Source organism: Ancylobacter sp. GW821-FHT10E12, assembly GCF_058809335.1.
In genome coordinates this window covers 166,775-277,914 of record NZ_JBXASN010000005.1, presented here as the reverse complement: position 1 = coordinate 277,914, position 111,140 = coordinate 166,775, and the positions used below count along the sequence as shown (strand labels likewise).

At 67.8% G+C, this 111,140-nt stretch carries 102 protein-coding genes, 1 tRNA gene, 3 pseudogenes and 1 riboswitch (2 of these 107 running past the window's edge); of the genes and pseudogenes, 49 read left to right on the top strand and 57 right to left on the bottom strand.

The features are described from left to right. A protein-coding gene (locus AC1RU4_RS09110) for an alpha/beta fold hydrolase (RefSeq protein WP_492890733.1) crosses the window boundary here: on the top strand, nt 1-950 show its 3' portion. The gene continues 67 nt to the left of window position 1, outside the view; the window shows 950 of its 1,017 coding nt (coding positions 68-1,017); its start codon lies off the left edge, out of view; the stop codon is at nt 948-950. A gap of 228 nt (nt 951-1,178) precedes the next feature. Here the strand turns inward: AC1RU4_RS09110 and AC1RU4_RS09105 are convergent, their stop codons facing one another. The 4 genes from AC1RU4_RS09105 to AC1RU4_RS09090 form a co-directional block, all read right to left on the bottom strand. After that, nucleotides 1,179-1,427: a hypothetical protein gene (locus tag AC1RU4_RS09105; protein ID WP_492890732.1), complete on the bottom strand. Its 249-nt coding sequence runs from the start codon at nt 1,425-1,427 to the stop codon at nt 1,179-1,181. Nucleotides 1,428-1,572: 145 nt separating this feature from the next. Continuing rightward, a complete protein-coding gene (locus AC1RU4_RS09100; RefSeq protein ID WP_492890731.1) occupies nt 1,573-2,580 on the bottom strand; it encodes a DUF1254 domain-containing protein in 1,008 nt (335 codons plus the stop codon). Nucleotides 2,581-2,688: 108 nt separating this feature from the next. Continuing rightward, the gene (locus AC1RU4_RS09095; RefSeq protein ID WP_492890730.1) at nt 2,689-3,522 is read right to left on the bottom strand and encodes an acid phosphatase; all 834 of its coding nucleotides are present in this window, start codon (nt 3,520-3,522) and stop codon (nt 2,689-2,691) included. 41 nt (nt 3,523-3,563) lie between these two features. Further along, a complete protein-coding gene (locus tag AC1RU4_RS09090) occupies nt 3,564-4,361 on the bottom strand; it encodes an outer membrane protein (protein WP_492890729.1) in 798 nt (265 codons plus the stop codon). 238 nt (nt 4,362-4,599) lie between these two features. Between AC1RU4_RS09090 and AC1RU4_RS09085 the strand changes: the two genes are divergently transcribed. After that, a complete protein-coding gene (locus AC1RU4_RS09085) occupies nt 4,600-5,601 on the top strand; it encodes a helix-turn-helix transcriptional regulator (protein WP_492890728.1) in 1,002 nt (333 codons plus the stop codon). A gap of 458 nt (nt 5,602-6,059) precedes the next feature. On the opposite strand, the gene thiC is transcribed toward AC1RU4_RS09085, so the two are convergent. Further along, nucleotides 6,060-7,856, bottom strand: a complete 1,797-nt coding sequence (thiC, locus tag AC1RU4_RS09080) for a phosphomethylpyrimidine synthase ThiC (protein WP_492890727.1) — start codon at nt 7,854-7,856, stop codon at nt 6,060-6,062. 99 nt (nt 7,857-7,955) lie between these two features. Beyond that, nucleotides 7,956-8,087, bottom strand: a riboswitch (TPP riboswitch). A 153-nt stretch (nt 8,088-8,240) separates the two neighbouring features. Here thiC and AC1RU4_RS09075 point away from each other — a divergent pair. After that, nucleotides 8,241-8,822 (top strand): annotated as a pseudogene (locus tag AC1RU4_RS09075) (transposase); the annotation flags it as partial. Here the strand turns inward: AC1RU4_RS09075 and AC1RU4_RS09070 are convergent. Next, nucleotides 8,740-8,925 (bottom strand): annotated as a pseudogene (locus AC1RU4_RS09070) (helix-turn-helix domain-containing protein); the annotation flags it as partial. The pseudogenes AC1RU4_RS09075 and AC1RU4_RS09070 sit on opposite strands and share 83 nt — an antisense overlap. Before the next feature lie 288 nt (nt 8,926-9,213). On the opposite strand from AC1RU4_RS09070, the gene AC1RU4_RS09065 reads away from it, so the two are divergent. The 4 genes and pseudogenes from AC1RU4_RS09065 to AC1RU4_RS09050 form a co-directional block, all read left to right on the top strand. Beyond that, entirely contained in the window at nt 9,214-10,317 is a 1,104-nt protein-coding gene (locus tag AC1RU4_RS09065) for an efflux RND transporter periplasmic adaptor subunit (RefSeq protein ID WP_492890777.1), read from the top strand. 17 nt (nt 10,318-10,334) lie between these two features. Then, nucleotides 10,335-13,481 (top strand): efflux RND transporter permease subunit, encoded by a 3,147-nt coding sequence (locus tag AC1RU4_RS09060; protein WP_492890726.1) that lies wholly within the window; start codon nt 10,335-10,337, stop codon nt 13,479-13,481. Between the two features lie 89 nt (nt 13,482-13,570). Further along, nucleotides 13,571-14,221 (top strand): TetR/AcrR family transcriptional regulator, encoded by a 651-nt coding sequence (locus AC1RU4_RS09055; protein ID WP_492890725.1) that lies wholly within the window; start codon nt 13,571-13,573, stop codon nt 14,219-14,221. A 186-nt stretch (nt 14,222-14,407) separates the two neighbouring features. Next, nucleotides 14,408-14,551 (top strand): annotated as a pseudogene (locus AC1RU4_RS09050) (DUF4158 domain-containing protein); the annotation flags it as partial. 47 nt (nt 14,552-14,598) lie between these two features. On the opposite strand, the gene AC1RU4_RS09045 reads toward AC1RU4_RS09050, so the two are convergent. The 7 genes from AC1RU4_RS09045 to AC1RU4_RS09015 form a co-directional block, all read right to left on the bottom strand. After that, nucleotides 14,599-14,961 (bottom strand): hypothetical protein, encoded by a 363-nt coding sequence (locus tag AC1RU4_RS09045; RefSeq protein WP_492890724.1) that lies wholly within the window; start codon nt 14,959-14,961, stop codon nt 14,599-14,601. A 14-nt stretch (nt 14,962-14,975) separates the two neighbouring features. Next, nucleotides 14,976-15,257, bottom strand: a complete 282-nt coding sequence (locus AC1RU4_RS09040; protein WP_492890723.1) for a c-type cytochrome — start codon at nt 15,255-15,257, stop codon at nt 14,976-14,978. 137 nt (nt 15,258-15,394) lie between these two features. Further along, the gene (locus AC1RU4_RS09035) at nt 15,395-18,571 is read right to left on the bottom strand and encodes an efflux RND transporter permease subunit (RefSeq protein ID WP_492890722.1); all 3,177 of its coding nucleotides are present in this window, start codon (nt 18,569-18,571) and stop codon (nt 15,395-15,397) included. Beyond that, nucleotides 18,568-19,989, bottom strand: coding sequence for an efflux RND transporter periplasmic adaptor subunit (locus AC1RU4_RS09030; RefSeq protein WP_492890721.1), 1,422 nt, complete (start codon nt 19,987-19,989; stop codon nt 18,568-18,570). Before AC1RU4_RS09030 ends, AC1RU4_RS09035 begins: the two co-directional genes overlap by 4 nt. After that, nucleotides 19,986-20,393 carry a FixH family protein gene (locus tag AC1RU4_RS09025; RefSeq protein ID WP_492890776.1) on the bottom strand — a complete coding sequence of 136 codons (408 nt, stop codon included), beginning with the start codon at nt 20,391-20,393 and terminating at the stop codon, nt 19,986-19,988. Before AC1RU4_RS09025 ends, AC1RU4_RS09030 begins: the two co-directional genes overlap by 4 nt. 131 nt (nt 20,394-20,524) lie before the next feature. Further along, nucleotides 20,525-20,881: a hypothetical protein gene (locus AC1RU4_RS09020; protein ID WP_492890720.1), complete on the bottom strand. Its 357-nt coding sequence runs from the start codon at nt 20,879-20,881 to the stop codon at nt 20,525-20,527. A 225-nt stretch (nt 20,882-21,106) separates the two neighbouring features. After that, entirely contained in the window at nt 21,107-22,066 is a 960-nt protein-coding gene (locus AC1RU4_RS09015) for a LysR family transcriptional regulator (RefSeq protein WP_492890719.1), read from the bottom strand. A 61-nt stretch (nt 22,067-22,127) separates the two neighbouring features. On the opposite strand from AC1RU4_RS09015, the gene AC1RU4_RS09010 reads away from it, so the two are divergent. The 3 genes from AC1RU4_RS09010 (at nt 22,128) to AC1RU4_RS09000 (ending at nt 24,617) form a co-directional block, all read left to right on the top strand. Further along, nucleotides 22,128-22,721, top strand: a complete 594-nt coding sequence (locus tag AC1RU4_RS09010) for an isochorismatase family protein (RefSeq protein WP_492890718.1) — start codon at nt 22,128-22,130, stop codon at nt 22,719-22,721. Nucleotides 22,722-22,794: 73 nt separating this feature from the next. Continuing rightward, entirely contained in the window at nt 22,795-23,868 is a 1,074-nt protein-coding gene (locus tag AC1RU4_RS09005) for an alkene reductase (protein ID WP_492890775.1), read from the top strand. Beyond that, entirely contained in the window at nt 23,868-24,617 is a 750-nt protein-coding gene (locus AC1RU4_RS09000) for a pirin family protein (protein WP_492890717.1), read from the top strand. The genes AC1RU4_RS09005 and AC1RU4_RS09000 overlap by 1 nt, the downstream gene beginning before the upstream one ends. Here AC1RU4_RS09000 and AC1RU4_RS08995 read toward each other — a convergent pair. From AC1RU4_RS08995 to htpX, 3 genes are all read right to left on the bottom strand, one after another. Continuing rightward, the gene (locus AC1RU4_RS08995; RefSeq protein ID WP_492890716.1) at nt 24,614-25,111 is read right to left on the bottom strand and encodes a DUF4102 domain-containing protein; all 498 of its coding nucleotides are present in this window, start codon (nt 25,109-25,111) and stop codon (nt 24,614-24,616) included. The two genes, AC1RU4_RS09000 and AC1RU4_RS08995, sit on opposite strands and share 4 nt — an antisense overlap. A gap of 179 nt (nt 25,112-25,290) precedes the next feature. Next, nucleotides 25,291-25,366 (bottom strand) — tRNA-Thr (locus AC1RU4_RS08990). A 79-nt stretch (nt 25,367-25,445) separates the two neighbouring features. Beyond that, nucleotides 25,446-26,411: a zinc metalloprotease HtpX gene (gene htpX / locus AC1RU4_RS08985; RefSeq protein WP_492890715.1), complete on the bottom strand. Its 966-nt coding sequence runs from the start codon at nt 26,409-26,411 to the stop codon at nt 25,446-25,448. A 155-nt stretch (nt 26,412-26,566) separates the two neighbouring features. On the opposite strand from htpX, the gene AC1RU4_RS08980 reads away from it, so the two are divergent. Beyond that, entirely contained in the window at nt 26,567-26,764 is a 198-nt protein-coding gene (locus tag AC1RU4_RS08980; RefSeq protein WP_492890714.1) for a DUF1674 domain-containing protein, read from the top strand. A gap of 85 nt (nt 26,765-26,849) precedes the next feature. Here AC1RU4_RS08980 and arfB read toward each other — a convergent pair whose 3' ends face one another. From arfB to AC1RU4_RS08965, 3 genes are all read right to left on the bottom strand, one after another. Next, the gene (gene arfB, locus AC1RU4_RS08975; protein ID WP_492890713.1) at nt 26,850-27,281 is read right to left on the bottom strand and encodes an alternative ribosome rescue aminoacyl-tRNA hydrolase ArfB; all 432 of its coding nucleotides are present in this window, start codon (nt 27,279-27,281) and stop codon (nt 26,850-26,852) included. Between the two features lie 32 nt (nt 27,282-27,313). Next, entirely contained in the window at nt 27,314-27,802 is a 489-nt protein-coding gene (locus tag AC1RU4_RS08970; RefSeq protein ID WP_492890712.1) for a cyclic nucleotide-binding domain-containing protein, read from the bottom strand. A gap of 61 nt (nt 27,803-27,863) precedes the next feature. Beyond that, a complete protein-coding gene (locus AC1RU4_RS08965) occupies nt 27,864-28,550 on the bottom strand; it encodes a response regulator transcription factor (RefSeq protein ID WP_492890711.1) in 687 nt (228 codons plus the stop codon). Between the two features lie 176 nt (nt 28,551-28,726). Here AC1RU4_RS08965 and AC1RU4_RS08960 point away from each other — a divergent pair, with 176 nt between their 5' ends. After that, a complete protein-coding gene (locus tag AC1RU4_RS08960; protein WP_492890710.1) occupies nt 28,727-29,281 on the top strand; it encodes a L,D-transpeptidase family protein in 555 nt (184 codons plus the stop codon). A 23-nt stretch (nt 29,282-29,304) separates the two neighbouring features. On the opposite strand, the gene AC1RU4_RS08955 is transcribed toward AC1RU4_RS08960, so the two are convergent. Beyond that, the gene (locus AC1RU4_RS08955; protein ID WP_492890709.1) at nt 29,305-29,979 is read right to left on the bottom strand and encodes a YggS family pyridoxal phosphate-dependent enzyme; all 675 of its coding nucleotides are present in this window, start codon (nt 29,977-29,979) and stop codon (nt 29,305-29,307) included. A gap of 277 nt (nt 29,980-30,256) precedes the next feature. Here AC1RU4_RS08955 and AC1RU4_RS08950 point away from each other — a divergent pair, with 277 nt between their 5' ends. The 4 genes from AC1RU4_RS08950 (at nt 30,257) to holA (ending at nt 36,333) form a co-directional block, all read left to right on the top strand. After that, a complete protein-coding gene (locus AC1RU4_RS08950) occupies nt 30,257-31,843 on the top strand; it encodes a sensor domain-containing diguanylate cyclase (RefSeq protein ID WP_492890708.1) in 1,587 nt (528 codons plus the stop codon). 145 nt (nt 31,844-31,988) lie between these two features. After that, nucleotides 31,989-34,625 (top strand): leucine--tRNA ligase, encoded by a 2,637-nt coding sequence (gene leuS / locus AC1RU4_RS08945; RefSeq protein WP_492890707.1) that lies wholly within the window; start codon nt 31,989-31,991, stop codon nt 34,623-34,625. Further along, nucleotides 34,612-35,304, top strand: a complete 693-nt coding sequence (locus AC1RU4_RS08940; RefSeq protein WP_492890706.1) for a hypothetical protein — start codon at nt 34,612-34,614, stop codon at nt 35,302-35,304. Before leuS ends, AC1RU4_RS08940 begins: the two co-directional genes overlap by 14 nt. Before the next feature lie 3 nt (nt 35,305-35,307). Further along, nucleotides 35,308-36,333, top strand: a complete 1,026-nt coding sequence (holA, locus tag AC1RU4_RS08935) for a DNA polymerase III subunit delta (protein ID WP_492890705.1) — start codon at nt 35,308-35,310, stop codon at nt 36,331-36,333. Nucleotides 36,334-36,399: 66 nt separating this feature from the next. On the opposite strand, the gene AC1RU4_RS08930 is transcribed toward holA, so the two are convergent. From AC1RU4_RS08930 to mnmE, 5 genes are all read right to left on the bottom strand, one after another. Next, the gene (locus tag AC1RU4_RS08930; RefSeq protein ID WP_492890704.1) at nt 36,400-37,308 is read right to left on the bottom strand and encodes a ParB/RepB/Spo0J family partition protein; all 909 of its coding nucleotides are present in this window, start codon (nt 37,306-37,308) and stop codon (nt 36,400-36,402) included. An 11-nt stretch (nt 37,309-37,319) separates the two neighbouring features. Beyond that, nucleotides 37,320-38,189 carry a ParA family protein gene (locus AC1RU4_RS08925; RefSeq protein ID WP_492890703.1) on the bottom strand — a complete coding sequence of 290 codons (870 nt, stop codon included), beginning with the start codon at nt 38,187-38,189 and terminating at the stop codon, nt 37,320-37,322. A 42-nt stretch (nt 38,190-38,231) separates the two neighbouring features. After that, on the bottom strand, nt 38,232-38,888 hold the full coding sequence (gene rsmG / locus AC1RU4_RS08920) for a 16S rRNA (guanine(527)-N(7))-methyltransferase RsmG (protein WP_492890702.1): 657 nt from the start codon (nt 38,886-38,888) through the stop codon (nt 38,232-38,234). A 62-nt stretch (nt 38,889-38,950) separates the two neighbouring features. Continuing rightward, the gene (gene mnmG / locus AC1RU4_RS08915) at nt 38,951-40,801 is read right to left on the bottom strand and encodes a tRNA uridine-5-carboxymethylaminomethyl(34) synthesis enzyme MnmG (RefSeq protein ID WP_492890701.1); all 1,851 of its coding nucleotides are present in this window, start codon (nt 40,799-40,801) and stop codon (nt 38,951-38,953) included. A 275-nt stretch (nt 40,802-41,076) separates the two neighbouring features. Further along, on the bottom strand, nt 41,077-42,456 hold the full coding sequence (gene mnmE, locus AC1RU4_RS08910) for a tRNA uridine-5-carboxymethylaminomethyl(34) synthesis GTPase MnmE (protein WP_492890700.1): 1,380 nt from the start codon (nt 42,454-42,456) through the stop codon (nt 41,077-41,079). A gap of 50 nt (nt 42,457-42,506) precedes the next feature. On the opposite strand from mnmE, the gene AC1RU4_RS08905 reads away from it, so the two are divergent. Then, a complete protein-coding gene (locus tag AC1RU4_RS08905) occupies nt 42,507-44,531 on the top strand; it encodes a thioredoxin domain-containing protein (RefSeq protein WP_492890699.1) in 2,025 nt (674 codons plus the stop codon). Nucleotides 44,532-44,943: 412 nt separating this feature from the next. Here AC1RU4_RS08905 and AC1RU4_RS08900 read toward each other — a convergent pair whose 3' ends face one another. The 4 genes from AC1RU4_RS08900 to hemE all read right to left on the bottom strand — a co-directional run bounded on the left by AC1RU4_RS08900 (nt 44,944) and on the right by hemE (nt 48,343). Continuing rightward, nucleotides 44,944-45,321, bottom strand: coding sequence for a hypothetical protein (locus AC1RU4_RS08900; RefSeq protein WP_492890698.1), 378 nt, complete (start codon nt 45,319-45,321; stop codon nt 44,944-44,946). Between the two features lie 39 nt (nt 45,322-45,360). Further along, on the bottom strand, nt 45,361-46,626 hold the full coding sequence (gene rho, locus AC1RU4_RS08895; protein ID WP_492890697.1) for a transcription termination factor Rho: 1,266 nt from the start codon (nt 46,624-46,626) through the stop codon (nt 45,361-45,363). Nucleotides 46,627-46,862: 236 nt separating this feature from the next. Continuing rightward, complete coding sequence (gene hemJ / locus AC1RU4_RS08890; protein ID WP_492890696.1) at nt 46,863-47,288, bottom strand: protoporphyrinogen oxidase HemJ; 426 nt, start codon at nt 47,286-47,288, stop codon at nt 46,863-46,865. Further along, nucleotides 47,288-48,343: a uroporphyrinogen decarboxylase gene (hemE, locus tag AC1RU4_RS08885; protein ID WP_492890695.1), complete on the bottom strand. Its 1,056-nt coding sequence runs from the start codon at nt 48,341-48,343 to the stop codon at nt 47,288-47,290. The genes hemJ and hemE overlap by 1 nt, the downstream gene beginning before the upstream one ends. Before the next feature lie 288 nt (nt 48,344-48,631). Between hemE and AC1RU4_RS08880 the strand changes: the two genes are divergently transcribed. Genes AC1RU4_RS08880 through dnaQ form a run of 5 tightly spaced genes read left to right on the top strand, consistent with a single transcriptional unit; the run spans nt 48,632 to nt 52,328 of the window. Then, nucleotides 48,632-49,513 carry a pyruvate, water dikinase regulatory protein gene (locus AC1RU4_RS08880; RefSeq protein WP_492890694.1) on the top strand — a complete coding sequence of 294 codons (882 nt, stop codon included), beginning with the start codon at nt 48,632-48,634 and terminating at the stop codon, nt 49,511-49,513. Next, complete coding sequence (locus AC1RU4_RS08875) at nt 49,513-50,151, top strand: Maf family protein (RefSeq protein WP_492890693.1); 639 nt, start codon at nt 49,513-49,515, stop codon at nt 50,149-50,151. Before AC1RU4_RS08880 ends, AC1RU4_RS08875 begins: the two co-directional genes overlap by 1 nt. After that, complete coding sequence (locus tag AC1RU4_RS08870) at nt 50,148-50,993, top strand: shikimate dehydrogenase (RefSeq protein WP_492890692.1); 846 nt, start codon at nt 50,148-50,150, stop codon at nt 50,991-50,993. Before AC1RU4_RS08875 ends, AC1RU4_RS08870 begins: the two co-directional genes overlap by 4 nt. A 14-nt stretch (nt 50,994-51,007) precedes the next feature. Next, nucleotides 51,008-51,616 carry a dephospho-CoA kinase gene (gene coaE, locus AC1RU4_RS08865; RefSeq protein WP_492890774.1) on the top strand — a complete coding sequence of 203 codons (609 nt, stop codon included), beginning with the start codon at nt 51,008-51,010 and terminating at the stop codon, nt 51,614-51,616. A 4-nt stretch (nt 51,617-51,620) separates the two neighbouring features. After that, nucleotides 51,621-52,328, top strand: a complete 708-nt coding sequence (gene dnaQ / locus AC1RU4_RS08860; protein WP_492890691.1) for a DNA polymerase III subunit epsilon — start codon at nt 51,621-51,623, stop codon at nt 52,326-52,328. A gap of 15 nt (nt 52,329-52,343) precedes the next feature. On the opposite strand, the gene secB is transcribed toward dnaQ, so the two are convergent. Beyond that, nucleotides 52,344-52,811 carry a protein-export chaperone SecB gene (secB, locus tag AC1RU4_RS08855; RefSeq protein ID WP_492890690.1) on the bottom strand — a complete coding sequence of 156 codons (468 nt, stop codon included), beginning with the start codon at nt 52,809-52,811 and terminating at the stop codon, nt 52,344-52,346. 433 nt (nt 52,812-53,244) lie between these two features. Between secB and AC1RU4_RS08850 the strand changes: the two genes are divergently transcribed. From AC1RU4_RS08850 to AC1RU4_RS08835, 4 genes are read left to right on the top strand one after another with little or no spacing between them, the layout of a single operon-like run. Next, entirely contained in the window at nt 53,245-53,982 is a 738-nt protein-coding gene (locus tag AC1RU4_RS08850) for a Tim44/TimA family putative adaptor protein (protein ID WP_492890689.1), read from the top strand. 12 nt (nt 53,983-53,994) lie between these two features. Further along, a complete protein-coding gene (mltA, locus tag AC1RU4_RS08845) occupies nt 53,995-55,254 on the top strand; it encodes a murein transglycosylase A (RefSeq protein ID WP_492890688.1) in 1,260 nt (419 codons plus the stop codon). Beyond that, nucleotides 55,251-55,880, top strand: coding sequence for a Smr/MutS family protein (locus tag AC1RU4_RS08840; protein WP_492890687.1), 630 nt, complete (start codon nt 55,251-55,253; stop codon nt 55,878-55,880). Before mltA ends, AC1RU4_RS08840 begins: the two co-directional genes overlap by 4 nt. Then, complete coding sequence (locus AC1RU4_RS08835) at nt 55,877-56,242, top strand: helix-turn-helix domain-containing protein (RefSeq protein ID WP_492890686.1); 366 nt, start codon at nt 55,877-55,879, stop codon at nt 56,240-56,242. The genes AC1RU4_RS08840 and AC1RU4_RS08835 overlap by 4 nt, the downstream gene beginning before the upstream one ends. Nucleotides 56,243-56,292: 50 nt before the next feature. Here AC1RU4_RS08835 and hslU read toward each other — a convergent pair whose 3' ends face one another. From hslU to AC1RU4_RS08820, 3 genes are all read right to left on the bottom strand, one after another. Further along, nucleotides 56,293-57,603 (bottom strand): ATP-dependent protease ATPase subunit HslU, encoded by a 1,311-nt coding sequence (gene hslU / locus AC1RU4_RS08830; RefSeq protein ID WP_492890685.1) that lies wholly within the window; start codon nt 57,601-57,603, stop codon nt 56,293-56,295. 35 nt (nt 57,604-57,638) lie between these two features. Next, complete coding sequence (hslV, locus tag AC1RU4_RS08825) at nt 57,639-58,205, bottom strand: ATP-dependent protease subunit HslV (RefSeq protein ID WP_492890684.1); 567 nt, start codon at nt 58,203-58,205, stop codon at nt 57,639-57,641. Nucleotides 58,206-58,267: 62 nt separating this feature from the next. Next, nucleotides 58,268-59,467 (bottom strand): MFS transporter, encoded by a 1,200-nt coding sequence (locus AC1RU4_RS08820; RefSeq protein WP_492890683.1) that lies wholly within the window; start codon nt 59,465-59,467, stop codon nt 58,268-58,270. 147 nt (nt 59,468-59,614) lie between these two features. Here AC1RU4_RS08820 and hisB point away from each other — a divergent pair, with 147 nt between their 5' ends. The 9 genes from hisB to AC1RU4_RS08775 all read left to right on the top strand — a co-directional run bounded on the left by hisB (nt 59,615) and on the right by AC1RU4_RS08775 (nt 65,912). Beyond that, nucleotides 59,615-60,208 (top strand): imidazoleglycerol-phosphate dehydratase HisB, encoded by a 594-nt coding sequence (hisB, locus tag AC1RU4_RS08815; protein WP_492890682.1) that lies wholly within the window; start codon nt 59,615-59,617, stop codon nt 60,206-60,208. Between the two features lie 33 nt (nt 60,209-60,241). Next, nucleotides 60,242-60,676 carry a DUF2628 domain-containing protein gene (locus AC1RU4_RS08810; protein WP_492890681.1) on the top strand — a complete coding sequence of 145 codons (435 nt, stop codon included), beginning with the start codon at nt 60,242-60,244 and terminating at the stop codon, nt 60,674-60,676. After that, entirely contained in the window at nt 60,673-61,335 is a 663-nt protein-coding gene (gene hisH, locus AC1RU4_RS08805) for an imidazole glycerol phosphate synthase subunit HisH (protein ID WP_492890680.1), read from the top strand. Before AC1RU4_RS08810 ends, hisH begins: the two co-directional genes overlap by 4 nt. Beyond that, a complete protein-coding gene (hisA, locus tag AC1RU4_RS08800) occupies nt 61,332-62,066 on the top strand; it encodes a 1-(5-phosphoribosyl)-5-[(5-phosphoribosylamino)methylideneamino]imidazole-4-carboxamide isomerase (protein WP_492890679.1) in 735 nt (244 codons plus the stop codon). Before hisH ends, hisA begins: the two co-directional genes overlap by 4 nt. Nucleotides 62,067-62,077: 11 nt before the next feature. Then, nucleotides 62,078-62,851, top strand: coding sequence for an imidazole glycerol phosphate synthase subunit HisF (gene hisF, locus AC1RU4_RS08795; protein ID WP_492890773.1), 774 nt, complete (start codon nt 62,078-62,080; stop codon nt 62,849-62,851). A 10-nt stretch (nt 62,852-62,861) separates the two neighbouring features. Beyond that, a complete protein-coding gene (locus AC1RU4_RS08790) occupies nt 62,862-63,191 on the top strand; it encodes a phosphoribosyl-ATP diphosphatase (RefSeq protein ID WP_492890678.1) in 330 nt (109 codons plus the stop codon). A gap of 123 nt (nt 63,192-63,314) precedes the next feature. After that, on the top strand, nt 63,315-64,274 hold the full coding sequence (gene coaA / locus AC1RU4_RS08785) for a type I pantothenate kinase (protein ID WP_492890677.1): 960 nt from the start codon (nt 63,315-63,317) through the stop codon (nt 64,272-64,274). An 8-nt stretch (nt 64,275-64,282) separates the two neighbouring features. Continuing rightward, on the top strand, nt 64,283-64,930 hold the full coding sequence (locus AC1RU4_RS08780) for an alpha-ketoglutarate-dependent dioxygenase AlkB family protein (RefSeq protein ID WP_492890676.1): 648 nt from the start codon (nt 64,283-64,285) through the stop codon (nt 64,928-64,930). A 40-nt stretch (nt 64,931-64,970) separates the two neighbouring features. Next, nucleotides 64,971-65,912 carry a hypothetical protein gene (locus AC1RU4_RS08775; RefSeq protein WP_492890675.1) on the top strand — a complete coding sequence of 314 codons (942 nt, stop codon included), beginning with the start codon at nt 64,971-64,973 and terminating at the stop codon, nt 65,910-65,912. Nucleotides 65,913-65,966: 54 nt separating this feature from the next. Here the strand turns inward: AC1RU4_RS08775 and grpE are convergent, their stop codons facing one another. Both grpE and hrcA read right to left on the bottom strand, forming a co-directional pair. Then, complete coding sequence (gene grpE / locus AC1RU4_RS08770; RefSeq protein WP_492890674.1) at nt 65,967-66,584, bottom strand: nucleotide exchange factor GrpE; 618 nt, start codon at nt 66,582-66,584, stop codon at nt 65,967-65,969. A gap of 81 nt (nt 66,585-66,665) precedes the next feature. Then, a complete protein-coding gene (hrcA, locus tag AC1RU4_RS08765; protein ID WP_492890673.1) occupies nt 66,666-67,766 on the bottom strand; it encodes a heat-inducible transcriptional repressor HrcA in 1,101 nt (366 codons plus the stop codon). A gap of 148 nt (nt 67,767-67,914) precedes the next feature. Between hrcA and rph the strand changes: the two genes are divergently transcribed. The 3 genes from rph to hemW are packed head-to-tail and all read left to right on the top strand — an operon-like array spanning nt 67,915 to nt 70,492. Then, the gene (gene rph / locus AC1RU4_RS08760; protein ID WP_492890672.1) at nt 67,915-68,628 is read left to right on the top strand and encodes a ribonuclease PH; all 714 of its coding nucleotides are present in this window, start codon (nt 67,915-67,917) and stop codon (nt 68,626-68,628) included. A 3-nt stretch (nt 68,629-68,631) separates the two neighbouring features. After that, nucleotides 68,632-69,294: an RdgB/HAM1 family non-canonical purine NTP pyrophosphatase gene (rdgB, locus tag AC1RU4_RS08755; protein ID WP_492890671.1), complete on the top strand. Its 663-nt coding sequence runs from the start codon at nt 68,632-68,634 to the stop codon at nt 69,292-69,294. Next, nucleotides 69,287-70,492, top strand: a complete 1,206-nt coding sequence (gene hemW / locus AC1RU4_RS08750; protein WP_492890670.1) for a radical SAM family heme chaperone HemW — start codon at nt 69,287-69,289, stop codon at nt 70,490-70,492. The genes rdgB and hemW overlap by 8 nt, the downstream gene beginning before the upstream one ends. Nucleotides 70,493-70,507: 15 nt before the next feature. Here hemW and AC1RU4_RS08745 read toward each other — a convergent pair whose 3' ends face one another. After that, nucleotides 70,508-71,743 (bottom strand): penicillin-binding protein activator, encoded by a 1,236-nt coding sequence (locus AC1RU4_RS08745; RefSeq protein ID WP_492890669.1) that lies wholly within the window; start codon nt 71,741-71,743, stop codon nt 70,508-70,510. A gap of 168 nt (nt 71,744-71,911) precedes the next feature. Here AC1RU4_RS08745 and rsmI point away from each other — a divergent pair, with 168 nt between their 5' ends. The 3 genes from rsmI (at nt 71,912) to gshB (ending at nt 74,238) form a co-directional block, all read left to right on the top strand. Continuing rightward, complete coding sequence (rsmI, locus tag AC1RU4_RS08740; protein ID WP_492890668.1) at nt 71,912-72,814, top strand: 16S rRNA (cytidine(1402)-2'-O)-methyltransferase; 903 nt, start codon at nt 71,912-71,914, stop codon at nt 72,812-72,814. A gap of 22 nt (nt 72,815-72,836) precedes the next feature. Further along, nucleotides 72,837-73,199: a YraN family protein gene (locus tag AC1RU4_RS08735; RefSeq protein WP_492890667.1), complete on the top strand. Its 363-nt coding sequence runs from the start codon at nt 72,837-72,839 to the stop codon at nt 73,197-73,199. Nucleotides 73,200-73,296: 97 nt separating this feature from the next. Next, nucleotides 73,297-74,238: a glutathione synthase gene (gene gshB, locus AC1RU4_RS08730; protein WP_492890666.1), complete on the top strand. Its 942-nt coding sequence runs from the start codon at nt 73,297-73,299 to the stop codon at nt 74,236-74,238. Between the two features lie 40 nt (nt 74,239-74,278). Here gshB and AC1RU4_RS08725 read toward each other — a convergent pair whose 3' ends face one another. The 3 genes from AC1RU4_RS08725 to olsB form a co-directional block, all read right to left on the bottom strand. After that, on the bottom strand, nt 74,279-74,560 hold the full coding sequence (locus AC1RU4_RS08725; RefSeq protein ID WP_492890665.1) for a BQ00720 family protein: 282 nt from the start codon (nt 74,558-74,560) through the stop codon (nt 74,279-74,281). A 46-nt stretch (nt 74,561-74,606) separates the two neighbouring features. Next, entirely contained in the window at nt 74,607-75,029 is a 423-nt protein-coding gene (locus AC1RU4_RS08720) for an Hsp20 family protein (RefSeq protein WP_492890664.1), read from the bottom strand. A gap of 141 nt (nt 75,030-75,170) precedes the next feature. Then, nucleotides 75,171-76,073, bottom strand: a complete 903-nt coding sequence (olsB, locus tag AC1RU4_RS08715; protein ID WP_492890772.1) for a l-ornithine N(alpha)-acyltransferase — start codon at nt 76,071-76,073, stop codon at nt 75,171-75,173. A gap of 369 nt (nt 76,074-76,442) precedes the next feature. Between olsB and AC1RU4_RS08710 the strand changes: the two genes are divergently transcribed. Further along, nucleotides 76,443-78,038: a gamma-glutamyltransferase family protein gene (locus AC1RU4_RS08710; protein ID WP_492890663.1), complete on the top strand. Its 1,596-nt coding sequence runs from the start codon at nt 76,443-76,445 to the stop codon at nt 78,036-78,038. Nucleotides 78,039-78,043: 5 nt separating this feature from the next. Here the strand turns inward: AC1RU4_RS08710 and AC1RU4_RS08705 are convergent, their stop codons facing one another. From AC1RU4_RS08705 to AC1RU4_RS08675, 7 genes are all read right to left on the bottom strand, one after another. Continuing rightward, nucleotides 78,044-78,748 (bottom strand): ABC transporter ATP-binding protein, encoded by a 705-nt coding sequence (locus AC1RU4_RS08705; protein WP_492890662.1) that lies wholly within the window; start codon nt 78,746-78,748, stop codon nt 78,044-78,046. Continuing rightward, a complete protein-coding gene (locus AC1RU4_RS08700) occupies nt 78,748-79,497 on the bottom strand; it encodes an ABC transporter ATP-binding protein (protein WP_492890661.1) in 750 nt (249 codons plus the stop codon). The genes AC1RU4_RS08705 and AC1RU4_RS08700 overlap by 1 nt, the downstream gene beginning before the upstream one ends. Beyond that, entirely contained in the window at nt 79,494-80,429 is a 936-nt protein-coding gene (locus AC1RU4_RS08695; RefSeq protein ID WP_492890660.1) for a branched-chain amino acid ABC transporter permease, read from the bottom strand. The genes AC1RU4_RS08700 and AC1RU4_RS08695 overlap by 4 nt, the downstream gene beginning before the upstream one ends. Next, nucleotides 80,426-81,349, bottom strand: coding sequence for a branched-chain amino acid ABC transporter permease (locus AC1RU4_RS08690; protein WP_492890659.1), 924 nt, complete (start codon nt 81,347-81,349; stop codon nt 80,426-80,428). Before AC1RU4_RS08690 ends, AC1RU4_RS08695 begins: the two co-directional genes overlap by 4 nt. 43 nt (nt 81,350-81,392) lie before the next feature. Next, nucleotides 81,393-82,562, bottom strand: coding sequence for an ABC transporter substrate-binding protein (locus AC1RU4_RS08685; RefSeq protein ID WP_492890658.1), 1,170 nt, complete (start codon nt 82,560-82,562; stop codon nt 81,393-81,395). Between the two features lie 96 nt (nt 82,563-82,658). Beyond that, complete coding sequence (locus tag AC1RU4_RS08680; RefSeq protein WP_492890657.1) at nt 82,659-83,513, bottom strand: alpha/beta hydrolase; 855 nt, start codon at nt 83,511-83,513, stop codon at nt 82,659-82,661. A 590-nt stretch (nt 83,514-84,103) separates the two neighbouring features. Further along, complete coding sequence (locus AC1RU4_RS08675) at nt 84,104-85,636, bottom strand: YifB family Mg chelatase-like AAA ATPase (RefSeq protein WP_492890656.1); 1,533 nt, start codon at nt 85,634-85,636, stop codon at nt 84,104-84,106. Nucleotides 85,637-85,891: 255 nt separating this feature from the next. Here AC1RU4_RS08675 and AC1RU4_RS08670 point away from each other — a divergent pair, with 255 nt between their 5' ends. The 6 genes from AC1RU4_RS08670 (at nt 85,892) to AC1RU4_RS08645 (ending at nt 94,020) form a co-directional block, all read left to right on the top strand. Further along, the gene (locus tag AC1RU4_RS08670; RefSeq protein ID WP_492890655.1) at nt 85,892-86,365 is read left to right on the top strand and encodes a formate dehydrogenase subunit gamma; all 474 of its coding nucleotides are present in this window, start codon (nt 85,892-85,894) and stop codon (nt 86,363-86,365) included. Nucleotides 86,366-86,376: 11 nt separating this feature from the next. Continuing rightward, a complete protein-coding gene (locus tag AC1RU4_RS08665) occupies nt 86,377-87,936 on the top strand; it encodes a formate dehydrogenase beta subunit (protein WP_492890771.1) in 1,560 nt (519 codons plus the stop codon). Nucleotides 87,937-87,947: 11 nt separating this feature from the next. Then, complete coding sequence (gene fdhF, locus AC1RU4_RS08660; protein ID WP_492890654.1) at nt 87,948-90,806, top strand: formate dehydrogenase subunit alpha; 2,859 nt, start codon at nt 87,948-87,950, stop codon at nt 90,804-90,806. Nucleotides 90,807-90,818: 12 nt separating this feature from the next. Continuing rightward, nucleotides 90,819-91,667, top strand: coding sequence for a formate dehydrogenase accessory sulfurtransferase FdhD (gene fdhD / locus AC1RU4_RS08655; RefSeq protein ID WP_492890653.1), 849 nt, complete (start codon nt 90,819-90,821; stop codon nt 91,665-91,667). 4 nt (nt 91,668-91,671) lie between these two features. Next, nucleotides 91,672-91,932 (top strand): formate dehydrogenase subunit delta, encoded by a 261-nt coding sequence (locus tag AC1RU4_RS08650; RefSeq protein WP_492890770.1) that lies wholly within the window; start codon nt 91,672-91,674, stop codon nt 91,930-91,932. 249 nt (nt 91,933-92,181) lie between these two features. Continuing rightward, complete coding sequence (locus AC1RU4_RS08645) at nt 92,182-94,020, top strand: monovalent cation:proton antiporter-2 (CPA2) family protein (protein ID WP_492890652.1); 1,839 nt, start codon at nt 92,182-92,184, stop codon at nt 94,018-94,020. Between the two features lie 124 nt (nt 94,021-94,144). Here the strand turns inward: AC1RU4_RS08645 and AC1RU4_RS08640 are convergent, their stop codons facing one another. The 4 genes from AC1RU4_RS08640 to AC1RU4_RS08625 form a co-directional block, all read right to left on the bottom strand. After that, nucleotides 94,145-96,445: a mechanosensitive ion channel family protein gene (locus AC1RU4_RS08640; protein ID WP_492890651.1), complete on the bottom strand. Its 2,301-nt coding sequence runs from the start codon at nt 96,443-96,445 to the stop codon at nt 94,145-94,147. A 276-nt stretch (nt 96,446-96,721) separates the two neighbouring features. Then, nucleotides 96,722-98,884: a malate synthase G gene (locus tag AC1RU4_RS08635; protein ID WP_492890650.1), complete on the bottom strand. Its 2,163-nt coding sequence runs from the start codon at nt 98,882-98,884 to the stop codon at nt 96,722-96,724. A gap of 203 nt (nt 98,885-99,087) precedes the next feature. Next, entirely contained in the window at nt 99,088-101,043 is a 1,956-nt protein-coding gene (locus AC1RU4_RS08630; RefSeq protein ID WP_492890649.1) for a MacB family efflux pump subunit, read from the bottom strand. A gap of 2 nt (nt 101,044-101,045) precedes the next feature. Further along, complete coding sequence (locus AC1RU4_RS08625) at nt 101,046-102,275, bottom strand: efflux RND transporter periplasmic adaptor subunit (RefSeq protein ID WP_492890648.1); 1,230 nt, start codon at nt 102,273-102,275, stop codon at nt 101,046-101,048. Between the two features lie 95 nt (nt 102,276-102,370). Between AC1RU4_RS08625 and AC1RU4_RS08620 the strand changes: the two genes are divergently transcribed. Beyond that, the gene (locus AC1RU4_RS08620; RefSeq protein WP_492890647.1) at nt 102,371-103,198 is read left to right on the top strand and encodes a TetR/AcrR family transcriptional regulator; all 828 of its coding nucleotides are present in this window, start codon (nt 102,371-102,373) and stop codon (nt 103,196-103,198) included. A gap of 101 nt (nt 103,199-103,299) precedes the next feature. Here the strand turns inward: AC1RU4_RS08620 and AC1RU4_RS08615 are convergent, their stop codons facing one another. The 7 genes from AC1RU4_RS08615 to AC1RU4_RS08585 form a co-directional block, all read right to left on the bottom strand. Continuing rightward, nucleotides 103,300-104,286, bottom strand: coding sequence for a substrate-binding domain-containing protein (locus tag AC1RU4_RS08615; protein WP_492890646.1), 987 nt, complete (start codon nt 104,284-104,286; stop codon nt 103,300-103,302). Next, nucleotides 104,283-106,052, bottom strand: a complete 1,770-nt coding sequence (locus tag AC1RU4_RS08610; protein WP_492890645.1) for a thiamine pyrophosphate-binding protein — start codon at nt 106,050-106,052, stop codon at nt 104,283-104,285. The genes AC1RU4_RS08615 and AC1RU4_RS08610 overlap by 4 nt, the downstream gene beginning before the upstream one ends. Nucleotides 106,053-106,088: 36 nt before the next feature. Then, complete coding sequence (locus tag AC1RU4_RS08605; RefSeq protein ID WP_492890644.1) at nt 106,089-107,591, bottom strand: tripartite tricarboxylate transporter permease; 1,503 nt, start codon at nt 107,589-107,591, stop codon at nt 106,089-106,091. 7 nt (nt 107,592-107,598) lie between these two features. Then, a complete protein-coding gene (locus AC1RU4_RS08600; protein WP_492890643.1) occupies nt 107,599-108,186 on the bottom strand; it encodes a tripartite tricarboxylate transporter TctB family protein in 588 nt (195 codons plus the stop codon). Beyond that, complete coding sequence (locus tag AC1RU4_RS08595) at nt 108,183-109,157, bottom strand: Bug family tripartite tricarboxylate transporter substrate binding protein (protein WP_492890642.1); 975 nt, start codon at nt 109,155-109,157, stop codon at nt 108,183-108,185. The genes AC1RU4_RS08600 and AC1RU4_RS08595 overlap by 4 nt, the downstream gene beginning before the upstream one ends. Before the next feature lie 69 nt (nt 109,158-109,226). Continuing rightward, a complete protein-coding gene (locus AC1RU4_RS08590) occupies nt 109,227-110,720 on the bottom strand; it encodes an aldehyde dehydrogenase family protein (protein ID WP_492890641.1) in 1,494 nt (497 codons plus the stop codon). A 147-nt stretch (nt 110,721-110,867) separates the two neighbouring features. Further along, on the bottom strand, nt 110,868-111,140 hold the end of the coding sequence (locus AC1RU4_RS08585) for an NAD(P)-dependent oxidoreductase (RefSeq protein ID WP_492890640.1). 630 nt of this gene lie beyond the right edge of the window; only the last 273 of its 903 coding nucleotides appear in the window; its start codon lies beyond the right edge, outside the window; it ends in the stop codon at nt 110,868-110,870.

Genomic DNA, 111,140 nt, shown 5'->3' with positions numbered 1-111,140 from the left:
CCGATGCGTGCCTCACCTACCGATACTGGGGAACCCTCAACGCGGCCGCCGACAATGTCGTGCTGCTGCCTTCCTACTATACCGGAACCAGCGCTTCCCATCTGCCGATGATCGGCGACGGGCGCGCGTTCGATCCCGCCCGGTATTTCATCGTCGCCATCGATCTGTTCGGAAATGGAAACGCCACCTCGCCCAGCCAGCTGGACACACCCGGTCGGCGGGCCGCCTTTCCGCGGATCGACGTCGCCGACAATGTGGCGGCGCAGCACCGGCTGCTCGCCGCGCTCGGCATCCGCCGGATCAGGCTTGTCTATGGATGGTCGCTGGCGGCGATCCAGGCCTATTTCTGGGCGGCGATGTACCCGGACGCGGTGGATACAATCCTGCCGGTGTGCGGTGCCTCGCGATGCTGGCCGCAGAACCGCGTCTTTCTCGACGGCCTGAAATCGATCCTGATGGCGGACCCGGCCTTCGCCGGCGGTGCGTGCGAAACTGTGCCGGAGATGGGGCTGCGGGCCTTCGGGCGGAGCTATGCAGGCTGGGCTTTCTCTCCGACGTTCTACCGGGACGAACTCTACAAGGCCGCAGGCTTCGCGACGCTGGAGGATTTCCTGGCGTTCTGGGAGGAGGATCACCTGACCTGGCACGCGGCCGATCTGTTCGTAGCGCTCATGACTTGGATGACCGCCGATATCGCCACCTTGCCCGGCCATGGCGGCGACCTCGGAAGTGCCCTCGGCACCGTGAGAGCCCGTTGTATCGTGATGCCCTGTAACGAGGATCGCTACTTCACGCTGGAAGAGAACCGCATCGAAGCGGGTCTTCTCGCCAGAGCCGAGCTCCGGCCGATCCGCTCGCCCTATGGCCATTGCGCCGGCGGGCCGGGGCGCTTCCCCAAGGAAATGGGACAGATAGCGGACGCCGTAAGAGACCTGCTCGAGGATTCCTAGCACCTCATTGAAGCAGTGCTTTGCTCGGTCATCGTTGTCGTGACTGATGTAGATTCCAAATTTGGGAGTATCGATATCCAAACGGATCTCGCCTGACGATGGGACTCGGAGCTTCCGGAGCGATCGGCGCATATTGGGCATGCTTGGTATGGAGGCTTGTGCTTCGGCCCACTATTGAGGACGTGAACTCATTGCACTTGGCCATCAGGTGCATCTGATGACGTTAAGTTATGCAAAGCCGTATATGACGCGTAGGAAGACGGATGCCGCCGAGGTAGAAGCGATCTGCCAACCGTCGGGTCTGCTATTCGGTTTGTTGCCGTGAAGACGCCCGACCGGCAAGTCGTCCTTGTGCTGCATAAGACCCGTGATCTGCTGGTCCGCCAGTGGACCGGGCTCATCGATCTCTTCGGCCCAGCCAGGAATGTCCGGTTCCTGGCGGAGCGTCAACGTCTGCAGTTGGCGCAGGGGCGACATATTTTCACGCTCGTCGACGGCTTTTATGTTCCTTCCGGCCGGCCTGCTACAAGCGCCACGCAGATGACGGCACCGCGCCCCGGCAGCGGCAGTCTGGGTGGAGCCCACCGCTATTGCCGGACCGAACGAACCAGGCTTACGCCTTCTACGATGCAGGCTGCGCCTCCGGCAACTTCCACGTGCCGTTCAGGAACTCGGCCCGAGGGCGGTAGAGTCGAAAGGTGTAATTCCACCCCTGCGTGATCGGCAGGCAATTCACGATTTTCCCGTCGCAGCCGCCGAACTGGACGTCGATCGCGCCATCGGCGCTCTTCTTGGCGGTAATGCTGTTGACCGAATAGGCGTCGTAGTCGTTCTTCTGGAAGAAACCCTTGTCGTCATAGACGCTGATCGACCAGAACGCATCGACGGGCACCTCCTCTACCTTGAGCTTGTAAACCGTGTTGCCGTCGTTTCTGGCCGGGGTCACGGAGGGGTAGGAGGCGTCCTTGTCGGGGTTGCCGCCCCAGCCGGCTGCCGTTCCGATCAGGTGCTTGACCGGATCGACCTCTCCCTTCGGGCCGAAAGCATTGGCGAAGCTGCCGGATGCCGCGGACAGAGCTTCGAGTGCCTCACGAATCTTCTTCTGTTGAGCCAGGTCCCAGTCCGGGGCCTCGAACTTGCCAACCGAGTTCTGCTCCACCTTCAGTGCATCCTGCAGGGCGTGAACCTGCGCGAGGTCGTTGGTGTCGTTGGGATCGACGAGGATACGGACCGCAACGAACACATAGCGGGTGCCGACCTCATCCTTGGTGAGCGTCGTGCGGCCCGGCTCGTAGACCACCATCGGGGTGTAGTGGTCTTCGTTGATGACCTGCATCGAGATGAAGCGCTTGCCGGCATCGGGAAGGGTGATGGTCACCGGGCCGGCGTCGAGGTCGAAGAGCGCCTGGGAATAGAGCGTATCCCGGTTCATCCGGACCACAGGCTGCTTGTCGATCGGCGTCGGCGTCCTGTTATGGACGAATTTGCCGAGGCCACCCGCGTCGACCGTTTTGCTCATATAGAAATCGGTCTCGGCTCGCTTGAAATTGTCGACGTCGACCGGAACCGTCTGTGAGGACGCCGCGCATGGCGCGAGAACCAGGAAACTCAGGCTGTAGACCAACGTCATTCGCATTGAACGGCACCTCATTGGCGTCTTTGATTCATTTGCTTAGCGGGGCAAGGCCGATGGGCCCACTCCCGTGATTCGGCTGATCGCCAGCAGCGCCCGGTCCCTTCAGTGCGCGGACAGTGCGGCAGCCTCCGCGGCGCATTCGGTGACCGAGGGCACCGACTTCGCCTTCGCGACCTCTACTTCCGCTTTTGCGGCTTGGAGATCGGCGAGGAAAGTCGGGTCGGTTTGCAGCCGCGCCACCGTCGCCGCGCCCATGATCCGTCCGGCATCGACGTCGCTCTGCCAATGCGCATTGCAGATCACGCGGCTCTGCCCGAATTCGAGGCCGCGCTTCAGCAGGGCATCCGCGCGCTCGGGATTGATCTGCACGAAGACGAGAGCCCAGCCCCAGCCGGCAGCCGTGTGCCCGGACGGATAGGAGCCGTCCTCGCGCAGGATCGCCTCCTGATCCGCCCGACAGGTCGCTTCGTTGTGAACCACGAAGGGGCGGGTCCGATTGTACTTGTTCTTCACGCCATAGGTGGAGAGGCCGAAATCCGACAGCATCTTCTGCATCATCGCGTAAAGGCGCGGGGTCTGCTCGCTGTCGATGCGAACACCCATCGCGCAGGAGAAATTGTCGGCGGCCTGCGGAAAGGCGAGATCGGCGTCGGTATGGGCGAGCTTCCAGCGCTCGGTGCTTCGCGCGGGAATCGTCGCCTCGCGCGCTTCCTCGTCCCGGGCCAGCGCGGCCGAGTTCGCCTCGGGCGGCGGGCCGAGCAGCACCAGACTGTTCGGCAAGTCAGACGGCTTGAGATAGCCCGGCGCGATCTTGAAATGCGGGTCGGTGACCTTTGGCGGCGCTTGGTCCGCCTGCGCCAAGGCGTGTCCGCAGAGCGCGAGCAGCGCAAGCAGGGAAACATGTGCAGCCCGCAGCGTGGTCCCGGTCATCGACATTCCCATTCCTTTCGCCATGGCCGAACTCATGAAAGCCCCGGTCAGAACCGGTATGTTGCCGCGACGGCGGGCCCGTGCTGCGTCATGTCGTACAAAAAGTCGCCATCGCGATAATCGACATGGAGCGCCCGGTAGCCGGCTTTCAGCGTCAAGTTTTCGCTCCAGGCGTAGTTGACGCTGCCCAAACCCTGCCAGGTCAGGTGCGAGCCGACGCCGAAACCGCCGATATCGCCCGCCACCGTCAAGCTCCACGGACCGTCGAGCTCCACACCGAGCCGGGCGCCGACGATCGGGTCGGCCCACATCTGTGATTCACGATGATCGATGCGAAGATTGGCGAGCCCGGGCAGGATCTCGAGCTTGTTGTTGAGGTTCCAGAACCGGACGCCGCCGCCCACATCGAGCGCAAGGACGGCGTCCTCATGGACGCGATAGAAGACGGAGCCCTGCAGGATCGTGCTCTGCGAGCGCAGCTTCAGCGCGGAAAAGAACGGGCCGGGCAGCGTGCCGCCGGTCGTCAGCTGCGAGAACTGTCCATCGACCAGGAAGCTCCAGCGATCGACGCGCATCTCGGCGGATACCATCAGCGCGCCGTTCAGTTCATTGAGCACGTCGCGGAAGCGCATATTGATATCCGCCGCCGGCAGCGGCGGCAGCGTCGCGCTCCTGCCGTCGATCGCGGTCGCCCAGACATAGCTGGTGACCGAGAAACTGGGAGCAGACGCCAGGACGGGAGCCGGCCGCGCGGCGGGCTCCGGCAGATCGGACGCCCAAGCCGACCCGCACAGGGAAACCGACATCAAGCCGATGGCGAAATCCCGCGCCGTTGCGCCTGGCATTGCTGCGTATCCCCTGCCTGCCCGTCCTATCGGCATGCGCGAGCTTTCCGGCTCGCTGCCGCACGCCATCGCAGCCCGATCGGCCGGCGAATGTCGTTGTCAGCATTTCGTGCATGGCCCGCTTGCCCGTCTTGCCATTTCACGCCAATCACGCGCAGCTATGTTTCGCCGCCGGTCGCGAATCCCCTGAGATTCGGCCTTGTGAAAAGCGTCAACGCGGTGATCGCGGCGAGGTCCGATGGCTGATATTCCTTTGACGCGCGGCCAGTTCCTGTTGCCCTTCGTCAGCATCCTCGACGATATCGGCGCTCCGACGGAGACGCTCTTGGAGCGGTCCCGGCTGCCCTCGTCTCTGGCCGAAAAGAGCGACCTCTACCTGCCGCTCCTGCCGGCGTTGCGCTTCGTCGAGACCGCCCAGCGAACCCAGGGCATCGCGGATTTCGGCTTTCTCGCCGCGCAGCGCCTGCACTTTTCCCACATGCGGGAAAGGACGCGGGCCCTGATCGCGCATTCCCCGACGCTGCTCGTCGCGCTCCGGCACGCCTGCTATTGGGCGTCGCGGGAAGACACCATTCTCAGCATGTGGATGGAACATGACGCCGATCATGTGCGGGTCTGCAGCCGGCTTGCCGGCACGAGCGGGTTGCTGCATCTGAAATACGCGCAATGGATCCAGAATATTTTCCCGATCCACATCGTCCGGCAATTCGCGGGGCCCGACTGGATGCCTGCGGCGATCGCCTTTGAATCGTCTTATGCGCCAAGCCCTGCGACGCGGTCCTGCTGGCCGAATGTGCGGTTTCTGTCGGGCCAGCATGCTGCCTGGATCAGCCTGCCGATCACGCTGCTCGGCCTCCCCAATCGTTCGACCGCCTCATTTGCGCCGCCACGCGACAATGAGGACGGCCCTTCCGCCTACGATATCGTCGATCTGCTCAAGCTGATGCTGCCGGCCTATCTCGACGAGGGAACCACGGCCCTTGCCGATGTTGCCGAGATCGCAGGCGTCAGCACGCGGACGCTTCAACGCAAGCTCGCCCATGTCGGCCTGTCCTATTCGGACATACTCGACACGGTCAGGTATGAGACGGCGGGCCGGCTGCTTCGCGACACCGATTGCAGGATCATCGACGTCGCCTTTTCCGCCGGCTACGCAGATCCGGCGCACTTCAGCCGCGCTTTCCGTCGAATGACGGGTATGACGCCGCGTCAGTTTCGTGAGGAGTCTCGCCTTGGCTAAGCGTGTTTCGCCTCGCGCCACCAACAGCCCAACTAAGTGCTTGAGCCACGATGCGCCGCACCGCGTTCAAAAGGGCGCGCCAACGAGCGTCGTCCCAAGATATGCGGGCGTCCGCTCTTGGGCAATGCGCCAACTTCCGCCTGTGGCGCCACCTGTCTAGGCCGACGTCCTTGTCCTCGACCGTCGTCCGGATCTCCCGTCTTTGGGTGCTGCTGAATCCGCCTGGAACGCAATAGGCAAGTGTCGCATGCGCAAGTCGATCGGCCTTTATCAACGACCAGAGGTCCCCGCGGCGATTGGAGCATTGGTATGGGCACGCACAGATGTAGCGACGAAGGCTGTGTTGGATACCGAGCGTTTGAACTCGCCCAAGATCATGGCAAGTCATCAGGCGTCAACGGTTCAAGGGGACCCGCCGACCTCCGAATAGAAGCCGGTGGGTCTCAGGTGATCGGTCTTCAGGTCACGGTCACATACAGCTGCCCGGCCTCGCGATACCTTTCAGCCATGGCTGCCATGCCCTCCTTCTGCGCTTCCGCGCGGATGTCGTGGGAGATGCGCATCGAGCAGAATCTCGGTCCGCACATCGAGCAAAAATGCGCCACCTTGTGCGCCTCCTTCGGCAGCGTCTCGTCATGGAACGAGCGTGCCGTCTCCGGATCGAGCGAGAGGTTGAACTGGTCCTCCCAACGGAACTCGAAGCGCGCGCGTGACAGCGCGTCGTCGCGCAGCTGTGCCGCTGGGTGGCCCTTGGCGAGATCGGCGGCATGGGCGGCGATCTTGTAGGTGATCACGCCGGTCTTCACGTCGTCGCGGTCCGGCAGGCCGAGATGCTCCTTCGGTGTGACGTAGCAGAGCATCGCCGTGCCAAACCAGCCGATCATCGCCGCGCCGATACCGGAGGTGATATGGTCGTAGCCTGGCGCGATGTCGGTGGTCAGAGGCCCGAGCGTATAGAACGGAGCTTCGCCGCAGACCGCGAGCTGCTTGTCCATGTTGGCCTTGATCTTGTGCATCGGCACGTGGCCGGGACCTTCGATCATCACCTGGCAATCCTTCGCCCACGCGATCTGCGTGAGTTCGCCCAACGTCTCCAGCTCGGCGAACTGCGCCGCATCATTGGCGTCGGCGATCGAGCCGGGCCGCAACCCGTCGCCCAGCGAGAACGACACGTCATAGGCGCGGCAGATGTCGCAGATCTCCTCGAAATGCTCGTAGAGGAAGCTCTCGCGGTGATGGGCGAGGCACCACTTGGCCATGATCGAGCCGCCGCGCGAGACGATGCCGGTCACGCGGTCGACGGTGAGCGGGATATAGGGCAGCCGCACGCCGGCATGGACGGTGAAATAGTCCACGCCCTGCTCGGCCTGTTCGATCAACGTGTCGCGGAACACTTCCCAGGTGAGATCCTCGGCAATGCCGCCGACCTTTTCCAGTGCCTGATAGAGCGGCACGGTGCCGATCGGCACGGGAGAGTTGCGCAGGATCCAGTCGCGGATGTTGTGAATGTTGCGACCGGTGGACAGGTCCATCACCGTGTCGGCGCCCCAGCGGATCGCCCACACCATCTTCTCCACCTCCTCCGCCATGGACGAGGTGACGGCAGAGTTGCCGATATTGGCGTTGATCTTGACGAGGAAGTTGCGGCCGATCGCCATCGGCTCGCTCTCGGGATGGTTGACGTTGGCAGGAATGATCGCCCGACCGCGCGCCACCTCGTCGCGCACGAACTCCGGTGTGACGAAATCCGGAATTGCTGCGCCGAAGTTCTCTCCATCGTGCGCAGCCGCCCTCGCTTGTACGCGACCCAGATTTTCGCGAATGGCGACGAACTCCATCTCCGGCGTGATGATCCCCGCGCGGGCATAGGCAAGCTGGGTGACCGCGCGGCTGCCGCTCGCCCGTAGCGGGCGGTGGCGCACCGGATGCTCGGGCGTCGCCCGCTCGATCGAGACGAAGCCGTTGTCTTCCGGCTTCACATGGCGTCCCTCATAGCTCTCCACGTCGCCCCGTGCGGCGATCCAGTCCGCCCTTAGCCGTGGCAGCCCCTCGTCGATGGCGATGCGCGCGGCTGGGTCCGTGTAAGGCCCCGAGCCGTCATAAACCGTGACGGGCGGCTCACCTGCGCTCGGATGCACGGCGATCTCGCGCATCGGCACGCGGATGTTGGGATGCAGGATGCCGGGCCGGAACACTTTCGTCGAAGCGGGCAGCGGTCCGGTTGTCACGGAAGGGGTGGGTGTTTCGGTCGTCATAGGTCAAGGCTCCTCGCATGATGCATGGAGACCCAGATCTGACGGGAATGATGATGGAGGAATCCCCTCGCTAAAAAAGGGGAAACCGGCCGCGCTCGCCGCGACGCATCCGCACCGTCCCTACGCCAGTATGAACTGGATCAGGTTCAACGGGTCACTGCGCCGCAACAGCCGCGAGGGCCGCACCCAGCAGTATCTCAGCCCCTTGTCGGGACCCCCCTGGTGAATGACCGGGAAGGTGCTCCCTTCACCTCAGCCTGTCAATCGACGCGGCCTTCCCCCGACATGCACCGCGCGCTCGAAAAGCTTTACGTAGCGGGCGATGTCGTGGTCGTCGAACTCTCGTTGAACGGCACTCATAAGGGGCCTTTAGTGCTACCGGCCGGTACAGAATACGAGACAGCCTGCACATTGATCGCGTTGCCCGTGGCGGAGGAGAGCGCGGCCATCACGATGTTCCGGATGATCATTGCCCAGGCTCGAGGCCTGATCCACGAGCGCAACCGGATCGAGGAGATTGCGCAGGTCACTCTGGCCGATCAACGCTCTGACAATTCTGGCCGAAGCTGGCGATCTCCGGCGGTTCGGCCATCATCGCCAGTTCTTGAAGTTCTGCGGTCTCGATCTCGCCGCCTGCCAGTCCGGGACATTCTGCGGTCGGACCAAGCTGTCGAAGGACGGCAATGCGCGTCTGCGCCGTACCTTCTAGATGGCAGCGCAGGTCGCCGCGCGGCAACGCGACAACAGCTTTCGCGACAAGCTCGGCCGCTACGTTGCCGGCCACGTGGATGATGCCGATCGCCGCCGCAAGGCGATACCGCGCTCACCGCCAAGATGGCGCGGGTGGCGCATGCCGTTGTCAAGACGGGGACAGAATACCGGCCGTTCCTGGGGGGTTCTTCGGCCCGGTCGGCACATCAGCCCCCGAGGTTCGCTTCTTCCACTTCGCGACCGTCTTCTGGCTGATGCCGCAGCGCTTCGCCAGCGCCCTCAGGCTCGCTTGACTATGTTGGATCGCTCGACGGACTGCCTCAGTCGTCGTGGCGCTCCCGTGAAGAAGCTGGCCCATAGCGCGGCCCTCGATTCCAGCGTCGAGGTTGCACCATCAAAGCCCGGGATCAAACATCCAGCATGCGATTTCGCGCGGTTCTTGTTTCGACCCGAGAGTGGCGGTGAGCCCTGCGCAGGGTCGGATGGTGTGATAAATATTAACTGACGATTATTGACATTCGTCACTTGTCTCGACATATTGGCGTTGCTGTGGATGGTCCGGCGGAGTGCGAACTCCGCCCCCCGAACTCGCGATCCCGGATCGTCCGCAGCGCTCCATTCAGCCTCCCAGTATGTCGAGGGCGCCATGCGCGGACGGTCACCGCTTTCCAGTTTCCTCACGGCCCTGGCTGTTGCAGGGCTCGCCGCGACGCTTTCGGGCTGCGGCCCGGCGGACAGCTCACAGCACGAGCCTGACAAGGCGAGGCCCGTGCTTGCGCGCCCGGTCGCCTTCGAGCCGCGCGTCGGCGAGCGCAGCCTCGTCGGCGTCATCCAGGCTCGCGTCGAGAGCGACCTTGGCTTCCGCGTCCAGGGCAAGGTGGCGAGGCGCCTCGTCAATGTCGGGGACGTGGTCCATCAGGGTGATGCGCTCGCCACCCTCGACGAGGTCGATCTCGGGCTGCAGGTCGAGCAGGCGGAGGCCGAGCGCGGCGCCGCTGTCGCGGCTCGCGCGCAGGCGGAGGCCGAGTTCCACCGCGCGGAAAGACTGTCCAAGGATGGCTGGACGACGGCGTCCACGCTCGACATCCGGCGCGCCGCCCTCGAAGAAGCGAAGGGGCGCCTCGCCCGCGCCGAGCGCGCATTGGACCTCGCGAAGAATGCGTCGTCCTATGCCGTGCTGCGCGCGGACGCCGAGGGCGTGATCACCGCGACCGCGGTCGAGCCGGGGCAGGTGGTTCAGCCGGGCTTCGCCGCCATTCGCCTCGCCCGCACGGCCGAGAAGGAAGCGGTGGTCGCCATCCCGGAGGCGTCCGTCGAACGCGCGCGCACCGCAAAAGCCGTCGTCACGCTGTGGTCGAACGCGAACGCCCGCTACGAGGCGACCTTGCGCGAACTGTCGCCGGCCGCCGATGCCGCGACGCGAACCTATCTCGCGAAATTCCCGGTCACGGCCGCCGGTCCCGAGGTACAGCTCGGCATGACGGCAACGGTCACCCTGACCGATCCGAGCGCGGAACGGATCGTCCGTCTGCCGTTCACGGCGCTGGTCGATCAGGGCAAGGGTCCCTTCGTCTGGACCGTCGCTGCGGACGGCAAGCTCACCGCCAGGCCGATCACGGTCGCGACCTATGAGGCCAAGGACGTGCTGGTGTCCGCAGGCCTCACCGAGGGCGACCGGGTCGTGCTAGTCGGCGCCCAGAAGCTCGACGCCGGACTGTCCGTCCGGGCGGTCGACCAGTTCTCGTTCTGAGTGGGGCCACGACGTCCATGGGCCGTTTCAACCTGTCGCGCTGGGCGGTCGAGCACCGCCCCCTCGTCCTGTTCATGATCCTCGCCATCGCCATTGCCGGTGCTCTGTCGTTCCAGCGGCTCGGACGCTCCGAGGACCCCAACTTCACCGTCAAGGTCGCGGTGCTGACCGCCGTGTGGCCCGGCGCGACGGCGCGCGAGATGCAGGACCAGGTTGCCGACCTCATCGAGAAGAAGCTCCAGGAGCTTCCGCATTTCGACCGGGTGCAGACCTATGTGAAGCCGTCCTTCACGGCGATGCAGATCACCTTCCGCGACGACACGCTGCCCGCCGAGGTGCCCGGCCTGTTCTACCAGATCCGCAAGAAGATGGACGACGTCCGGCCCTCGCTGCCGGCCGGCGTGATCGGTCCCAACGTCAATGACGAATATGGCGACGTCGACTCGATTCTCACCATGCTGACGGGCGACGGGGTGGACTATGCCCAGCTCAAGAAGGTCGCCGACGCGCTTCGCCAGCGGCTGCTCAAGGTGCCGGGCGTCGCCAAGGTGAATGTCTATGGCGTTCAACAGGAGCGCATCTTCGTCGAGTTCAGCCATGCCAAGCTGGCGACCCTCGGCGTCACGCCGCAGGCGATCTTCGATTCGCTGTCCCGCCAGAACGACGTGACGCCCGCCGGCACGGTGGAAACTGATGCACGACGCATCCCGCTGCGCGTCACCGGCGCCCTCGACGGCGTGAAGGCGGTGGCCGAGACCCCGGTGGAATCGGCAGGGCGCACCTTCCGGCTCGGCGATATCGCCACCGTGACGCGCGGCTTCGTCGATCCGCCGGACTTCCTCGTCCGCCAGCGTGGCCAACCTGCGCTCGGCGTCGGGGTGGTCATGGCGCGCGGTGCCAACATCCTGAAATTCGGCGAGGACGTTCTCGCCGAGACCCGCGCCTTCCAGGCGGACGTGCCGCAGGGCGTCTCCTTCGAACAGATCGCCGACCAGCCCGAGATCGTCGAGGAATCGATCTGGGAGTTCGAGCGATCCTTCGTCGAGGCGCTGGCGATCGTGCTCGGCGTCTCGTTCCTGTCGCTTGGCTGGCGCACGGGCATCGTGGTGGCGCTCTCGGTGCCGCTCGTGCTCTCGGCGACCTTCGTCGTCATGTACACGCTCGGCATGGACCTGCACCGCATCACCCTCGGCGCGCTGATCATCGCGCTCGGGCTGCTGGTCGACGACGCCATCATCGCGGTGGAGATGATGGTCGTGAAGATGGAGCAGGGCTATGACCGCATGGCGGCCGCGGCCTTCGCCTGGACGTCGACGGCCTTCCCGATGCTCACCGGCACCGCGGTCACGGTCGCGGGCTTCCTTCCCGTGGGCTTCGCGAAGTCCGCCGCCGGAGAATATGCCGGCGGCATCTTCTGGGTGGTCGGCATCGCGCTCGCCGCCTCGTGGATCGTTGCCGTGGTATTCACGCCTTATCTCGGGGTGATGCTGCTGCCCTCCTCGCTGGCGAAGGCCGGCGCGCACGGCGATCACGACGCCATCTACCAGACCCGCCTCTATCGCGGCCTGCGCGCGGCGATCCGCACCTGCGTGCGCTGGCGGATCACCACCGTGGCGATCACCGTCGCCATCTTCTTCACCTCCGTGGTTGGCTTCGGCCTGGTCCAGCAGCAGTTCTTCCCGCTCTCCGAGCGCAAGGAGCTTTTCCTCCAGCTTCGCCTTCCCGAAGGATCCTCGATCGGCGCCACGACCCGCCTCGTCACTGAAGCAGAAAAGCTGATCGGGCAGACCGATCCCGATATCCAGACCTTCACCGCCTATGTCGGGCAGGGCTCGCCACGCTTCTGGCTTGGCCTGAACCCGACCCTGCCCAACGAGGCCTTCGCCGAGATCGTGATCCTGACCCGGTCCATCGACGGGCGCGAGCGGGTGAAGACCCGGCTCGAGACCGCGATCGGCGCCGGTGCGCTGGCCCAGGCCCGCGCCCGCGTCGACCGCTTCTCCTTCGGGCCGCCGGTCGGCTTCCCCGTGCAGTTCCGCGTCATCGGACCGGATCCGATGAAGGTACGGGAGATCGCCTACCGGGTCCGCGACGCACTGCGCACCAACCCCAACGCCATCGATCCGCATCTCGACTGGAACGAGATGTCGCCCTCGGTGAGGCTGGTGGTCGACCAGGAACGCGCCCGCGCGCTCGGGCTGAACGTGCAGGATGTCGCGCAGACCCTGCAGACTCTGGTCTCGGGCCTCACCGTCACCACGGTCCGCGACGGCGTCGAGCAGGTCGGCGTGGTGGCCCGCGCGGTGGAGAGCGAACGGCTCGACCTCGGCCATGTCGGCGACCTGACCATCGTCGCCCGCAACGGCATCGCCGTGCCGCTGTCGCAGGTCGCGCGGCTCGACTATGTGCAGGAGGATCCGATCCTGTGGCGGCGCAACCGCGACACCGCCATCACCGTGCGGGCCGACGTGGTCGACGGCGTCCAGCCTCCCGACGTGACGGCGCGAATCCTGCCGCTGCTGCAGCCGATCAAGGACAGCCTGGAGCCCGGCTACAGCATCGAGACCGGCGGCGCGGTCGAGGAATCGGAGAAGGCGAACGCCGCGCTGTTCGTCATCTTCCCGATCATGTTCCTCGCCATGCTCACGCTGCTGATGCTGCAGCTCCAGAGCTTCTCGCGGCTCGCGCTGGTGTTCATGACAGCCCCGCTCGGGGTGATCGGGACCGCGGCGGGCCTGCTCATCGCGCAGAAGCCGTTCGGCTTCGTCGCCCTGCTCGGGGTGATCGCGCTGGCCGGGATGATCATGCGCAACACGCTGATCCTGGTGGACCAGATCGAGAGCGACGTCGCCTCCGGCTCGCACGCGCGCGGCGAGGCGATTGTCGAAGCCACCGTCCGGCGAGCGCGGCCGGTGGTGCTGACGGCGCTGGCTGCCATACTCGCGATGATCCCGCTTTCTTCCAGCGCGTTCTGGAGCCCGATGGCGGTCACGATCATGGGAGGCCTGTTCGTCGCGACCTTCCTCACCATCCTGTTCCTGCCCGCGCTCTATGCGCTGTGGTTCCGCAACTCGCTCGACGCACGCGGTGTGCCGGCGGAGTCGGCGCGAGCGGATGTTCCGGCAGGCACGCATCCGGCTCTGGCTGTCGAAGGACATCGGTAGTCCCATATCCTTTCGGTAGGCCATGCCCTTTCGGCAGAACATGTCCTTCGGTAGGACATGTCCCTTGCGATCGTTTCGGAGTAGCCTGAATGGAACGTTCCTCTAGTGCCCCGGCCCGAATGACCGCTCAGACCCAGACCGCCAGCCGACGTCAGGACGGCTCGGAAGGCCAGCGCGAGATCCTCGCGACCGCGCAGAAACTGTTCACCACCATCGGCTACCGCAAGACCACGGTTGCCGACATCGCGGCCGAGCTCGGCATGAGCCCCGCCAATGTCTACCGTTTCTTCGACAGCAAGAAGTCGATCAACGAGGGTGTCGCCGAGCTTCTGCTCGACGGGATCGTGGCCGAGCTGGAAGCGATAACCGCGTCCGGCGAGCGCCCTTCAATGCGCCTTGCCGACTTCCTGCGGACACTGGCGCAGCTCAGCGACGAGCGCTTCATGACCAATAGCCGCGTGAACGACATGGTCGAGGACGCCATGACGGAGAACTGGAGCGTCTGCGTGCGCTATGCCGAGCATGTCCAGGCGATGATCGTGCGGATCGTCGAAGATGGCCGGGCGTCAGGCGACTTCAGCGTCGAGGACGCCGCGGTCGGCGCGGGTTGCGTGAAAGCCGCGATGACCTGCTTCATGCATCCGACCATGATGGCGCTGTGTGCGGAGCTCGGGAGGCCCGGTATCGAGGAGGTGATCGCCTTCGTGCTGCGCGGCCTCGGCCACAGGGCGGCCGGCTGAACCGCGCGCGTCGATCGGCACGGTGGCTCGACTCATGATTGGGGGTCGGAACAAGAACTGTTCCCGCAGGCACGTTAAGAACGAATAAAGCGCGAACGCTCACGATAGATCTGTAGATGAAGCCGGCTAGCTGGTTGAAAGGCTCCGGCTGATGGCGAACAACTTCTCCTTGGAGATCAGCCGGACATAGCGACGGACGAGGATAGCTTGATCCGTCACTTTGCACTGGAGCCGGCAGGTCGTTTGAAATGCGAACGCCGCCGGCGACCTCAGAACAAGTTGGGCTTCGCCGTTCAACTCTGCACAATGCGCCAGACGAGGCGGCTCTTATAGGATACCGAGTAACCGCCCGCGGTGGTGATCACCTATCTCGCGTATCAACTCGGTGTCGATGCGCGTCTAACCGAGGCACGATCACCCATCATGCCGGCGTCGAGAATGGCCGGCGCGCCTTGCTCCGGCCCCTCAGCGCTGGAATCGGTCTTGAATCGGAGATTGCGTTTCCAGAATTCGTGAATCGTGCCGTCCGCCGTGACGACGCGATAGGTGTCCCGGCAAAGGGTGATTGCCTGGACACGCTGTGCCGGCTCAAGGTGGCGCAGGTTTGGAACCGATCCACCACCCATCGTGCCTCCCATGGACATTGACGGCTCGGCGACTCGGCCAGGGGCCGTCACCTGCTTCAGGCAGACCAGGAGATCGGCCCGTACCTGGCCATCCTTGATGCCGGGAAAGGTCATCCGATTCCCAGGTATCAGGTGGGCAGGGTCGGCGAGCCACGGATCGAGAGATGTCTCGTTCCAGACGATGTCAGCCCCTTGAGCGCCGGCGAATAACGCTCGAAGCTCGCCAGGCTCCCGGCCTTCCGGTCCCAAAGTCCGGCGAGGCTCGGTCCGGTCATGTTGCGGTCGGGAGCGAGCGAATGGCATGCGGCGCAGGCCCTGTAAGCCTGCCGCCCACGGTCAGGATCCCCCTCGGCCGCGAGCACGGGTGAGATCAGCACGCACGCGAACAGGAGGTTGAGAAACGCTCGCATGACGCACCTCACCGGAAGAAGACGTATTTCACGAGGGCGGCGATCACCAGTACCAGGACGACGAGGCCGATCAGGCCGGCCAGACCCATGCCCCAGCCCATGGCTCCCATCATGTCATGCATCATTGGACCCTCCTCTCATTCGGCAGCCGCCTTGAGGCCTGCCGGTTCGGGTTCGCGTACAAACTCGGCGTCCGCCGCGCTCCGTGGCAACCGCCAGCCCTTAATCAGCCCGTAGACCGCCGGGATCACGGCTAGCGTCAGCACCGTCGACGACACCATGCCGCCGATCATCGGCACCGCGATGCGCTGCATCACTTCCGAGCCGGTGCCGGTGCTCCACAGGATCGGCACGAGCCCGGCCGTGATGGCGATGACGGTCATCATCTTCGGCCGCACCCGCTCGACAGCACCGAGCATGATCGCCTGGTAGAGATCCGTCCGGGTGAAGGACCGTCCTTCCGCCTCCCGCTCAGCCTTCAGTTCCACCATCGCCTCTTCAAGATAGATCAGCATGATGACGCCGGTCTCGGCGGCGACGCCGGCGAGCGCGATGAAGCCGACGGCCACGGCGACCGACATGTTGAAGCCGAGCCACCACATCAGCCAGATGCCTCCGACCAGCGCGAAGGGCAGCGACAGCATGACGATGAGCGTTTCGGTAAGTGCCCGGAAGTTGAGATAGAGCAGCAGGAAGATGACCAGCAGCGTCACCGGCACGACGATCTTCAGCCGCGCCTCGGCGCGCTGCAGATATTCGAACTGGCCGCTCCACGCGACGTAGGTTCCGGGCGGCAGCTTGACCTCGTTCGCGACCGCCCGCTGTGCCTCGGCGACATAGCCGCCGAGATCCCGGCCGGCTATATCGACGAAGACATAGACCGCGAGCTGGCCGTTCTCGGTGCGGATCGAGGTCGCGCCGCGCGTCAGTTCGACCTTGGCAACCTCGCCGAGCGGCACCGTGCCGCCGCCCGGCAGCGGCACCTGTACGTCGCGGGCGATCGATTGCGAATCGCTCCGGAAGTCGCGGGGATAGCGGATAGTGACGGCGTAGCGCTCGCGCCCCTCGACCGTGGTGGTCACGGTCTCGGCGCCGAGTGCGCTCGCGATCACGCCTTGGACGTCGCCCACCGTGAGGCCGTAACGGCCCAGCGTCTCCCGATCCGGGACGATGTCGAGATAGTAGCCGCCGATCACCCGCTCGGCATAGGCGCTCGAGGTGCCCGGCACCGATCGCAGCACCCGCTCGATCTCGCGGGCGCTCTGTTCCATCTGGCCGAGATCGGTGCCGAACACCTTGACCCCGACCGGCGTGCGGATGCCGGTCGCCAGCATGTCGATGCGGGCGCGGATCGGCATGGTCCAGGCGTTGGAGACGCCCGGAAACTGCAATGCCTGGTCCATCTCGGCCTTCAGGCTGTCGACGGTGACGCCGGGCCGCCATTCCTCCTTCGGCTTCAGATTGATGATGGTCTCGAACATCTCGGTCGGTGCCGGATCGGTCGCCGTCAATGCGCGTCCCGCCTTGCCGTAGACCGAAGCCACCTCCGGGAAGCTCTTGATGATCCGGTCCTGCATCTGCAGCAGCTCGGCCGCCTTGGTGACGGAGATGCCCGGCAAGGTGGTCGGCATGTACATCAGCGTCCCCTCGTCGAGGTTGGGCATGAACTCCGAACCGAGCTGGCGTGCCGGCCACACGGTGACGCCGAGCACGATGAGGGCGATGAGGATGGTGAGCGTCTTCGCCTTGAGCACGCCGCTTATGACCGGCCGGTAGACCCAGATCAGGAACCGGTTGATCGGGTTCCTGTGCTCCGGAATGATCCGGCCGCGTACGAAGACGACCATCAAGGCCGGCACCAGCGTCACCGACAGAAGGGCCGACGCCGCCATGGCGAAGGTCTTGGTGAAGGCGAGGGGGCCGAACATCCGGCCTTCCTGCGATTCCAGCGTGAAGATTGGCAGGAAGGAGACGGTGATGACGAGCAGGCTGAAGAACAGCGCCGGACCGACCTGGCTCGCCGCTTCGATCAGGATCTCCACGCGCGGCTTGTCCGGTGGCGCACGCTCCAGATGCTTGTGGGCGTTCTCGATCATCACGATGGCGGCGTCGATCATGGCGCCGACCGCGATGGCGATGCCGCCCAGACTCATGATATTGGAGCCGAGCCCGATCGCCTTCATCGCCGCGAACGCGATCAATATGCCGACCGGCAGCATCAATATGGCGACCAGCGCGCTGCGCAGATGCAGCAGGAACACCACGCAGACCAGCGCGACGATGATGCTCTCCTCGATCAGCGTGCCCTTCAGCGTCTCGATCGCCCGGCCGATCAGCTCGGAACGGTCATAGACCGGCACGATCTCGGCGCCTTTCGGCAGGCTCGTCGCAATCTCGGCGAGCCGCGCCTTGACGTGCTCGATCACCGTCAGCGCATTGGCGCCGAAACGTTGCAGCACGATGCCGCTCGCGACCTCGCCCTCGCCATTGAGCTCAGTGATGCCGCGCCGCTCGTCCGGCCCGATCTCGACGCGGGCGACATCCTTCACCCGAAGCGATACGCCGCGGTCGGTCTTCAGCACCACATTCTCGATATCGGCAATGCCTCGGAGATAGCCGCGGCCGCGCACCATGAACTCGAACTCGGAGAGCTCGACGGTGCGCCCGCCAACATCGGCGTTGCTGGCCTTGACGGCGTCGCGCACCCGGTCGAGCGGGATGTCCAGCGCCCGAAGCCGGTTCGGATCGACCACGATCGAATATTGCTTGACGAAGCCGCCGACGCTGGCGACCTCCGCCACGCCCTCCGCCTTGGATACACCGAAGCGGACCACCCAGTCCTGCAGCGAGCGCAACTCTGCGAGCGTCATCTCCTTGGCGACGACGGCGTATTGGTAGACCCAGCCGACGCCGGTCGCGTCCGGCCCGAGGGTCGGGGTGACACCCGCCGGCAGGCGTTGCGCGGCGGCGTTGAGATATTCGAGCACGCGCGAGCGTGCCCAATAGGGATCGGTGCCGTCCTCGAAGATCACATAGACGAAGGAGACGCCGAAGAAGGAGAAGCCGCGCACCACCTTCGATTTCGGCACCGTCAGCATCGAAGTGGTGAGCGGATAGGTGACCTGGTCCTCGACCACCTGCGGGGCCTGGCCGGGATAGTCGGTGTAGACGATCACCTGCACGTCCGAGAGGTCGGGGATGGCGTCGAGTGGCAGCGTCTTCAGTGCATAAAGCCCGGCAGCGACGGCGAAGGCCGTACCGACAAAAACCAGTACGAGATTGCGGGCGGACCAGCCGATGAGGCGGGCGATCATGGCTGTGCCTCCGCGGGCGTCAGGCCGCGCAGAGCGGCTTTCAGATTGCTCTCGGCATCGATCAGGAAATTGGCCGCCACGACAACCCGGTCGCCCTCGGTGACCCCCTCGCGGATTTCGGTGAAGCCTTCGCCATGCAGGCCGATCTTCACCTCGCGCGGCTCGAACCGGCCTTCGCCGCGGTCGAGGATCACCACTTGCCTTGTGCCGGTGTCGATGACGGCATCGTCCGGCACGGCGACGACTGGAGCGGCGGCGCCGGTGCCGATCTCCACTTCGGCATACATGTTAGGCAGCAGGGCGCCGTCCGGGTTTGCGATCTCGATCCGCACCTTTGTGGCCCGCGTCGCTTCGCCAACCTGCGGATAGATCAGCGACACCCGGCCATTGAGGCTGCGTTCCGGCAGGCTTCGGACCCGGATCGTCACCGGCGCGCCGAGCCGGACGGCGCCGAGGTCGAACTCCGGCACATCCGCCAGCACCCAGATGGTCGAGATGTCGGCAAGGCGGAACAGCACATCGCCCGGCGCCGCCTTCATGCCGTCGACGACATTGCGTTCAAGCACGACGCCATCGCTCGGCGCCCGCCAGATCATGGAAAGCGGCACCTTGCGGGTGCGCTCGATCTCGGCGATCGCCTCCGGCGGGAGGCCGAGATTCTCCAGGCGCTGGCGGGCGCCTCCGAGAGCGCTATCGCGGCCGCCGCCATTGAGATCGGTGAGGAACTGGGCGCCGGCGGTGGCGATATCCGGCGCATAAAGCCGGAGGAGCATCTGGCCTTTCGTCACCCGGTCGCCCGTAGTGACGTCCGCCACCTCATTGATGAAAGCGTCGCTCCGGGTCGCCACCACGGAGATGCGCCGCTCGTCGAGCTGGACGTTTCCCGGCACGCGCACCAGCCTGCCGACGACACGCCGCGTGACCAGCTCCGAACGCACGCCCGTCCGCTGCAGCTTGCCGAGCGAGACCTTCACGACCGCGCCGTCGTCGTCCTCGCCCTCATGGACGGGGATGTAGTCCATCCCCATCGAGTCCTTCTTCGGCACCGGCGAGGTATCCGGCAGACCCATTGGATTGCGGTAGTAGAGGACGCGCCGCGGACTTGCCGGGCTCGCCACCTCGGCTGTCACCAGCGGCTTGCCCTCGAAGCTCACGTCCTCCCCGGCGCGAACGGCGCGAAACTCCCGGCCGTCCCCGGTCTGGCGCGGGGTCGCCGAATAGGCGGGCTTGCCGTCGGGATCCTGATAATAGATCACGGCCCCCGTGCCGGTCGGTTCGGCAACTGCCGGAATGCCTGCGGCATCGAACAACTGGCGAAGGCCGGGCGCGGGAAGACCCCGGACACCGGCCCAATAGCCTCCGACCCCCGCCGCCAGAACGGCGGCGGGGGCGAGCCCCGTAAGGGCGATCCGTTTCATGGCGTGGCCTTCAGGACCAGCTTGTTCTCGATCGTGCCGGTCTCACCCTGGATCTTGGCGCCGAGCGACAATTGCCAGCCGCCCGCCATCATCAGATTGGCCTTGAAACGGTAGACGCCCGGTTCGGTCGAGGGCAGCGCCTCGATCGGCGCGGCCATGGTCGGCATGCCGTCGGGCGCCATGTCGATGCGGCTCGCGAAGATGACCGCGTCCGGTACCGCCTTGCCGGACCGCTTGTCGACCAGCCGCACGGCGACAACGGCGCCATTGCCCTGCTTGACGTCATTCTGAACGAGCCGGAATTCGTAATTGGCGATGTCGGCGTGCGCCGTCGAGAGAGCCGTCATGGAAAGCGCGGCCGCAAGCGCCGCCGCAGCGGCGTGCTTCGGATTGAAGGTCGTCATGATTTGAAAATCCCAAGTACATCGGAGCGCCGTGCGCATGGCCCGGCGTTGCGCAGCCTATGGCCACGCACTCTCGGCCGCCCGAGCCTCGCTGGGGCGGCACGAGCCGGCGTCGAAACGCCGGCGATGTCTCAGGTTCGCGGAGGTCGGGCCGGCGGCTCTATGGAGAGCGTGGCGCCCATGGCGTCACTGCCGGGGAGGATGGCGTCGCCCTCGGCCTGCAGGACGAATGCCAGGTTTGCAAGCATCGGCGTGACCGAAAAGCACTTGGCCATGCACATCGCCATCAACGGGCAGGTCTTCTGACAATCCGGGACGACCGGCTGCTCGTGCGGGCAGCACGGCATGTCGTCCGGCATCGCCGCCATGGACATAACGGAGGCCGCCGCCGTCGCGGCACCGCTCACCGGGTTGGTGAACGGGCCGGCAATAATCCCCACGATCGCAAGGATCGGGAGCAATCTGCGGAGCCACGTGCTGACCTTCATGACGCGGAAGATGCCACAGGCGTAACGCTCTGGGAATGCGCGCAGCGGTGCTGCGCTGTCACAGGTTCGTGGCAGGCGGCAAGGACGAGCACAACATGCAGGGTGCGTTATAGGTAGACGTCGTTCCCATCCGACTCCCGCACGCTCCCCCGTCGATTTCCCGCTATAGTTCGATATTTCAATCTTTCTCCTGCGTGGGCGCAGGCTATTTGACGGACGGCAGCATCAACTGCCACTGCCTGATGATCTCTGGAGCATCGCCTCACAGAACTCTGCGATGATCGCCTTGATCAGCCGTTCGGTAATGCGATCCTTTGACCAGAGCGCGGTCATCTCAACCGGATTGGGCTCCCAGTCCGGCAGCACGCGGACGAGCACTCCCGATTGCAATGCGTCCTTGACCATGAATTCCGGCAGATTGGCCACCCCGAACCCAGCGATCGCCGCGTCGATTAGGATCGCCTGCCGATTGGCGGCGAAGCCGATTTTCGGGACGATCTCCACCGTCCTTTCGTCCTCGCGGTGCAACCGCCACTCCACTAAGTCCCGCCGAATGGCGAGCCCGGGGAGCCGTTTGAGATCCTCCGGATTGCTCAAATCAGGATGCGCCGAGAGGAACGCCGGACTAGCCACGAGCACGCGCGGCAGACTCGCGATCCGTTTGAACATCAGCCCTGAATCCGCGATCGGCCCCATTCGCACCGCCAGATCGTAACCCTCCTCGATCAGCGAGACATTGCGGTCGGCGAGCACCATTTCGATCACGACATCGGGATGCCGGCTTTTGAACCCGATGAGCGCCGGAGCCAGGACCTCGCTTGCCATGTCTGGCGGGAGCGACATCCGCACGGTTCCCGACAGCGCAGTGCGCTCATCTTGAACCGCCGCAAGCGCCTCTTCCGCCAGCAGGAAGGCATTCCGGCTGCGGTCATAGAGCTGTTGGCCCCGATCCGTCAGCACCACGCCCTTCTTCGTCCGCCGCACCAGCCGCACGTTCAATCGGCTCTCCAACGCGCTAAGGCGGCGCGAGAGGGTGGCCTTGGGAATGCCGATGGCGCGCTCGGCGGCGGCCAGGCCGCCAGATTCGACTATGCGGACGAACAGTGCGAGGCCATCGAAATCGTCGAAGGTCTTCATGTTCCATTTATGGAACGATACGTGCACATTTTTCAAGTCTGCCGACATTTTTGTTTCTTCACTAACTTCGTCCGCAAGCACGAGGACGCAAAGTCAAAGGAGAACAAAGATGTCCGCCAACTTTACCGCAGAGAATTCCGCCCTGCTGCTGATCGACCATCAGATCGGCACGATGCAGCTCATCAAGAATATCGATGTCGGTCAGGCTAAAAAAATGGCTCTGGCGCTTGCGAAAACCGCCAGCATTCTCGGCATTCCGACCGTGCTGACCTCCAGCCAGGAAGACCGTGCGCAGGGGCCCCTTTTGCCGGAGCTCAACGAGATCCTGCCGGCGTCCTTCGAGAACAGGGTGCAGCGCGCCGGCATCGTCAATGCCTGGAGCGACCCCAGCTTCAAGGCCGCCGTCGAGGCGACCGGCCGCAGGAACCTCATCATGGCCGGCGTGACCACGGATGTCTGCCTCGTATTCCCGGCGATCGACGCGGTCCGCGAAGGCTATGGCGTGCAGGCCGTCATGGATGCTTCGGGCTCGCCCTACGAACTCTCCGAAGACATGTCACGACGCCGGATGCAGGACGCCGGCGTGGTGCTCACCGCGACCAATACGATGATTGCGGAACTCGCTCAGGATTGGTCGACGCCGGAAGGCCAGCAACTGATCCAGATCCTGTTTACCGAGGTGCTTCCCCCGATCGGCGACTGATCCCGCGGGTGCGATGCACCCCGAGGATGCAGGACGCTTCTTCTCACCTATCGACAGTTCAGGCATACGAACAATGACCGACATCCGGACTCCGGCGAAGCTCGGAAATCTCGAACTCAAGAACCGGCTGGTCATGGCGCCCATGACGCGCAGCCGCGCGAACCCCGACGGCACGCCCGGTGCGCTCGCCGCCGAGTACTATGCCCAGCGGGGTGGCCTCGGCCTCTTGATCGCCGAGGGCGCCCAGCCTTCCGACGAGGGCCAGGGCTACATCCTGACGCCCGGCATCTACACCGACGCACATGTCGAGGGTTGGAAGAAGATCACCTCGGCCGTGCACGCGGCCGGCTCGCACATCTTCATCCAGCTCATGCATGTCGGCCGCATGTCGCATCCCGACAACACGTCGGACCATATCCGCGCCGTCGCACCCTCGGCGATCGCGCCGAAGGATCAGATGTTCACCCTGGAGGGCATGAAGCCCATTCCCGAGCCTCGCGCTCTGACGATTGGGGACATCGACCGAACCATTAAGGATTTCCGCAACGCGGCACGTCGCGCGGTGGATGCCGGAGCGGATGGGGTCGAGATTCATGGCGCAAACGGCTATCTGATCCAGCAGTTCATCGCCCCTAACGCCAATCTGCGCACCGACTCCTATGGCGGCAGTATCGAGAATCGCGCCCGCTTCGCGATCGAGGTTGCCAAGGCGGTCGCTGGCGAGATCGGCGCCGGGCGCACCGGCATCCGCCTTTCCCCTGGCGTGACGCTCGGTGGACTGGATGAAGGCCCAGAAGGTGCGGACCTCTACCGCTATCTCACCGACGAACTGAACAGGCTCGGGCTCGCCTATGTCCACCTCATGCATCTCGGCAACGAGGCGCTGCTGGCCGATATCCGCAAGGCGTGGCATCAGGCGCTGATCGTCAACAGGCCGGGCCGCGCGCTTGCCGACATCGGCTCGGACATCGCCGCGGGCCTTGCCGATCTCGAATCCTACGGCCGGTTCGTCCTCGCCAATCCCGACTTCACCGAGCGGCTGAAATCCGGCGCTCCGATGAACGAGACGGACAAGGCAACCTTCTATGGTGGTGGCGCCGAGGGCTACACGGACTATCCGACGCTCGGCGAAGAGGTGGCCGTGTGATGCGACCGATCAAGCTCGACAACAGCATGAAGCAAGGTGGCCTGCGGGGAGGTTTCGGAATCGAAATCCTCCATCCGGGCCTCGCCTTGGGCGAGGGCGATAGCGGCATCGGCGCCATCGGCCGGATCGACCAGGCGCGGATTCCGGTGGGATACACCATCAGGATGCATCCGCACCGGGACGACGAGATCCTCACCTATGCCCGCGCCGGCCGGATGCGGCATCGCGACACTGTCGGCAACGAGGATGTGGTCACGCGTACACGGCTGATGCTGATGAACGCGGGCCATACCTTCCAGCACGAGGAGACCATTCTCGGGCCGGAGCCGTTCCAGTGCCTTCAGATATTCATCCGGCCCCGCGTGGCGGACCTCGAGCCGAAGGTGCAGTTCCACGACTTCCCCGAAGCGCAGAGCATGAATACATGGCGGCTTGTTGCAGCACCGCAGGGCGCACCGCTGGAGCTGCGCGCGCAGGCGTGGGTGCAGGATGCACGTGTCTCGGCAGGAGAGAGACTGGTCTTGCCGCCGGTTCCGGCGGCGGGTGTAACCCGCCTGCTTTACGTCTTCTCCGGAGAAGTCCGTGTCGGCGATGTCACGTTCGGTGACGGCGAGAGTCTGATCCTCGATGACGGCCCTGGCGTGGTCGAGGCGTCATCCCAAGCCGATATTGTGCTCTTCTCTACGGATACGCACGCCCCCGTGTTCAAGGGCGGAATGTTCAGCGGCAACGTCCTGACACAGAGCTAGGCGCATCGAAGCTCCCTCCGTCGTCCGCTGAGTTCAATACGCTGAAGCACCGGGAAGACGTCGCCGGCTTTGATCGACGCAGTCGCCCGGCTACCGAGATCCTCGTACCCGAGGCCGAGCAGCCATTCGACCTTTGCGATGGTGCGCTCGACCTTGCGTTCACGCTTGAGCTTTTCGACATAGTCCTCGGCAAGCATGCGAAACGTAATAGCGGCTTCCGCTTCAACCTTGGCGGCTCGCTTTTGTGCCGACGGGTCCTCGCCGGCCAGCAACGCTCGCTTCGCCTGGTCGCGCGCCTGCCGAGCTTCGGCCAAGGAGATCAGCGGGTAGGGCCCGATCGCCAGCAGCTTTTGCTTGCCCTCGAAGCGGTAGGCGAGGCGCCAAAGTTTCGAGCCGTTGGGCTGAAGCCACAGCTGCAGGCCTCCCCCATCGGAGAGTTTCTTGAGGGTTTTGCCCGGCTTGGTGTTCCGGCAGGCGAGGTCGCTGAGCGGCATGGTCGATACCTTGAATCGGGGCGATACCAACACCCCGTTTTCACGATACCATCAGCCGTACCAACGTTCATGTTGGATAGCGTTGCACATCACCGGCGCGCGCTGGACACCGAATAGCACCCAAACCGTTGATTTTGCTGTGCTTGTTGGACTATATCGGACCCCTTCGGGCGGGGGCATGGTGCCGCGGAAGGGATTCGAACCCCCGACCCACGCATTACGAATGCGTTGCTCTACCAGCTGAGCTACCGCGGCGAACGGCGCTTGCCATCGGCGCCTCTGATAGCCGCGAAGCCTCATCTTTTCAAGCGTGCGCGAAACAGCCGCCGCCCTTTTAGCCCCACGGGCCTCGGCGGGCGTTGGAATCGCCTGCGCCGGGGCGGCCCCATACATTGGAGGGCGAGCGCGGAGGCGGCGCGCCACCGCCCCAGCCGGAGCCGGTGGAGGCGCCGCCCATCTCCTGCGCCAGCGCGCGCAGCGCGGCGATGCGGTTCTCGGTCGCCGGATGGGTGGAGAACAGATTGTCCATCCGCTCGCCCGAGAGCGGGTTGATGATGAACATATGCGCGGTGGCCGGATTGTGCTCGGCCGGCAGGTTCGGCACCTGGTGGGCGGCGTTGGAGATCTTGGCCAGCGCCGAGGCGAGCCAGAGCGGCTGGCCGCAGATCAGCGCGCCGACCCGGTCGGCCTCGTATTCGCGCGAGCGCGACACCGCCATCTGCACCACCATGGCGGCCAGCGGGGCGAGGATCATCATGGCGATGGTGCCGACGATGCCGAACGGATTGTTGTTGTTCTCCCGGCTGTTGCCGAAGAACATCGCGAAATTGGCCAGCATCGAGATGGCGCCGGCCAGCGTCGCGGTGATGGTCATGGTCAGCGTGTCGTAATGCTTGATATGCGCCAGCTCATGCGCCATCACCCCGGCGACTTCCTCGCGCGACAGCGAATTCAGCAGGCCCGTCGAGGCCGCCACCGCGGCATTCTGCGGGTTGCGGCCGGTGGCGAAGGCATTGGGCTGCGGATTGTCGATGATGAACACCCGCGGCATCGGCAGCCCGGCCCGCGCCGCCAGTTCCTCGACCAGGCCGACGAATTCCGGCGCGCTGGCGCGATCCACCTGCCGCGCGCCATACATGGACAGCACCATGCGGTCGGAATTCCAGTAGCTGAACACGTTCATGCCGGCGGCGACGACCAGCGCGATCATCATGCCGCCCTGCCCGCCGATCATGTAGCCGACGCCCATGAACAGCGCCGTCATGCCCGCCAGCAGCAGCGCCGTGCGAAAATAGTTCATCCGTCCCTCTTCCGGCGCCATCCCGGCGCTCGCGATGAAAATAGGATGGGAAGCCCGCGGCGCTGACGCAAGGGAGCGGCGGCGCGAACCGGCATGACGGCCCCCGCGGGCCCGGAGGCTTGACGCGCCGCGCCGGCGATGGTTCCCATTCGGGCATGGACGAGAACAGGCCCGCCCCGCCGCCCCCCCGCCAACTCTCCCCCGCTGCCCGCCGGGCGCTGGAGGAAGCCGCCGCCCGCCGCGCCGCGCAGGGCGATCCCGCCCCGGCGCCGAAGGAGATCGACGGCCGCGGCGGCCCCGAGCCGGTGCGCTATGGCGACTGGGAAGTGAAGGGCATCGCCTCGGATTTCTGAGGGGGCATCCCAAGATGCCGGCCGGGTTCGCCTCGAAGGACGCGGGGTGTCGCGGGGGCGCCAGACGTCCGGCCCGACCGCCGGATCAATCCTCCGGCCCGCCGCCCGGCTTGTCGCGGCGCATGGACTTGACGCCGGCGCGCCGGGCCTTGCCTTCCAGCCGGCGGATCTTCGAGCCCAGCGTCGGCCGGGTCGGCCGGCGCGTCACCGGCACCACCGCGGCCTGCCGTATCAGCTCGACCAGCCGGGCGAGCGCGTCCTCCCGGTTGCGCTCCTGGGCGCGGAAGCGCTGGGCGGAAATCACGATCACCCCATCATTGGTCAGGCGCTTGCCGGCGAGGCGCTCCAGCCGCGTCTTCACCGCCTCGGGCAGGTTCGGCGAGCCGCGCACGTCGAAGCGCAGCTGCACGGCGGTCGACACCTTGTTGACGTTCTGCCCGCCCGGCCCGGAGGCGCGCACGAACACCTCGACGATCTCGTCCTCGTCGAGCGCGATGCGATCGGTGACGGGAATCATCCGGGCGACATCCTTTGCGGGATCATGCCGCCTCAGCGTCCGCCCGAATGGATGTCGAGCTCGTCGAAGCGCTGGCGCACGCTCTCCAGCTGGCCGAGCGTCGCGCTCACCCGCGCGCTCAGCGCCTGCGCGATCCGCACCGCCGCCTCGGGATAGCTCTCCACCGTGCGCATGAAGATGATGCGCGGGATGCGCAGCACGGTGGACGGCGCCAGCGCCGTGGCGGTGGCCGGCCGCTTGGTGTCGGTGATCAGCGCGATCTCGCCGAGCAGCGTGCCGGGGCCGACCTCCTCGCTATGGCCGGGCCGGGCGCTCCGCGCCGCGCTCTCGTGGCAGACCCGCACGCGCCCGCTCACCACCACATAGGCGGCATCGGCGAACTGGCCCTCGCGGAACAGCACCTCGCCCTCGCCCAGGCCGCGCGTATCGGCGCTGATGGCGATGACGCGCAGTCCCTCGCGACCGAGCAGCTGGAGCAGCGGCACGCGTTCGAGCAGCGCGATGTCGTCCTCGATGGACATCAGGCGGGAAGACCTCCGGCGCGCGGCCGCGAATCACATGCGCGAATCATCTGCCGCTCGGTCACGGTACCAGTTTGTAGCCTCCGGCTTCGGTGGCAAGCAGGTTGGGGTGGGACGGATCCTTTTCGATCTTCTGGCGTAGCCGGTAGATATGGGTTTCCAGCGTGTGGGTGGTGACGCCGGAATTGTAGCCCCACACCTCCTGCAGCAGGATCTCGCGCGCCACCGGCTTCTTCCCGGCGCGGTAGAGGTAGCGCAGGATCGCCGTCTCCTTCTCGGTGAGGCGGATCTTGGAGTTGCGCTCGGTCACCAGCATCTTGGCGCCGGGGCGGAACGTGTAGGGCCCGATGGTGAACACCGCGTCCTCGCTCGCCTCGTGCGAGCGCATCTGGGCGCGGATGCGCGCCAGCAGCACGGCGAAGCGGAACGGCTTGGCGACATAGTCGTTCGCCCCGGCTTCCAGCCCCATGATGGTGTCGCTGTCGGTGTCATGGCCGGTGAGCATGATCACCGGCGCCTTGAAGCCCTTCTGCCGCAGCCCGCGCACCGCCTCGCGGCCATCGCCGTCCGGCAGCCCGACATCCATCAGCACGATGTCGATGCGGCCGGTCTCCACCGCTTCCTGCGCCGCGCGGACGCTGTCGGCGGCGACCACCTCGAATTCGTCGTAGAGGGCGAGCTGCTCCACCAGCGCCTCGCGCAGTTCCCTGTCGTCGTCGACCACCAGAACTCTCTGAGCATTCGCCATATGTCTGCTTCCGATCGCTTGAGTTGCCGTGTCTGCCTCGTCCGGGGGCGCGGGCGTGATATGAGCTTTCCGTCGACCACGCTCCGACTAGGCAGGCTCGGCACCTTCGGCAAGAGTCGCGGCGTCGCACAAGGCGATACCGCCAGGCTCGTGACGTGATCGTGAACGGAAAACGCGTGAAGAAGAAGAGGCTTCGCGAAGAAAAACCGGGGAAGATCTCCTGCCTGCGCGTGATGGCGCGCCCGGGCCGGCCCAGCCTGGGTCTGGCGACGGCACCGGGATTCTCCGCCCCCGTCGCGCTGGGCCGTACCGGGATACGGTTCGACAAGCGCGAGGGCGACGGGGCGACGCCGGCCGGGACCTGGCATCCCGTGGAACTGCGCTGGCGCGCCGACCGCGGCGCGCGGCCGGCGAGCGGGCTGCCGGCGCTCCGCACGAGGCCCGGCGACCTGTGGTGCGACGCGCCCGATCACGGCCGCTACAACCGGCCGGCCCGGCGCCCCTTTCACGCCTCCCACGAGGAGATGTGGCGCACCGACCATGTCTACGACCTGGTGCTGGTGCTGGATCACAATACCCGGCCGCGCCGCGCCCGCCGCGGCTCGGCGGTGTTCATCCATCTGGCGCGCGACGGCTTTGCCCCCACGGCGGGCTGCATCGCCTTCCGCCGGGCCGACCTGATGCGGCTGCTGCCCCGGCTCGGCCGACGCACCGCCATCAAGATCGGCTAGAGCGTTTCCGGGCGAAGCGCGCCTCAGCGCGTGCCGAAGATGGCGCTGCCGACCCGCACATGGGTGGCGCCGAGCGCGACCGCGGTCTCGTAGTCGCCGCTCATGCCCATGGACAGCGTGGAGAGCCCGTTGCGCCGGGCGATGGCGGCGAGCAGCGCGAAATGCGGCGCCGCCGGTTCTCCCGCCGGCGGAATGCACATCAGCCCCTCGACGTCGAGCCCGTGCTCCTCCCGGCAGGCATCGAGGAAGCCGTCGCAGTCGAGCGGCGCCACCCCGGCCTTCTGCGGCTCCTCGCCGGTATTGACCTGGACGAGCAGCCGCGGCGCCGCCCGCCCGCTCCGCCCGGCCTCGCGGGCGATCTCCTTGGCGAGCTCGCGGGCGAGCGAGGGCCGGTCGAGCGTGTGGATGACGTCGAACAGGGCGAGCGCCTCGCGCACCTTGTTGGTCTGCAGCGGCCCGATCAGGTGCAGCTCGACGCCGGGATACTCCGCCTTCAGCTCCGGCCACTTGGTCTTGGCCTCCTGCACGCGGTTCTCGCCGAACAGAAGCTGCCCGGCCTCCAGCGCCGGGCGGATCGCCGCGGTCTCGAAGGTCTTGGACACCGCGACCAGCGCCACCGCATCCGCCGGCCGGCCGGCGTCCCGGCAGGCCCGGGCGATGGAGGCGCGCACATCCTCGAGGCGGGCGGCGACGGTCATGGAGGCTCCTTTCGGGGAATGGCGGTTCGGATGCCTCATATGCCAAGCGCCGTCACGTTTTGACAGCCTTTCGCCATGCCCGTTTCGCCGGACATATCCTTGCATGGCTTGGGGACAACGTTTAGCCTCAAGGCGCATCAGCTAAAAACGCGCACGAATATCCGTGAGAGACGATCGGGGCCACGACGGCACCCCATCACCTGGAAACACCCGGCTCGCATCATCCTCGCCGGTCGATCGGTCGGGCCGCAAGGGCCGGTCAACGATCAGCCTGCGGGTGCGCCTTGCCGCATTCGTCGTCCTGGTAATGGCGCTGGTGGTCGCCGAACGGGTCGTCAGCATCGTCAATCTGCGTAGCGAGAGCCTCGACGCGGCGCGCGGACAGGTCATGGACCTCGTCGACCAGGGCATCGGCTCCTACAACCTGGCGCTTGCCGCCGCGCGCTCGGTCCTGGCCACGGTAGCCGCCGGCACCAGCGGCAATGTCGCCGAGGCATGTCCGGGCCTCGACGCGATCCTGGCCGTTTCCGCCTCCATCGAGGCCCTGTCCTTCGCCGATGCCAGCGGCACGATCGTCTGCACCACCGTGCCCGATGGCGTGGGCTTCAGCATCAGCCAGCGCGATTTCTTCCAGATCGCCATGCGCGGGGTCGGCACGCTCGACGTCGTGCCGCGCCGCTATATCGACCAGATGCCCGCCATCTACATGGCCGAGCCGCTTCTGGACCCGGACGGCACGCCGCGGGGCGCGGTGGTGGCGCGCGTCGGCATCGACGAACTGTTCCCGACATCCTTCGCCAACCAGCTCGGCCTCGATTCCGAGGCGCTGGTGATCGACCCTTCCGGCGTCGCCATTACCGCCTTCCCCGACAAGGCCGCCCTGCTCGGCAAGAATCTCGGCTGGACCGAGGTGGTCAGCGCGACGATCTCGCGCACCCGCGGCACCGTCACCGCTCCCGGTCCCGACGGCCGGGCCCGGCTCTACGGCTTCAGCCGGATGCCGGCAAGCAACATGCATCTCATCGTCGGCCTCGACATGAACGCGGTGACCCGCCAGGTCGAGCGGACGACCCTGCGGGCGGCAACGACGCTGGTGATCGCCATCACCATCATGCTGACCGGCTTGTGGATGGCCGGGGAGAGCCTGATCGTCGCGCCGGTGCAGGCGCTGTCGCGCCGCTTCACCCGCTTCGGCCAGGGCGAGCAGGACGATGACGCCTCGCAGCGGGCGGTCATCGCCGAGCTCGAACCGCTCGCCTCCGCCTTCGAGCACATGGCCGAGGAGCTCACCCGCCGCGAGAACGCGCTGCGCAGCGCCAACCGGCGCCTCAGCTCGCTGGCGAGCCTCGACGCGCTGACCGGCATCGCCAACCGCCGCAGCTTCGACGCGGTGTTCGCCGTCCAGTGGAGCTCGGCGCACGACCTCGCGCTGCTGATGGTCGATATCGACCATTTCAAGCCGTACAACGACCATTTCGGCCATATGGAAGGCGACCGCTGCATCCGCCGCATCGCCCAGGCCCTTGCCGGCGCGGTGCGCGGCACCGACATCGTCGCCCGCATCGGCGGCGAGGAATTCGCCGTGCTGATGCCCGGCGCCACCCTGGCCGCGGCCATCGACCTCGCCGAGCGGCTGCGCGCCTCGATAGACGACCTCGGCATCGAGCACATGCCCAGGATGAGCGGGCGCGTCACCGTCAGCATCGGCGTCGCCGCCTGCGAGCCCTCGCCGCAGCTGCGCGGCGCCGACCTGATGATCGCCGCCGACCGGGCGCTCTATGCCGCCAAGCAGGGCGGCCGCAACAAGGTGTGCGCCGCCGGCGCGATCGTCGCGGCCGAGACGCCGCGCCCGCCCGGAGGTTGACCGGACGGCTGAGTTCGTGCCTAGTCCCGCGCCTCGGCTGAGCGCGCGCGAGCGCCGGTCCGCCGGCCGCCTCCCACGACCGCACGATCCGGCTTCCAAAGATTTCCGCTTCCAAGAATCTCGGCTTCCAAGAATTTCGGCTTCCATGACCACAGAGCGCTACAATGCCCGCGAGGCGGAACCCCGCTGGCAGAAGATCTGGGACGAACGCGGCATCTACCGCACGGTGAATGCCGACCCGCGTCCCAAATATTACGTCTTGGAGATGTTCCCCTACCCCTCGGGACGCATCCATATCGGCCACGGGCGCAACTACGTCATGGGCGACGTGGTCGCCCGCTTCAAGCGGATGAAGGGCTTCAACGTCCTGCACCCGATGGGCTGGGACGCCTTCGGCCTGCCGGCCGAGAACGCCGCCATCGAGCGCAACACCCATCCGGGCGTGTGGACCTACGAGAACATCGCCACCATGCGCGAGCAGCTCAAGCTGCTCGGCCTGTCGCTGGACTGGTCGCGCGAGATCGCCACCTGCGATCCCTCCTATTACGGCGAGCAGCAGCGCATCTTCCTCGAATTCCTGAAGGCCGGCTTCGTCTATCGCCGCGAGAGCGAGGTCAACTGGGACCCGGTCGACAATACCGTGCTCGCCAACGAGCAGGTGATCGACGGCCGCGGCTGGCGCTCCGGCGCCCTTGTCGAGCGCCGCAAGCTCGCCCAATGGTTCTTCCGCATCTCCGACGCCTCCGAGGAACTGCTCGCCGGCCTCGACACGCTGGAGCGCTGGCCGGACAAGGTGCGCCTCATGCAGCGCAACTGGATCGGCCGTTCCGAGGGCCTGCATGTCCGCTTCGCGCTCGAGGACCCGCCGGAAGGCAGCCTGCCGGAAGACCTGCCGACCGAGGTGAAGGTCTACACCACCCGCCCGGACACGCTGTTCGGCGCCTCCTTCCTCGCGCTCTCGCCCGGCCATCCGCTGACCGAGGCGCTGGCGGCGCGCGATCCCGCGCTCGCCGCCTTCGTCGAGGAATGCCGCCGCGGCGGCACCTCGACCGCCGAGATCGAGACGCAGGAGAAGATGGGCTTCGACACCGGCCTCACCGTGCGCCATCCGCTCGGCGGCGATTCGGTGCCGGTCTATGTCGCCAATTTCGTGCTGATGGACTACGGCACCGGCGCCATTTTCGGCTGCCCGGCGCATGACCAGCGCGATTTCGACTTCGCCACCAAATATGGCCTGACGATCACCCCGGTGGTGCTGCCGCCGGGCGTCGAGCCGTCGGACTACGTGCTGGGCGACGGCCCCTATGAGGGCGACGGCACGCTGTTCAATTCCGGCTTCCTCGACGGCCTCGACGTCGAGGCGGCCAAGGAGGCGGTGGCCGTGCGGCTGGAGCGCGAGCGCCTCGCCGGCCTGCCGGTCGGCGAGCGCACGGTCAATTACCGCCTGCGCGACTGGGGCATCTCGCGCCAGCGCTACTGGGGCTGCCCGATCCCGGTCATCCATTGCGATGCCTGCGGTCCGGTCCCGGTGCCGGAGGACCAGCTGCCGGTGCGCCTGCCCGACGATGTCAGCTTCGACCAGCCGGGCAACCCGCTCGACCGGCACCCGACCTGGAAGCATGTCGCCTGCCCGAGCTGCGGCGCCCCGGCGCGGCGCGAGACCGACACCATGGACACGTTCGTCGATTCGTCCTGGTACTTCGCCCGCTTCGCCTCCGAGCCCGGCACCGCCCCCCTGCAGAAGGACGCCGCCGATGCCTGGCTGGCGGTCGACCAGTATATTGGCGGCATCGAGCACGCGATCCTGCACCTGCTCTATTCGCGCTTCTTCACCCGCACGCTGAAGAAGATCGGCCGCGTGTCGGTGGCCGAGCCCTTCGCCGGCCTGTTCACGCAAGGCATGATCGTCCACGAGACCTACAAGGACACCGCCGGCAGGTGGCTGTTCCCCGAGGAGGTCGAGAAGCGCCCAGACGGCACCGCCGTGAAGATCGGCACCGGCGAGCCGGTCACCGTCGGCGCGCCGGAGAAGATGTCGAAATCCAAGCGCAACGTGGTGCCGCCGGAAGTGGTGGCCGACACTTATGGCGTCGACTGCGCTCGCTGGTTCATGCTCTCCGACACGCCGCCGGAGCGCGACAGCGAATGGACCAGCGCCGGCATCGAGGGCGCCTGGCGCTTCGTCCAGCGCATCTGGCGCCTCGTCGGCGACGCCGCGGCGCTGGCGCCGGCCGATATCGCCGCGCCGGATGATTTCGGCGCCGAATCGATGGCGCTGCGCCGCGCCTCCCACCGGCTCGCCGCCCAGGTGGCCGACGATGTCGAGCGGCTGCGCTTCAACGTCGCGGTGGCGCGGGTGCACGGCTTCGCCAATGAGTTCGGCGACGCGCTCGTTGCCGCCCGCAAGCGCGGCGCGGCCGGCAATCTGGCGCCGGACCTCGCCTTCGCCCTGCGCGAGGCGGCGCGGATCCTCGTCGCCGTGGTGGCGCCGATGGTGCCGCATCTCGCCGAGGAATGCTGGATCGTGCTCGGAATGGACGGCCTCGCCGCCACCGCCTCCTGGCCGGTGGTGGACCCGGCGCTGCTGGTCGACGACACCGTTACGTTGCCGATCCAAATCAACGGCAAGCGGCGCGGCGAAATCACCGTCGCCAAGGAGGCGAGCCCGGCCGACGTCGAAAAGGCGGTGCTGGCGCTCGATCTCATCGCGCAGGCCCTCGACGGGCGCGCCCCGAAGCGTATCATCGTGGTTCCGCAGAGGATCGTGAATGTCGTTGCCTGATCTCCCGCGTCCCGCCGCGCGCGCCGCCAACCCGCCCGCCACCATCCGTCGCCGCCTGCTCGCCGTGGCCGGCGTGCTGCTGCTGTCCGGCCTCACCGCCGGCTGCTTCAACTTCAAGCCGATGTATGCGGAGAGTTCGGCCACCGACGGCGTCGCCCTGCAGGACAAGCTCGCCGATATCGAGGTGGTGTTCGCGCCCGGCCGCATCGGCAACGAGGTGCGCAACGACCTCATCTTCAATCTCACCGGCGGCGCCGGCAACCCGGTGGGCGCTCCCTACCGGCTGGTCCTGGCCGTGAAGGACAACCTCGCCACCGCTTTCCTCGACCCGGTGTCGGGCCTGCCCGAGGTCGAGCTGGTCTCCGTCGACGTCAACTGGCAGCTCTTCGAGGCCGGCAACGACAAGAAGCCGCTGATACAGGCCCGTGCCTTCGGCAAGGCCTCGATCGACAGCGGCTTCCAGCGTTACGCCCGCGCCCGCGCCATCCGCGACGCCCAGAACCGGTCCGCCACCCTGGTCGCCGACATGCTGCACGGCCAGCTGGCGGCCTATTTCGCCAACAAGGAAGCGCTGGACAAGGCGCTGGCGGCGCAGGCGGCCGGAGCCAAGCCGGTCTCGGCCAATGTGACCGACCCGTCGCAGCCCACGCTCAACACCTCCACCGCTCCCAAGAGCTGAACCATGGTCGCGGTCCGGCCCGGCGATGTCGAGGCGACGCTGTCGCGCGTCGATCCGCTGCGGTCGGTGCTGCTGCTGTTCGGCCCCGATCTCGGCCTGGTGCGCGAGCGCGCCCGCGCCTTTCTCGCCCGCGCGTCGGAGGGTTCCACCGATCCGTTCGGCATCGTGCGGCTCGACGGCGACGAGATCGCCGGCGACCCGGCCCGGCTGGTCGACGAGGCCGGCACGGTGGCGCTGTTCGGCGGCCGCCGCGTCGTCTCGGTGCGTGCCGGCTCCAAGAACATCGTCCCCGCCGTCGAGGCGCTGTTCTCGCTACCCGGCCTCGACGCGGTGGTGGTGATCGAGGCCGGCGATCTCAAGAAGGGCGCGCCGCTTCGTTCCGCCTGCGAATCGTCGCCGCGGGCGCTGGCCGTCGCCTGCTATGCCGACAACGAGCGCGACCTCGCCCGCCTCATCGACACCATGACCGCGAGCGCCGGCGTCACCATGGACCGCGAGGCGCGGGGGGAGCTGATGGCGCTGGTCGGCGGCGACCGGCTGGCCTCGCGCGGCGAGATCGAGAAGCTGCTGCTCTATGCTGCCGGCGAGACCCGCATCACCGCCGGGCATGTCCGCGACATCGTCGGCGACGCCTCCAGCCTGGCGCTGGACGAGGTGGTGGATTCGGCGTTGGCCGGGCTGTCGGCGGAGGCCGCCGGCGCCTATCGCAAGGCGCTCGGCGAAGGCATGCGCGGCGACGTCATCCTCGGTTCGGTCTGCCGCGCCGCGCAGGGGCTGCATCTGATGCGGCTCGGCATCGAGGCTGGCGGCAGCGTCGAGCGGGCGATCGAGGGCGCGCGGCCGGCCATTCATTTCCGCCGCAGGCCGCTGGTGGAGAAGGCGCTGCGCGGCTGGACCGCCGCCCGGCTGGAGCGGGCGCTGCTGACGCTCGACGACGCGCTGCTGGCCGCCCGCCGCAACGCCACGCTCGGGCCGGCGCTGGCCGAGCGGGCCCTGCTCCAGCTCGCCGCGAATGCCCGGCGCGGCTAGAACCTGCCGGGATCATCCAGAATCTTCGTGGTCACGGCCGATATGGGCCACTCGGGCGGGCGCCGCTCAGCCGGCGAGCAGCCGGCAGACCTCGTCGAGCTGGTCGAGCGAAGCGTAGCGGATGCGGATCTCGCCCGCCTGGCCCTCATGGCGCAGCGTGACCGCGAGACCGAGCGCATCCGACAGCCGCTTCTCCAGTGCCCGCGTGTCGGCATCGACGGCCGGCGGCACGCGCGGCCTGCGCGGTGGCTTGCCCTCGGCCTGCGCCCTGGCCTCGTTGAGCTCCTGCGCCAGCGCCTCGACGGCGCGCACGTTCAGCCCCCGCTCGACGATGGCGCGGGCGATGGCTTCCGGGTCGTCCTGGGTGAGCAGCGCGCGGGCATGGCCGGCCGACAGCCGGCCGTCGGCGAGATAGGCCTTCACGCTCTCCGGCAGCTTCAGCAGCCGCATGGTGTTGGCGACATGCGAGCGGCTCTTGCCGATGACCCGCGCAAGGTCGTTCTGCGAATAGGAGAACTGGTCGGCCAGCTCCTGGTAGCCGGCCGCCTCCTCCAGCGGGTTGAGATCGGCGCGCTGCACGTTCTCGATGATGGCGATTTCCAGCGCCTCGCGGTCGGAGACCTCGACGACGACGATCGGCACCTCATGCAGGCTCGCCCGCTGCGCCGCGCGCCAGCGCCGCTCGCCGGCGACGATCTCATAGGCGTCGCGCTGGCCCGCCACCGCCCGCACCACGATCGGCTGGATGATGCCGCGCTCACGGATCGAGGCGGCGAGATCCTCGAGATCCTCCTCGACGAAGCTGCGGCGCGGATTGCGCGGGTTCGGCCGCAGGAACGTCACCGGCACCCGGCGAGCCCCGCCGTGAGGCGCGCCACGTTCATGCGCCGCCGGGCCGTCATCGCCCATGTCGCCGATCAGCGACGCAAGGCCCCGGCCCAGCCGCGAGCGCCCGCCATCTTCCGCCATCGCCATGGAACGCTCCCTCAGGCCGCCGGGGCGCGCAGGCTGCGCTCCCGCTGAATTATTTCGGATGCGAGACGAAGATAGGCCTGCGACCCCACGCATTTCAGGTCGTAGAGCAGCACCGGCTTGCCGTAGGACGGCGCCTCCGACACCCGCACATTGCGCGGGATGATGGTCTCGTAGACCTTCTCGCCCATGAACTGCCGCACATCCTCCACCACCTGGTTGGAGAGGTTGTTGCGGGCGTCGAACATGGTGAGCACGATGCCGTGGATCGACAGGCCGGGATTGAGCGTCGCCCGCACCTGCTCCACCGTCTTCAGCAGCTGCGACAGGCCCTCCAGCGCGAAGAACTCGCATTGCAGCGGCACCAGGATCGCGTTGGAGGCCGCCATCGCGTTGACGGTGATCAGGTTCAGCGAGGGCGGGCAGTCGATCAGCACATAGGTGTAATCGAAGAGATCGTTCCGTTCACGAGACGAATTGTCGTTCAGCCGCCGCACCGCGTCGCGCAGTCGGTAGGCGCGGTCGCGCGCGGAGGCGAGCTCGAGCTCCAGCCCGGACAGGTCCATGGTGGACGGAGCGATGTGCAGGCGCGGCACCGCGGTCGGCAATGCCGCCTCCCGCAACGAGACCTCGCCGCACATCACGTCATAGGTGGAGACCCGGCGGCTGCGCCGGTCGATCCCCAGCCCGGTCGAGGCATTGCCCTGCGGGTCGAGATCGATGATCAGCACCGTCTCGCCGATCGCGGCCAGAGCGGTGCCGAGATTGATCGCGGTGGTGGTCTTGCCGACGCCGCCCTTCTGGTTGGCGAGCGCCAGAACACGCGGCGCCGGTCGTGGCGCCTGCGGCACCAAGGTCACGCTCTCGTCCATCGTTTCGCTCATGGCCCGATTCCCGATCGCTGCCGGCCCCGGATATCGGTCGGCTCAGCCCTTCGCCGGCGTCAACGGCACCGCTCGACTCACCATCAGGATACGCCCGCCGCCATCGGTCAGGCTTTCCGTGATCGTGGCATCGATTCTCCAAGATTTAGCTGTCTCGGTCAATTCGTTATCAACATCTTGTCCTTTCAAAAACAGGCCGCGGGCACCGTTCCTGAGAAAGGGATAGCTGAGATCGAGCAGTTTCGGCAGCGGCGCCAGTGCCCTGGCGGAGACGATCTCCACGCCGGCGGCGATCTTCTCCGCCACCTGCTCGATGCGTGCCGGCAGCACGGTGGCCGGCAATTCGGCGATGCGCGCGGCCTCGCGCAGAAACGCCGCCTTGCGGGTGTCGCTCTCCACCAGCGTCACGTCGGCATCGGGCCGCTCCGCCAGCACCGCCGCCACCACCAGCCCGGGAAAGCCGCCGCCGGAGCCGAGATCGACCCAGCGGGTGACGTCGCCGGCCAGCGGCACCAGCTGCAGCGAATCGGCGATGTGCCGGGTCCACAGCTGCGGCAACGTATTCGGCGCGACCAGATTGATGGTGCGCTGCCATTTCTCCAGCAGCGTGGCGATCGCCACGAGGCGGTCCTCTGTTTCACGTGAAACAGGGGTCAGGGCCAAGGCGCGGCGGCGGTCGTCCGAATCGATGCGCGTCATGGCGCGATCATAGCGCCAAGACGCGCCACTGACATGCCCGAGCCCGCCCTGCCCCGGAGGCGCTAGCGCGCCCGCCTGGCATGCGCCGCCAGCAGCGCCAGCGCCGCCGGCGTCATGCCGTCGATGCGGCCGGCCTGGCCAATGGTACGGGGCCGAATCGATTCCAGCTTGGCCTTGATCTCGTTGGAAATCCCGCCCAGCGCGCGATAGTCCAGCTCTGGCAGCTCGGCGGCTTCCTCGCGCCGGAACGAGGCGATATCGGCCTCCTGCCGATGCAGGTAGACCGCATATTTGGCGTCGATCTCCACCTGCTCGCCGATGCGCGCCTCCTCGGCCGACGCCTCCGGCCAGATGCGGCAGATATCCGCCCAGCCCACATGCGGATAGGAAAGCAGGTCGAAGGCGCTGCGCCGCTGGCCGTCGCGGTTCAGCGTCAGCCCGTGGCGGTCGCCCTCGGCCGGGGTCAGCGACACGCCGCGGCTCCAGCCCCGCACCCGCTCCAGCGCGTCCAGCCTGCCGGCGAACAGGCGCTCCCGCTCGACGCCCACCAGCCCGAGCTCGACGCCGCGCGCGGTCAGCCGCTGGTCGGCATTGTCGGCCCGCAGCGACAGCCGGTATTCGGCGCGCGAGGTGAACATGCGATAGGGCTCGCTCACCCCGCGGGTCACGAGGTCGTCGATCATTACCCCGATATAGGCCTCGCTGCGGTCGAAGGTGACGCCCTCCATGCCGGCCGCCCGCCGCGCCGCGTTCAGCCCGGCGACCAGCCCCTGCGCGGCCGCCTCCTCATAGCCGGTGGTGCCGTTGATCTGGCCGGCGAGGAACAGGCCCACGGCCTTCTTCGCCTCCAGCGTCGGCCCGAGCTCGCGCGGGTCGACATGGTCATATTCGATGGCGTAGCCCGGCCGCAGCATCGCCACCTTTTCAAGGCCGGGAATGGTGGCGAGCAGCAGCCGCTGCACCTCCTCCGGCAGCGAGGTGGAGATGCCGTTGGGATACACGGTCGGGTCGTCGAGCCCTTCCGGCTCCAGGAAGATCTGGTGCCCTTCCCGCTCGCCGAAGCGGACGATCTTGTCCTCGATGGAGGGGCAATAGCGCGGGCCGACGCTCCTGATGTTGCCGGAATACATGGCCGAGCGGGTGATATTGGCGCGGATCGCCGCATGCGTCGCCGGCGTGGTGCGGGTGATGCCGCACTCGACCTGGGGATTGGTGATGGACGCGGTCAGCGCCGAGAACGGCTCCGGTGGCTGGTCGCCCGGCTGCATCTCCAGCGATGCCCAGTCGATGGTGCGGCCGTCGAGGCGCGGCGGCGTGCCGGTCTTCAGCCGGCCGAGGGTCAGTCCCAGCCGGGCCAGCGTGCCGGAGAGCCCGAGCGCCGGCGCCTCGCCCATGCGGCCCGCCGGAATCTGCCGGTCGCCGATATGGATCAGACCGTTGAGAAAGGTACCGGTGGTGAGCACCACCGCGCCGGCACCGAGACGGCTTCCGTCGCGCAGCACCGCGCCGCAGACGCGGCCCTCGGCGACGATCAGGTCTTGCGCCTCGCCCTCGACGACGAACAGGTTCGGCTGCGAATCGATCGCCGCCTGCATCGCCCGCGCATAGAGCTTGCGGTCGGCCTGCGCGCGCGGGCCGCGCACCGCCGGCCCCTTGCGGCGGTTCAGCACCCGGAACTGGATGCCGCCCTGGTCGGCGACCCGGCCCATCAGCCCGTCCAGCGCATCGATCTCGCGCACCAGGTGGCCCTTGCCGAGGCCGCCGATCGCCGGGTTGCAGGACATGGCGCCAATGGTGTCGCGGCGATGGGTGATCAGGGCGGTACGGGCGCCGAGCCGCGCCGCCGCAGCGGCCGCCTCGGTCCCGGCATGGCCGCCGCCGATCACCAGCACATCGAAGCTGAGGTCGCTCATTCCGATAATTCCTTGAATCTCTCGGCGGAGTTGAAGCTGCAATTCGCGGCCGGCGTCAAGCGTGTCGCGGCCCGGCACGCGGGAACGGAAGGGTGGCGGGCCGGCTCAGCTCTCCGCCGACACGACATTCCCCCCTGATTCACGTGAAACAATACGCAGGCGAATCGAGATCGCCTCGCCGCCTGTTTCACGTGAAACCGCGGCGGCCCGAAGGCGGCAGATCCCCTGAAGGGAGCGGATCGCCTGGAGCTGGCAGATCACCTCGCGGCACGAGATCACTTGCCGATGCAGAATTCGCGGAACACCACGTCGAGCAGGTCCTCGACATCGATGGCCCCCGTCACCCGCCCCAGCGCCCGCGCGGCGAGGCGCAATTCTTCGGCGATCAACTCGTCGCTGAGATCGCCCCATCCGGCGAGCACCTGCCGCACATGCGTCGCCGCCTCGCTCACCGCGCCGCGTTGCCGCTCGCGTATCAGCGCCGGATGCTCGGTGCCGCCGGCCCGCAGCGCCACGAACCCGCCCAGCGCATCGGTGAGGGCGGCGAGCCCCTCCCCGGTCCGGGCCGACACCGCCATCACCTGTGAGGCGAGCAATGCCGATGCTTGCGGCAGCGAGGCCGGCGGCAGCTCCGGATCGCTGCCGAGATCGCTTTTGCTGATGATCAGCCATAGATCGGCGCCATCCGGCCGGACAAGATCGGCGTCCATCTCCGGCACTGCGCGCGTGCTGCCGTCATGCACCCACAGCACCAGGTCGGCGTCCTCGATCCGCGCCCGCGCCCGTCTTATCCCCTCCGCCTCCACGGCGCCGGTGGCCGCGCGCAGGCCAGCCGTGTCGATCAGCACCGCCTTGTGGCCGTCGAGGTCGAGCGCGACCTCCAGCACGTCGCGGGTGGTGCCCGGCTCGTCCGAGACGATGGCGACGTCGCGGGCGGCGAGCGCGTTCATCAGCGACGACTTGCCGGCATTGGGCCGCCCGGCAATGGCGATCGCCGCGCCCTCGCGCACCATGGCGCCACGCCGGTCGGCCAGCGCCGCGTCCAGCGCCGCCGCCAGCGCCTCGAGCTCCGGCCGGGCGAGCGCACGGGCCTCGGCCGGCACGTCCTCCTCCTCGGCGAAATCGATGCCGGCCTCGACGAGCGCCATGGCGCGGATGAGGCCGGCGCGCCACTCGCCCACCCGGTCGCCGAGATGGCCGAAGGCATGGGCCAGCGCCTGGCGCCGCTGCTGCGCGGTCTCGGCGGCGATCAGGTCGGCGAGGCCCTCGGCTTCGGTCAGCGACATCCGGCCATTGAGGAACGCCCGGCGGGAGAACTCGCCGCGCTCGGCCGGCCGCACCCCCGGCAGCGCGAACAGCGCCGCGAGCACGGCGGCGACCACCGCCCGCCCGCCATGCACCTGCAGCTCCGCCATGTCCTCGCCGGTGGCACTGGCCGGGCCGGGAAACCACAGCACCAGCGCCGAATCCAGCGCCTCGCCGCTTGCCGGATCGCGCAGGGTCGCGAGGCTCGCCCGGCGCGGCGCCGGCAACCGGCCGGCCAGCGCCGTCACCGCCTCCCCCGCCCGCGGGCCGGAGAGCCGGATCACCGCGACGGCTGCGGCACCTGACCCGCTCGACACGGCGGCGATTGTGCTGTCTTCCTGTCCGCTCACCAAAGACGCCCTACGTTTGAAGAACACCGACCATCTCCGGGAGAGACGCCGTGCCGAACCGCCTCGCCGATGCCGCCAGCCCCTATCTGCTCCAGCATGCCGACAACCCGGTCGACTGGTGGGAATGGAAGCCGGAGGCCTTCGCCGAGGCGAAGCGCAGCAACCGGCCGGTGCTGCTCTCGGTCGGCTATGCCGCCTGCCACTGGTGCCACGTCATGGCGCATGAGAGCTTCGAGGATGCGGCGACGGCCGCGGTGATGAACGAGCTTTTCGTGAACATCAAGGTCGATCGCGAGGAACGGCCCGAGATCGACCAGATCTACATGTCGGCGCTGCAGCAGCTCGGCGTCTCCGGCGGCTGGCCGATGACCATGTTCCTCGACGCCGAGGGCGCGCCGTTCTGGGGTGGCACCTATTTCCCCAGGGAGGCCCGCTACGGCCAGCCGGCCTTTGCCGACGTGCTGAAGACCATGGCCAATGCCTATGCCTCCGGCGACCCGCGCATCGTCTCCAATCGCGAGGCGCTGCTCCATCGCCTGCGCGAGCGAGCGCATCCGGCGGGAAAGCTGGTGATCGGCACCGCCGAGCTCGACGACATTGCCGGCCGCATCCTCGCCATCTGCGACCCCGAGCATGGCGGGCTGAAGGGGGCGCCGAAATTCCCCAACACGCCGTTCCTGGAACTGCTCTGGCGCGCCTATGAGCGGACCGGCCGCGAGCGCTTCCGCGACGCGGTGCTGCACGCGCTGCATGCGATGAGCGAAGGCGGCATCTACGACCATGTCGGCGGCGGCTATTCGCGCTATTCGGTCGACGACCACTGGCTGGTGCCGCATTTCGAGAAGATGCTTTACGACAATGCGCAGCTCATCGACCTGCTGTCGCTCGCCTATGCCGAGACCCACGAGCCGCTGTTCCGCGCCCGCGCCGAGGAGACCGTCGCCTGGCTGCAGCGCGAGATGCTGACCGGGGACGGCGCCTTCGCCGCCAGCCTCGACGCCGATTCCGAGGGCCATGAGGGCCGCTACTACGTCTGGACGTTGAAGCAGCTGCTCGATGCGCTGGGAGCTGCGGATGCCGAATTCTTCGCCCGCCACTACGACATCGCCCCGTTCGGCAATTGGGAAGGCGTTTCGATCCCGAATCGGCTGAAGCCGGTCGAGCGCTCCGGCGCCGACGAGATCCGCCTCGCTTTGCTGCGCGACATGCTGCTGGCGGTGCGCTCCACGCGGGTGCCGCCGGGGCGGGACGACAAGGTGCTGGCCGACTGGAACGGGCTGATGATTGCCGCGCTCGCCCGTGCCGCCGGGCGACTGGGTCGGCCGGAATGGCTCGATCTCGCCGCGACGGCCTTCCGTTTCATCGCCGAATCGATGACCCGCGACGGCCGGCTCGGCCATAGCTGGCGCGGCGGCAAGCTGGTCTTCCCCGGCCTGTCCTCGGACTATGCCGCCATGGCCGGCGCGGCGCTGGCGCTGTTCGAGGCCACCGGTGAGGCCGGCTATCTCGAGCGCGCCGCCGGCTGGATGCGCACGCTCGATGCCCGTCATGCGGCGCCGGACGGCGGCTACTACATGACCGCCGACGATGCCGAAGGGCTGATCCTGCGCCCGGACGCCACCACCGACGATGCCGTCACCAATCCGAACGCCATCGCCGCGCGCGCCCTCGCCCATCTCGCGGCGCTCACCGGCGACGAGGCCTGGCGCACCCGCCTCGACCGCCTGTTCGACGGATTGCTGCCGCGGGCCGCGCCGTCGATCTACAGCCATGCCGGCCTGCTCAACGCGCTCGACACCAGGCTGCGCGCGGCGGAGATCGTGGTGGTCGGCAGCGCCGGCGATCCGGCCGCCGATGCGCTATGGGACGCGGCCCGCCGCCTGCCGCTGATCGATGCGGTGCTCCAGCGCGTCGATGCCGGCGCCGCCCTCCCCGCCGATCACCCGGCCGCGGGCAAGGCGGCGTCCGTCCACGAGCCGGCGGCGTTCATCTGCGCCAATGCCACCTGCTCGCTTCCTGTTACGGATGCGAATCAATTGCTGGCAAGTCTCGGACGACCGACGCTGGCCGGCTGATGGGCTGACCGGCCGACGTCCAGCCCATCGGATACGGCCGCTCACTCGTGCCCGGTCTTGGTCCGGGCGCCCGCATCTTTGACGAGATTCTACATGGCAGAGCGGGGATGGCCTGAACGAGCTCCGCCATGACGAACTGGATGATCGATTCCACCGGATTTCACGGTAGATTCACGACGGACGGACGAATCCGTCACTCTGTGGGCAAGCCTGTGGATAAATTCGGGATAAAATCGCCACAGGCTCAGGCGAGCCCAGAAATCGCCCAGGACGGCCAAGAGTGGTTTTGTGAACCATCCATCGGATCGGATACGAAACGGCCGCCACGAGTCAAATCTGAGAGGCATCATTCCGGTAGCGAATCAATGCCGGAGACTCGCCTGGATTGCGTCCCGGGGGGTCGGCAGCCGGCTCAGGACCGCCGGCTTCCGTCCTGGCGGCCGAAGCGGGTGCTGGCGAGGAACAGCGGCACCGTGATCGCCAGCGCCGCCCAGATATCGGCCTGCAGCACATAGGAGAAGCCCAGCTCCTCACGCACCGCCGCGCCGATTACCGGGTCGCCGAGTTCGGCGATCACCACCGAGACGGCGAAGGCCACCGGCACCCACAGCATCAGCGGCAGCCACCAGCGCCGGCACGCCATGACGAGGCTGAGCCCGGCGATGGTGAACAGCGTCAGCCACAACACCGTCGCCGGCGGCTCCCGCTCGGCGACGCCGGCAAGGGCCGGAGCGGCGGGCAGGATCCAGCTCGCGAAAACCGTCAGGGATCGCCGCGCCGCCGGTACCATGCCCGCCTCCGTCAGATGCGCATCTGTCAGCTGTTCTGGTCAGGTATTCATCGAGTCGAAGAAGTCGCCATTGGTCTTGGTCTGGCGCAGCTTGTCCAGCAGGAATTCGATGGCGTCGACCGTGCCCATCGGGTTGAGGATGCGCCGCAGCACATACATCTTCTTGAGCACGTCGGAGGGAACCAGCAGCTCCTCCTTGCGGGTGCCCGAGCGGGTGATGTCGATCGCCGGGAACACGCGCTTGTCGGAGACCTTGCGGTCGAGGATGACCTCCGAATTGCCGGTGCCCTTGAACTCCTCGAAGATCACCTCGTCCATGCGCGAGCCGGTATCGACCAGCGCGGTGGCGATGATGGTCAGCGAGCCGCCTTCCTCGATGTTGCGCGCCGCGCCGAAGAAGCGCTTGGGGCGCTGCAGGGCGTTGGCATCGACGCCGCCGGTCAGCACCTTGCCGGAGGACGGCACCACGGTGTTGTAGGCGCGCCCGAGCCGGGTGATCGAATCGAGCAGGATGACGACGTCGCGCTTGTGCTCGACCAGCCGCTTGGCCTTCTCGATCACCATTTCGGCGACCTGCACATGGCGGGCGGCCGGCTCGTCGAAGGTGGAGGACACCACCTCGCCCTTCACCGAGCGCTGCATGTCGGTGACTTCCTCCGGCCGCTCGTCGATGAGCAGCACGATGAGGTAGCACTCGGGATGGTTGGTGGTGATCGACTGGGCGATGTTCTGCAGCAGCACCGTCTTGCCGGTGCGCGGCGGCGCCACGATCAGGGCGCGCTGCCCCTTGCCGATCGGCGAGACCACGTCGATGATTCGGGCCGAGAAATCCTTGCGGGTCGGATCCTCGATCTCCAGCTTGAAGCGCTCGTCGGGATAGAGCGGCGTCAGATTGTCGAAATTGATCTTGTGCCGGATCTTCTCGGGGTCTTCGAAATTGATCGTGTTGACCTTGAGCAGCGCGAAATAGCGCTCGCCCTCTTTCGGCGAGCGAATCTGTCCCTCGACGGTGTCGCCGGTGCGCAGGCCGAATCGGCGGATCTGCGAGGGCGAGACATAGATGTCGTCGGGACCGGGGAGATAGTTCGCGTCCGGCGAGCGCAGGAAGGCGAAACCGTCGGAAAGGATCTCGACGACTCCTTCACCGATGATATCGGTCTCGCGAGCGGCAAGTTGTTTCAGAATGGCGAACATCAGCTCCTGCTTGCGCAGTGTGCTGGCGTTCTCGACCTCAAGCTCTTCGGCGAACACGAGAAGTTCAGCCGGAGTCTTGGACTTGAGGTCCTGGAGCTTCATTTCCCCCATGGGAAAGGGCCTCGGAGTTTGGATGTTGTCGGGGGAACGGCGAAGGGCCGGCCCGGACGATCGGGGAGTAAGGGAAGCGCTGGTCTGCGGACCGAGCCGGGAAATGTCGGCTTCCTGTCCGACCCACCGGCCGGCATCGGGGAAGATGTCGGTAAAAGCGGTGCGTCAGCCAGCTTCGTGGAAGAGAGCGCACCATAGGCAAGCCGGCGATTCCGCGCAAGCCTGCAGAACGGCGATTAGAAGGGTTTCACCACGACGAGGATCACAATTGCGATCATCAGCAGCGTCGGCACTTCGTTGGCGACGCGGTAGAAGCGGGAGGAGCGGGTATTGCGATCCTCCGCGAAATCGCGCACCCGGGCCGTCAGGAAGCCGTGGAAGCCGCTCATGGCCAGCACCAGCGCCAGCTTGGCGTGGAACCAGCCGAACATCCACCAGCCGCCGACATAGGCGAGGTAGAGCCCGGCCAGCCAGGTGACGCCCATGGCCGGGTTGATGATGGCCTTGAGCAGCCGCCGCTCCATCACCTTGAAGGTCTCGGACTGCACCGAGCCGGCCGGCGCGTCGCAGTGATAGACCATGAGGCGCGGCAGATAGAGCATGCCCGCCATCCAGGAGATGACGGCGAGGATGTGCAGCGCCTTGATCCACTCGTAGAGCATCAGAAGCCCCTCACCCGCTTCAGCATCCGCTCGACATGGGCGATCGGGGTCTCCGGCCGGATGCCGTGCCCGAGATTGAAGATATGGGCGGCGCCGCGGAAATCCTCCATCAGCGCGTCGATGGCGGCGTCCAGGCTCGCCCCGCCGGCGATCAGCTGCAGCGGATCGAGATTGCCCTGCAGCGCCACCTTGCCGCCGAGCGCCAGGCGCAGCGCCTTGCGGTCGGCCGTCCAGTCGAGCCCGACGGCATCGACCCCGGTTTCGCCGACCAGCCGGGTCAAGCCGGACAGCGTCGCCCCCTTCGGGAAGCCGATGATGCGCGCATCGGGCCGGGCTGCTCTCACCAGCCTGACCAGACGCGAAATCGGGCTGATCGTACACCGGACAAAACTCTCGGGATCGAGCACGCCGGACCAGCTGTCGAAGATCTGCACCGCGTCGGCACCGGCTTCCAGCTGCCCGATCAGATAGGCGGCGGAGACCTCGACCAGGCGGTCGATCAACGCGTCGAAGAAGGCCGGATCGGTGAGGGAGGCGAGGCGGGCCGGCGCCTGGTCGGGAGTGCCGCGGCCGGCGATCATATAGGTCGCCACCGTCCAGGGCGCACCGCAGAAGCCGAGCAGCGCCGTCTCCGGCGGCAGGCTGGCGCGGGTCTTCGCCACCGCCTCGAACACGGGGGAGGTACGCGCCGGATCGAGCGTCTCGCGCAAGCGCTTCAGATCGTTGAGATTCGTTACCGGATCGAGCCGCGGCCCCTCGCCGGCTTCGAAGGCGAGCTGCATGCCGAGCGCATGCGGCACGACAAGAATGTCCGAGAACAGGATCGCCGCATCGAAGCCGAAGCGGCGGATCGGCTGCAATGTCACTTCCGTGGCGTAGTCGGGATTGTAGCAGAGCGAGAGGAAGTCGCCGGCCTTGGCGCGCAGCTCGCGATATTCCGGCAGGTAGCGCCCGGCCTGGCGCATCATCCAGACCGGCGTGCGATCCGGCACATGACCGGCCAGAGCCTGCAGGATGATCGACTTTGGAAGCACCTCGTCCACCAGGCTCTTCATACTTAATTAATCTCTTTAAATGAGAGTCGTAGTTGTTTGTGGCTGGGCATTAGCCGGGTTACTCGCGTCCGACAACCGGCCCCCAGTGCGCCGGGACTTTCCCCGATTCCCACTGCTGCGATAAAATACGTCTTCTCAAGGACTTGAGCGGATTGGCGCAGCTTATCCTCACAGTTCGCCGCCTGCCTGGCTTCACCACCCACACAGGCCGGCCATGTGGATGGAATCGCCCTCCGTCCCCAGAGGGCCTCTTGCCAGCCGCCTATCCGCATGGCTTGTTCCCAGACTATGCACAGCCCTGTGGATGGCTCCGTGACCGAACCCGCGCGACCGGCCGAGAACTATTATCACCTCCACCTTGTGTCGGATTCCACCGGCGAGACGCTGATCAGCGTCGCCCGCGCCGCCGCGGCGCAATATAGCGGCGTGAAGCCGATCGAGCACATCTACCCGCTGGTGCGCACGCACAAGCTGCTCGACAAGGTGATCAGCGGCATCGATGAATATCCCGGCATCGTTCTCTACACCCTCACCGAGCCGGAGCTGCGCAACCGGCTGAAATCCTATTGTCTCGACAATGGCATACCCGTGCTGTCGGTTCTGGCGCCGGTGGTGCGGCTGTTCCAGGCCTATCTCGGCGGCGTCCCCACCCCGCGCGTCGGCGGCCAGCACCAACTCGACGGCGAGTATTTCCGCCGCATCGATGCGATGAACTTCACCGTCATGCATGATGACGGCCAGCACACCGACGGGCTGGAAGCCGCCGACGTGGTGCTGCTCGGCATTTCCCGCTCGTCGAAGACGCCGACCAGCATCTATCTCGCCAATCGCGGCATCAAGACCGCCAATATCCCGCTGGTGCCGAGCATCCCGGTGCCGCCGGGCCTCGCGGAGCTGAAGCGCCCGCTGGTGGTGGGCCTGGTCGCGAGTGCCGAGCGGGTGGTCGAAATCCGTCGCAACCGCCTGCTCGGGCTCAATGCCACCCAGCCTAGTGACGGCTATATCGACCGTGATTCCGTCGCCGAGGAGATCGCCTTCTCGCGGCGCCTGTGCGCGCGACACGACTGGCCGGTGATCGACGTCACCCGCCGTTCCATCGAGGAGACCGCCGCGGCGATCATCGGCCTGTTGCAGGAGCACCGTCGCCGGCGGGCCGAGGCGGGCAGCTGATGCCGGGCAGCGACGCGAAGGGTCTCAACTCGCTGTGGCGACGGGCGGACGCGCTGGTGCTCGCGTCCCAGAGCACCACGCGCCTTTCATTGCTGGCGGCTGCGGGCCTGCCGGTGGAGACGGTTGGCGTCGCCATCGACGAGCGCGGGCTCGAGGACCGTCTCGTCGACGGCGGTGCCTCGCCGGCCGATGTGGCGCTGGAACTGGCCAAGGCCAAGGCGCTGGCCGGCAGCGCCCTGCATCCGGGCCGGCTCGTCGTCGGCGCCGATCAGACGCTGGCACTGGGTGCGGAGCGCTTCCACAAGCCGGTCGACCGCGAGGCCGCCGCGGCGCAGCTGCGCCGGCTTTCCGGCCGTACCCATGCGCTGCATTCCGGCGTCACCGTGGCACTCGACGGGAACATCCTGTTCCGAACGGTCGAGACCGCGCACCTGTCGATGCGCGAACTCAGCGAGGCGGCGCTGAACGCCTATCTCGCCGGAACCGGGGCGGCGGTATCCGCCAGCGTCGGCGGCTATCAGCTCGAAGGGCTGGGCATCCACCTGTTCGACCGCGTCGAGGGCGACCACACGGTGATCCTCGGCTTGCCCTTGCTGCCGCTGCTCGCCTTTCTGCGCGCTCGGGGAGATCTCCTGTGACATTTCGGGTCGCGATCATCGGCCATCCGGTAGCCCATTCGCGCTCGCCGCTGATCCATGGCCATTGGCTGGCCGAACTCGGCATCGACGGCAGCTACGACCGGCGCGACGTCCCGCCGGAAGACATTGCCGGCTTCCTCGCCGGCTTCGCGGCAACCGGTCTCGTCGGCGCCAATGTCACCGTGCCGCACAAGGAGGCCGCCTTCGCCGCTGCTTCCGTCCGCGATCCGGTGGCCGAGGCGCTCGGCGCGGTGAACACGCTGTGGCTGGAGGATGGACGGCTGCACGGCGCCAATACCGATGTGCATGGCTTCCTCACCAATCTCGACGCCGCCGCGCCGGAATGGGACCGGGCGCTCGACGAAGCGGTGGTACTGGGAGCCGGGGGTGCGGCGCGGGCCATCGTCCACGGGCTTCTCGGTCGGGGCATAGGCCGGGTGACGGTGGCGAACCGTACCCGCGCCCGCGCCGAGGCCCTGCGCGAACAATTCGGCGAGAAGGTGCTGCCGGTCGACTGGCGTGACCTCGCCGGGGCGCTTCCGGGTGCGCGCCTGCTCGTCAACACCACCTCGCTCGGCATGAAGGGCCAGCCGCCGCTCGACATCGACCTGTCGCCGCTGTCGCCGGACGCCGTGGTGACCGACGCGGTCTATGTCCCGCTGGAGACGCCGCTGCTGCGGGCGGCGAAGGCGCGCGGGCTCGCCACGGTCGACGGGCTCGGCATGTTGCTGCATCAGGCGGTGCCGGGCTTCGAACGCTGGTTCGGCGTCAGGCCCCAGGTGACGCCGGCACTGCGCGCACTGGTGGTGGAGGACCTGCGCGCCAAGGGTCAGCTGGTGTGACCGGGTCGGTTGATGTGACGGGAGCCCGGCCGTTCCGGCTCGGCCTCACCGGCTCTATCGGCATGGGCAAGTCGACCACTGCCGGGCTGTTCCGCGAGCTCGGCGTGCCGGTGCACGACGCCGACGCCGCCGTGCACGACATCTATGGCAAGGAGGGCGTTGCGCCGGTCGAGGAGGCGTTTCCGGGAGTCGCCGTCGACGGGCGAATCGACCGCACCCGGCTCGGAGCCCGCGTCCTGCACGACGCGGCGGCGATGAAGCGCCTCGAGGCGATCGTGCATCCGCTGGTGCGTGCCCGCGAGCAGTCCTTTCTCGATGACGCCGCCCGTCGCGGCGCCGCATTGGTGGTGCTCGACATCCCGCTCCTCTATGAGACCGGGGCGCAGGACCGTGTCGACGCGATCGTGGTGGTCTCGGCGCCGGAATCTGTGCAGCGCGCACGGGTTCTGGCCCGCGAGGGCATGACGGAAGCGAAGTTCGCGGCGATTCTGGCGCGGCAGATGCCTGATTCGGAAAAGCGCCGCCGCGCCGACCATCTCATCGGTACCGGCGAGGGCATCGACGCCGCCCGCGCCCAGGTCGCCGAACTGGTGAAGAGGCTTACGCCGCAAAAGGAAGGGTGACGCCATGCGCGAGATCGTTCTCGATACCGAGACCACCGGCCTCGACCCGCTGCGTGGCGACCGGCTGGTGGAGATCGGCTGCGTCGAGATCCTGCACCGCATCCCGACCGGACAGAATTTCCACGTCTATATCAATCCCGAACGCGACATGCCGGTCGAGGCGTTCAACGTCCATGGGCTGTCGCGGGAATTCCTGTCCGACAAGCCGCTCTTCGCGCAGGTCGTCGACGATTTCCTCGCCTTCATCGGCGATTCGCCGCTGGTGATCCACAACGCCTCGTTCGACATCGGCTTCATCAATGCGGAGCTGGCGCGGGTCGGGCGGCCGGCCCTCACCTTCGACCGCGTGGTCGATACGCTGAGCATGGCGCGCCGGCGCCATCCCGGCGCGTCCAACCGGCTTGACGACCTGATGGCGCGCTACGGCATCGACGGCTCGCGCCGCACCAAGCATGGCGCGCTGCTGGATTCGGAGCTGCTGGCGGATGTCTATGCCGAGCTCGCCGGCGGGCGGCAGGCGGCGCTCGGTCTCACCGTGGTGGAAACCGGCAAGGATGTGGACGCCGAGCGACTGGAGCCGGCGATCCTGGTCCGGCCGGCGCCGCTGAAGCCGCGCCTGACCGAGGCGGAGATCGCCGCGCATGCCGCCTTCGTGCGCACGCTCGGCGATCATCCGATGTGGAGCGAATACGCCGCCGCGCCCCAGGGCTGACCGGCAGCGCTGGTCTCAGGAGGCCAGCACATTGCTCGGCGGGGTCTTTGCCATGCGCTGGCGATACAGCGTCACGAAGTCGACCGGATCGATCATCAGCGGCGGGAAGCCGCCATTGCGCACCGTGTCGGCGACGATCTGGCGGGCGAAGGGGAACAGCATGCGCGGGCATTCGATCATGATGAACGGATGCACCGTCTCCTGCGCCACGTTCTGGGCGCGGAAGATTCCGGCATAGAGCAGCTCGAGCGCGAACAGCGTCTTGTTCTGGATCTCCGCCTTCACGTCGATCTTCAGCTCGACCTCGTACTCGCCGTCGCGGACCGGTCGGGCGTTGACGTTGATCTGGATGCCGATCTGCGGCTGGCCTTGAGGCGCCAGCGACTCGGGTGCGCCGGGATTCTCGAAGGACAGGTCCTTGATGTACTGGGTCAGCACATGCAGCGTCGGCATGGCGGGGGTGGCGGCGTCGTTCTCGGCCATGGTCGTCTCCGTGCTCCGCCGTCCGGCGGTGCCTCGCGTCGGCGTGATCTGCTGCGGCATCGGCCTCTTGGCTGACCGCAGGGCTGGAAAGGCGGCAGTGGCTAACACGGTTGCCAGCCGGTCACAAGGCGGTGTGCCGTCGGCCGCCCCCGTGCCCGGCGGGGGGCTCGATGCGCAGCGCCTTTGCCGCGGGCGGCCCCTTGCTCTACTCTTTCATCGAATTGTCGGATAAGGACCTCGGCATGTTACGGTGTCGTTGGGTCAGCTTGCGACGCGAGGAGACTGGCGAAATCGCCAGAACGACGTAAATAGCCTAGGAGGACGTCCCCCCGGTCGCTGCATGAGGCGGGTCCGGTCGGGCCGGGCGGCCGCGTCACACACCCATCGCTTCCGGCTCGCGGGCCGGCGGCGACGAACAACGGCGAAATGCGAAGTGTTCGACATTTACACGATCATATTCCTGGCGCTGGCCGTCTTCATCTTCATCCGGCTGCGCAGCGTGCTCGGCCAGCGCACCGGACGCGAGCGCCCGCCCTATGATCCCTATTCGCGCCGCGACCCTGCCAAGGCGCCGGCGGGTGCCGAATCCGGCGCCGAAAAGATCATCAACTTCCCGGACCGCAACGGCGAGCCCGCGGCGGCGCCCGCGCCGGTGGAGCCGGCCGAGGACGGCGAGAGCGCGGCCCCGCGCTGGGCCGGCGTCGCCGAGATCGGCTCGGCGGTCGCCAACGGTCTCGACGCCATCGCCGCGCAGGATCGCAGCTTCGACGCTAAGCACTTCCTCACCGGCGCCCGCGCCGCCTATGAGATGATCGTGGTGGCCTATGCCGAGGGTGACCGCTCGACGCTGAAGGACCTGCTCGCCAAGGACGTGTTCGACGGCTTCGCCGCCGCCATCGCCGAGCGCGAAGCGCGCGGCGAGAAGATGGAGACGCGTTTCGTCGGCATCGAGAAGGCCGATATCGCCGAGGCGCTGGTGAAGGGTCGCACCGCGCAGATCACCGTGCGCTTCCTGTCGCAGCTGATCTCGGTGACGCGCGACCGCGGCGGCCAGGTGGTCGACGGCGACCCGGAGCAGGTGGCGGACGTCACCGACGTGTGGACCTTCTCGCACGATCTCGGCGCCCGCGATCCGAACTGGAAGCTCGTCGCGACCGAGGCGGCTTCCTGATACGCTGAGCGGGTGCATGCGCTCGCCCCCACCTTCTGGTCCTTCCTCGCGGCGGGACTGATCCTCGTTGCACCGGCGGCGTCGGCGAAGGTCGCCCCGCCTCCGGCGGCGCCGCTGTTCGACCAGGCGGCGGTCGAGCCGGTGCGCTTCGCCGATCTGCCGGGATGGCGGCAGGACGATCCGCGCGAGGCGCTTGCCGCCTTCCGCCGCAGCTGCGCGAAGATCCGCAGCACGACTGATCTTGTCGAACCGCCCAGGCCGGTCTTCACCGCGCTCAGGGCCACCTGCCGGCAGGCCGCCCATCTGCCGTCGCATCCGAGCGTCAAGCGGGCGCGGGCGTTTTTCGAGACGCAGTTCCGGCCGCTGCGCGTCACCCCGCTCGCGGCCGATCACGGCTTCCTCACCGGCTATTACGAGCCGGAAGTCGCCGGCTCGCTGACCCGCACCGACCTCTACGCCACCCCGCTGTACCGGCGGCCGCCCGACCTGGTTTTGGAGGCCCCGCCGCAGGCCGGTGTGCCGGCCAATCGCGGCAAGGCGTTCCGCGACGACAATGGCACGATGGTTCCCTATTACGACCGTGGTGCCATCGAGGACGGAGCCCTGGACGGCAAGGGGCTGGAGGTCGCCTGGATCCGCGATCCCGCCGACGCCTTCTTCGCCCACATACAGGGCTCGGTACGGGTGCGGCTGCCGGACGGGCGCTTGCTGCGCCTGAACTATGACGGCCATAATGGCCAGCCTTATACGCCGGTCGGCCGGATCCTGGTGGAGAAGGGCATCATCCCGCGGGAGAAGATGTCGATGGACGCCATCCGCGCCTATATCGCCGAGCACCCCGACGAGGGCCGGGCGCTGATGCGCGAGAACCGCTCCTATGTGTTCTTCCGCATCGCCGACCACCTGTCGGACAAGGACGGCGCCGTCGGTGCGCAGGGCCTGCCGCTGGCGGCAGGGCGTTCCATCGCCGTCGACAAGCGCATCCATGTCTACGGTACGCCGATCTTCATCGATGCCGAGCTGCCGCTTTCCGCCGACGGCACGCTGCAGCCGTTCCAGAGGCTGACCATTGCCCAGGACACCGGCTCGGCCATTGTCGGCCCCGCCCGCGCGGACATCTTCTTCGGCGCCGGTGCCGAGGCCGGCTCCACCGCCGGCCGCATCCAGCATCCCGGCCGCTTCACCGTGCTGGTGCCGCGCGCGGTCGATCCCTTCGCGCGGCATGCGGCGCCTCTGCCGCCGCGCCCGCCGCTGCGGACCGCCATCCAATGAGCGCCGACGACGGCAAACCCGCTCGCCCATCCCGGCGGCGCCGGGGTCTGGAGGCGGAGGAGCGGGCGCTGTGGGAGCATGTCACCCGATCGGTGCGCCGGCTGCGCCCGGAGCCGAAGCGGGCGGCCGCGCCAGAGCCGAGCTTCGCCGAGATCATGGCGGAGACCCCGACGAAGGAGAAAACCGCCGCGCCGGTTCCTCCCCGTTCGCCGGTGCCCGCCGCGAAACCGCCCGGACCGCCGCCGCTGGCGCCGCTGGAGCCCAAGCTGCGCCGCCGCCTGTCGCGCGGGGCGGAGGTCGATGCCCGCCTCGACCTGCACGGCCTGACGCAGGCGGCGGCGCATCAGCGCCTCGCCACCTTTCTGCGCGGCGCCCAGGGCGAGGGCCATGCCGTGGTGCTGGTGATCACCGGCAAAGGCGCCCCGTCGGGAGCCCGTCCGGGCGGGGACGCCCATGTGCTCTCCGGCGAGGGCGGGCGCGGTGTGCTGCGCCGGCTGGTGCCGCAATGGCTGGCGGCGCCGGAGCTGCGCGGCATCGTCATCGGCTTCGAATCCGCCAGCCGCGGCCATGGCGGGGAGGGCGCGCTCTATGTGCGCCTGCGCCGGGTGCGGGAGGGGCGGCGATGACACCTTTTGGCCGGCGCATGCGCGAGATGCGCGCCGAGCGCGGGGTGACGCTCAGCCAGATGGCCGAGCAGATCGGCGTGTCCGCCGCCTATCTCTCGGCGTTGGAGCACGGCAAGCGCGGCCAGCCGACCTGGCTGATGCTCCAGCGCATCATGGCCTATTTCAATGTCATCTGGGACGAGGCGGAGGCGCTGAAACTGCTCGCCGAGATCTCCGACCCACGCGTGGTGGTGGATACGGCCGGCCTGTCGCCGGAAGCCACCGAACTCGCCAATCTGCTGGCCCGCGAGGTCGCCACCCTGCCGCAGGAGGCGGTCGCCGAGCTGCTCGGCCGGCTCAAGATCCTGAGCCGGCCGGGATAGATGCCGACCGCTCGCGCGCGACCGGTGCCGTTTTCACGTGAAACATCCGCTCACAGGATGTAGCGGCTGAGATCGGCATTGCGGGCGAGATCGGCGACACGGTCGCGCACATAGGCGCCGTCGATGATCACCGTCTCGCCGGAACGGTCCGGCGCGGAAAAGGACAATTCGTCCAGCACCCGCTCGATCACCGTTTGCAGGCGGCGGGCGCCGATATTCTCCACCGTCGCATTCACCTCCACCGCGACGTCGGCGATCGCCTCCACCGCATCGGCGGTGATGTCGAGGGTGACGCCCTCGGTGTCCATCAGCGCCACCGACTGCTTGACGAGGCTCGCCTCGGTCTCGGTGAGGATGCGGGTGAAGTCCTCGCGCGACAGCGGCTCCAGCTCGACGCGGATCGGCAACCGGCCCTGCAGCTCCGGCAGCAGGTCCGAGGGCTTCGACACATGGAAGGCGCCGGAGGCGATGAACAGGATGTGGTCGGTCTTCACCGGCCCGTGCTTGGTCGAGACGGTGGTGCCCTCGATCAGCGGCAGCAGGTCGCGCTGCACGCCTTCGCGCGAGACGTCGGCGCCGCCGCGGCGTTCCGAGCCGGCGATCTTGTCGATCTCGTCGAGGAACACGATGCCGTTCTCCTCGACCGAGCGGATCGCCTCCTGCACGATGGCGTCCTGGTCGATCAGCTTGTCCGCCTCTTCCGAGAGCAGCAGCGGATGCGCCTCCTTCACCGTGACCCGGCGCGGCTTGGAGCGGCCGCCGAACGCCTTGCCGAGCATGTCGCCGATGGAGATGGCGCCCATCTGCGCGCCCGGCATGCCGGGAATCTCGAACATCGGCATGCCCTGGCCGCCGCCGGACGCGATCTCGACCTCCACTTCCTTGTCGTCGAGCAATCCATCGCGCAGCTTCTTGCGGAAGCTCTCGCGGGTGCCGGGCGAGGCGCCGGGCCCGACCAGCGCGTCGAGCACGCGCTCCTCGGCGGCGAGATGCGCCTTGGCCTCGACATCCTTGCGCTTGGCCTCGCGGACGAGGCCGATGCCGATCTCCACGAGGTCGCGCACGATCTGCTCGACGTCGCGGCCGACATAGCCGACCTCGGTGAACTTGGTGGCCTCGACCTTGAGGAACGGCGCGCCGGCCAGCTTGGCGAGGCGGCGGGAGATCTCGGTCTTGCCGACGCCGGTCGGGCCGATCATCAGGATGTTCTTCGGCAGGACCTCCTCGCGCAGATGGCCTTCCAGCTGCTGGCGGCGCCAGCGGTTGCGCAGGGCAATGGCGACCGCCCGCTTGGCCTTGTGCTGGCCGACGATGTAGCGGTCGAGTTCCGAGACGATTTCACGCGGCGAGAAATTGTTCATTCGGGTGCTTTCGCGGGGGAGCGGACCATCGGCGTTCAGCCGATGGTTTCCACCACCACGTTATGGTTGGTGTAGATGCAGATGTCGGCGGCGATGGACAGGCTCTTGCGCACGATCGCCTCGGGCTCCAGCTCGCTCTCGGCGAGCGCGCGGGCCGCTGCGAGCGCATAATTGCCGCCCGAGCCGATGGCGGCGATGCCGGATTCGGGCTCCAGCACGTCGCCGGTGCCGGTCAGCACCAGGGTGATGTTGGCGTCGGCGACGATCATCATCGCTTCCAGCCGGCGCAGATAGCGGTCGGTGCGCCAGTCCTTGGCGAGCTCGACGGCGGCGCGCTGCAACTGGCCGGGATACTGCTCGAGCTTGGCCTCGAGCCGCTCAAAGAGGGTGAAAGCGTCGGCGGTGGCGCCGGCAAAGCCGCCGATCACGTCGCCGCGCCCGAGCCGACGCACCTTGCGGGCGTTCGACTTCATCACCGTCGCACCGAGCGTCACCTGCCCGTCGCCGCCGATGGCGACGCGGTTGCCGGACCGCACGGACACGATGGTGGTGCCGTAGATGGTGTCGGGAGAATGCTGGGTGGGGAAACCGCTGGTATTCATGGGGAACTCCGAAACAGAGCCCTTAGGTAGGAACGGGTTGCACTTTCGCAACAGCTGCCGGCTCAGCCTGCCGTGCGCATTCGCCACGCCGGCACCATGCCGGCCAGCACGATCAATCCGCCGAGCAGCAGGAAAGCGTCGCTCGGCAGCGCCACGAGCAGGCCGGTCATCAGCCCGGCGACGAAGACCGACAGCGCGACCGACGCATTGGCGATGCCGAGGGCCCAGCCGCGCTCGCTCTCGTCCACGCAGGAGGAAATGGCGGCGAGCAGGGTGATGAAGGCGAGGATGTTGCTCATGGTGGACAGGAAGCCGAGGGCGACCTGGCCATAGGCCGGGATCGGCAGGGCGCTGGCGGCGACGAACAGGCCGCACAGGGCCAGCCCGATCAGCGCCACCGGCCGATCGTTGGAAAAGCGACCGCGCACCAGCTTGTAGCCCCAGGCGGAGGAGACGGCGCAGCCGAGCCCCATCACCATGGAGAACAGGCCGAGATCGGCGGTGGTGAAGCCGTAGGAGCGCTGCATCTCGATGAGAATGAAGGTGTAGTAGATCAGGAAGCCGAACTGGAACAAAAGGAAGGCGCCGCCGGGCCGCCAGATTGCCGGCCGGTCCTGCACCCGCGCCAGCAGCCGGAAGGGCTGCTTCCAGTCCAGCCTGAAGGCGCGACGGGCCTGGTCGGCGGCGAAATGCGCGTTGCGCAGCAGGACGAGCGTGACGAGGCAAAGCAGCAGCGCGAGGCCGAGCGGCAGGCGGAAATCCCAGTGGCCGAGCAGGCCGCCAATGGCCGGGCCGGCGACCATGCCCAGCGTGTTCACCAGCACCACCTGCGCCATCGCGGCGCTGCGCTCGCTTTCCGCTGCCGCATCGACGACCGATGCCTGGGCGATGGGGGCGGTGCCGGCCATCAGCCCGCAGGCGAGGCGGCCGACGAAGAACAGCCACAGATGACCGATCTCCAGCGCCATCCACATCAAGCCATAGCCGGCGGCGAGCCCGCCCATGCAGATCATCAGCGTCTTGCGACGTCCCATCGCGTCCGACAGGTCCCCGAGCAGCGAGGCGCCGAAGAACATGCCGATCGGAAACAGCGCGAAGGCGAGCGACAGCAGCGTATCGCGCGCCGCCGGCGCGTAGGCCTCGGCTACCCAGCCGCCGCCGAATAGCGCGACGATCAGCGGGTACATCAGCCCGAACGAGAAGATGTCGATGAAGACGGCGAGGAACAAAGGCGCGCGGGAACGCAGCGCAGCGACATTCATGGGCAGGTTCCGGGTGAGGCGCGCGATGATGACGGGAAAGCATGAGCTTGCCCAGCATGTTGGCCGCACGGATCGGCTTTATATGGCCCCGATATGGCGCCGGACCTGCAATGCTGCTAAGACGCCGGCTCTTCCGGGAGCCCCTGAATGCGCACGGCGTCCATCACTCGCGCCACCAAGGAAACCGATATCCGCCTTTCCGTGAACCTCGACGGCACGGGCAAGGCGACGATCGCGACCGGCGTGGGCTTTTTCGACCATATGCTGGACCTGCTCGCCCGCCATGCGCGGATCGACATGGACATTGCCGCCAAGGGCGACCTGCATGTCGACTTCCACCACACGGTGGAGGATGTCGGCATCGCCCTCGGCCAGGCGATCCGCCAGGCGCTGGGCGACATGCGCGGCATCACCCGCTATGCCAGCCTGCATCTGCCGATGGACGAGACGCTGACCCGCGTCGCGCTCGACATTTCCGGCCGGCCCTTCCTGGTGTTCCGCACCGAATTCGCGGTGGCGAAGATCGGCGATTTCGACACCGAGCTGGTGCGCGAGTTCTTCCAGGCCTTTGCCATGAATGCCGGCATCACCCTGCATGTCGAGACGCTCTACGGCACCAATGCCCACCATATCGCCGAGAGCTGCTTCAAGGGCCTGGCCCGGGCGCTGCGGGCGGCGGTGGCGATCGATCCGGCTGCGGCCGGCGAGATCCCTTCCACCAAGGGCAGCCTGGGCGGCTGAGAACGGGCGGCCGGGCGGCCGGGACGAGAGAATATGGCGGTGTGGACGGTATTCGAGCCTGACGAGGCGGTGCCCGGCGAGCGGCAATGGGCCGACCGGGTCGTGCTCGTGCGCGAGAAGACCGCGTGGAGTGCGCTGTTCTTCGCGCCGCTGGTGCTGCTGGCGCATCGTCTGTGGCTCGCCTTCCTCGTCCATGCGGCGGTCGAGCTCGCGCTGCTGGCGGCGTTCGTGCGTTTTGATCTCGGCGGCTGGTTCGTGGTGGCGCTGCTGGTGCCGAACCTGTTCGTGGCGCTGGAGCTCCCGAGCCTGCGGCGGCGCAAGCTGGTCTGGCAGGGCTTCGAGGAGGTCGGCGCGGTGAGCGCCGAACATGGCGAGGCGGCCGAGCGGCGCTTCTTCGAGCTGCATCTCGGCGCACCCGCGACGCCGGGCCCGGTGCTCGGCCTGTTCCCGGAGGCAAGGGGGCGATGAGCGGTTCCGATACGGTCGTTCTTATCGATTACGGCTCGGGTAACCTGCACTCGGCCGGCAAGGCGCTGGAGCGTGCCGCCCGCGAAGGCGGCTCAGGCGCGCGCGTGGTGGTGTCGAGCGACCCGGAGACGGTGCGCCGCGCCGATCGCATCGTGCTTCCCGGCGTCGGTGCCTATGCCGATTGCCGGCGCGGGCTCGACGCGGTCGACGGTATGGTGGAGGCGCTCACCGAGACGGTGATCGAGAAGGGCCGCCCCTTTCTCGGCATCTGCGTTGGCGCCCAGCTGATGGCCGAGCGCGGGCTCGAGCACGGCGTGACCTCCGGCCTCGGCTGGATAGCCGGCGACGTGGTGAAGATTTCGCCGGACGATCCGATGTTGAAGATCCCGCATATGGGCTGGAATGCGCTGGAGGTGCGGCGCCCGCATCCGATCCTCGCCGGTATTCCCACTGGCGCCGACGGGCTCGATGCTTATTTCGTGCATTCCTATCATCTCGCCGCCGCGCGGGACGACGAGCTCGTCGCCACCGCCGACTATGGCGGCAAGGTCACGGCGATCATCGCCCGCGACAACCTCGCCGGCACCCAGTTTCATCCCGAGAAGAGCCAGCGCCTCGGCCTCGCCCTTCTCGCCAATTTCCTGACGTGGACGCCGTGATCCTCTTTCCCGCCATCGATCTCAAGCAGGGCCTGTGCGTACGCCTCCAGCAGGGCGACATGGCGCGCGCCACCGTGTTCAATCACGATCCCGCCCAGCAGGCGGCGCAGTTCGAGGCGCAGGGCTTCCGCTACCTGCATATCGTCGACCTCGACGGCGCCTTTGCCGGCAAGCCGGTAAATGCCGGCGCGGTGGAGCGCATCCTTGAAGCGGTGACGATGCCGGTGCAGCTCGGCGGCGGCATTCGCGACCTTGCCGGCGTCGAGGCGTGGCTGGAGAAGGGCATCACCCGCGTCATCCTCGGCACCGCGGCGGTGCGCGATCCGGCTTTCGTGAGGGAGGCGGCGCGCCGCTTTCCCGGCCGCGTCGCCGTCGGGCTTGACGCCAAGGACGGCCGCGTCGCGGTGGAGGGCTGGGCGGAGACCTCGGACCTGACCGCGCTGGAACTGGCGCAGCGCTTCGAGGATGCCGGCGTCGCGGCGATCATCTACACCGACATCGCCCGCGACGGCCTGCTCAAGGGCCTCAATCTCGACGCCACCCTCGCATTGGCCGAGGCCATCTCGATCCCGGTGATCGCCTCCGGCGGCCTCGCCTCGATCGACGATGTGCGGGCGCTGCTGGAGCCGCGCGCCAGCAAGCTCGAAGGCGCCATCACCGGCCGCGCGCTCTATGACGGCCGCCTCGACGCCCGCGCCGCCCTGGCGCTGGTCGCCGGGGTGGCGGCATGAGCGCGGATTCGATGCTCAAGGTTCGCGTCATCCCCTGCCTCGACGTGAAGGACGGGCGGGTCGTCAAGGGTGTGAAATTCGTCGACCTGCGCGATGCCGGCGATCCGGTGGAGGCGGCAAAGGCCTATGATGCCGCCGGCGCCGACGAGCTGTGCTTCCTCGACATCACCGCCAGCGTCGAGGCGCGCGGCACGCTGATCGACGTGGTCAGCCGCACCGCCGAACAATGCTTCATGCCGCTGACCGTCGGCGGCGGCGTGCGGACCGTCGAGGACATCCGCGCGCTGCTGAACGCCGGCGCCGACAAGGTGGCGATCAACACCGCCGCGGTGAACCGGCGGGAATTCGTGGGCGAGGCGGCGGCGAAGTTCGGCGAGCAGTGCATCGTCGTCGCCATCGATGCCAAGAAGGTGTCGCTCGCCGGCGAGGCGGACCGCTGGGAGATCTTCACCCATGGCGGGCGCAATCGCACCGGCATCGACGCGGTGGACTATGCGCGCGAGGTGGTGGCGCTCGGTGCCGGCGAGATCCTGCTCACCTCCATGGACCGCGACGGTACTGGCGAAGGCTTCGATCTCGCCCTCACCCGCGCCGTTTCCGACGCGGTGCCGGTGCCGGTGATCGCCTCCGGCGGCGTCGGCACGCTCGACCATCTGGTGGAAGGCATCCGCGATGGGCGCGCGAGCGCGGTGCTCGCTGCCTCGATCTTCCATTTCGGTACCTTCACCATCGGCGCGGCCAAGGACCGGCTTGCGCAAGCCGGCCTGCCGGTTCGGCGCGGCTGAGGAGCGAGCCATGAGCGACGAACGCGTGACCCTCGACGACCTCGCCGCCATCGTCGCCGCGCGTGCGGCCGGCGGCGGGCCGCCCTCCTATACCCGCTCGCTGATCGAGAAGGGCGTTGCCAAATGCGCCCAGAAGCTCGGCGAGGAGGCGGTCGAAACCGCGCTGGCCGCGGTCGCGGCTGATACGAAAGCCGTCGTTTCGGAGAGCGCGGACCTCCTCTACCATTTGCTGGTGCTGCTCCATGCGCGGGGGATTCCCCTCGAGGACATCTATGCGGAGCTCGGTCGCCGTACCGCCCGTTCGGGCATCGATGAAAAGGCGTCCCGGCCGGCCGGCTGAGCGTCCCGCAGGGCCGGGAGCCAGTCGTATCGGACGGAATCGTAGTGTGGTATACGGTCGACCAACGCTCGGCACCAAAGTCCGGGCGAGGACGGGGAAACGCTGCCCGGGGATTCGCAGCCGATGGACATGAAGCTCGACGGAGAGGGGCTGTCGCCCTTCCGCAATTTCTCGCGTGCCGAATGGGCGTCGCTGCGTGCCGACACGCCCCAGCCGCTGACCGCCGACGAGATCGCTCGGCTGCAGGGCCTGAACGACCGTCTGTCGCTGGCGGAGATCGAGCAGATCTACCTGCCGCTGTCGCGGCTGCTCTCCATCTATGTCGGCGCGACGCAGAAGCTGTTTCGCGCCATGCAGAAATTCCTCGGCCCCGAACAGGCCGGCAAGATGCCCTATATCATCGGCGTCGCCGGCTCGGTGGCGGTGGGCAAGTCGACCACCTCGCGCGTGCTGCAGGCGCTGCTCGCCCGCTGGGCCAACACGCCCAAGGTGGCGCTGGTGACGACCGACGGCTTTCTGCTGCCCAATGCGGTGCTGGAGCGCGAGGGGCTGATGCAGAGGAAGGGCTTTCCCGAGAGCTACGACCTGCCGGCCCTGCTGCACTTCCTCACCGACATCAAGGCCGGCCGCCACCCGGTGGCCGGGCCGATCTACAGCCATTTCGACTATGACGTGATGCCCAACGAGCGGGTCGAGGTCGATCAGCCGGACATCCTCATCGTCGAGGGGTTGAACGTGCTGCAGACCAGCCGCCCGCCCAAGGACGGCAAGGGCATTCCCTTCGTCTCCGATTTCTTCGACTTCAAGGTCTATATCGACGCCGACGAGGCGATCCTCGAGCGCTGGTATGTCGAGCGCTTCATGCGGTTGCGCGAGACCGCCTTCCGCGATCCCGCCGCCTATTTCCACCGCTATGCCGGCATCACGGCGGCGGAGGCCGATCAGACCGCCCGTTCCATCTGGCGCACCATCAACCTCGTGAATCTGCAGGAAAACATCCTGCCGACCCGCCAGCGCGCCGACCTGATCCTGCGCAAGGGCGGCGACCACGAGGTGGAGGCGGTGGCGCTCCGCAAGCTCTGAGGCGCGCGATGGCCCCCGCTCCCCTCGAACTCGCGCCCGGCTGCCTGTGGTGGCAGGGCTATCTCGACCGTCCGGCACAGGAAGCGCTGGTCGCCGACATCCGTGCCGTGCTGGAGCTGGCGCCGCTTTTCGTTCCGCGCATGCCGCGTACCGGCCAGCCCTTTTCGGTGCGCATGTCGAATTGCGGGCCGCTCGGCTGGATGTCGGACGAGACCGGCTATCGCTACCAGCCTAACCATCCGGTGACCGGAAAGCCCTGGCCGCCGCTGCCGGCGGTGCTGCAGCGGGCCTGGGACGAACTGGCCGGCTGTGCGCTCGCCCCGGAAGCCTGCCTGATCAACTGGTACGCGCCCGAGGCGCGCATGAGCCTGCACCAGGACAAGGACGAGCGCGAATTCTCGGCCCCGGTGCTTTCGCTGTCGCTCGGCGACACCGCCATCTTCCGCATCGGCGGCGTCGAGCGGCGCGGCGCCACGCGCTCTATCCGCCTCGCCTCCGGCGACGCGCTGCTGATGTCCGGGCCGAGCCGTCTCGCCTATCATGGCGTCGATCGCATTCTGGCCGGAACCTCGACACTGCTCAGCCAGCCCGGCCGCATCAATCTGACGTTACGGCGCGTGCATCCGGCTCGCGGGAGCGACGATGCGGCGCTATGAGCACAACGGGCCTACCCGTTTTCCCACGGAAGGAAATTCAATGCGCCGTCTCGTCCGCGCCGTCGTCCTGATCGCCGCCCTCGTCGGTTCGTCCGTCGCGGCTCTGGCCGAGCCGCTCTTTCCCAATGGCGGATCGGTGGGAATGGAGCCGCCGGCCGGCATGACGCCGATTCCCAGCGTCGCCGGGTTCGAGGACCGCGCCGCCAAGGCGATGATTCTCATCGTCGAGGTGCCGCACAGCGATTTCGACGCCATCGTGAAGACCTTCGAGCCGCAATCGCTTCAGAGCAAGGGCGTCACCATCGAGGGCCGCCGCGAGATCGCCCTGCCCGATGACGGGCGCGGACTGGTGCTCACCGGCTATCAGAGCGTCGGTGCGGTGGCGGTGAAGAAATGGATCATGCTGGCCGGCGGCAAGAGCCAGACCGCCATCGTCACTGTTCAGTTCCCCGAGGAATCGTCGAGCCGCTATCCCGACGCCGCCATCGAGGCGGCATTGGCGAGCGTGGTGTTCCGCGCGCCGCCGACCCAGGAGGAGCTGCTTGCCCGGCTGCCCTTCACCTTCCAGTCGCTGGAGGGCTTCCGGGTGATGAAGGTGCTCGGCAATTCGGCGGTGCTGCTGGCGAAGGGCGAAGGGGATGCGCCGGAAGCCGGCCGGCCGATCTTCATCGCCGGCGTGGTGCCCGGCGAGGTCGGCGAGGACGAGCGCGAAAGCCTCGCCAAGCGCGCGGTCGCCTCGGTGCCGGGTGTGAAGGACCTCAGGATCGAGCGCGGCGGCCCGCTTCGCATCGGCGGTCAGCCCGGCATCGAGATCGTCGCCAATGCCGTCGACCTGCAGACCGGCAAGCCGGTCAAGGTGGCGCAATGGATGCGCTTCGGCCGCAGCGCCTATGTCCGCATGGTGGGCGTGCTGCCGGCGGATGATTTCGCCCGCGACTTCGACAGCCTGCGGGCTCTGCGCGACGGGTTGGAGCTGCGCTGACGCGCAGCCGGGCCGCCGCGAGCTGTATCCCGGCGGTCCGGCGATTCGGGCCTGTCAGCCCTCGCTGGCCTGCGATTCGGCCGGGGCGGCCTTCGGACCGCCCTTGGATACGCCTACCAGCGCCGGGCGCAGCACGCGCCCGCCGATGGTGAAGCCCGGCTGGATCACCTGCACGACGGTGCCGGACGGCACCTCCTGATTCGGCACCTCGAACATCGCCTGGTGCAGATTGGGGTCGAAGCGGGTGCCCTCCGCCTCGATGCGGGCGACGCCATGCTTGGTGAGCGTCTGGTTGAGGCTGCGCGCCGTCAGCTCGATGCCGTCGAGCAGGGTCTTCAGCGTGCCGTCGGCGTTGGCGCGGGCCTCCGCGTCGATCACCCCGAGGGCGCGTTCGAAATCGTCGCCGAGCGACAGCACGTCGCGGGCGAATCCGGTGATGCCGTAAAGCTTGGCATCGGCGACTTCGCGCTCGGCGCGCCGGCGGACATTGTCGGCTTCGGCGAAGGCGCGCAGGAACTTGTCCTTCAGCGCGGCGATTTCCGCCTCGTAGCGCTCGCGCTCGGCGGCAAAGGCCTCCTCGGCGGCTTCAGCGGCACCGCCGACGGTCTCTTCGCTCGGGGTGCCGGCGATCTCATCGGAAGCGTCCGCCGGCTTGTGGTTGTCTTCGGTCATGACTGCCTCGTCGGAGGAATGGATTTGCGGTTGCCGTCGCACCCGCATGCGCCCGCCATATCGGGTGATGGCGGCAAAAAATCAAGCCGCGTCGATGCCGGTGCCAGCCAGAACCCGGCTCACCACCCGCGCGGTGAAATCGACCATCGGCACGATGCGGGCATAGTTCAGCCGTGTCGGCCCGATGACGCCGAGCACGCCGACCACCCGGCCCTGGCCGTCGCGATAGGGGGCGACGATGGTGGAGGATCCGGAAAGCGAGAACAATTTGTTCTCCGAGCCGATGAAGATGCGCAGTCCCTGCGCGTCCTCCGCCCGCCCGAGCAGGTCGACGACCTCCTGCTTGGCCTCGAGATCGTCGAACAGCAGCCGCACCCGCTCGAGATCCTCGATCGCCCGGAGATCCTGCAGCAGCTTGGTCTGGCCGCGCACGATCAGCCGGCGTTCCGCCTTGTCGCCGCCCGACCAGGAGGCGAGGCCGGCGGCGACGACGCGGGCGGTCACCTCGTCGAGTTCGGCGCGGCGGGCGGCGAGCGTGCGCTCCACCTCGACGCGCAATTCGGAGAGGGTTCGTCCGCGGGTGCGCGAATTGAGGAAATTCGTCGCCTCCACCAGGGCGGAGGAGGGCAGGCCGGCGGGCAGCGGCACCAGGCGGTTCTCGACCTCGCCGTCGTCCGAGACGAGGATGAGCAGTGCCCGCGTCGCGTCGAGCGGTACGAATTCCATGTGCTTGAGCCGCGCGTCGCTCTTGGTGGTGGTGACGACGCCGGCGCCGCGCGACAGGCCGGAGAGCATGTTGGAGGCTTCCGCCAGCACGCCGTCCACCGTCTGCGCGCGGGCGGCCGCGTTCACCTGCACCTCGATGGCGTTGCGTTCCTCCTCCGAGACGTCGCCGATCTCCAGGAGCGAATCGACGAAGAAGCGCAGTCCGCGCTCGGTCGGCAGCCGCCCGGCGCTGGTATGCGGCGCGAAGATGAGGCCGGCGGCTTCGAGATCCGCCATGACGTTGCGCACCGACGCCGGCGACAGCGTCATCGGAATGAGGCGCGAGATGTTGCGCGAGCCCGCCGGCTCGCCGGTGGCGAGATAGGTTTCGACGATCTGCCGGAAAATCTCCCGCGAGCGCTCGTCGAGCTTGGCGAGCGAGGGGGAGCTGGAGGCCAGAAGCGGATCGAGGGGCATGGCAGCGCTCGTTTCGCCGGAAAGGCGTTTCATGTGAAACATATAATCGGCCTTCGCGCCGACCCATACAAGGCACAGGCTTTAAGCGCTTGCGATTGTCGGGCGCTGCCCCTTACAAGGGGCGCCCGTCAGCAATGGAGACATCACCATGCGTCCGTCCCGCCGCGCCTCCGACGAGATGCGGGCCGTCAGCTTCGAGCGCGGTGTGCTGCGCCATGCCGAGGGCTCCTGCCTGGTGAAATTCGGCGAGACCCATGTCCTCGTGGCGGCGACGCTGGAAGAGCGGCTGCCGCCCTGGCTCAAGGGGCAGGGCCGCGGCTGGGTCACCGCCGAATACGGCATGCTGCCGCGCGCCACCCACGAGCGCACCCGCCGCGAGGCGACCGCCGGCAAGCCCTCCGGCCGCACCCAGGAGATCCAGCGGCTGATCGGCCGCTCGCTGCGGGCGGTGGTCGATCTCGAAAAGCTCGGCGAGCGCCAGATCACCGTCGATTGCGACGTCATCCAGGCCGATGGCGGCACCCGCACCGCCTCGATCACCGGTGCCTGGATCGCGCTGTATGACTGCCTTTCCTGGATGAAGGCGCGCAGCATGATCCCGGCGATCCCGCTGCGCGACCATGTGGCGGCGGTGTCCTGCGGCATCGTCCAGGGCGAGCCGCGGCTCGATCTCGACTATGCCGAGGATTCTGACGCCGATACCGACGTGAATTTCGTGATGACCGGTACCGGCGGCTTCGTCGAGGTGCAGGGCACGGCGGAGAAGACCCCCTTCACGGAGGAGGAATTCAACGCCATGCTCGGTCTCGCCCGCAAAGGCATCGGCCGGCTGGTCGACCTTCAGAAGATGGCGGTGGCCTGAGCCATGGACGCGTTCGCCAACCAGCTGCATCGTCGCCTCACCGGCCGGGTGGTGATCGCCACCCACAATCCCGGCAAGCTCATCGAGATGCGCGGGCTGATGGAGCCTTATGGCGTCGAACCGGTTTCCGCCGGCGACCTCGGCTTGCCGGAACCGGAGGAGACCGGGCTCACCTTCGCCGAGAACGCCCGCATCAAGGCGCGCTCGGCCTGCGAGCTCACCGGCCTGCCGGCCTTTGCCGACGATTCCGGCCTGTGCGTCGAGGCGCTCGGCGGCGCGCCGGGACTCTACACCGCCCGCTGGGCCGGGCCGGAGCGCGACTGGGGCCTCGCCATGGCCAGGGTGGAGGAGGAACTGCGCAAGGTGGATGCCGTCGAGCCGTTCCAGCGCCGCGGCTATTTCATCTCGGCGCTGTGCATTGCTTGGCCGGACGGCCATGTCGAGGATTTCGAGGGCGTGGTGGCCGGCGAGCTGGTCTGGCCGCCGCGCGGCAATTCCGGCCACGGCTACGACCCGATGTTCCTGCCGGACGGTCATACGCGCGTCTTCGGCGAGATGACCGGCGAGGAGAAGCACGGCATGCCGCCGCTGGGTCGCGGCCTGTCGCACCGCGCCCGCGCCTTCATCGCGCTGGCCGAGGCCTGTCTCGGGGCGCATTTTGACTGAGGCCGCGCATCGGGCGGCGCATCGGGCGGGCAAGGTCCTTGCCGCGCCGCCGCTCGATCCCGGCTTCGGCGTCTATGTGCATTGGCCGTTCTGTCGCGCCAAATGTCCCTATTGCGACTTCAATTCCCATGTCCGGCACGCGCCGCCGGACGAAGCGCGGTTCCTTGCCGCCTTCCGCGCCGAGATCGCGCATGTGCGCGAGCGGATCGGCCAGCGCCGCACAGCGAGCGTGTTCTTCGGCGGAGGAACTCCCTCGCTGATGGCGCCGGCGACGGTGGAGGGCATTCTCAACGCCATCGACGCCGCCTGGCCGCTCGATGCGCGCGCCGAAGTGACGCTGGAGGCCAATCCCACCAGTGTCGAGGCCGGCCGCTTCCGCGGCTATCGCGCCGCCGGGGTCAACCGCGTCTCGCTCGGCGTGCAGGCGCTGGACGACGCCTCGCTGAAGGCGCTCGGGCGCATGCACAGCGCCGCCGAGGCTCTGGACGCTGTCGCTATCGCCCGCTCGGCCTTCGAGCGGGTATCGTTCGACCTTATCTATGCCCGGCCCGGCCAGAAGCCGGAGGATTGGGCGCGCGAACTGGAACGCGCGATCGCCGAGGGCTGCGAGCATCTCTCGCTCTACCAGCTCACCATCGAGGAGGGCACGCCGTTCGCCGCCCTCTACCGTGCCGGCAAACTGAAGATACCGGACGGCGAGGTCGCCCGCGCCCTGTGGGACGCGACGCAGGAGACCACGAGCACCGCCGGCCTGCCGGCCTATGAGATCTCCAATCATGCCCGGCCCGGCGCCGAGAGCCGGCACAATCTCATCTACTGGCGCTATGGCGAGTATGCCGGCATCGGCCCCGGCGCCCATGGCCGGCTCGACACGCCGGAGGGCCGGCGCGCCACCTCCACCGAGCGCGGCCCGGAACAGTGGGTGGCGCGTGTCGAGGCACAGGGCCACGGCCTCGTCGCCGACGAGGGGCTGAGCCGGCCGGAGCAGGCCGACGAATATCTCATCATGGGGCTTCGGCTCGCCGAGGGCATCGACCGCCACCGCTTCGCGTCGCTGTCCGGGCGCGATTTCGATGCGGGCCGCGTGGCGGCGCTGATCGGCGAGGGCATGGTCGAGCAGCTGGCCGACGGCCGCCTGCGGGTGACGCCGCAGGGCTTCCCGGTGCTCGACGCCATCGTCGCCGATCTGGCCGCCTGAGGCCGGCGGGAGGGTTCAGAACCCCTGTTCGGCGAAGCTGCGCGGGGCGGGGCTGGCGACCTGCACGCTGCCATTGGCAATGCGCATCACGGCAAGGCCGCGCTGGTTGGTGCCGTCCGAGCGGAAGCGGAAGATGCCGTCGATACCGCTGAAGCCGGAAGGGTTCTGGATGGCGGTGTCGTTCAGCCCGGCCTCGCCCTGCGCGTTCACCAGCGCTGCCATCAGCGACACCGCGTCATGCGCCAGCGTCGCCGTGCGCACCGGCGCCTGGCCGTAGCGGGCCTGATAGCGTTGCGAGAAGGCCCGGTAGCCTGCCGGATCCGGCGCGGCGAAGATGCCGCCGGACAGCTGCGGCGTGTTGAACAGCGCCGGGCTGTCCCACAACCCGGTGCCGATGAGCTGCTTGCCGGAGAGGTTGATCTTGGCGGTGGTCATCGCCTGCAGGATCTGCGGCACCGCATCGCCGGAATCGGGCAGGAACAACGCGTCGGCCTGGGCGGCCGATGGAGCCAGCCGGCGGACCGCCTCGGCATATTGCCCGGCATTGCCCGGCGTATAGCGCTCGAGGCCGAGCACGCGACCGCCCGTTGCCGGCACGGTTTCGCGGAAGGCCGCCTCCACCACCGAGCCATAGGCATTGTCCGGCAGCAGCGCGATGAATGCCCGCTTGCCGGTGGAGGCCGCGTAGCGCACCGCCCGCACCACGTCGGTCTGCGGCAGGAAGGAGAGCAGGTAGACCCCGCGGGTGGCCACATTGGTGTCGGTGGAGAAGCCGACCAGCGGGATGTTGCGCGCGCGCGTCACCTGCCCGGCCGCGGCGACGGTATGGGCGAAGATCGGGCCGATGATCGCCTTGGCGCCCTCGTCGAGCGCCTGCTGGGCGGCGGTCTGGGCGCCGGGCCCGGTGCCGCCGTCGTCCTTGACGACGAGCTGGATATTGGCGCCGGTGAATTCGGCGATGGCCATGTCGGCGGCGTTGCGCAGCGACTGGGCGGCGAGCGCGGCATTGCCGCTCGCCCCCAGCGGCAGGATGAGGCCGATGCGCACCATGCCGGCACCGAGCACGTTTCCCGGCTGGGCGGGAGCGGTCGGTTGCGGCGCCGGCGGCAGGGCGGCCTGGGGCGGCGCCGAATCCGGCATGGAACCGCAGGCGGCGAGCGTGGCGCTGCCGGCCATGAGCAGGAAGCTGCGGCGGCTGTGGCGAAGCGCGGCGCGGGCGCCGATCGGTGCCGGGGTGTCGGGCTCGGTCATCGCCTCTACAGGTTGGGCTTAGCGGGCTGGTCCCTTCTTGTAGGATGCCGGAAGGCGCCCTGTCACGCCGCCGCAGCGGGCCGCGCGCGAATTTGCGCGATATATCCCCTTCGGTGGCGTCTGCGCGGGCATGACGGCGAGCGGCCGGACCTCTAGGATGTCGCCACGATGAATATCTCCCCCACCGACGCTCCACGCTCGTTCCGTCTCGCCGGCCAGAAGCTGCCGGCGCCGCGTCTCGATGCCGGCCTGCACATTGTCGCCACGCCGATCGGCAATCTCGGCGACGTCACCATCCGCGCCCTGGAGACGCTGGCGGGGGCGGATCTCATCGCCTGCGAGGACACGCGGGTGACCCGGCGGCTTCTGGATCGCTACGGCATCGAGACGCCGCTTGTCGCTTATCACGATCACAATGCGGCGAGCATGCGCCCGCGCCTGCTGGCCCGGCTCGCCGAAGGCGGCGTGGTAGCGCTGGTTTCGGACGCCGGCACGCCGCTGGTTTCCGATCCGGGCTACAAGATGGTGGAGGCGGCGATCGCCGCCGGCCACCGGGTGGTGCCGGTGCCCGGCGCCTCGGCGAGCCTCGCTGCGCTGGTGGCGGCTGGCCTGCCGACCGACCGCTTTTTCTTCGAGGGCTTCCTGCCGCAGAAGTCCGGTGCCCGGCGCAGCCGCATCGCCGAGCTGGCGACGCTGCCCGCGACGCTGGTGCTCTATGAAAGCGGCCCGCGCCTGCCCGAAAGCCTCGCCGATCTCGCCGCCGGCCTTGGCGGACGACCCGCGGCGGTGTGCCGCGAACTGACCAAGACCTTCGAGGAGGTGCGGCGCGGCCTGCTTCCCGACCTCGCCGCGCATTATGCCGAGGCCGGCTCGCCCAAGGGCGAGATCGTGCTGATCGTCGGCCCGCCCGGTGAGAGCGAAGCGACCGACGCCGATGTCGACGGCGCGCTGCGGCAGGCGCTTGCCAGCCTGTCGCTCAAGGACGCGGCGGCGACGGTCGCTACCGCCACCGGCCGGCCGAGGCGGGATGTCTATGCCCGGGCCCTGGTGCTGGCGCGCGAGACGTCATGAGAGCGACACGGCGGGCGAAACGGTGAGCGAAGCGAAGCGCGCGGCCTTCTCACGCGGCGTCGATGCCGAGGACGTTGCCGCCCGGCTGCTCGCCGACCAAGGCTTCACCATCCTCGGGCGCCGGGTGCGCACGCCGCGTGGCGAGATCGACCTGGTGGCACGGCGGGCGAATCTGCTGATCTTCGTCGAGGTGAAGGCTCGCTCAGGTCTGCGCGCGGCCGCCGAATCGGTGCTCCTGCGCCAGAGAAGACGCATTGCCGCGGCGGCGGAAATCTATCTCGCCGACCATCCCGACCTTGCCCAGCTCGACATGCGGCTTGACGTCATCCTGCTGGCGCCGGGGCGGAAGCCGGTGCATCTGCCCGGCGCCTTCGAGGCGGAATGAGCGGCGCCGGCTGCATGGCGCTCGTCCGCTCGAGGCGGTAAACAGGGACGAACGCCGCCACCGCGGCCCCCTCCTCGCCTTGGGACCCCAGATTTCCATGAGCCTCAACGTTGCCATCCAGATGGACCCGATCGACCGCATCAACATTGCGGGCGATTCCGGCTTCGCCCTGCTGCTGGAAGCACAGGCGCGCGGGCACGCGCTTTCCTATTACACCACCGACCGGCTCGCCATGCGTGACGGCGAGGTGTTCGCCACCGTGCAATCGCTTGAGGTGCGGGACATCAAGGGCGATCATTTCACGCTCGGCGACCCCACCCGCGTGCGGCTCGACAGCTTCGATGTGATCCTGATGCGGCAGGATCCGCCGTTCGACCTGAACTACGTCACCGCCACCCATCTGCTGGAGCGGGTGCACCCGAAGACGCTGGTGGTGAACGACCCCTTCCATGTGCGCAACGCGCCGGAAAAGATCTTCGTCACCCAGTTTCCCGAACTGATGCCGCCGACGCTGATCACCCGCGATCTCGAGGAGATCAAGGCGTTCCGCGACGAGCAGGGCGACATCGTGGTGAAACCGCTTTACGGGCATGGCGGCGCGTCGGTGTTCCGGCTCACCCGCGACGACCTGAATTTCGGCTCGCTCTACGACCTGTTCGCGACCACGTTCCGTGAACCTTGGGTGGTGCAGCGTTTCCTGCCCGAGGTGAGCGCGGGCGACAAGCGCATCATATTGGTGGATGGCGAATTCGCCGGCGCGGTGAACCGCGTGCCGAGCCCGGGGGATTTGCGTTCCAACATGGTGCGCGGCGGGGCGGCCAAGGAAACCGACCTGACCGACAGGGAGCGGGAAATCTGTGCCCGTCTCGGGCCGGCCCTGCGCGAGCGGGGATTGCTGTTCACCGGCATCGACGTGATCGGCGGCAATCTCACCGAGATCAACGTCACCGCGCCGACCGGCATACGCGCCATCCGCCGCCTGGGCGGGGCCGACATCGCGGCGCAGGTCTGGGATGTGATCGAAGCCAAGCGGCGCTGAAAGCAGAGAGGCGCCGCTTGGCAAGGGCGGCGCCTCTGGATCAATGCACGCTCACCGTCACCAGCTCGTTCTGCATGGCGCTGGCGATGGCCGCCTCGCGGCTGTCGGTCAGCATCATGGGCGTGCCGTCGGCCGCGTGCAGCGTGAACAGCTTGAGGCCGGGCTGCAGCCGCGCCTGCGGGAACATGCGGGAAGCCTCTTCCGAGGCGATCGGGCGCACATAGGCGATGTGGCCGCCGCCGAGGCTGGCGAAGGCTTCCGGCGTCAGCTCGCCGGGAACGGCACCGTTGGCAGACGGGTCGACATGAAATTCGTTGGTCATGGTCCGCGACTCCTTTCCAAGCTGTCGAGACCGGATCAGGGCATGCTCATTCGTCGGTTGCTATGGCGATACGCCTGACCACCCGTTCCGGTTCCGGCCGGATGAGGTCAACCGACAAAAGACCGTTCTTCAATTCAGCTCCGACGACACGCATTCCCTCAGCCAGCACGAAGGTGCGCTGGAACTGGCGGGCTGCGATGCCTCGATGAAGAAAGGTCCGCCCAGGCTCCTCGGCCTGACGGCCGCGGATGACGAGCTCTTTTTCCTCCAGCGTCACTTCCAGCTGATCGCGGCTGAAGCCGGCGACAGCAAGAGTGATGCGCAGCCGCTCGGGCTGGTCCGGCGCGGCTATGCGTTCGACATTGTAGGGCGGGTATCCGTCCGAGCCTTTGGCGACCCGGTCCAGAGCCCGCTCCACCTCGTCGAACCCTAGAAGAAAGGGACTCGACAGCGTGGGAATACGCGACATGCTCCCAAAGTCCTTGTCCGAAGCGACTTTGCAGTTTGGGACCCCCGAGGGGCATCCCGTTGAGGGTCATATGGGCAAGGCAGCGCGGCGGCGCAAGATGTCGCCGGCCGCGGTATTTTCAGGGAATCGACAGGCAATCGGTCAGGCGGCGTGCCGTTCGGCATTCACCCCGAAATGGCCGAGATAGCGCGGATTGATGCGCTCGATCGGCAGCACGATCAGCACGTCGGTGGTGCCGAACTGGTGATCGACAACCGCACCTTCGCCGATCTGGGCGCCAAGGCGCAGATAGCCCTTGATGAGCGGCGGCAGCTCGTTGAGCGCGGCCTTGGCGTCGATGCCGTCCTTCGCCACGCCGTCCATCGCCGCCATGCGGCCCGGCAGCGCCCGTGCGCGCCATTCCGGCTCGGAGGGGGCGAAATGATGCAGGAAGGAAAGCGGCCGGGCGAGCTCAAGGGGATCGGTACCTTCAAGGCTGGCGCAGCCGAACATCACGTCGATATGGTGCCGGCGCACATAGGCCCAGATGCCGTGCCAGAGCAGCTCCACCGTGCGCTTGGTGCGGTAGGGTCGCAGCACGCAGGAGCGGCCGAGCTCCAGGAACCGCCGATGCGGGTGCCGGGCGAGCAGCGGACCGATGTCGAACTCGCTGGCGGTGTAGAAACCGCCATGACGATCGGCGATCTCCTGCCGCAGCAGGCGGTAAGTGCCGACCACCTGGGGCACGCGGCGCCCGCGCACGGTGCGGCAGGAATCGTGGTCGAGTACTAGGAGATGGTCGCAAATGGCGTCGAACCCGTCGAAATCGCGGCGGGCGAGGCGGGCGGCAGTGGCCGGCACCGCCGACATCTCCTCGTAGAACACCTCGTAGCGCAGCCGTTGCGCGCGCCGCACATCGGCGGCGGTCCGGGCGAGGCGCACTTCCAGCGAGCCGATGCGGCCGAGGCTTTCCGGCCCCGGCTGGGCCCGGCTCTCGCGATGACGCAGGCCGGAATAGGAGCGCAGCGCCGGTACCAGCCGCGAGGGGGCGAGCGGCCCGGCCATGCGGCGCATCGGCTCAGCGAGATGGGGCGCGAATGCCGCGGGCAGAACCAGCCGGAGTGCGGAAGCGAAGGCGTTCGGCGTGGTCCGGGCCGGGCCGTCGGCAATCGATTGGGTCATGGCGTGCCCTTGCATCTGTCGCACATCATAGCTTCAAGGGTCTAGAGAATCACGCTTCTCCGACGCGGTTATGACAGATCGGGCGTCACCATGGGGCTTTTGCGACAGGTGCGCCTGCGGCGCCGGCCGGGGGACGGAGGCTTCTCACGCCATGGATGGGCGGTGTATCAGCGTGAGGATGACGGCAATGCCGCCCGAACGGCGGTGCGGACAGGAAATGGCCCCGGGATGGGGCGCGACCGAGGGGCGATGATGCGCGATTTCGAAGGACCGGGCCGCTCGCTCGCGGTGGGGCGTGAGGCGATGGTGGCGACCTCGCATCCGGCGGCGACGCTGGTCGGCCTCGACATTTTGAAGGCCGGCGGCAATGCGATCGACGCCGCGGTTGCGGCCTGCGCCGTGCAATGCGTGGTCGAGCCGGGTTCGACCGGCATCGGCGGCGATTGCTTCGCGCTGCTGGCACCGGATGTCGGCGGCGAGGTGCTGGCCTATAACGGTTCCGGCCGCACGCCGGCGGTGCTGACGCTGGAGCGCTTCCGGGCGCTGGGATTCAGCGAGATCCCCCGCGCTTCGCCGCATGCGGTCACCGTGCCGGGCGCCGTCGAGGCCTGGGCGCGGCTGATCGCCGACCATGGGCGGCTCGATCTCGGCGCGGTGCTGGCGCCGGCGGTTCGGATCGCCCGCGAGGGCTTTGTCGTCGCCCCCCGCGTCGCCTATGATACCGCCAACCAGGCCGAGCTCCTGCGCGGCGACGCCACCTCGGCGGGGGTGTTCCTGCCGGGCGGGGCGCCGCCGTCGGTGGGCGACGTGCTGACCCAGCCGATGCTGGCCGACACGCTGGAGGCCATCGGCCGCGACGGACCGGACGCCTTCTATCGCGGGCCGGTCGCCGATGACATGGTGGGCTTTCTCCAGAGCCTCGGCGGTCTCCATGCGCTCGAGGATTTCGCGACGGTACGGGGCGAGTATGTGACGCCGATCCGCACCCGCTTCCACGGCCACGACATCTACGAATGCCCGCCCAACGGCCAGGGGATCATCGCGCTGATGATCCTCAACATCCTGTCGCGCTTTCCCGGTGGCGGCGATCCGTTGAGCCCGGAGCGGCTGCATATCGAAATCGAGGCGACGCGCCTTGCCTATGCCGCCCGCGACCGCTTTCTCGCCGATCCGGCGCAGGCCGAGGTGCCGGTCGAGTACCTGCTCTCCGGCCGTCTCGCCGATGAGCTCGCCGGCGAGATCGATCCGGTTCGGGCGCTGCCGGCCATGCCGGCCTTCGGCAATGGCGTCGAGCACAAGGACACCGTCTATATCGCCGTCGTCGACAAGGACCGGATGGCGGTGAGCTTCATCAACTCGATCTTCCATCCCTATGGCACCGGGCTGATGAGCCCGAAGAGCGGCGTATTGTTCCATAATCGCGGCCAGAGCTTCGTGCTTGAGCCCGGTCATCGCAACGCGCTCGCGCCCGGCAAGCGGCCGCTGCACACCATTATCCCCGGCATGGCGGTGAAGGACGGGCGGGTGGTGATGCCCTTCGGCGTGATGGGCGGGCAATATCAGGCGATGGGCCACGCGCATTTCCTCGCCAAGGTGCTCGGCGACGGGCTCGACATCCAGAGCGCCATCGACCTGCCGCGGCTGTTCCCGCTGCCGGGCACCCGCACGGTGGAGATCGAGTCGCGGCTGCGCCGCCTCGTCGGGCCGGAGCTGGAGCGGCGTGGATTCGAGGTGAAGGCTCCGGCCTCGCCGATCGGCGGCGCGCAGGCGATCCGCATCGATCACGATCGTGGTACCTTGATAGGCGGTTCCGATCCCCGCAAGGATGGCTGCGCGCTTGGAATCTAGCCGGCTCAGACGTGCAGGAAGCGGTCCTTGAGGCCGGGATCGGCGCGGAAGGCGGCGGTATCGCCGCTCCAGGCCACCCGGCCCTTTTCGAGGATGACGTGGCGGTCGGCGATGCGGGCGAGGGCGTCGGCATTCTTGTCGATGACCAGGATGGCGAGGCCGGCGCGCTTCAGCCGATCGAGACAGGCCCAGATCTCGACGCGGATCAGCGGGGCGAGGCCCTCCGTCGCCTCGTCGAGGATGACGAGCCGAGGATTGGTCATCAGCGCCCGGCCGATGGCGAGCATCTGCTGCTCGCCGCCGGAGAGCTGGCTTCCCAGGTGCCGTTGGCGCGCGGCGAGGCGGGGAAACAGTTCGTAGATCGCCGGCAAGGTCCATTCCGGCGCCGGTGGGCGGGCGCCGGCCCGAGCGGTGGCGACGAGGTTTTCGCGCACGCTCAGGGTCGGGAAGATGCGCCGGCCCTCCGGCACCAGGCCGATCCCCGCACCGGCGATGCGGTAGGGCGGCAGGCCGAGCAGGGGGCGGCCCTCGAAGGCGATGCGCCCGCCGCGCGCCGGTAGCAGGCCCATGACGGTCTTCACCGTGGTGCTCTTGCCCATGCCGTTGCGACCCATCAGCGTGACGACCTCGCCGGCACCGACGCGCAGCGAGACGCCGAACAGCACTTGGCTGCCGCCATAGCCGGCCTCGACGTCGGTCAATTCCAGCATCACGCCTCCTCGCCGAGATAGGCCGCGCGCACGGCGGCGTCGGCGCGGATCGCGTCCGGCGTGCCGGAGGCGATGATGCGTCCCTCCACCAGCACGCTGATACGGTCGGCGAGGGCGAACACCGCCTGCATGTCGTGTTCGACCAGCAGGATGGCCGTCCGGCCGGAAAGCCGGCGCAGCACGTCGAGCGTGCGCCCGGTCTCCGCCTTGCCCAGCCCGGCCATCGGCTCGTCCAGCACCATCAGCCGCGGGCGGGCGACCAGCGCCATGGCCAATTCGAGCTGGCGCTTCTCGCCATGGCTGAGCCGGCCGGCGAGGACGTCGGCGCGCTCCGCCAGCCCGACCTCGTCGAGCGCGGCGCGCGCCGGGGCGTTCAGCGCTTCCTCCGAGGCGACCGGGCGCAGGAAACGGAAGCTGGAGCCCGCCAGCGCCTGCGCGCTCAGCGCGACATTCTCCAGCACGCTGAAGCGGTCGATCAGGCGGGTGATCTGGAAGGAGCGGGCGAGGCCGCGATGCACCCGCCCATGCGCCGGCTCGGCCGTCACATCATGCCCATCGAGCAGGATTCGGCCGGAATCCGGGGCGATCTCGCCGGCGATCTGGCCGATCAGGGTGGTCTTGCCGGCGCCGTTCGGCCCGATCAGCGCATGGGTCTCGCCGGGCAGCACCTCCAGCCAGACGTCGTCGCTGACCCGCAGCCGGCCGTAACGTTTCACCAGCCCTTCGAGACGCAGCACCGGCGCGTTCATCGCGCCCTCCTGCCGAGCAGCCGGGAAAGGCCGTCGTGCCCGGCGAGCGCTGCCAGAACCAGCAGGGGGCCGAAGATCAGCCGCCAATGCCCGGTGATCTCCGCGAGACCCTCCTCCAGCAGCACGATGCCGGCGGCGCCGAGCACCGCGCCATGCAGCGTCCCGGTGCCGCCCAGCACCACCATGACGATGAACTCGCCCGAACGCTGCCAGGACAGGTAGGCCGGGCTGACGAATTCGGTGAACTCGGCATAGAGCCCCCCGGCGAGCCCGGCAATGCCGCCGGCAATGACGAAGGCGACCAGCCGGTATCGGATCACGGCAAATCCCGCTGCAATCACCCGCCGCTCATCCTCGCCCGCCGCGCGCAGCACCCGGCCGAAGCGCGAGGCGACCAGCGCGCGGCCGGCGAGATAGACGAGGGCCAACGCCGCCAGCACGCTATAGTGCATCGCCACCGGCGAGCCGAACGGATCGGCGCCGAAGAAGCGGGCGCGGGAGGGGAGGCTCAGCCCGTCATCGCCGCCATAGGCCGAGAGGCTGGTGGCGGTGAAGAACAGCATCTGCCCGAAGGCGAGCGTGATCATGATGAAATAGACGCCGCGGGTGCGCAGCGATACCGCGCCGATCGGCAGGGCGAACAACGCGCCGGCGGCAATCGCGGCGCCGAGCACCAGTGGCCCGCTGGTGACGCCATGTGCCGAGAGGATGCCGACGGCATAGGCGCCGGCGCCGAAGAAGACGGCGTGGCCGAAGCTGACCAGCCTTCCATAGCCGAGGATCAGGTCGAGGCCGATCGCGGCGATGGCGAGGCACATGATGCGGATGGCGAGGTTCACCGCGTAGGCGTCGCCGCCGGCCGCGAGTGGCAGCAGCGCCAGCCCGGTGCCGAGGGTGAGCGGCAGGAACAGGCGAGCGTGCCGTGCGCTCATCCTGCCCTCGCCGGAAACAGCCCGCGCGGCCGCACCGCCAGCACCAGCGCCATCAGCACATAGACCAGCATGGAGGCGAGCGCCGGTCCCGTCTGCGCGGCAGCGGACGGGTCGAGGACCAGCCGCATCAGACTGGTGGAGAAGGAGCGCCCCAGCGTGTCGACGAGGCCGACCAGCAGCGCCGCCACGAACGCGCCGCGCATCGAGCCGATGCCGCCGATCACCACCACCACGAAGGCGAGGATGAGGATGTTGTCGCCCATGCCGGGCTCGACCGACAGGATCGGCGCCGCCAGCGCCCCGGCGAAGCCCGCCAGCATGGCGCCGAAGCCGAAGACCAGCGTGAACAGGCGCCCGACATTCACCCCCAACGCCGACACCATCGCCGCGTCGCTGGCTCCGGCGCGTACCCGCATGCCGATGCGGGTATGGGCGACCAATATATAGAGCAGCACCGCCACGCCGAGGCCGGCACCGATCAGCACCAGCCGGTAGAACGGATACAGCAGGCCCGGCATCAGCCGCACCGCGCCGGACAGCGCTTCGGGAATATCGACATGCAGCGGCGCCGAGCCCCAATAGGCCCGCACCGCCTCGTTGAGGAACAGGATGATGCCGAAGGTGGCCAGCACCTGGTCGAGATGGTCGCGCCCATAGAGATGGCGGAGCACCAGCCGCTCCAGCGCGATGCCGCACGCCAGCGCGGCGAGCAGGGCCAGCACGAGCCCGAGGGCGAAGCTGCCGGTGGCGGCCGAGAAGGCGGCGAGGAAATAGGCGCCCAGCATGTACTGGACGCCATGGGCGAGATTGATGAAGTCCATCACGCCGAACACCAAGGTCAGCCCGGCGGCGATGAGGAACAGCAGCACGCCGAGCTGAAGTCCGTTCAGCGTCTGGATGAGCAGCAGCATCGTGCTCATGCCGGCGGCGCCCCCGGCCGCCGGCGCATCCTGCGGGCCGGCATCACTTCATTGCGCATTTGGCGGCGTAGACATCGCCATATTGCTTGAACACCGTCTCGACCACCTCGGTCTCATACTTGCCGTCGGACCGCTTGGCGACCTTGACCAGATAGAAATCCTGGATCGGGAACTGGTTTGTGTTGAAGGAGAAGGCACCCCGCACGGAGGCGAAGTCGGCCTTCTTCAGCGCCGCCCTTACCGCGTCCTTGTCGTCGAGCTTGCCATTGAGCGACGTCACCGCCGCGTCGATCATCAGCGCGGCGTCATAAGCCTGCGCCGCATAGAGCGCCGGCACATAGCCATATTCCTTCTCGAAAGCCGCGACGAAGGCCTTGTTGGCCGGCGTATCGAGATTGGGCGCCCAGGGCGCGCCGGAATAGAGGCCGAGCGCGGCATCCTGCGTCGCCGGCAGCGTCGTCTCGTCCACCGTGAAGGCGGAGAGGAAGGGGACGGTGTCGGCGAGCCCGGCCTGCCGGTACTGCTTGACCAGGTTCACCCCCATGCCGCCCGGCATGAAGGTGAACACCGCATCCGGCTCGGCGGCGGCGATGCGCGCGAGCTCGGCGGAAAAGTCGAGCTGGCCGAGCTGGGTATAGATTTCCTCGGCGACGACGCCCTTGTAATGCCGCTTGAATCCGGCGAGCGAATCCTTGCCCGCCTGATAGTTCGGCGCCATCAGCACCACCTTCTTGTAGCCCTTGTCCTGCGCATATTTGCCCAGCACCTCGTGGTTCTGGTCGTTCTGGTAGGAGGCGGAGAAGAAATACGGGCTGCAGCCCTCGCCGGCGAGGGTGGACGGGCCGGCATTGGCGCTGATGACGAAGGTCTTCGATTCGGTGAGCGGCTTGACGACCGCGTTCATCACATTGGAGAACACCACGCCGACCACGAAATCGACCTTGTCGCGCTCGACCAGCGTCTTGGCCTTGGTCACGGCGATATCCGGCTTCAGCTCGTCATCGACCACGATCACCTCGGCGGTCTCGCCGCCGAGCTTGCCGCCCCGCTCCTTCACCGCCAGCAGGAAGCCGTCGCGCAGATGCTGGCCGAGGGCGGCGGAGGGGCCGGACAAGGTGGACATGAGCCCGATCTTTAGCTCGGCGGCGCCGGCGGTCACGGCCGACAGGGCCAGAATGGTGGCGAGCGCCGCAGCGCCGATCGTCCGCTTCACGTCGACATCTCCCGTAGGTTCACCCAAAGTCATCCCTCGTGCTTTCTGGCATGAGCGGGGCGCGCGCAACAATCCCCCAAAAGAGCGGTTGTGCCGTCATGGAACGGCCTCGCCCGCCAGTAGCTCGAGTGCCGCCGTGTGCAACACCGCCCCAGGTGTCGCGAGGCTGTCGAGAATGTCGAAATGATTGGCATCCGGCACGATCAGGCGACGCGGAGCTCGCTGCGCCCAGGTCTCGACCATCTGCTCGGTCTGCTGCCGGAAGCCTGCGGTTTCCGCTCCACCGACCGCCAGCGCGATGCGGACCGGCCTCCGGCTCGGCGTGCGATGAAGGCTGAGACGGGCGGCTTCTTCCATGCCGAGCTGCAGGTCGGCATTGATGCTGGTCGCGCGAAGCGGCGAGAGATCGAACACCCCGGAAATCGGCAGCGCGCCCTGGAACGGCGCTTCGGGCAGGCCATGCCTCGTCCAGTCGGTGGCGAGCAGGTCGGCGACCAGATAGCCGCCGGCGGAATGACCGGCGATCACGATCCGGGCCTGCTCGGCCGGATCGAGCAGGTTCGCATGGAGATGGACGAAGGCGGCACGGACGGCCGGCGCGATGGCGGCGAAGGGCGATTGCGGGCAGAGCGGATAATTGAACAACGCGACCGAATAGTTCGCGGCGAGGAAGCCGTCGGCGATCCAGGAGAACTCGTCCTTCGACCGCGCCCGCCAGAAGCCGCCATGGATGAAGATCAGGGTCCCGCGCGGATCGCGGGCGCGGAACAGGTCGAGCCGTTCGCGCGGATGCGGGCCATAGGCGATGTCGGCCATGGGCGGATGGCGCAGCCGGGTCGCTGCCGCCCGCGCCGGCCAGGCGCCGGTGATCGCCGGCATGCTTGGCACGCTGAGCGCGAGATTGTACTGGCGCTCGGCGTCGGGATCGATGGCGGCGGCCGGAAGCGTCATGTCCGTCTCTCTTCGTCTTGTTGCCATCGGCAGGGCAGCGGCATCGGATCTCCACCGCCGCCGGAGAGTGCCGCCCGCATGGCGTGCTGTCGATGCGAACGGGTGTTGACGGGTCGCCGATGCACGGTGCGGGGATGCTGGAGAATCGGTTCGCCCGCCTCGCCGCTGGTGCGACGGCCGATACGGCCCCGAGGTCTGTCGCATCGCGATGCAGGCGCTTGCCGGATGTCGGTTCGGTGCCGGATGAGACAGGGCAGCGAGCCGTCGCGATCCTCCATGCCTTTTGGCGCCATCCGGCAATAATGTGATGGGAAGGACCCCATGCGCGGATCTCGGCTTGGTACCGAGCCCATTGCCGGCCGATTGCCGCCCCCACTTCGTCGGCGGAAACGGCTGGTCCGCATGGGCCGGCATGGGACATGGCATGGGAGCGAGCAGGAGCAGCAAGGTGGATGGCGAGCGGTGCGGCGCCCCGCCCACGATCCGCTATCTTGCCGGGCCGCCGCTCCAGCCGTCCGCGGGCCATGCGCATGTTCCCGCCGATGTCGTGTCGCGCCACGATCCTTCCCCGGCGCGCTCTGCCCGCCTCTTCAGGCCGCCGCGCTCGCCCGGTCGATGCCGACGCGATAGGCCAGCGCCTCGGCGATATGCGGGCGGCCCACCGTTTCGGCACCGGAAAGATCGGCGAGGGTGCGGGCGACGCGGAGCACGCGGTGATAGCCGCGTGCCGAAAGGCGCATGATACGGGCGGCGTCGGTGAGCAGAGCCGCACCGCCATTATCCGGCGCGGCGATCTCTTCGAGGATGGGGCCTGCCGCCTGCGCATTGGTGGTGAGGTCCGGGCGACCGAGCGCAGCAAAGCGTTCGGCCTGGATCTCCCGGGCCGCGGCGACCCGCCGGGCGACGCTCGCGCTCGATTCCGACGGCGTGGGCCGGACCAGGTCCACGGCGGAGACCGAGGGCACATCCAGATGCAGGTCGATGCGATCGAGGAACGGGCCCGACAGCCGCGCCTGATAGTCCGCCGCGCAACGGGGCCCGCGCCGGCAGGTGAAGCCGGGCTCGCCCGCCCGTCCGCAGCGGCATGGATTCATCGCCGCCACCAGCTGGAACCGCGCCGGGTAGGTGACGCGGTGATTGGCACGGGCGATGAAGGCGTCGCCGGTCTCCAGCGGCTGGCGCAGCGCGTCGAGCACCGAGGGCTGGAACTCCGGCAATTCGTCGAGGAACAGCACGCCATTATGGGCCAGCGACACCTCGCCCGGCCGGGCACGCCCGCCGCCGCCGACCATCGCCGCCATGCTGGCGGAATGATGCGGCGCGCGGAACGGCCGCCGGCTGGTCAACGCGCCGGATTGCAGCGTGCCGGCGACCGAGGCGATCATCGATACTTCCAGGAGTTCGGCCGGCGAGAGCGGTGGCAGGATGGACGGCAGCCGCTGCGCCAGCATCGACTTGCCGGCTCCCGGCGGTCCGGTGAACAGCAGGTTGTGGCTGCCGGCGGCGGCGACTTCCAGCGCCCGGCGTGCCGTTTCCTGCCCGCGTACGTCGGCGAGGTCCGGCAGCGCCGCGCCGGCGGCCTCCAGCCGCGGCTCCGGCCGGGTCAGCTTCTGCCGGCCGGTGAGATGACCCACCAGCTGGATGAGCGAGGAGGGCGCCAGCACCGGCATGTCCGGGCTGGCCCAGGCGGCTTCCTGGCCGCATGCGGCCGGGCAGATGAGCCCGTGACCGCGGGCATTGGCGCCGATCGCCGCTGGCAGCACGCCGGCCACCGCGGCGATGCGCCCGTCGAGCGCCAATTCCCCGAGCACGGTGAAGCCGTCGAGTGCTTCCGCCGGCACCGCGCCGATCGCCGCCATCAGGCCGAGGGCGATCGGCAGGTCGTAATGGCTGCCTTCCTTGGGCAGGTCGGCGGGGGCGAGATTGACGGTGATGCGCTTGGGCGGCAGCGCGAGGCCGGAGGCGATCAGTGCCGCCCGCACCCGCTCCTTCGCCTCGGTGACCGCCTTGTCGGCGAGGCCGACGAGATTGAAGGCCGGCAGGCCCGGGCTCACCTGCACCTGCACGTCGACCGGACGCGCGTCGATGCCCTCGAATGCCACCGTCGCCACGCGCTGGACCATTGAGCCCCCGTTCCCGATCACGTCTTCGCGCGAACGACCGCTGCCGTTCCGCCCCCGATACCGTCACTCTACGGCATGGCCGGGATGCGTCAAGAACAATAAGGGAACATTCCGGGCCGATTCGCCCGTCGGCCCATCGATGCCGGGCTCGTTCGATAGAACCTTTCTATCAAGAGACGAAACACCGGAATTGATTTTGCTCCGGTCCGGCCCAATGTTCCCCATTGGAAAACTTTAAAAGAAGGTCCGGGAGAAATGCCGCACTACGAGCCATGGAGCGAAGACAGGGCGCAAGCCGTGATCGGCGAGTTCGCCCATCTCGAAGGCCCGCTCATGCCGATGCTCCACGCGGTGCAGGAAACCTTCGGCTATGTGCCCGACGCCGTCGTGCCGATGCTGGCGGAACGGCTGAACGTATCCCGCGCCGAAGTGCATGGCGTGGTGACCTTCTATCACGATTTCCGCCATGAGCCCGCCGGCCAGCACGTGCTGAAGCTGTGCCGCGCCGAGGCCTGCCAGGCCGCCGGCGGCGACGCGCTCGCCGAGCACGCCGAGCACCGGCTCGGCTGCAAGCTCGGCGAGACCACGGCCGACGGACGGGTGACGGTCGAGCCGATCTACTGCCTCGGCCTGTGTGCCACCGCGCCTTCCGCCATGCTCGACGGCCGCATCGTCGCCCGTCTCACCGAGCGTCGTCTCGACGCGCTGATCTCGGAGGCCCAGTCGTGACTGCAAACTCCGTGACCGTTCGCATCTACGTTCCCAAGGATGCCTGCGCCGTCGCCTGCGGTGCCGACGAGGTGGCGGAGGCCATCAAGGCCGCGGCGCTTTCGCGTGGCCAGGCGATCGAGATCGTGCGTACCGGCTCGCGCGGCATGCTGTGGCTGGAGCCGATGGTCGAGGTCGGCACGCCCGAGGGGCGCATCGCCTATGGCCCGGTGGAAGAGGGCGACGTCGAGGCGCTGTTCGAGGCCGGCCTGCTGACCGGCGGCGCGCATGCGCTGCGCATCGGCAAGCCGGAAGAGCATCCCTTCCTTGCCAAGCAGACGCGGCTCACCTTCGCCCGCTGCGGCATCGTCGATCCCGCCTCCTATACCGACTATGTCGGCATGGGCGGCTACAAGGGGCTGGAGCGGGCGCTGGCGCTCGGACCGGCAGAGATCATCGAGGAAGTGAAGAAGTCCGGCCTGCGCGGCCGTGGCGGCGCCGGCTTTCCGACCGCCATCAAGTGGAAGACCGTGGCCGACGCCAGGGCCGACCGCAAATACATCGTCTGCAATGCCGACGAGGGCGACAGCGGCACCTTCGCCGACCGCATGATCATGGAGGGCGACCCCTTCCAGCTCATCGAGGGCATGACCATTGCCGGCATCGCGGTGGGCGCCACCAAGGGCTACGTCTACACCCGCTCGGAATATCCCCACGCCATCCGGGCGATGGAGAAGGCGGTCGAGGTCGCCCGCGCCCACGGCATGCTCGGCGTCAACATCGCCGGTTCGCAGCACAGCTTCGACATGGAAGTGCGCATGGGCGCCGGCGCCTATGTGTGCGGCGAGGAGACGGCGCTGCTCGACAGCCTCGAGGGCGGGCGCGGCACGGTGCGCGCCAAGCCGCCACTGCCGGCGCACAAGGGCCTGTTCCAGAAGCCGACCGTGATCAACAACGTGCTGTCGCTGGTCGCCGTGCCGCATATCCTGGCCGACGGGGCGCAGAAATACGTCGATTTCGGCATGGGCCGCTCGCGCGGCACCATGCCGATCCAGATCGCCGGCAATGTAAAGTTCGGCGGCCTGTTCGAGACCGCCTTCGGCATCACCCTCGGCGAGCTGATCAACGACATCGGCGGCGGCACCGCTTCCGGCCGGCCGGTCAAGGCGGCGCAGGTCGGCGGCCCGCTCGGCGCCTATGTGCCGACCTGGCAGTTCGACCTGCCCTTCGACTACGAGGCCTTCGCGGCCAAGGACGCGCTGATCGGCCATGGCGGCATCGTCGTGTTCGACGAGACCGCCGACATGGTCAAGATGGCCCGCTTCGCCATGGAGTTCTGCTCGGTGGAGAGCTGCGGCAAGTGCACACCCTGCCGTATCGGTTCCACCCGCGGGGTCGAGGTCATCGACCGCATCGTCGCCGGCGAGCGCCGCGAGAAGAACCTCGAAGTGCTGAAAGACCTCTGCCAGACCATGAAGCTCGGCTCGCTTTGCGCGCTCGGTGGCTTCACGCCCTATCCGGTGCTTAGCGCCCTCACCCATTTCCCCGAAGAATTCGGCGACACGCCCCGTCGCCTCGAAGCCGCCGAGTGAGGAGGACACGCATGTCTCTCGTCCATGAGATCGACTACGGTACCCCCGCCCCCAAGACCGACAAGATGGTGACGCTCACCATCGACGGCGTCGAGGTCACGGTCGCGGAAGGCACGTCCATCATGCGCGCGGCGATGGAGATGGGGACGCAGATCCCCAAGCTCTGCGCCACCGACATGCTGGATGCCTTCGGCTCCTGCCGCCTCTGCCTGATCGAGATCGAGGGCCGCAACGGTACCCCGGCCTCCTGCACCACGCCGGTGGCGCCGGGCATCAAGGTCCACACCCAGACGCCGCGCCTCGCGCAGCTGCGCAAGGGTGTGATGGAGCTCTACATCTCCGACCATCCGCTGGACTGCCTCACCTGCGCCGCCAATGGCGATTGCGAGCTGCAGGACATGGCCGGCGCGGTCGGCCTGCGCGAGGTGCGCTACGGCATGGAGGGCGCCAACCATTTCGCGCCGACCTCCGAGCTCGTCATGCCCAAGGACGAGTCGAACCCCTATTTCACCTATGATCCGGCCAAGTGCATCGTCTGCAATCGCTGCGTGCGCGCCTGCGAGGAAGTGCAGGGTACCTTCGCGCTGACCATCTCCGGCCGCGGCTTCGACAGCCGCGTGTCACCCGGCCAGTCGGAAGCCTTCCTCACCTCCGAATGCGTGTCCTGCGGCGCCTGCGTGCAGGCCTGCCCGACCGCGACGCTTTCCGAGAAGCGGCTGATCGAGATCGGCACGCCGGAGCATTCGGTGGTCACCACCTGCGCCTATTGCGGCGTCGGCTGCACCTTCAAGGCGGAGATGCGCGGCCAGGAAGTGGTGCGCATGGTGCCGTGGAAGGAAGGCAAGGCCAATCGCGGCCATAGCTGCGTGAAGGGCCGCTTCGCCTGGGGCTACGCCACGCACCGGGACCGCGTGCTCAACCCGATGATCCGCGCCAAGGTCACCGACCCGTGGCGGGAGGTCTCCTGGGACGAGGCGATCGCCCATACCGCCTCCGAGCTGAAGCGCATCCAGGAAACCTATGGCCGCCGTGCGGTTGGCGGCATCACCTCCTCGCGCTGCACCAACGAGGAAGCCTACCTCGTCCAGAAGATCATCCGCGCCGGCTTCGGCACCAACAATGTCGACACCTGCGCCCGCGTCTGCCATTCGCCGACCGGCTACGGCCTCAACCAGGCCTTCGGCACTTCGGCGGGCACGCAGGACTTCGATTCGGTCGAGGATTCGGACGTCATCCTGATCATCGGCGCCAACCCGACCGACGGCCACCCGGTGTTCGGCTCGCGCATGAAGAAGCGCCTGCGCGAAGGGGCGAAGCTGATCGTCGTCGATCCGCGCCGCATCGATCTCGTGCGCTCGCCGCATATCCAGGCCGACTTCCACCTGCCGCTGCAGCCGGGCACCAACGTCGCCATCGTCACCTCGCTCGCCCATGTCGTCGTCACCGAGGGCCTGGTGAACGAGCCCTTCGTGCGCGAGCGCTGCGACTGGGAGGAATTCCAGGACTGGGCGGAGTTCGTCTCCGACGCGCGCCATTCGCCGGAAGCGGTGTCCAAGCTCACCGGCGTGGCGCCGGAGCTGATCCGCGGCGCCGCGCGGCTCTTCGCCACCGGCGGCAACGCGGCGATCTATTACGGCCTCGGCGTCACCGAGCACTCGCAGGGCTCCACCACGGTGATGGCGATCGCCAACCTCGCCATGGCGACCGGCAATATCGGCCGCCGCGGCGTCGGCGTGAACCCGCTGCGCGGCCAGAACAACGTGCAGGGTTCCTGCGACATGGGCTCGTTCCCGCACGAGCTGCCGGGCTACCGCCACATCTCCGACGATGCCACCCGCGCCACCTTCGAGGCGATGTGGGGTCGTCCGCTCGATCCCGAGCCCGGCCTGCGCATTCCCAACATGCTGGACGCCGCCGTCGACGGCACCTTCAAGGCGCTCTACGTGCAGGGCGAGGACATCCTCCAGTCCGACCCCGACACCAAGCATGTCGCCGCCGGCCTCGCCGCCATGGAGCTGGTGATCGTGCAGGACCTGTTCCTGAACGAGACCGCCACCTACGCCCATGTCTTCCTACCGGGCTGCACCTTCCTCGAGAAGGACGGCACCTTCACCAATGCCGAGCGCCGCATCCAGCTGGTGCGCAAGGTGATGGCGCCGAAGAACGGCTATGGCGACTGGGAGGTCACCCAGCTTCTGGCCCGCGCCATCGGCATGGACTGGAACTACACCCACCCGTCCGAGATCATGGACGAGATCGCCGCGCTCACCCCGACCTTCGCCGGCGTGTCGTTCAAGCGTCTCGACGAGCTCGGCTCGGTGCAGTGGCCGTGCAACGACGCGAATCCGGAAGGTGTGCCGATCATGCACATCACCAGCTTTGCGCGCGGCAAGGGCAAGTTCGTCGTTACCGAATATGTGCCGACCGACGAGCGTACCGGCGGGCGCTTCCCGCTGCTGCTCACCACCGGCCGCATCCTCAGCCACTACAATGTCGGCGCGCAGACCCGTCGCACCGACAATGTCGCCTGGCATCCCGAGGATCTGCTCGAGATCCATCCGCACGACGCCGAGCAGCGCGGCGTGCGCGATGGCGACTGGGTTCGCATCGACAGCCGTGCCGGCTCGACCACCCTGCGCGCGCAGATCACCGACCGTGTGGCGCCGGGCGTCGTCTACACCACCTTCCACCACCCGACGACACAGGCCAATGTCGTCACCACCGACTTCTCGGACTGGGCGACCAATTGCCCCGAGTTCAAGGTGACGGCGGTGCAGATCGCCCGTTCCAACGGGCCGTCGCAGTGGCAGGAGGACTATGACGCCTTCGCCCGCCAGAGCCGCCGCATCGCTGTCGAAGCGGCGGAGTGACGGCACACGGCGATGATCGCTCCGGTGCTCCGCGTTCCCCGTCTCGCCTGCACACCCCAGGGTGCGCAGGCGGGCGAGCGGACGATTCCGGAGGAAACCCCGGTTGCCATCGTCCATAACGGCTCGACCTATGCGGTCATGATGGCGACGCCTGCCGATCTCGAGGATTTCGGCATCGGCTTCAGCCTCACCGAGGGCGTGATCGACGGTCTCGCCGATGTGGAGGACCTCGAGGTTCTCGAACATGACGAGGGCGTCGAAATTCGTTTATGGATCGAGGCGGGCCGCGCGGGCCAGATGGTGGCGCGGCGCCGGCAGATCGCCGGTCCCACCGGCTGCGGCCTGTGCGGGGTCGAGAGTCTTGAGCTCGCCGTCAAGCCCGCACGGGCGGTGGGCGAAGGGCGGGTCTTCGCGGCCGCCGACATCGCGCGCGCAATCGCCTCGCTGGCGCCGGCGCAGAAGCTCAATCATGCCACCCGCGCCGTCCATGCGGCTGCCTTCTGGGAGCCGGAGGCCGGACTGGTGGCGGTGCGCGAGGATGTCGGGCGCCACAACGCGCTCGACAAGCTGGTCGGCCATCTGGTGCGGCAGGATCGTGCCGCGGCGGCAAGCTTGGCTGCTTCCGGCATCGTGCTGCTGACCAGCCGCGTGTCGATCGAAATGGTTCAGAAGACCGCCATGCTCGGCGCGCCGGTGCTGGTGGCGGTATCGGCGCCGACCGCCCTGGCGGTGCGGACCGCCGAGGCGGCGGGCATCACCCTCGCGGCAATCGCGCGGGACGACGGATTCGAAGTGTTTACCCACCCTCACCGCATCGCGCCTGGTGGGGAAGATAAGGAGTTGGTCGCCCATGTCGGCTAATACGATGGACCGTCTCGTCTACATGGCGAATCAGATCGGCGCGTTCTTCTCCTCGCAGAAGCACGACAAGGCCGTGCCCGGAATCGCCAAGCACATCAAGGATTTCTGGGATCCGCGCATGCGCGCGATGATGGAAGACCATGTCGCGCGGGGCGGCGAAGGCCTGGCACCGCAGGTGTTCGAGGCGTTCAAGTCGCTGCCGCCGGTGAAACGGGCCGATATCCCGGTAGCCCGCCCGTCCGGATCGCTGCCGGCGCATCATTGAGCTGGACGTCTCTCGGTACCTCCCCCTCGTCGGTCGGGTGTTGCCCGATGGCCTCGGTAGTGAACCAAGCGTCTTTTTGCTGTGATTCCGATAACGGGGCATTCAGCCGAACCGTAAAAGGTGGTCGGATAGGCGCTTGGCGCCTTTTCGGTCGCGTTGCCACCATCGTTCTGCCATTGCCGGAAGGCATCGGAACGGTGGGGTACGAGATCGGTCGTCAGAGCCGATCGCGGAACGGAGTGAGTGGGCATGCACGGGGAAGGCCACGGACTGTTGATCTCGGCGCTGGTGTTCCTGGTGGCGCTGGTCGTCGCGGTCCCCCTCGCCCGGCGGCTCGGTCTGTCTCCCATCGTCGGCTATCTGGTCGCCGGCATCGCCATCGGCCCCTCGGGCATGGGGGCCATCCGCGATCCCGAGCGCATCATCACCGTCGCCGAGATCGGCGTGGTGCTGCTGCTCTTCGTCATCGGCCTTGAGCTCAAGCTGTCACGCCTGTTCGCGCTGCGACGGGCGATCTTCGGCATGGGCGCGGCGCAGCTCGTCTTCACCGGCGGCTGCATCGCGGTGCTGGCGCATTATGCCGGCAAGGATTTCGACTGGCGCGCCGGCACCATTGCCGGCCTCGCCCTCGCCTTGTCCGCGACCTCCATCGCGCTGCAATTGCTGGAAGAGAAGAACGGCCTCGCTCAGCCCTACGGCCAGCGCGCCTTCGCGGTGCTGCTGTTCCAGGACATGGCGGTGGTGCCGCTCATCGCCTTCATGCCGCTGATGGCGCCGGGCATGCACGAGGGCCGTACGATCCTTGACGCCCTGCGCGATGTCGGCACGGTGCTGGCCGCCCTCGCCGTGGTCATCGGCACCGGACGCTATCTGCTCACGCCGCTGTTCCAGATCCTCGCCCGCAGCGGCGCCCGCGAGGTGATGACCGCGGCGGCGCTGCTCGTGGTGCTGGGGGCCGGCGCGCTGATGGCGGCGGTCGGCATGTCGATGGCGCTCGGCGCCTTCCTTGCCGGCGTCATGCTGTCCGAATCGAGCTTCCGCCACGAGCTGGAGGCGAATGTCGACGCCTTTCGCGGGCTGCTGATCGCGTTGTTCTTCATGAGCATCGGCATGTCGATGAATCTCGACGTGGTGCTGGCCAACGCCCCGCTGCTGATCATCGGCACGCTGCTGGTCACGCTGGTGAAGGCGGTCTCAGTCTGGGCGGTGTTCCACCTTTCGGACGGTTCGGAAGCCGATTCGGTACGCGCCGCCTCGGTGCTCACCTCCGCCGGCGAGTTCTCCTTCGTGCTGTTTCCTCTCGCTCTCGGGCTCGGCCTTCTCACCGCCCGGCAGGCCGACCTCCTGTCCGCCTGTGCGGCGATGACCATGATGCTCGGCCCGCCGGTGGCGCTCATCGGCGAGCGCATTGCCCGAAACCTGGAGCGGCGCGACATGACCACGCCGCTGCCGGCCGATTTTTCCGACGCCCATGGATCGGTGCTGGTGGTCGGCTTCGGCCGCTTCGGGCAGATCGTCTCGCAATGCCTGCTGACCCAGGGCATGGAAGTGACGATCATCGACAATGATGTGGAGATGATCCAGAGCGCCGGGCGCTTCGGATTCCGCATCTATTACGGCGACGGCACGAGGCTCGACGTGCTGCGGGCCGCCGGCGCGGAGCGGGTGAGGGTGATCGCGGTCTGCGTCGATCGACGCGAGACGGCCGACCGCATCGTCGAGATCCTGCGGGCCAACGTCCCCAATGCCCGGCTGCATGTGCGCGCCTATGACCGCACCCACACGCTCTCCCTCAGGGCGAAGGGCGTCGACTTCGAGATCCGCGAGACCTTCGAATCCGCGCTTGCCTTCGGCAACGCGACGCTGCGCGCCAACGGGATCGCGGCCGATGCCGCGCGCAACACCATCGCCGAGGTACGGGAACTTGACCGCCAGCGCCTGCTGCGCCAGGCCGAGGAGGGGATCGATTACGGGATCGACCGCACGGTAGCCGAGCCGGAGCCGCTGGTGCGGCCCGAGCGTGCCGCCCATCCGCTCAACCCCGAGGCCGAGGACGCCCTGCGCCACGAGACGGAGTTCTCCGGCTAGAAGAGCAGGTCCGGCAGAAACGGGAGGCGTTTTTCCAGGCCCTCATAGGGTAACCGCCTGGACGGATCCGCTTCCCCATCGATCGCGCGTTCCAGCTGATCGAGGGGGCTCTGCCGGCGAAGGATCAGCTCGCGGCGGCCTCCGCCTCGGCTTTCGCGGCGAGGTCATTGGCAATGTTCGCCCGGTTGATCGCGGCGGCGGCGGCCTGGTCGGCCGGCGAGCCCATCGCCTGGACGGCGACGGTGTTGTTGGCGAACTCGATGCCCTGCTGTGGCAGGATGCGGATCATCCGCTTGATCGCCTCGCGCTGAATCACCGTCGGGCGACTGGGCTTCACCGTGAATTTGAAGCGCACGACCAGGGCGTTGTCGGCGATGTCGGCGACACCCTGCATCTTCAGCGGCATCAGGAACTCGTCCTTGATCTCGGGGTCCTCGAGCATTTCGAGGCCGATCTTCTTCACCGTCTTGCGCAGCTTCTCGATGTCGGTATCGCGGGTGAAGCGCAGGTTGAACTTCAGCGTCGCCCAGTCGCGGCTGAAATTGGTGATCTGGCCGAGCTGGCCGAAGGGGATGGTGTGGATCATGCCGTTCTGGTGGCGCAGCTTCAGCGAGCGCAGGGTAAATCCCTCCACCGTGCCCTTGGCCCGGCCGCAATCGATATATTCGCCGACGCGGAAGGCATCGTCGACCAGGTAGAACACGCCCGAGACGATATCCTTCACCAGCGTCTGGCTGCCGAAGGAGATGGCGAGGCCGACAATGGACGCGCCGGCGATCAGCGGCGTGATGTTGATGCCGAGCTGCGAGAGCACCGTCAGGCCGGCCATGATGACGATGGCGAGCAGCAGCGTGATGCGCAGCAGCGGCATCAGCGTGCTCATGCGCGAGGCCGTCGGCGCCGCCTCCTCGCTGTCCTGGTGACCGGGCAGGCCGGCGGCGGGCGAGGCGGCGTGCCGGCCGGTGAAATAATTCACCACCTGCCAGGCGCAATAGGCGGCGAGCAGGATGGCGCCCGCCGGAAGCGCCGCCGCCGCCAAGGCGTTGTAGCCGCTCATGTCCATCATGCCGATGCCCGAGACCGCCCAGATGCGGAACAGCAGGCTCAGCGCGCCGAGCAGGACCGCCACCCTCGCGCAGCGCATCAGCGCTTCTGTCGCGCGTTCGCGGTCTGACGTCCGCGGCTCCATGTCGGCCCGCATCAGCCGAACGACCTTGTCCATGAAGGATTCGAGGATGAGCAGCCCGATCAGCACGTTGCCGGTCATCAGCAGCGCCCTGTGCACGCTGTCCGAGGTGGTGAGCGCGCCGTAGACGCCGGCCATGCCGAGGATGAGGAAGACCGGAACGGCGACCACCAGCCAGAACCGGGCGACGGTGGCGGCGAGCGGCCTCCGCTTGTGGCCGTGTCCGAGGCCGTGGAACCACTTGGCCACCGGGTCGCGCACCGCGATGGCGGCGGCAATGAGCAGAGCCGTCAGCAGGATGGTCTTTATCACGATGGCGCAGGCGATCACCAATAGCGGCGCCTGCATTCCCTCCAGGATGCGCCGCACATCGTCGAACACGATCGCGGCGAAGATGATGGCGGAGGACCAGTGATAGATCTTCAGCGCCTCGCCATCGTCGATCTCGGCGAGTCGCGCCTGCGGCAGGTCGGGGCGCAGGGCGATGCGGAAGACGAACAGATAGAGCCGCCAGTAGAAGACGCTGGTCAGCACCAGGAATCCGAAGCGGGCCTGCGGCACGGTCCCGCTGAACAGCGCGACGATCAGCGCGTGCGTCATCAGCCAGAGGCCGGTGAGGACCACAATGTCGAGGCTGACCAGGGCGGTGAGCGCCCAGAGCGACGAGGCTCCCGATACGCGGCTTGCCAGATAGCGGCGCGGCAGGCGCAGGGCGAGGCGCAGCAACGCTTCCGTCGCGAGCGCGGCCGCGACGCAGGCCGCCAGCACCAGCAGGAAGCGCCCGGGTTCGCGGCCATTGTTGATGTCGGCGCGAAGCGCCGCCGGGATACGGCTGCTGTGCTCGATCAGTCCGGGAAATTCCGCCAGCACCTCGTCCGTCTGGTCGAGCACCTCGATGAATTTCTTGCTGGCCGGCTCCTCGTTCATCATGTTCATCATCATCGGCGGATTGGCCGATGATGAGGCCGGGGAGGTCGCCCCCTCCACCTTCGGAGCCGGCGTAGCGGCCGGTTCCTCCGCCTTTGCGGCAGCCGGGGTCTCGACGGCAGCCGGAGCGCCGGCCCTCAGCCGCTCCGCTACCGCCTTCGACAGAGAATCCACCAGTTGGTCGAATTGCTGCTGGGTGAGTGGCGCGGCCGTCTGCGGAGACAGCTGCGCGGGTGCTTGCGCAGCGGTTGGCGCCGCCGCCTGGAGCAGCAGCAGGAAGAGAGCGATGAGCAGGCGACGCACAGGGATCATGGAGGCTCGGCCGGACAATCAACCGCCATGTCGGCCGTTTCAGCGAGGTACGGCCCCGGCGGAATGCCCCCGGGCCGCAGCCCCGAATTCAACCGGTCGCTTCGAGGCGGTCATCTTCGGTGCGACAATTGCCACTATCGGGCCGACCCCGCCGCCTGTCCATGGGGAATCCATGGGCGGCGGCGCAGTGCCGGGCTCCAAGCTGCCGGGATGATCTTGATCGCCGGGGCTCACCCCGCGCGCGTCACGCCTTGGCTTTGCGACGCGTCGTCAGGCTCACGCCGCCTTCGCCTCGCGGCGACGGCGGTGGAGGACGAACTCGGTGTAGCCGTTCGGCTGGGCCCGGCCCTCGAAGACGAGGTCGCGAGCGGCGCGGAAGGCGAAGCCGTCATAGGACGGCGCCATCGGCTTGTAGGCCGGGTCGCCGGCATTCTGTTCGTCGACGACCTTGGCCATGCGGCGCAGCGTCTCTTCCACCTGCGCGTCGGTGACGACGCGATGCAGCAGCCAGTTGGCGACGTGCTGCGAGGAGATGCGCAGCGTGGCCCGGTCTTCCATCAGCCCGACATCGTGGATGTCCGGCACCTTGGAGCAGCCGACCCCCTGGTCGATCCAGCGCACCACATAGCCGAGAATGCCCTGGATATTGTTGTCGAGCTCTTCCTGCACCGAGGCCGGCTCCCAATTGCCGCGGTCGACCACCGGCACGGTGAGCAGGTCGCGGCGCGCAGCCGGCTTGCGGGAGCGCAATTCCGCCTGTCGGGCGAAGACATCGACCTTGTGATAGTGCATGGAATGCAGCGTCGCCGCGGTCGGGGAGGGCACCCAGGCGGTGTTGGCCCCAGCCAGCGGATGAGCAATCTTCTGCACCAGCATGTTGGCCATGCGGTCGGGCATCGCCCACATGCCCTTGCCGATCTGACCCTTGCCGTCGAGATGCGCGGCAAGGCCGGCATCGACATTGTTGTCCTCATAGGCCTTGATCCAGACCTGCGCCTTCATCTCGTTCTTGCGGACCATCGGGCCCGCCTCGATCGAGGTGTGGATCTCGTCGCCGGTACGGTCGAGGAAGCCGGTATTGATGAAGACGACGCGCTCGCGCGCCGCGTCGATGGCGGCGGGCAGGTTGACGCTGGTGCGGCGCTCCTCGTCCATGATGCCGATCTTCAGCGTGGTCGGCGCCATGCCGAGCAGCGCCTCGACCCGGCCGAACAGCTCGACGGCGAAGGCGACCTCTTCCGGTCCGTGCATCTTCGGCTTGACGATATAGACCGAACCGGTGCGGCTGTTGCGCAGCTTGCCGGCGCCCTTCAGGTCGTGCAGGGCGATCAGCGAGGTCAGCGCCGCGTCGAGCAGCGTCTCGGGGATCTCGGCGCCGTCGGGGCCGAGCACGGCGTCGGTCATCATGTGATGGCCGACATTGCGCACCAGCAGCAGGCTGCGCCCGTGCAGAATCTTCTCGCCGCCGTCCGGCGCCGTATAGGCGCGATCCGCGGCGAGGTGGCGTTCCACCGTGCCGCCGGCCTTGTCGAAATGGGCGCTGAGCGTGCCCTTCATCAGGCCGAGCCAGTTGCGATAGACGAGGATCTTGTCGGCGGCGTCCACCGCCGCGACGCTGTCCTCGCAGTCGATGATGGTGGTGACGGCCGCCTCGACGACGACGTCGGCAATGCCGGCGGCGTCGGTGGCGCCGATCCGGCTGGTCCGGTCGACCTTCAGTTCGACATGCAGGCCGTGATTGACCAGCAGCACGGCGGTCGGTGTCGCGGCGTCGCCGGTATAACCGGCGAACTTGGCCGGATCGGCGAGGCCGGTCGCCGCACCGGAACCGAGCGTCACCTCGAGCATGCCGCCCGCGACCGCATAGGCCGTGGCGTCGCGATGCGAGCCGGCGGCGAGCGGGAAGGCCTCGTCGAGGAACTCGCGCACCTTGGCCACCACCAGCGCCGCCCGCACCGGGTTGAAGCCGCCGCCACGCTGGGCGCCGCCTTCCTCGGGCAGCGCGTCGGTGCCGTAGAGCGCGTCATAGAGGCTGTTCCATCGCGCATTGGCGGCGTTCAGCGCATAGCGGGCATTGGTGATCGGCACCACGAGCTGCGGGCCGGGAATGCGGGCGAGCTCGTCGTCGACATTCTGCGTCACCACCGAAACCGCCTGCGGCTCGGGAAGCAGATAGCCAATATCGCTGAGAAAGGTCTCGTAGACCGCCGGGTCGATCGGCTTGCCCCTATGGGTGCGGTGCCAGTCGTCAAGCGTCGCCTGCAGCACGTCGCGATGCGCCAGAAGCTTGCCATTGCGCGGCGCGAACTCGCCGACGATCTCGGCAAAACCCTGCCAGAAGGCCTCGGGGGCGATGCCGGTGCCGGGAATGGCCTCGTCATTGACGAAAGCGTAGAGGTCGGCGTCGATGCGAAGGCCGGCGATATCAACCATGCTCATGATTTGGCGTGCTCCGAGCGAGTTGGCCGGCATTGGCGCCGGCAGAATTTGTCTATTTTGCTATGCAGCGAACTATAGTGCGGCGCAATATCGCATAAAGTCGGGGGTCGGGCCGGCTCCCGTGTCGCGGCCGCGGCGAGCTCCGCTTGCCCAACCCCCTCAGAATGCACGACATTCCGGCTCCCTAAGGGAAGGGTGCGAACTCAGCCCTTCGCCAGCGCCGCCACCGGGTCCAGCCGCGAGGCGTTGCGTGCCGGCAGGAAGCCGAAGGTGATGCCGATCAGGCTGGAGCACAGCACGGCGGTGACGATCGACGCCGTCGAATAGACGAAGCTGAAGCCGGAGCCGAGCGCGCCGAAGGCGGCGCCGAGCCCGAGCGCGGCGAGGATGCCGAGCAGGCCGCCGATGAGGCACACGAGCACGGCCTCGATGAGGAATTGCTGCAGGATGTCGGCCCGCCGCGCCCCCACCGCCATCCGCACGCCGATCTCGCCGACCCGCTCGGACACCGATACCAGCATGATGTTCATCACCCCGATGCCGCCGACCACCAGCGAGATCACCGCGATGGCGGCGATCAGCAGCGTCAGCGTCTGGGTGGTGGCGGTGATGGTGTTACGGATGTCGTCGGTGTTGAGGATGAAGAAGTCCTTGGTGCCGTGCCGCTGCGTGAGCAGCCGCGTCACCGTCTGTTCCGCGAGGTTGGTCGGCACGTCGTCGGCGACCCGCACGGTGATGGAGCGCAGCGACCGGCTGCCCAGCACCCGCGCCTGCACCGTCGTATAAGGTAGATAGAGCGACAGGTTCTGGCTGGAGCCGAACCCGCCCTGTTGCGGCTGGGTAACGCCGATCACCCGTGCCGGCACATCGCCGACGAACACGACCTGGCCGATCGGACTGCCGGCGAAGTCGTCGAACAGCGTCTTGCGGGTGTTCTCGTCGATGACGACGTCCTGCGCCAGGGCATGCACGCTTGTCGCGTCGAACAGCCGGCCCTGCGCGAGGCGGGTACCCTTGGCGTTGAAATATTGCTCGCCGACGCCGTTCACCAGCGCATTGGCCTCCTTGGCGCCGAAACGCACCGTGCTGGAGGTCGAGACGGTCGGCGTCACCGCCGCCACATAGGATTGGGCGGCCAGCGCCTCGGCATCGCCCACCACCAGCGTGGTGATGCGGCCGGAGCGGGTATCGCCGAAATCCTTGCCGGCGAAAATTTCCAGCGTGTTGGTGCCGAGGCTGGAGATGTTGGCGAGTACCCGTTGCTGCGAGCCCTGGCCGAGCGCGACGACGCTCACCACCGAGGCGATGCCGATGATGATGCCGAGCATGGTGAGGAAGGTGCGCAGCCCATGCGCGCGCATCGACAGGAGCGCCATGCCGAAGGCCTCGCGGAAGCGGTCGGCGAAGGCGCTCCATTGACCGCGCGAGGGTCCCGGCGGCGGCTCCTGGTCGGGTACCGGCGCCTCCGTCGCGGCGGTCCGCCGGTCGGAGAGGATTTCGCCGTCGCTGATCTCGATGATGCGCCGGGTGCGGCTCGCCACCTGCATGTCGTGGGTGACGATGACGATGGTGCGCCCCTCGGCGTTGAGCTCGGCGAGGATGCGCAGAACTTCCTCGCCGCTGTGCTTGTCGAGCGCCCCGGTCGGCTCGTCGGCAAGGATCACCTTGGCGTCGTTCATCAGCGCGCGGGCGATGGAGACGCGCTGCTGCTGGCCGCCGGAGAGCTGGCTCGGCCGATGCCCGGTGCGATCGCCCATGCCGAGCCGGCCGAGCAGGGCCGCGGCGCGGGTGCGCCGCGCGCCCGGCGCCTGGCCGGCATAGACGGCCGGGATCTCGACATTGCCGAGCGCGGTCAGTTCGGCGAGCAGGTGGTAGCGCTGGAAGATGAAGCCGAAATGCTCCCGCCGCAGCGCCGCCAGTTCGTCGGCGTCGAGATCGGCGACGTTGCGGCCGGCGACGCGGTAAAGACCGGCGCTCGCTCGGTCGAGGCAGCCGAGAATGTTCATCAGCGTCGACTTGCCCGAACCGGACGCGCCGACAATGGCCACCATCTCTCCCGCCTCGATGGTGAGGTCGACATCCCTGAGCACGGCAATCATCCGATCGCCGGAGGGGAACTCCCGGCCCAGGCCTTTCAGCTCCAGCAGCGCCTCGCCCATGGTCAGAAGCCCATGGGGCCACCGGGGCCGGGCGGGCGGGAGGAGGTCGAGGCGGTCTGCGCGGTCGCCTCGTCGATCACCACCTGCTGGCCTTCCTCAAGGCCGGAAAGCACCTGCGCGGTGATCTTGTTGTTGAGGCCGATCTCCACCGTGCGGACGGAGACGGTGCCGTCCGCGCCGGCGATCCGCACGGTGTAGCGGCCCTGCGCATCGCGGGCGCCCAGCGCCGAGGCGGGAATGGTGAGTGCATCGCGGGCACCGCCGAGCACGATGCGCACCTCGGCGGTCATGTAGGTGCGCAGCTGCCCGTCCGGGTTCGGCACGTCGAACACGCCATTGTAATAGATGGCCTCCGACGACGACGAGGAGGTGGAGGAACTGCTGCTGGAACTCGACGAGGTCGAGGAGGAGAAGCTCGAATCGCTGCGGATCGATTCCGGCGCCGGCTCGAGGAATTCCAGCGCGGCGTCGTAGCGCCGGTCGGGATCGCCGAGCACGGTGAAATAGACCGGCTGGCCCACCTTCACCCGCACGATGTCGGCTTCCGAGATCTCGGTGCGCACCGTCATCGTGTCGAGCTGGCCGAGAATGACGATGGTGGGGGCCGACTGGGCGGCATTCACCGTCTGGCCCTGCTGGCTGACGATGGCGAGCACCGTGCCGTCGATGGGCGCGGTGATACGGGTATAGCCGAGATTGGCGCGAGCGGTGTCGACCGCCACCTGCGCCTCGACGATCTGGGCGGCCAGTGCCTCGATCTGGGCGCGGGTGACGTCGACATCGGCCCGTGCGGTCTCGAACTCGGCCCGCGACACGGCGTTCTGATCCACCATGCGCGTCTGGCGCGCCAGCGTCGCCTCGTTCAGCGTTAGCGTGGCCTGCTTCTCGACGCGCTGGGCGGTGACGTTGGCGAGCGCCGCTTCGGCGGTGCGCAGGTCGTTTTGCTGGGTGACCGAATCGATCTGCGCCAGCAGGTCGCCGGCACGGACCGTCTCGCCGAGCTTCACCTCGACCGCCGTTATGCGCCCGGAGACCTGCGAGCCGACCGCGACCAGTTTGACCGGCTTCAGCGTGCCGGTGGCGAGCACGGTTTCCTCGATGTCGCCACGGGTGACCGGCGCGGTGATGAGCGCGGGTGCGGCATTGCTGGACATCTTCTGCCAGCCGAGTGCACCGGCAGCCAGCGCCACGACCAGTGCCAGTGCGCCGATGATGCGGATCCGGCCGTTCATCGGCATCTCCCCGGCGGCTTGGCGAGGCCGGAGCGGCCAGAAAGCCGACGCGGTATCATGGAGCCCGCGGACAGCCGGGATGCCGACCCGGCAGGGTGGAAAGCGCCTCGGTCAGACGGGAGCAGGGGTCGGATCACAGCCGTTCCAAAATTAGAAAACTTATCAGTCTCTATAGTGATCGCCGCCTTGAAATGTCAAACGGCATCGAATGGATGTCGTCACGCTGCGGATGTGACAGGATCGGCGCGCAGAACGGGCAGGCGGACATGTCGCAGGGATTGTTGGAAGCAGGCGCGCAGACGCAGAAGCGCGGGCGGGGTCGCCCCAAGGCACGCTCGGATGCCGACCAGGTGGTGGCGATCGTCGCGCAGGCGCGCGTGCTGTTTCTCGAAGGCGGCTACGGTCGCACCACCATGGACGACATCGCCGCCGCGTGCCGGATTTCCAAGCGCACGCTCTACCGGCTGTTCCCTGCCAAGATCGACCTGTTCGCGGCCATCGTCGTGGATCACCGCTTCACCATGCTGGCGCTGCCCGGCGACTATGATCATCTCCCGCTCGCCGAGGCGATTGCCGCGATTTTTCGGATCGAGATCGACGATGCGGCCAATCGCGAACGGATGGCGCTGCTGAGCTTCGTGATGGCGGAGATACGGCAGTTCCCGGAGCTGGGGACGATCGTGCGTGTGCACGGCGCCGACCCGTCGCGCGCCGAGCTCGCCGCCTGGCTGGAGCGCCAGGCCGACCGTGGCCGCATCCGCATTGCCAGCGCCCAGCGCACGTCGCGGATGCTGATGGACCTCATCTTCGGCGCCGTGCCGCTGAAGGTGCCCGGCCTGCCCGACTGGCCGGGTGAGGACGACCGCCGCGCCTATCTGCGCGAGGCGATCCGGCTTTTCGTCGAGGGCCTGGCGCCGCGCTGAGCGCCAGTGCCGCCAGCCGTCTCACGGCATCAACCCGAGACGCCGGAAGCAACGGGCCGATTTCGTCCGAACGGTGATCCTGCTCGGGCGCCGCCGCGCCGCTATCCGAACGGAAAGATGTCCGACACCGTCTGGATATGCCCGACGATGCCCTGTTCGAACTGGTAGCGGGCAAAGGCTTCGATGGCCCGTCGGTTCGGTGCCGCGCCATAGGGCCAGTAATCGGCGCCCATCGTCTCCTCGGTTGCGCGCAGCGACGCTTCCTGCCACGGGAGCATGGCCGTATCGTACGCGTATTGGTGGAGTTCGTTGGCGGCGAACGCTTTCGCCTCCTCGAACGCGCCGGTCAGCACGGCGGGCAGGTCGGGGTGCCTTTCCAGCACGTCCTGGCGGATGCCAATAATGTGCATCAGCGGGAACAAGCCGGTGCGGCGATAAAAGTCCCTTTCCGCCGCGGGCACGTCCGCGAACAAGCGCCGGATCGCCGGATGGCCCTGGGCGAAAGCTTGTGGCGCGCGCGGCGCAATGATCGCGTCGATCCGCCCCTCCAGCAGCCACTGCCAGAGCGTCTCGCCGGCTCCGAGCCGGGTTACGGCGAAGCGGGTCGGCAATTCGATCGGCACCTTCTCCTCGCGCCCTGGCGCGTCGATGCCGCCGATCACCCAATGAACGCTGTCCGCGCTCACCCCGTATTCATCGGAAAGCAGGCCGCGCACCCACACATTGGCTGTGAGCTGATATTCAGGCACGCCGATATGCCGGCCCCGAAGCTCCTCCGGCCGAGTAATGCCGGCGTCGGCGCGCAGGTAGATGGCGCTGTGCCGGAACTTGCGCGAGACAAAGATCGGCAGCCCGACATAGCGGCACGTCCCACGTGCGCGAAGCAGCGAATAGGTGCTGAGGGACATTTCGGTGACGTCGAACGCGCCACCGAGCATGCCACGCAGAAACACTTCCTCGGGTGGCAGGATGGACCAGTCCAGCCGATAGCCCGACGGGTGAATCGTGCCGGCGATAAGCGGCCAAGTGCGGTCATAGGCGCCGCAACCGACGGTGAGGGACGTTTCGGGTAACGTTGCCACGTTCATTTGCTCGAATAACCAGGCACGATGAGCGCATCGATCACATAGCGCCCTCCCGCCTCCACGTGAGCCGCGCCCTTCGCAAGTTCGATGCGCAGCGCCTCCACATTGTCCACCGGTTCGCCACCGACGAAGCCCTGTGCCCGGGCCAGCCCGATGATGTCGGGGCGTGGATCGTCCAGCCGCTGCCCGATCCATTTGTTCTCGACCGCCCGCCCGCGCTGGTGCGCCATGCGCTCCTGGTGGACCTCGTCGTTGAAGTAGGAGCGGTTATTGGCGACGACCAGCATCATCGGTATGTCGCGATTTGATGCTGTCCAGAGCGCGTTGACCCCCATGAGATAGTCGCCGTCGCCGATCACCCCCATGGTCAGACGGCCGGTCCCGCGCAAGGCGAGGGCGGCACCCACCGTGTGTCCCGGCCCGGTCCCGACCGCGCCGCCGCCGTCCTTGCCCAGGAAGTCGAGCGGCGTGCGGAACCGGCAGGCCGACCGGGGCCAGCCGAAGGAAAGGCGCGCAAAGGTCACGTCGCGCGCTTGCGTGATTTCCATGATGGTGAACGCCATCTGCTCGGCCGTGAAGAGGGCGTCCGGGTCGGGTTCCGTCGGGGCCGTGACGGTCCAGTGCTCCTCCGCCCCGATCGCCGCCGGCGCGGCGCGCCAGGCCGGATCGGCCGCCACCGCGTCGAGGATCTGGCCGACGAACAGATCGGGATCGGCGAGCACCCTGACGTCCACCGCCGGCAGCGCTTGGTGATCCATGCTCCAGCCATTGGCGGCATAATTGTCGAGCGAGCAGTGGATGATCGGCGTGGCAAGCGGCGTCTGGCTCTGGGAGGAGCCGGTGCGGGCGCTGAGAAAGCCGGCGAGGTCGTGCCAGTCGAGGCTGAGGATCGCATCCGCCCGGCGCAGGATCTCCACCTCCGCCGCGTTGGGACGCTCGCCGACCGGCGCCAGCGCGTGCAGCGGATGCTCGGTCGGAAAGCCGGGTGCGTTGTGCGTCGTCGTCAGCACCGTGGCGCCCAGCGCTTCGGCAAGCGCGATCCGCCGCGCCCAGTCGCCCTCGTCGCGCGACACGCGGCCGATCAGCAGCAGCGGCGATTTCGCCGTGCGCAAGATCGCCAGCGCCTCGTCGAGCACCTCGCGGGAAGCGGCGGGCGCGGTCGGGGCGCGGAACCGCGCCACGTCGGGCACGCGCACCTCGCGGTCGAGCCGGGCCTCCTGCATCTCGGCGTCGAGGCAGACATAGACCGGGCCCATCGGGGCGGTCCGGGCGATCTGGTTCGCCCGCAGCACGGATTCGACCGCCGCCTCCGCCGAGGCTGGCTGGTCGTCCCACTTGGTGTAGTTCCGCACCAGCGCGCCCTGGTCGCGCGACGTATGGATCCAGTCGATCCACGGCCGGCGCCGATGGGCGTCGACCGGCCCGGTCGCTCCCAGTATCAGCATCGGGCGCCGGTCGCACCACGCGTTGAAGATGCTCATGGTGGCGTGCATCAACCCGACATTCGAGTGCAGGACCACCGCCATCGGTTCCTGCGCAACGCGGGAGAAGCCGTCGGCAATGGCCACGGCATGCCCCTCGTGCAGGCAGACCACCATTTGCGGGTCGCGATTGCCGAGATGGTTCACGAGGCTGTCGTGCAAGCCACGAAAGCTCGCACCGGGTACCAGCGCGACGTGGCGATAGCCCAGCGCACGAAGTGCATCGGCGACGATGTCGCTGCCCCACAGGTCGTTTGAGATCGCGGCGCTGCCAGCGTCGGTCGTCATGGTCGAAGCCATCCTTCTCATGTCGTCGGAAGCGGATTATTCGCTGAACACCTCGTCGCGGCCCTTGCGGATCGAGGGCACGACGCCGACGAACAGCAGGACGACGGCGAGGACGATGAAGACGGCGGCGAGCGGTCGGTCGACAAAGGTCATCAGGCTGCCGCGCGAGATCATCAGCGCCTGCCGGAGGTTCTCCTCCATCATCCGCCCGAGCACGAAGCCGAGGGTGAGCGGCGCCGGCTCGAAGCCGAACTTGGTCAGCGCGTAGCCGGCAACCCCGAGCGCTGCCATGATGAGAATGTCGGCAGGCTCGCTGTTGAGCGAATAGACGCCGATGCAGCAGAAGATCACGATGCCGACGAACATCAGCCGATAGGGCACTTTGAGGAGCTTCACCCAGAGGCCGACCATCGGCAGGTTGATGACGAGCAGCATCAGGTTGCCGATCCACATCGAGGCGATCAGCCCCCAGAACAGGGCGGGCATCTTCGTCATGATCTGCGGACCCGGCACGATGCCGTGGATCGTCATCGCCCCAACCATGAGAGCCATGACGGCATTGGGCGGAATGCCGAGCGTCAGCAAGGGGATGAAGGACGTCTGGGCGCCGGCGTTATTGGCCGATTCGGGGCCGGCGACGCCCTCGATGGCGCCCTTGCCGAACCGCTCGGGATGCTTCGCGAGCTTCTTCTCGAGCGTATAGGACGCATAGGGACCGAGAACGGCGCCGTTGCCGGGCAGGATTCCCAGCACCGACCCAATGAAGGTCCCGCGCAGGATCGGCTTGAAGCTCTGGTGCAGCTCGGCGGCGCCGGGCAGCAATCGCCCGATCTTCGATTCCCGAACGACGTCGCGGGATTCGCCGTGTTCGAGGCTGCGGAAGACTTCCGCGATGCCGAACAGGCCCATGCCGATCAGCGCCACGTCGATACCGTCCGCGAGCCAGGTCGCACCGAAGGTGAGCCGGAGCTGGCCGGTGGTCAGGTCGGGCCCGATGGTCGACAGGAGCACGCCGACCAGCACCATCAGGACAGCCTTGAGGACCGAGCCGTTGGCGAGCAGGATCGCGAAGGCGAGCCCCATCAGCATCAGGGCGAAATATTCCGCCGGACCGAAGATGAGGGCCAGGCCGGCAAGCGGCCCTGCGAGCGCCGAGATGACGAGTGTCGCGACCGAGCCCGCAAAGAACGACCCGATCGCCGAGATGCCGAGCGCGATGCCGGCCCGGCCCTGGCGCGCCATGGCATGGCCGTCGAGCGCGGTGACGACGGCGCTGGACTCGCCCGGAATGTTGAGCAGGATCGAGGCCGTCGACCCGCCATATTGCGCGCCGTAATAGATGCCCGCGAGCATGATGAGAGCCGTGGTCGGATCGAGGCCGAAGGTCAGCGGCAGCAGGATCGCGATGGTCGCGATCGGCCCGATGCCCGGCAGGACGCCGATCAGCGTTCCCAGCATGCATCCGGCGAAGCAGAGCAGGATGTTGATCGGCGACAGGGCGACGCCGAGCCCGAAGGCGAGGTTCGAGAACAGATCCATGTCCGCCTCAGAAATTGATCGACAGGCTGGGGATGACCAGCATGGGAAGCGGCTGGTTCAGAAGCACCCGGAAGAGCACGGCGCATACCGCCGTCATCGCGACCGTGAAAATCATCAGCTCCTTCGGCCGAACCTGCGCGGTGCCGAAGCCGGCGATCAGCATCGTGAGCGGCGCGGCGATGAGGAAGCCGGGCGAGCGGATGGTCAGGGCGAAGGTCGTCAGCCCGGCGATCACGAAGAGGGGGCCGCGCAGGTGCCACCTGTCGAGTTCGTCGCCGTCGCGAAGCAGCCCGAACACCATGAGGGCGAAGCCCCCGACCCCGATCGCCAGCGCAGTCCAGCGCGGCAGCATGGCGGGTCCGATCGCCCGCATCGTGCCTTGCGGCAGATTGCGCAGCATCCACACCACAAAGGCGGCAAACACGATCAGGAAGAGGCCGGACAACAGGTTCTGCGGCGACCTCACGGTGAGCCACCGTGCCGGTGCGGACGTCTGGCTTGACTGGGTCATCGGTTTCTCCGGGACGCGCCGGAGCGTACGGCCGCCTGGCGGCCGCCACTCCTGCGCCGTTCGAGACAGGGGCGCGCGGATCACTCGACGGAGACGCCGACGATTTTCACCATCTCACCCCACTTGCCCACCTCCTCGTCGAGATAGGCGGCAACCTGGGGAACGGAGCGCGTGTGCAGCTGATAGCCCATGTCGATCAGCTTCCTGCGCGTGTCGGGCTCGGAGATGATCTCCGTGATCGCCGCGTTCAGCTTCTCGACGATCTCCGGCGGCGTCTTCGCGGGCGCCAGCACCGCAACCCATGATTCCGCGATGAAGGGGAAGCCGGATTCGGTATAGGTCGGCACGTTGGGCATGGCGGCCACGCGGGTCGGGCTCGCTACCGCGAGGCCGATCAGCTTGCCTTCCGCCACCTGCGGAATGATGCCGAAGGACGAAGCCACCATGTCCACCTGATCACCGAGCGCCGCCTGCACCGAGAGCGCACCGCCGCGGAACGGCACATGGGTTGCCGGCGTCTTGGCCATCGTCTTCAGGAAGAATTCAGCGGCCAGATGCGACCCGGACCCCACCCCGGCGCTGGCGAAGGTGATCTCCTTGTCCTTGGCCCAGGCGAGATAGTCCCTGAGCGTGCCGGGTTTGGACGGGTTTACGGCGATGGTTTCGGGCGAGGACACCGCGATCGATACCGGCACCAGCTGGTCGAGCTTGTAGTCTCGCGACTTGTAGAGCGTCTCGTTGATCGCGATCGCCGTCGAGGTGACGAGAAGATTCAGGCCGTCCGGTTTGGCGTTGGCGATGATCGATGCGCCGGTGTTACCACCGGCTCCGGCCTTGTTCTCCACCGTCACCGGCTTGCCCCAGCGCTCGCTCAGCTTCTGGCCGATGATGCGGGCGAAGGTGTCGACGAAACCGCCGGCGGCGAAGGCCACCGTGAGATTGATGCGGTCGGGAGGATAGGAGGCGGCCTGCGCCCGCACCGCGCTGGCGGTGCCGGTCAGGACCAGGCAGATCGATAAGACAGCGAATGTCGCGCGCCGTAACGTCGTGAGCATATTCCATCCCTTTCAATCGTTCGGTTAGCCTCTCTTGACGGAGGCCGGGTCAGGACGCCGGGGCGATGGCTAGTCGCGTGCCGGACGTTTCAGATTCACGTGGATGTGCTTCTCCTGCGTGTAGGCGAGCAGCTCTTCGAGGCATTCCTCGCGGCCGAGGCCGGACTGCTTGTAGCCGCCGAAGGGCGTGCCGAGAAAATGACGCGACACCTCGTTGATCCATACGAAGCCGGCCTGCACCTCGGTGGCGAGTCGGTGGGCCTCGCGCACGTCGTCGGTCCAGATCGAGCAGGTCAGGCCGTATTCGACGCTGTTCACGGCCGCGAGCATTTCGGCTTCGTCGGACCATTTGAAGATCGCCAGGATCGGCCCGAACACCTCCTCGCGGGCAAGGCGCATCTCCCGCGTCATGTCGGTGAAGATGGTCGGCTCGACGAAGAGGCCGCCGGCGAGCGCCGGATCGTCGGGCCGCCCGCCGCCGCATAAAAGCCGGGCGCCCTCGGCCTTGGTATCGGCGATGAAGCCCAGCACCTTGTCGAGTTGCGCCTGGCTGATGATCGCCCCCATCGTCGTCGCGGGATCGGTCGGATCGCCCGGCTTGAAGTGGCGCACCCGCTCGCGAACACGCTCGACAACGGCGTCGTGGATGGATTCGTGCAGGAAGGCCCGGCTGGTCGAGCCGCAGGACTGGCCGCACCAGGTGAAGTTCATGCCGGCGATGATGCCGGCGGCGACCTCGTCCGGGTCGGCGTCGGCGCGCGCGATCAGTGCGTTCTTGCCGCCGAGCTCGAGCAGCAGCGGCTTGATGGTCTCGGCGGCGGCCTTCATCACCGCCCGTCCGGCCGGCACGCTGCCGATCAGCGAAACCATCGCCACGTCCGGATGCGCAGCCAGCGCTGCGCCAGCCTCGCGCCCGCCGGGCAGCACGTTGAACACGCCGGGCGGCAGCAGGCCGTCGACAAGTTCGGCGAAACGCAGCGAGCTGAGCGGCGCCTGATCCGGCGGCTTCACGATCACCGTGTTGCCGGCCGCGAGCGGCGCGGCGGACTTGGCGGCGCAGAACATGAAGGGATGGTTGAACGGGATGATCCGGCCGATCACGCCACGCGGCTCGCGCACCGAGAAATTGACCGAATGCGGCCCCAGCGGCACCGACTGACCCTTCATCTCGGTGACGAGGCCGGCGAAGAAGTCGAGCTGCGCGGCGGCATTGGCGACATCGCCGAGCATCTCGTGCAGCGGATTGCCGCCATCCATGGCGTCGATGAGCGCAAGTTCGCGAGCGTTGTCGCGCACGATCTGCGCGATCCGGCGCAGCAGCTTGGCCCGCTCGGCCGGCGCCACGCGCCGCCATTCGCGATAGGCGGCGCGCGCGGCGGCGACGGCGGCATCGACATCCGCCGTCCCGGCCTGGGCGACCGCGCCGAGCGAAGCGCCGCTCGCCGGATTGGTCAGCTCGACCGAGCCGCCCGCCCGTGGCGCATGCCATTGGCCGTCGAAATACAGCCCGCGCTGCGTTGGCAAAGCGCTCGAATGGCTCGTGAAGGTTACTGCCATGCTCATGGCGGCTTTCATCTCCCTGGCACCCGCATTGAATGCGAGACTGTTTCCCCGCCGCAGCGATCGGTTCGGTCACGACGGCTTTCCGGGCGGTGCTCTGTCGGCACCGCTTTAAGGCAATGCAGGCCCGATCTTCGGTAGGTCCTCCGTTCACGCGCTCGGGGTGCCGGCCGGGCCGGCGGAATCGATGCGATCGAACATCTCGGCGAGGCCGGCGAGTTCCGGGCTGATGCCGAGCTGGCCGAGCCGATCCTGGTGCGCCACCGTGCCCTCGGTGACGCGCGGATCGACCCCGAGCTCGTGCAGCGTGTTGACCACCTCGCGCATCTCGGCGGCGCGGCGCACGCCATGCTGGAGCATGCGGTTGAGGCAGTAGGGGACGAACTCCGCCCACTCGATGCCGGGATAGCTCTGGCTGATCGA

Excerpts from the sequence above, each read along its gene's own strand:
- AC1RU4_RS09105 (WP_492890732.1), bottom strand. The coding sequence starts at position 1,427 with ATGTCGCCCCTGCGCCAACTGCAGACGTTGACGCTCCGCCAGGAACCG.
- AC1RU4_RS09100 (WP_492890731.1), bottom strand. The coding sequence starts at position 2,580 with ATGACGTTGGTCTACAGCCTGAGTTTCCTGGTTCTCGCGCCATGCGCG.
- AC1RU4_RS09095 (WP_492890730.1), bottom strand. The coding sequence starts at position 3,522 with ATGTCGATGACCGGGACCACGCTGCGGGCTGCACATGTTTCCCTGCTT.
- AC1RU4_RS09090 (WP_492890729.1), bottom strand. The coding sequence starts at position 4,361 with ATGCCAGGCGCAACGGCGCGGGATTTCGCCATCGGCTTGATGTCGGTT.
- AC1RU4_RS09085 (WP_492890728.1), top strand. The coding sequence starts at position 4,600 with ATGGCTGATATTCCTTTGACGCGCGGCCAGTTCCTGTTGCCCTTCGTC.
- thiC (WP_492890727.1), bottom strand. The coding sequence starts at position 7,856 with ATGACGACCGAAACACCCACCCCTTCCGTGACAACCGGACCGCTGCCC.
- AC1RU4_RS09065 (WP_492890777.1), top strand. The coding sequence starts at position 9,214 with ATGCGCGGACGGTCACCGCTTTCCAGTTTCCTCACGGCCCTGGCTGTT.
- AC1RU4_RS09060 (WP_492890726.1), top strand. The coding sequence starts at position 10,335 with ATGGGCCGTTTCAACCTGTCGCGCTGGGCGGTCGAGCACCGCCCCCTC.
- AC1RU4_RS09055 (WP_492890725.1), top strand. The coding sequence starts at position 13,571 with ATGGAACGTTCCTCTAGTGCCCCGGCCCGAATGACCGCTCAGACCCAG.
- AC1RU4_RS09045 (WP_492890724.1), bottom strand. The coding sequence starts at position 14,961 with ATGACCTTTCCCGGCATCAAGGATGGCCAGGTACGGGCCGATCTCCTG.
- AC1RU4_RS09040 (WP_492890723.1), bottom strand. The coding sequence starts at position 15,257 with ATGCGAGCGTTTCTCAACCTCCTGTTCGCGTGCGTGCTGATCTCACCC.
- AC1RU4_RS09035 (WP_492890722.1), bottom strand. The coding sequence starts at position 18,571 with ATGATCGCCCGCCTCATCGGCTGGTCCGCCCGCAATCTCGTACTGGTT.
- AC1RU4_RS09030 (WP_492890721.1), bottom strand. The coding sequence starts at position 19,989 with ATGAAACGGATCGCCCTTACGGGGCTCGCCCCCGCCGCCGTTCTGGCG.
- AC1RU4_RS09025 (WP_492890776.1), bottom strand. The coding sequence starts at position 20,393 with ATGACGACCTTCAATCCGAAGCACGCCGCTGCGGCGGCGCTTGCGGCC.
- AC1RU4_RS09020 (WP_492890720.1), bottom strand. The coding sequence starts at position 20,881 with ATGAAGGTCAGCACGTGGCTCCGCAGATTGCTCCCGATCCTTGCGATC.
- AC1RU4_RS09015 (WP_492890719.1), bottom strand. The coding sequence starts at position 22,066 with ATGTCGGCAGACTTGAAAAATGTGCACGTATCGTTCCATAAATGGAAC.
- AC1RU4_RS09010 (WP_492890718.1), top strand. The coding sequence starts at position 22,128 with ATGTCCGCCAACTTTACCGCAGAGAATTCCGCCCTGCTGCTGATCGAC.
- AC1RU4_RS09005 (WP_492890775.1), top strand. The coding sequence starts at position 22,795 with ATGACCGACATCCGGACTCCGGCGAAGCTCGGAAATCTCGAACTCAAG.
- AC1RU4_RS09000 (WP_492890717.1), top strand. The coding sequence starts at position 23,868 with ATGCGACCGATCAAGCTCGACAACAGCATGAAGCAAGGTGGCCTGCGG.
- AC1RU4_RS08995 (WP_492890716.1), bottom strand. The coding sequence starts at position 25,111 with ATGCCGCTCAGCGACCTCGCCTGCCGGAACACCAAGCCGGGCAAAACC.
- htpX (WP_492890715.1), bottom strand. The coding sequence starts at position 26,411 with ATGAACTATTTTCGCACGGCGCTGCTGCTGGCGGGCATGACGGCGCTG.
- AC1RU4_RS08980 (WP_492890714.1), top strand. The coding sequence starts at position 26,567 with ATGGACGAGAACAGGCCCGCCCCGCCGCCCCCCCGCCAACTCTCCCCC.
- arfB (WP_492890713.1), bottom strand. The coding sequence starts at position 27,281 with ATGATTCCCGTCACCGATCGCATCGCGCTCGACGAGGACGAGATCGTC.
- AC1RU4_RS08970 (WP_492890712.1), bottom strand. The coding sequence starts at position 27,802 with ATGTCCATCGAGGACGACATCGCGCTGCTCGAACGCGTGCCGCTGCTC.
- AC1RU4_RS08965 (WP_492890711.1), bottom strand. The coding sequence starts at position 28,550 with ATGGCGAATGCTCAGAGAGTTCTGGTGGTCGACGACGACAGGGAACTG.
- AC1RU4_RS08955 (WP_492890709.1), bottom strand. The coding sequence starts at position 29,979 with ATGACCGTCGCCGCCCGCCTCGAGGATGTGCGCGCCTCCATCGCCCGG.
- leuS (WP_492890707.1), top strand. The coding sequence starts at position 31,989 with ATGACCACAGAGCGCTACAATGCCCGCGAGGCGGAACCCCGCTGGCAG.
- AC1RU4_RS08940 (WP_492890706.1), top strand. The coding sequence starts at position 34,612 with ATGTCGTTGCCTGATCTCCCGCGTCCCGCCGCGCGCGCCGCCAACCCG.
- holA (WP_492890705.1), top strand. The coding sequence starts at position 35,308 with ATGGTCGCGGTCCGGCCCGGCGATGTCGAGGCGACGCTGTCGCGCGTC.
- AC1RU4_RS08930 (WP_492890704.1), bottom strand. The coding sequence starts at position 37,308 with ATGGCGATGGCGGAAGATGGCGGGCGCTCGCGGCTGGGCCGGGGCCTT.
- AC1RU4_RS08925 (WP_492890703.1), bottom strand. The coding sequence starts at position 38,189 with ATGAGCGAAACGATGGACGAGAGCGTGACCTTGGTGCCGCAGGCGCCA.
- rsmG (WP_492890702.1), bottom strand. The coding sequence starts at position 38,888 with ATGACGCGCATCGATTCGGACGACCGCCGCCGCGCCTTGGCCCTGACC.
- mnmG (WP_492890701.1), bottom strand. The coding sequence starts at position 40,801 with ATGAGCGACCTCAGCTTCGATGTGCTGGTGATCGGCGGCGGCCATGCC.
- AC1RU4_RS08900 (WP_492890698.1), bottom strand. The coding sequence starts at position 45,321 with ATGGTACCGGCGGCGCGGCGATCCCTGACGGTTTTCGCGAGCTGGATC.
- rho (WP_492890697.1), bottom strand. The coding sequence starts at position 46,626 with ATGGGGGAAATGAAGCTCCAGGACCTCAAGTCCAAGACTCCGGCTGAA.
- hemJ (WP_492890696.1), bottom strand. The coding sequence starts at position 47,288 with ATGCTCTACGAGTGGATCAAGGCGCTGCACATCCTCGCCGTCATCTCC.
- hemE (WP_492890695.1), bottom strand. The coding sequence starts at position 48,343 with ATGAAGAGCCTGGTGGACGAGGTGCTTCCAAAGTCGATCATCCTGCAG.
- AC1RU4_RS08880 (WP_492890694.1), top strand. The coding sequence starts at position 48,632 with ATGCACAGCCCTGTGGATGGCTCCGTGACCGAACCCGCGCGACCGGCC.
- AC1RU4_RS08875 (WP_492890693.1), top strand. The coding sequence starts at position 49,513 with ATGCCGGGCAGCGACGCGAAGGGTCTCAACTCGCTGTGGCGACGGGCG.
- dnaQ (WP_492890691.1), top strand. The coding sequence starts at position 51,621 with ATGCGCGAGATCGTTCTCGATACCGAGACCACCGGCCTCGACCCGCTG.
- secB (WP_492890690.1), bottom strand. The coding sequence starts at position 52,811 with ATGGCCGAGAACGACGCCGCCACCCCCGCCATGCCGACGCTGCATGTG.
- AC1RU4_RS08840 (WP_492890687.1), top strand. The coding sequence starts at position 55,251 with ATGAGCGCCGACGACGGCAAACCCGCTCGCCCATCCCGGCGGCGCCGG.
- AC1RU4_RS08835 (WP_492890686.1), top strand. The coding sequence starts at position 55,877 with ATGACACCTTTTGGCCGGCGCATGCGCGAGATGCGCGCCGAGCGCGGG.
- hslU (WP_492890685.1), bottom strand. The coding sequence starts at position 57,603 with ATGAACAATTTCTCGCCGCGTGAAATCGTCTCGGAACTCGACCGCTAC.
- hslV (WP_492890684.1), bottom strand. The coding sequence starts at position 58,205 with ATGAATACCAGCGGTTTCCCCACCCAGCATTCTCCCGACACCATCTAC.
- AC1RU4_RS08820 (WP_492890683.1), bottom strand. The coding sequence starts at position 59,467 with ATGAATGTCGCTGCGCTGCGTTCCCGCGCGCCTTTGTTCCTCGCCGTC.
- hisB (WP_492890682.1), top strand. The coding sequence starts at position 59,615 with ATGCGCACGGCGTCCATCACTCGCGCCACCAAGGAAACCGATATCCGC.
- AC1RU4_RS08810 (WP_492890681.1), top strand. The coding sequence starts at position 60,242 with ATGGCGGTGTGGACGGTATTCGAGCCTGACGAGGCGGTGCCCGGCGAG.
- hisH (WP_492890680.1), top strand. The coding sequence starts at position 60,673 with ATGAGCGGTTCCGATACGGTCGTTCTTATCGATTACGGCTCGGGTAAC.
- hisF (WP_492890773.1), top strand. The coding sequence starts at position 62,078 with ATGCTCAAGGTTCGCGTCATCCCCTGCCTCGACGTGAAGGACGGGCGG.
- AC1RU4_RS08790 (WP_492890678.1), top strand. The coding sequence starts at position 62,862 with ATGAGCGACGAACGCGTGACCCTCGACGACCTCGCCGCCATCGTCGCC.
- coaA (WP_492890677.1), top strand. The coding sequence starts at position 63,315 with ATGGACATGAAGCTCGACGGAGAGGGGCTGTCGCCCTTCCGCAATTTC.
- AC1RU4_RS08780 (WP_492890676.1), top strand. The coding sequence starts at position 64,283 with ATGGCCCCCGCTCCCCTCGAACTCGCGCCCGGCTGCCTGTGGTGGCAG.
- AC1RU4_RS08775 (WP_492890675.1), top strand. The coding sequence starts at position 64,971 with ATGCGCCGTCTCGTCCGCGCCGTCGTCCTGATCGCCGCCCTCGTCGGT.
- grpE (WP_492890674.1), bottom strand. The coding sequence starts at position 66,584 with ATGACCGAAGACAACCACAAGCCGGCGGACGCTTCCGATGAGATCGCC.
- hrcA (WP_492890673.1), bottom strand. The coding sequence starts at position 67,766 with ATGCCCCTCGATCCGCTTCTGGCCTCCAGCTCCCCCTCGCTCGCCAAG.
- rph (WP_492890672.1), top strand. The coding sequence starts at position 67,915 with ATGCGTCCGTCCCGCCGCGCCTCCGACGAGATGCGGGCCGTCAGCTTC.
- rdgB (WP_492890671.1), top strand. The coding sequence starts at position 68,632 with ATGGACGCGTTCGCCAACCAGCTGCATCGTCGCCTCACCGGCCGGGTG.
- AC1RU4_RS08745 (WP_492890669.1), bottom strand. The coding sequence starts at position 71,743 with ATGACCGAGCCCGACACCCCGGCACCGATCGGCGCCCGCGCCGCGCTT.
- rsmI (WP_492890668.1), top strand. The coding sequence starts at position 71,912 with ATGAATATCTCCCCCACCGACGCTCCACGCTCGTTCCGTCTCGCCGGC.
- gshB (WP_492890666.1), top strand. The coding sequence starts at position 73,297 with ATGAGCCTCAACGTTGCCATCCAGATGGACCCGATCGACCGCATCAAC.
- AC1RU4_RS08725 (WP_492890665.1), bottom strand. The coding sequence starts at position 74,560 with ATGACCAACGAATTTCATGTCGACCCGTCTGCCAACGGTGCCGTTCCC.
- AC1RU4_RS08720 (WP_492890664.1), bottom strand. The coding sequence starts at position 75,029 with ATGTCGCGTATTCCCACGCTGTCGAGTCCCTTTCTTCTAGGGTTCGAC.
- olsB (WP_492890772.1), bottom strand. The coding sequence starts at position 76,073 with ATGGCCGGGCCGCTCGCCCCCTCGCGGCTGGTACCGGCGCTGCGCTCC.
- AC1RU4_RS08710 (WP_492890663.1), top strand. The coding sequence starts at position 76,443 with ATGCGCGATTTCGAAGGACCGGGCCGCTCGCTCGCGGTGGGGCGTGAG.
- AC1RU4_RS08705 (WP_492890662.1), bottom strand. The coding sequence starts at position 78,748 with ATGCTGGAATTGACCGACGTCGAGGCCGGCTATGGCGGCAGCCAAGTG.
- AC1RU4_RS08700 (WP_492890661.1), bottom strand. The coding sequence starts at position 79,497 with ATGAACGCGCCGGTGCTGCGTCTCGAAGGGCTGGTGAAACGTTACGGC.
- AC1RU4_RS08695 (WP_492890660.1), bottom strand. The coding sequence starts at position 80,429 with ATGAGCGCACGGCACGCTCGCCTGTTCCTGCCGCTCACCCTCGGCACC.
- AC1RU4_RS08690 (WP_492890659.1), bottom strand. The coding sequence starts at position 81,349 with ATGAGCACGATGCTGCTGCTCATCCAGACGCTGAACGGACTTCAGCTC.
- AC1RU4_RS08680 (WP_492890657.1), bottom strand. The coding sequence starts at position 83,513 with ATGACGCTTCCGGCCGCCGCCATCGATCCCGACGCCGAGCGCCAGTAC.
- AC1RU4_RS08675 (WP_492890656.1), bottom strand. The coding sequence starts at position 85,636 with ATGGTCCAGCGCGTGGCGACGGTGGCATTCGAGGGCATCGACGCGCGT.
- AC1RU4_RS08670 (WP_492890655.1), top strand. The coding sequence starts at position 85,892 with ATGCCGCACTACGAGCCATGGAGCGAAGACAGGGCGCAAGCCGTGATC.
- fdhF (WP_492890654.1), top strand. The coding sequence starts at position 87,948 with ATGTCTCTCGTCCATGAGATCGACTACGGTACCCCCGCCCCCAAGACC.
- fdhD (WP_492890653.1), top strand. The coding sequence starts at position 90,819 with ATGATCGCTCCGGTGCTCCGCGTTCCCCGTCTCGCCTGCACACCCCAG.
- AC1RU4_RS08650 (WP_492890770.1), top strand. The coding sequence starts at position 91,672 with ATGGACCGTCTCGTCTACATGGCGAATCAGATCGGCGCGTTCTTCTCC.
- AC1RU4_RS08645 (WP_492890652.1), top strand. The coding sequence starts at position 92,182 with ATGCACGGGGAAGGCCACGGACTGTTGATCTCGGCGCTGGTGTTCCTG.
- AC1RU4_RS08640 (WP_492890651.1), bottom strand. The coding sequence starts at position 96,445 with ATGATCCCTGTGCGTCGCCTGCTCATCGCTCTCTTCCTGCTGCTGCTC.
- AC1RU4_RS08635 (WP_492890650.1), bottom strand. The coding sequence starts at position 98,884 with ATGAGCATGGTTGATATCGCCGGCCTTCGCATCGACGCCGACCTCTAC.
- AC1RU4_RS08630 (WP_492890649.1), bottom strand. The coding sequence starts at position 101,043 with ATGGGCGAGGCGCTGCTGGAGCTGAAAGGCCTGGGCCGGGAGTTCCCC.
- AC1RU4_RS08625 (WP_492890648.1), bottom strand. The coding sequence starts at position 102,275 with ATGAACGGCCGGATCCGCATCATCGGCGCACTGGCACTGGTCGTGGCG.
- AC1RU4_RS08615 (WP_492890646.1), bottom strand. The coding sequence starts at position 104,286 with ATGAACGTGGCAACGTTACCCGAAACGTCCCTCACCGTCGGTTGCGGC.
- AC1RU4_RS08610 (WP_492890645.1), bottom strand. The coding sequence starts at position 106,052 with ATGACGACCGACGCTGGCAGCGCCGCGATCTCAAACGACCTGTGGGGC.
- AC1RU4_RS08605 (WP_492890644.1), bottom strand. The coding sequence starts at position 107,591 with ATGGATCTGTTCTCGAACCTCGCCTTCGGGCTCGGCGTCGCCCTGTCG.
- AC1RU4_RS08595 (WP_492890642.1), bottom strand. The coding sequence starts at position 109,157 with ATGCTCACGACGTTACGGCGCGCGACATTCGCTGTCTTATCGATCTGC.
- AC1RU4_RS08590 (WP_492890641.1), bottom strand. The coding sequence starts at position 110,720 with ATGAGCATGGCAGTAACCTTCACGAGCCATTCGAGCGCTTTGCCAACG.